General features: G+C 60.5%; 97 protein-coding genes, 1 tRNA gene and 1 pseudogene (1 of these 99 cut by a window edge). 59 read left to right on the top strand and 40 right to left on the bottom strand.

Going from position 1 to position 115,343, the window contains the following annotated elements:
* The 4 genes from RV1423_RS05305 to RV1423_RS05320 form a co-directional block, all read right to left on the bottom strand.
* On the bottom strand, positions 1-661 hold the 5' portion of the coding sequence (locus RV1423_RS05305) for an ABC transporter permease (RefSeq protein ID WP_034294006.1). It extends 194 nt beyond the left edge of the window; 661 of the gene's 855 nt are visible here — the first part of the coding sequence; the start codon lies at positions 659-661; its stop codon lies off the left edge, out of view.
* Positions 662-736: 75 nt separating this feature from the next.
* Entirely contained in the window at positions 737-1,558 is an 822-nt protein-coding gene (locus RV1423_RS05310) for an ABC transporter ATP-binding protein (protein WP_034294009.1), read from the bottom strand.
* A gap of 126 nt (positions 1,559-1,684) precedes the next feature.
* Positions 1,685-2,698 carry an ABC transporter substrate-binding protein gene (locus RV1423_RS05315; RefSeq protein ID WP_034294011.1) on the bottom strand — a complete coding sequence of 338 codons (1,014 nt, stop codon included), beginning with the start codon at positions 2,696-2,698 and terminating at the stop codon, positions 1,685-1,687.
* A 47-nt stretch (positions 2,699-2,745) separates the two neighbouring features.
* Positions 2,746-3,768, bottom strand: a complete 1,023-nt coding sequence (locus tag RV1423_RS05320; RefSeq protein WP_034294013.1) for an ABC transporter substrate-binding protein — start codon at positions 3,766-3,768, stop codon at positions 2,746-2,748.
* A 165-nt stretch (positions 3,769-3,933) separates the two neighbouring features.
* Here RV1423_RS05320 and RV1423_RS05325 point away from each other — a divergent pair, with 165 nt between their 5' ends.
* The 8 genes from RV1423_RS05325 to RV1423_RS05360 all read left to right on the top strand — a co-directional run bounded on the left by RV1423_RS05325 (position 3,934) and on the right by RV1423_RS05360 (position 13,078).
* Positions 3,934-4,611, top strand: coding sequence for a response regulator (locus RV1423_RS05325; protein WP_034294025.1), 678 nt, complete (start codon positions 3,934-3,936; stop codon positions 4,609-4,611).
* Positions 4,598-5,992, top strand: a complete 1,395-nt coding sequence (locus RV1423_RS05330; RefSeq protein ID WP_034294027.1) for a sensor histidine kinase — start codon at positions 4,598-4,600, stop codon at positions 5,990-5,992. Before RV1423_RS05325 ends, RV1423_RS05330 begins: the two co-directional genes overlap by 14 nt.
* Positions 5,993-6,460: 468 nt before the next feature.
* Positions 6,461-8,587 carry an NEL-type E3 ubiquitin ligase domain-containing protein gene (locus tag RV1423_RS05335; protein ID WP_197034880.1) on the top strand — a complete coding sequence of 709 codons (2,127 nt, stop codon included), beginning with the start codon at positions 6,461-6,463 and terminating at the stop codon, positions 8,585-8,587.
* Positions 8,588-8,716: 129 nt separating this feature from the next.
* Complete coding sequence (locus RV1423_RS05340; protein WP_034294030.1) at positions 8,717-9,397, top strand: response regulator transcription factor; 681 nt, start codon at positions 8,717-8,719, stop codon at positions 9,395-9,397.
* A gap of 258 nt (positions 9,398-9,655) precedes the next feature.
* Positions 9,656-11,017 carry a HAMP domain-containing sensor histidine kinase gene (locus tag RV1423_RS05345; RefSeq protein ID WP_034294033.1) on the top strand — a complete coding sequence of 454 codons (1,362 nt, stop codon included), beginning with the start codon at positions 9,656-9,658 and terminating at the stop codon, positions 11,015-11,017.
* Between the two features lie 251 nt (positions 11,018-11,268).
* A complete protein-coding gene (locus RV1423_RS28455) occupies positions 11,269-11,598 on the top strand; it encodes a DUF4148 domain-containing protein (RefSeq protein ID WP_051516496.1) in 330 nt (109 codons plus the stop codon).
* 58 nt (positions 11,599-11,656) lie between these two features.
* Entirely contained in the window at positions 11,657-12,472 is an 816-nt protein-coding gene (locus tag RV1423_RS05355; RefSeq protein WP_306409260.1) for a transporter, read from the top strand.
* Between the two features lie 51 nt (positions 12,473-12,523).
* On the top strand, positions 12,524-13,078 hold the full coding sequence (locus RV1423_RS05360) for a cytochrome b (RefSeq protein WP_034294039.1): 555 nt from the start codon (positions 12,524-12,526) through the stop codon (positions 13,076-13,078).
* Positions 13,079-13,246: 168 nt separating this feature from the next.
* Here RV1423_RS05360 and RV1423_RS05365 read toward each other — a convergent pair.
* From RV1423_RS05365 to RV1423_RS05380, 4 genes are all read right to left on the bottom strand, one after another.
* Positions 13,247-13,321, bottom strand: a tRNA-Val gene (locus RV1423_RS05365).
* A 112-nt stretch (positions 13,322-13,433) separates the two neighbouring features.
* The gene (dnaQ, locus tag RV1423_RS05370; protein WP_034294042.1) at positions 13,434-14,150 is read right to left on the bottom strand and encodes a DNA polymerase III subunit epsilon; all 717 of its coding nucleotides are present in this window, start codon (positions 14,148-14,150) and stop codon (positions 13,434-13,436) included.
* A gap of 17 nt (positions 14,151-14,167) precedes the next feature.
* Positions 14,168-14,602 (bottom strand): ribonuclease HI, encoded by a 435-nt coding sequence (rnhA, locus tag RV1423_RS05375; RefSeq protein WP_034294045.1) that lies wholly within the window; start codon positions 14,600-14,602, stop codon positions 14,168-14,170.
* 88 nt (positions 14,603-14,690) lie between these two features.
* Positions 14,691-15,470, bottom strand: coding sequence for a class I SAM-dependent methyltransferase (locus tag RV1423_RS05380; protein WP_034294048.1), 780 nt, complete (start codon positions 15,468-15,470; stop codon positions 14,691-14,693).
* Positions 15,471-15,534: 64 nt separating this feature from the next.
* Between RV1423_RS05380 and gloB the strand changes: the two genes are divergently transcribed.
* The 8 genes from gloB (at position 15,535) to rbsD (ending at position 24,466) form a co-directional block, all read left to right on the top strand.
* A complete protein-coding gene (gene gloB / locus RV1423_RS05385; protein WP_034294051.1) occupies positions 15,535-16,317 on the top strand; it encodes a hydroxyacylglutathione hydrolase in 783 nt (260 codons plus the stop codon).
* A 304-nt stretch (positions 16,318-16,621) separates the two neighbouring features.
* A complete protein-coding gene (locus RV1423_RS05390) occupies positions 16,622-18,154 on the top strand; it encodes a transglycosylase SLT domain-containing protein (protein WP_034294054.1) in 1,533 nt (510 codons plus the stop codon).
* 350 nt (positions 18,155-18,504) lie between these two features.
* Complete coding sequence (locus RV1423_RS05395; RefSeq protein ID WP_034294057.1) at positions 18,505-19,461, top strand: sugar ABC transporter substrate-binding protein; 957 nt, start codon at positions 18,505-18,507, stop codon at positions 19,459-19,461.
* 81 nt (positions 19,462-19,542) lie between these two features.
* Positions 19,543-21,087, top strand: coding sequence for a sugar ABC transporter ATP-binding protein (locus tag RV1423_RS05400; protein WP_034294059.1), 1,545 nt, complete (start codon positions 19,543-19,545; stop codon positions 21,085-21,087).
* 29 nt (positions 21,088-21,116) lie between these two features.
* On the top strand, positions 21,117-22,091 hold the full coding sequence (locus tag RV1423_RS05405) for an ABC transporter permease (protein ID WP_034294507.1): 975 nt from the start codon (positions 21,117-21,119) through the stop codon (positions 22,089-22,091).
* A gap of 27 nt (positions 22,092-22,118) precedes the next feature.
* Positions 22,119-23,117 (top strand): LacI family DNA-binding transcriptional regulator, encoded by a 999-nt coding sequence (locus RV1423_RS05410; protein ID WP_034294060.1) that lies wholly within the window; start codon positions 22,119-22,121, stop codon positions 23,115-23,117.
* 40 nt (positions 23,118-23,157) lie between these two features.
* Positions 23,158-24,072, top strand: a complete 915-nt coding sequence (gene rbsK, locus RV1423_RS05415) for a ribokinase (RefSeq protein ID WP_034294062.1) — start codon at positions 23,158-23,160, stop codon at positions 24,070-24,072.
* 1 nt (position 24,073) lies between these two features.
* The gene (gene rbsD, locus RV1423_RS05420; RefSeq protein ID WP_034294063.1) at positions 24,074-24,466 is read left to right on the top strand and encodes a D-ribose pyranase; all 393 of its coding nucleotides are present in this window, start codon (positions 24,074-24,076) and stop codon (positions 24,464-24,466) included.
* Between the two features lies 1 nt (position 24,467).
* Here rbsD and RV1423_RS30815 read toward each other — a convergent pair whose 3' ends face one another.
* The 5 genes from RV1423_RS30815 to RV1423_RS05445 form a co-directional block, all read right to left on the bottom strand.
* A complete protein-coding gene (locus RV1423_RS30815; RefSeq protein WP_081768705.1) occupies positions 24,468-26,123 on the bottom strand; it encodes a methyl-accepting chemotaxis protein in 1,656 nt (551 codons plus the stop codon).
* A 191-nt stretch (positions 26,124-26,314) separates the two neighbouring features.
* Positions 26,315-27,919, bottom strand: a complete 1,605-nt coding sequence (locus tag RV1423_RS05430) for an ABC transporter ATP-binding protein (protein ID WP_034294065.1) — start codon at positions 27,917-27,919, stop codon at positions 26,315-26,317.
* Positions 27,916-28,965, bottom strand: coding sequence for an ABC transporter permease (locus tag RV1423_RS05435; protein WP_034294067.1), 1,050 nt, complete (start codon positions 28,963-28,965; stop codon positions 27,916-27,918). The genes RV1423_RS05430 and RV1423_RS05435 overlap by 4 nt, the downstream gene beginning before the upstream one ends.
* The gene (locus tag RV1423_RS05440; RefSeq protein ID WP_034294069.1) at positions 28,962-30,017 is read right to left on the bottom strand and encodes a microcin C ABC transporter permease YejB; all 1,056 of its coding nucleotides are present in this window, start codon (positions 30,015-30,017) and stop codon (positions 28,962-28,964) included. Before RV1423_RS05440 ends, RV1423_RS05435 begins: the two co-directional genes overlap by 4 nt.
* Before the next feature lie 46 nt (positions 30,018-30,063).
* Complete coding sequence (locus RV1423_RS05445; RefSeq protein WP_034294071.1) at positions 30,064-31,872, bottom strand: extracellular solute-binding protein; 1,809 nt, start codon at positions 31,870-31,872, stop codon at positions 30,064-30,066.
* Between the two features lie 291 nt (positions 31,873-32,163).
* On the opposite strand from RV1423_RS05445, the gene fabI reads away from it, so the two are divergent.
* Positions 32,164-32,946 carry an enoyl-ACP reductase FabI gene (gene fabI, locus RV1423_RS05450; RefSeq protein ID WP_034294073.1) on the top strand — a complete coding sequence of 261 codons (783 nt, stop codon included), beginning with the start codon at positions 32,164-32,166 and terminating at the stop codon, positions 32,944-32,946.
* 392 nt (positions 32,947-33,338) lie between these two features.
* A complete protein-coding gene (locus tag RV1423_RS05455) occupies positions 33,339-34,772 on the top strand; it encodes a DEAD/DEAH box helicase (RefSeq protein ID WP_034294075.1) in 1,434 nt (477 codons plus the stop codon).
* Positions 34,773-34,876: 104 nt separating this feature from the next.
* Here the strand turns inward: RV1423_RS05455 and RV1423_RS05460 are convergent, their stop codons facing one another.
* From RV1423_RS05460 to RV1423_RS05475, 4 genes are read right to left on the bottom strand one after another with little or no spacing between them, the layout of a single operon-like run.
* Complete coding sequence (locus RV1423_RS05460) at positions 34,877-35,527, bottom strand: membrane integrity-associated transporter subunit PqiC (protein ID WP_081768706.1); 651 nt, start codon at positions 35,525-35,527, stop codon at positions 34,877-34,879.
* On the bottom strand, positions 35,527-37,149 hold the full coding sequence (locus tag RV1423_RS05465; protein WP_034294079.1) for an intermembrane transport protein PqiB: 1,623 nt from the start codon (positions 37,147-37,149) through the stop codon (positions 35,527-35,529). Before RV1423_RS05465 ends, RV1423_RS05460 begins: the two co-directional genes overlap by 1 nt.
* A 2-nt stretch (positions 37,150-37,151) precedes the next feature.
* Positions 37,152-37,826: a paraquat-inducible protein A gene (locus RV1423_RS05470; RefSeq protein WP_051516497.1), complete on the bottom strand. Its 675-nt coding sequence runs from the start codon at positions 37,824-37,826 to the stop codon at positions 37,152-37,154.
* Complete coding sequence (locus RV1423_RS05475) at positions 37,823-38,455, bottom strand: paraquat-inducible protein A (protein ID WP_034294081.1); 633 nt, start codon at positions 38,453-38,455, stop codon at positions 37,823-37,825. Before RV1423_RS05475 ends, RV1423_RS05470 begins: the two co-directional genes overlap by 4 nt.
* Before the next feature lie 557 nt (positions 38,456-39,012).
* Between RV1423_RS05475 and leuA the strand changes: the two genes are divergently transcribed.
* A complete protein-coding gene (gene leuA, locus RV1423_RS05485; protein ID WP_034294085.1) occupies positions 39,013-40,716 on the top strand; it encodes a 2-isopropylmalate synthase in 1,704 nt (567 codons plus the stop codon).
* 73 nt (positions 40,717-40,789) lie between these two features.
* Here the strand turns inward: leuA and egtB are convergent, their stop codons facing one another.
* Entirely contained in the window at positions 40,790-42,004 is a 1,215-nt protein-coding gene (gene egtB / locus RV1423_RS05490; RefSeq protein WP_081768707.1) for an ergothioneine biosynthesis protein EgtB, read from the bottom strand.
* Positions 42,005-42,041: 37 nt separating this feature from the next.
* A complete protein-coding gene (gene egtD, locus RV1423_RS05495) occupies positions 42,042-42,986 on the bottom strand; it encodes an L-histidine N(alpha)-methyltransferase (protein WP_034294516.1) in 945 nt (314 codons plus the stop codon).
* 294 nt (positions 42,987-43,280) lie between these two features.
* Between egtD and RV1423_RS05500 the strand changes: the two genes are divergently transcribed.
* The 3 genes from RV1423_RS05500 to RV1423_RS05510 all read left to right on the top strand — a co-directional run bounded on the left by RV1423_RS05500 (position 43,281) and on the right by RV1423_RS05510 (position 47,954).
* Entirely contained in the window at positions 43,281-45,101 is a 1,821-nt protein-coding gene (locus RV1423_RS05500) for an ABC transporter transmembrane domain-containing protein (protein WP_034294087.1), read from the top strand.
* 143 nt (positions 45,102-45,244) lie between these two features.
* The gene (gene namA, locus RV1423_RS05505; protein ID WP_034294089.1) at positions 45,245-46,360 is read left to right on the top strand and encodes an NADPH dehydrogenase NamA; all 1,116 of its coding nucleotides are present in this window, start codon (positions 45,245-45,247) and stop codon (positions 46,358-46,360) included.
* A 160-nt stretch (positions 46,361-46,520) separates the two neighbouring features.
* Entirely contained in the window at positions 46,521-47,954 is a 1,434-nt protein-coding gene (locus RV1423_RS05510; protein ID WP_034294091.1) for an NAD-dependent succinate-semialdehyde dehydrogenase, read from the top strand.
* Positions 47,955-48,137: 183 nt separating this feature from the next.
* Here the strand turns inward: RV1423_RS05510 and RV1423_RS05515 are convergent, their stop codons facing one another.
* Positions 48,138-48,710 carry a DNA-3-methyladenine glycosylase I gene (locus RV1423_RS05515; protein WP_034294094.1) on the bottom strand — a complete coding sequence of 191 codons (573 nt, stop codon included), beginning with the start codon at positions 48,708-48,710 and terminating at the stop codon, positions 48,138-48,140.
* A 14-nt stretch (positions 48,711-48,724) separates the two neighbouring features.
* Positions 48,725-49,720 (bottom strand): serine/threonine protein kinase, encoded by a 996-nt coding sequence (locus RV1423_RS05520; RefSeq protein WP_034294517.1) that lies wholly within the window; start codon positions 49,718-49,720, stop codon positions 48,725-48,727.
* Between the two features lie 108 nt (positions 49,721-49,828).
* Here RV1423_RS05520 and RV1423_RS05525 point away from each other — a divergent pair, with 108 nt between their 5' ends.
* Positions 49,829-50,521, top strand: a complete 693-nt coding sequence (locus RV1423_RS05525; protein ID WP_034294097.1) for a UPF0149 family protein — start codon at positions 49,829-49,831, stop codon at positions 50,519-50,521.
* An 18-nt stretch (positions 50,522-50,539) separates the two neighbouring features.
* Here RV1423_RS05525 and RV1423_RS05530 read toward each other — a convergent pair whose 3' ends face one another.
* A complete protein-coding gene (locus RV1423_RS05530) occupies positions 50,540-51,301 on the bottom strand; it encodes a sulfite exporter TauE/SafE family protein (RefSeq protein WP_034294100.1) in 762 nt (253 codons plus the stop codon).
* A gap of 42 nt (positions 51,302-51,343) precedes the next feature.
* Positions 51,344-51,940: an oligoribonuclease gene (gene orn / locus RV1423_RS05535; RefSeq protein ID WP_051516498.1), complete on the bottom strand. Its 597-nt coding sequence runs from the start codon at positions 51,938-51,940 to the stop codon at positions 51,344-51,346.
* Positions 51,941-52,066: 126 nt separating this feature from the next.
* Here orn and RV1423_RS05540 point away from each other — a divergent pair, with 126 nt between their 5' ends.
* The 7 genes from RV1423_RS05540 (at position 52,067) to RV1423_RS05570 (ending at position 60,515) form a co-directional block, all read left to right on the top strand.
* Complete coding sequence (locus RV1423_RS05540; RefSeq protein WP_034294103.1) at positions 52,067-53,329, top strand: M48 family metallopeptidase; 1,263 nt, start codon at positions 52,067-52,069, stop codon at positions 53,327-53,329.
* A gap of 30 nt (positions 53,330-53,359) precedes the next feature.
* Positions 53,360-53,719 (top strand): 4a-hydroxytetrahydrobiopterin dehydratase, encoded by a 360-nt coding sequence (locus RV1423_RS05545; RefSeq protein WP_034294107.1) that lies wholly within the window; start codon positions 53,360-53,362, stop codon positions 53,717-53,719.
* The gene (rsgA, locus tag RV1423_RS05550; protein ID WP_034294108.1) at positions 53,716-54,621 is read left to right on the top strand and encodes a ribosome small subunit-dependent GTPase A; all 906 of its coding nucleotides are present in this window, start codon (positions 53,716-53,718) and stop codon (positions 54,619-54,621) included. The genes RV1423_RS05545 and rsgA overlap by 4 nt, the downstream gene beginning before the upstream one ends.
* A gap of 1,422 nt (positions 54,622-56,043) precedes the next feature.
* Positions 56,044-57,747: a group II intron reverse transcriptase/maturase gene (ltrA, locus tag RV1423_RS05555; RefSeq protein WP_231502064.1), complete on the top strand. Its 1,704-nt coding sequence runs from the start codon at positions 56,044-56,046 to the stop codon at positions 57,745-57,747.
* A 134-nt stretch (positions 57,748-57,881) separates the two neighbouring features.
* Positions 57,882-58,796: an ornithine carbamoyltransferase gene (gene argF / locus RV1423_RS05560; protein ID WP_034294112.1), complete on the top strand. Its 915-nt coding sequence runs from the start codon at positions 57,882-57,884 to the stop codon at positions 58,794-58,796.
* Positions 58,797-58,834: 38 nt separating this feature from the next.
* A complete protein-coding gene (argG, locus tag RV1423_RS05565; protein ID WP_034294114.1) occupies positions 58,835-60,178 on the top strand; it encodes an argininosuccinate synthase in 1,344 nt (447 codons plus the stop codon).
* Between the two features lie 22 nt (positions 60,179-60,200).
* Complete coding sequence (locus tag RV1423_RS05570; protein ID WP_034294116.1) at positions 60,201-60,515, top strand: pyrimidine/purine nucleoside phosphorylase; 315 nt, start codon at positions 60,201-60,203, stop codon at positions 60,513-60,515.
* A gap of 87 nt (positions 60,516-60,602) precedes the next feature.
* Here the strand turns inward: RV1423_RS05570 and murB are convergent, their stop codons facing one another.
* Positions 60,603-61,628, bottom strand: coding sequence for a UDP-N-acetylmuramate dehydrogenase (gene murB, locus RV1423_RS05575; protein WP_034294119.1), 1,026 nt, complete (start codon positions 61,626-61,628; stop codon positions 60,603-60,605).
* Positions 61,629-61,791: 163 nt separating this feature from the next.
* Here murB and RV1423_RS05580 point away from each other — a divergent pair, with 163 nt between their 5' ends.
* Positions 61,792-62,277, top strand: a complete 486-nt coding sequence (locus tag RV1423_RS05580; RefSeq protein WP_007880288.1) for a YajQ family cyclic di-GMP-binding protein — start codon at positions 61,792-61,794, stop codon at positions 62,275-62,277.
* A 104-nt stretch (positions 62,278-62,381) separates the two neighbouring features.
* Here the strand turns inward: RV1423_RS05580 and aroG are convergent, their stop codons facing one another.
* From aroG to RV1423_RS05600, 4 genes are all read right to left on the bottom strand, one after another.
* A complete protein-coding gene (gene aroG / locus RV1423_RS05585) occupies positions 62,382-63,449 on the bottom strand; it encodes a 3-deoxy-7-phosphoheptulonate synthase AroG (RefSeq protein ID WP_034294122.1) in 1,068 nt (355 codons plus the stop codon).
* Positions 63,450-63,777: 328 nt separating this feature from the next.
* Entirely contained in the window at positions 63,778-65,238 is a 1,461-nt protein-coding gene (gene tldD, locus RV1423_RS05590; protein WP_034294124.1) for a metalloprotease TldD, read from the bottom strand.
* 26 nt (positions 65,239-65,264) lie between these two features.
* On the bottom strand, positions 65,265-66,071 hold the full coding sequence (locus RV1423_RS05595; RefSeq protein WP_034294125.1) for a carbon-nitrogen hydrolase family protein: 807 nt from the start codon (positions 66,069-66,071) through the stop codon (positions 65,265-65,267).
* Positions 66,072-66,185: 114 nt separating this feature from the next.
* A complete protein-coding gene (locus RV1423_RS05600) occupies positions 66,186-70,343 on the bottom strand; it encodes a YhdP family protein (RefSeq protein ID WP_034294126.1) in 4,158 nt (1,385 codons plus the stop codon).
* A gap of 189 nt (positions 70,344-70,532) precedes the next feature.
* Here RV1423_RS05600 and glnE point away from each other — a divergent pair, with 189 nt between their 5' ends.
* On the top strand, positions 70,533-73,250 hold the full coding sequence (gene glnE, locus RV1423_RS05605; RefSeq protein ID WP_034294128.1) for a bifunctional [glutamate--ammonia ligase]-adenylyl-L-tyrosine phosphorylase/[glutamate--ammonia-ligase] adenylyltransferase: 2,718 nt from the start codon (positions 70,533-70,535) through the stop codon (positions 73,248-73,250).
* 36 nt (positions 73,251-73,286) lie between these two features.
* Here the strand turns inward: glnE and RV1423_RS05610 are convergent.
* From RV1423_RS05610 to tkt, 6 genes and pseudogenes are all read right to left on the bottom strand, one after another.
* A pseudogene (locus tag RV1423_RS05610) lies at positions 73,287-74,015 on the bottom strand (class I SAM-dependent methyltransferase).
* A gap of 110 nt (positions 74,016-74,125) precedes the next feature.
* The gene (gene lepB, locus RV1423_RS05615; protein ID WP_034294130.1) at positions 74,126-74,815 is read right to left on the bottom strand and encodes a signal peptidase I; all 690 of its coding nucleotides are present in this window, start codon (positions 74,813-74,815) and stop codon (positions 74,126-74,128) included.
* 129 nt (positions 74,816-74,944) lie between these two features.
* The gene (locus RV1423_RS05620) at positions 74,945-75,460 is read right to left on the bottom strand and encodes a hypothetical protein (protein ID WP_051516499.1); all 516 of its coding nucleotides are present in this window, start codon (positions 75,458-75,460) and stop codon (positions 74,945-74,947) included.
* 193 nt (positions 75,461-75,653) lie between these two features.
* A complete protein-coding gene (gap, locus tag RV1423_RS05625) occupies positions 75,654-76,667 on the bottom strand; it encodes a type I glyceraldehyde-3-phosphate dehydrogenase (RefSeq protein WP_034294132.1) in 1,014 nt (337 codons plus the stop codon).
* A 9-nt stretch (positions 76,668-76,676) separates the two neighbouring features.
* A complete protein-coding gene (locus RV1423_RS05630) occupies positions 76,677-77,273 on the bottom strand; it encodes an N-acetyltransferase family protein (RefSeq protein ID WP_373419950.1) in 597 nt (198 codons plus the stop codon).
* Between the two features lie 2 nt (positions 77,274-77,275).
* A complete protein-coding gene (tkt, locus tag RV1423_RS05635) occupies positions 77,276-79,270 on the bottom strand; it encodes a transketolase (protein ID WP_034294522.1) in 1,995 nt (664 codons plus the stop codon).
* A 304-nt stretch (positions 79,271-79,574) separates the two neighbouring features.
* On the opposite strand from tkt, the gene RV1423_RS05640 reads away from it, so the two are divergent.
* From RV1423_RS05640 to RV1423_RS05735, 20 genes are all read left to right on the top strand, one after another.
* Complete coding sequence (locus tag RV1423_RS05640; RefSeq protein ID WP_034294524.1) at positions 79,575-80,300, top strand: 16S rRNA (uracil(1498)-N(3))-methyltransferase; 726 nt, start codon at positions 79,575-79,577, stop codon at positions 80,298-80,300.
* Positions 80,301-80,412: 112 nt separating this feature from the next.
* Positions 80,413-80,853 (top strand): YidB family protein, encoded by a 441-nt coding sequence (locus tag RV1423_RS05645; RefSeq protein WP_034294136.1) that lies wholly within the window; start codon positions 80,413-80,415, stop codon positions 80,851-80,853.
* A 272-nt stretch (positions 80,854-81,125) separates the two neighbouring features.
* Positions 81,126-82,955, top strand: a complete 1,830-nt coding sequence (gene atzF / locus RV1423_RS05650; RefSeq protein ID WP_051516500.1) for an allophanate hydrolase — start codon at positions 81,126-81,128, stop codon at positions 82,953-82,955.
* Between the two features lie 24 nt (positions 82,956-82,979).
* Entirely contained in the window at positions 82,980-83,993 is a 1,014-nt protein-coding gene (locus tag RV1423_RS05655) for an ABC transporter substrate-binding protein (RefSeq protein ID WP_034294139.1), read from the top strand.
* A 2-nt stretch (positions 83,994-83,995) separates the two neighbouring features.
* Positions 83,996-84,850, top strand: coding sequence for an ABC transporter permease (locus tag RV1423_RS05660; protein ID WP_034294141.1), 855 nt, complete (start codon positions 83,996-83,998; stop codon positions 84,848-84,850).
* Positions 84,847-85,692, top strand: a complete 846-nt coding sequence (locus RV1423_RS05665; RefSeq protein ID WP_034294144.1) for an ABC transporter ATP-binding protein — start codon at positions 84,847-84,849, stop codon at positions 85,690-85,692. The genes RV1423_RS05660 and RV1423_RS05665 overlap by 4 nt, the downstream gene beginning before the upstream one ends.
* Positions 85,693-85,764: 72 nt before the next feature.
* Entirely contained in the window at positions 85,765-86,862 is a 1,098-nt protein-coding gene (locus tag RV1423_RS05670; RefSeq protein WP_034294147.1) for a BMP family ABC transporter substrate-binding protein, read from the top strand.
* A 118-nt stretch (positions 86,863-86,980) separates the two neighbouring features.
* Complete coding sequence (locus RV1423_RS05675; protein WP_051516501.1) at positions 86,981-88,111, top strand: ABC transporter permease; 1,131 nt, start codon at positions 86,981-86,983, stop codon at positions 88,109-88,111.
* Complete coding sequence (locus tag RV1423_RS05680; protein WP_034294149.1) at positions 88,104-89,024, top strand: ABC transporter permease; 921 nt, start codon at positions 88,104-88,106, stop codon at positions 89,022-89,024. Before RV1423_RS05675 ends, RV1423_RS05680 begins: the two co-directional genes overlap by 8 nt.
* A 23-nt stretch (positions 89,025-89,047) precedes the next feature.
* Positions 89,048-89,743, top strand: coding sequence for a cysteine hydrolase family protein (locus RV1423_RS05685; RefSeq protein ID WP_034294151.1), 696 nt, complete (start codon positions 89,048-89,050; stop codon positions 89,741-89,743).
* A 2-nt stretch (positions 89,744-89,745) separates the two neighbouring features.
* Complete coding sequence (locus RV1423_RS05690; protein ID WP_051516502.1) at positions 89,746-91,329, top strand: ABC transporter ATP-binding protein; 1,584 nt, start codon at positions 89,746-89,748, stop codon at positions 91,327-91,329.
* Entirely contained in the window at positions 91,326-91,997 is a 672-nt protein-coding gene (locus RV1423_RS05695; protein ID WP_034294153.1) for a cysteine hydrolase family protein, read from the top strand. Before RV1423_RS05690 ends, RV1423_RS05695 begins: the two co-directional genes overlap by 4 nt.
* Positions 91,997-92,383, top strand: a complete 387-nt coding sequence (hpxZ, locus tag RV1423_RS05700; RefSeq protein ID WP_034294155.1) for an oxalurate catabolism protein HpxZ — start codon at positions 91,997-91,999, stop codon at positions 92,381-92,383. Before RV1423_RS05695 ends, hpxZ begins: the two co-directional genes overlap by 1 nt.
* Before the next feature lie 46 nt (positions 92,384-92,429).
* The gene (locus tag RV1423_RS05705; protein WP_034294157.1) at positions 92,430-93,119 is read left to right on the top strand and encodes a GntR family transcriptional regulator; all 690 of its coding nucleotides are present in this window, start codon (positions 92,430-92,432) and stop codon (positions 93,117-93,119) included.
* 168 nt (positions 93,120-93,287) lie between these two features.
* The gene (locus RV1423_RS05710) at positions 93,288-94,265 is read left to right on the top strand and encodes a bifunctional riboflavin kinase/FAD synthetase (RefSeq protein ID WP_034294160.1); all 978 of its coding nucleotides are present in this window, start codon (positions 93,288-93,290) and stop codon (positions 94,263-94,265) included.
* Between the two features lie 95 nt (positions 94,266-94,360).
* Entirely contained in the window at positions 94,361-97,255 is a 2,895-nt protein-coding gene (ileS, locus tag RV1423_RS05715) for an isoleucine--tRNA ligase (protein ID WP_034294163.1), read from the top strand.
* Positions 97,256-97,332: 77 nt separating this feature from the next.
* Positions 97,333-97,842, top strand: coding sequence for a signal peptidase II (gene lspA / locus RV1423_RS05720; RefSeq protein ID WP_034294166.1), 510 nt, complete (start codon positions 97,333-97,335; stop codon positions 97,840-97,842).
* Positions 97,843-97,921: 79 nt separating this feature from the next.
* A complete protein-coding gene (gene coaBC / locus RV1423_RS05725) occupies positions 97,922-99,121 on the top strand; it encodes a bifunctional phosphopantothenoylcysteine decarboxylase/phosphopantothenate--cysteine ligase CoaBC (protein ID WP_034294169.1) in 1,200 nt (399 codons plus the stop codon).
* Between the two features lie 30 nt (positions 99,122-99,151).
* A complete protein-coding gene (gene dut, locus RV1423_RS05730) occupies positions 99,152-99,601 on the top strand; it encodes a dUTP diphosphatase (protein ID WP_034294171.1) in 450 nt (149 codons plus the stop codon).
* A gap of 12 nt (positions 99,602-99,613) precedes the next feature.
* Entirely contained in the window at positions 99,614-100,711 is a 1,098-nt protein-coding gene (locus RV1423_RS05735; protein ID WP_034294172.1) for a M48 family metallopeptidase, read from the top strand.
* 141 nt (positions 100,712-100,852) lie between these two features.
* Here RV1423_RS05735 and clpA read toward each other — a convergent pair whose 3' ends face one another.
* Complete coding sequence (gene clpA / locus RV1423_RS05740; RefSeq protein ID WP_034294174.1) at positions 100,853-103,159, bottom strand: ATP-dependent Clp protease ATP-binding subunit ClpA; 2,307 nt, start codon at positions 103,157-103,159, stop codon at positions 100,853-100,855.
* Positions 103,156-103,470, bottom strand: coding sequence for an ATP-dependent Clp protease adapter ClpS (clpS, locus tag RV1423_RS05745; protein ID WP_034294176.1), 315 nt, complete (start codon positions 103,468-103,470; stop codon positions 103,156-103,158). The genes clpA and clpS overlap by 4 nt, the downstream gene beginning before the upstream one ends.
* A 340-nt stretch (positions 103,471-103,810) precedes the next feature.
* Here clpS and RV1423_RS05750 point away from each other — a divergent pair, with 340 nt between their 5' ends.
* Complete coding sequence (locus tag RV1423_RS05750; RefSeq protein WP_007880225.1) at positions 103,811-104,020, top strand: cold-shock protein; 210 nt, start codon at positions 103,811-103,813, stop codon at positions 104,018-104,020.
* A gap of 156 nt (positions 104,021-104,176) precedes the next feature.
* On the opposite strand, the gene icd is transcribed toward RV1423_RS05750, so the two are convergent.
* Positions 104,177-105,430, bottom strand: coding sequence for an NADP-dependent isocitrate dehydrogenase (icd, locus tag RV1423_RS05755; protein ID WP_034294179.1), 1,254 nt, complete (start codon positions 105,428-105,430; stop codon positions 104,177-104,179).
* Between the two features lie 197 nt (positions 105,431-105,627).
* Here icd and RV1423_RS05760 point away from each other — a divergent pair, with 197 nt between their 5' ends.
* The 3 genes from RV1423_RS05760 to RV1423_RS05770 all read left to right on the top strand — a co-directional run bounded on the left by RV1423_RS05760 (position 105,628) and on the right by RV1423_RS05770 (position 107,115).
* Complete coding sequence (locus RV1423_RS05760; protein ID WP_034294181.1) at positions 105,628-106,206, top strand: pseudouridine synthase; 579 nt, start codon at positions 105,628-105,630, stop codon at positions 106,204-106,206.
* 142 nt (positions 106,207-106,348) lie between these two features.
* The gene (locus tag RV1423_RS05765; protein ID WP_034294183.1) at positions 106,349-106,543 is read left to right on the top strand and encodes a hypothetical protein; all 195 of its coding nucleotides are present in this window, start codon (positions 106,349-106,351) and stop codon (positions 106,541-106,543) included.
* A gap of 131 nt (positions 106,544-106,674) precedes the next feature.
* Entirely contained in the window at positions 106,675-107,115 is a 441-nt protein-coding gene (locus tag RV1423_RS05770; protein WP_034294185.1) for a DUF192 domain-containing protein, read from the top strand.
* A 207-nt stretch (positions 107,116-107,322) separates the two neighbouring features.
* Here RV1423_RS05770 and rpsT read toward each other — a convergent pair whose 3' ends face one another.
* Positions 107,323-107,589, bottom strand: coding sequence for a 30S ribosomal protein S20 (gene rpsT, locus RV1423_RS05775; protein ID WP_034294187.1), 267 nt, complete (start codon positions 107,587-107,589; stop codon positions 107,323-107,325).
* 6 nt (positions 107,590-107,595) lie between these two features.
* Positions 107,596-107,769 (bottom strand): hypothetical protein, encoded by a 174-nt coding sequence (locus tag RV1423_RS29700; RefSeq protein ID WP_155835032.1) that lies wholly within the window; start codon positions 107,767-107,769, stop codon positions 107,596-107,598.
* Positions 107,770-107,881: 112 nt separating this feature from the next.
* On the opposite strand from RV1423_RS29700, the gene murJ reads away from it, so the two are divergent.
* A complete protein-coding gene (murJ, locus tag RV1423_RS05780; RefSeq protein ID WP_034294189.1) occupies positions 107,882-109,432 on the top strand; it encodes a murein biosynthesis integral membrane protein MurJ in 1,551 nt (516 codons plus the stop codon).
* A gap of 93 nt (positions 109,433-109,525) precedes the next feature.
* Positions 109,526-110,365 carry a SirB1 family protein gene (locus RV1423_RS05785; RefSeq protein WP_034294191.1) on the top strand — a complete coding sequence of 280 codons (840 nt, stop codon included), beginning with the start codon at positions 109,526-109,528 and terminating at the stop codon, positions 110,363-110,365.
* A gap of 22 nt (positions 110,366-110,387) precedes the next feature.
* Here the strand turns inward: RV1423_RS05785 and RV1423_RS05790 are convergent, their stop codons facing one another.
* Entirely contained in the window at positions 110,388-112,298 is a 1,911-nt protein-coding gene (locus tag RV1423_RS05790; RefSeq protein WP_034294192.1) for an ATP-binding cassette domain-containing protein, read from the bottom strand.
* Positions 112,299-112,625: 327 nt separating this feature from the next.
* Here RV1423_RS05790 and RV1423_RS05795 point away from each other — a divergent pair, with 327 nt between their 5' ends.
* Positions 112,626-115,046: a penicillin-binding protein 1A gene (locus tag RV1423_RS05795; protein WP_034294539.1), complete on the top strand. Its 2,421-nt coding sequence runs from the start codon at positions 112,626-112,628 to the stop codon at positions 115,044-115,046.
* Positions 115,047-115,343 lie beyond the last annotated feature (297 nt).

The raw sequence follows: 115,343 nt of genomic DNA on the forward strand, positions 1-115,343 counted from the left end.
CCAGCGCGAAACCGAAGCTCACGTGCAAGCTCGCCAGAATCCAGCTCAGCGCCGACGGGATCACCACGGCAGTGGTCACCTGACGGCGCGACGCGCCGAGGATCTGTGCATTGGCGATCATGTAGCGGTCGGCTTCGCGCACGCCCTGGAAGGCATTGCCGAACACGACGAAGAACACCATCACCACCGCCAGCGCCACCTTGGACGCCATGCCCAGGCCCAGCGCAATGACGAAGATGGAGCCCAGCACCACGCGCGGAATCGAATTGGCGATCTGGATGTACAGGCTGAACACGTCCGACAATAGCTTGTTGCGGCCGAGGGCGATGCCGGCAATGATGCCCGCCACGGAACCGATCAGGAATCCCAGCACGGTTTCTTCCAGCGTGACCATCACCTGCACCCACAGCGGACCTTGCGAGGTGCCTTCCATGATCCAGTCATAGATCTGGATCACGATCAGCGACGGTTGCGAGAAAAAGAAGGGATCGATCCATTGCATCGTCGCGGACAGTTCCCAGCCGCCGAGGATGATCACCAGGATGGCGATGCGCAGCGAGATCACCAGCCAGTGGCGTTGCCTGATCTTGCGATGCGCTTCGCGTTCGACTTCGGCGATCGCTTCCGGGCTCATCGCCCGGCTTGTGTTTACTTGGGTCATATTGCTCACCTGTTTTGTCGTTGGTGTGGTGTAAAGAGCAGAAAAAATTCCTATCCGGGATGTCGATCCTTGCGCTTACCTGATCTGCACTTCTTCGCGCAGGTCAGCCCATATCTTGCGCGAGATGTCGATGAAGCGCTGCTCGTAGCGCACTTCTTCCATCACGCGCGGGCGCGGCAGGTCGATCTGGTAGGTGCTCTTCAAGGTGGCAGGACGCGCGGTCAGCACATAGACCTTGTCGGCCAGCGCAATCGCTTCTTCCAGGTCATGGGTCACGAACACCACCGAGCCGGAATGCGCCGACCACAGTTGCAGCAACTCATCTTGCATCAGCGTGCGAGTCTGCATGTCGAGCGCACTGAAAGGCTCGTCCATGAGCAGGATTTCGGGGCTATTGATGAAAGTCTGCGCCAGCGCCACGCGCTTGCGCATGCCGCCCGACAGTTGATGTGGATAATGATCGCCGAACTTGTCGAGGCCGACGCGGCGGATCCATTCGTTGGCTAGTTCGTAGGCGGCTTCCTTCGGCTTGCCGCGGAACAAAGGACCGGCGGCGACGTTGTCGCGCACGCTGCGCCACGGGAACACGGCATCGTTCTGGAACACGAAACCGATACGCGGATCGATGCCGTTGACCGGCTCGCCCATCACGCGCACTTCGCCGATGGTCGGTTTCAGCAGGCCGGTGATCAGGCTCAGCGTGGTCGACTTGCCGCAGCCGGTCGGACCGACCACAGCGACGAATTCGCCGCGCGCCACGCTCATGGAAAAGTCGCGCAAGGCGACGGTGACGTTGCCGTCGGCGGTGATGAAGCGGCACGACACATTGTCCAGCTCGATGGCCGGCGTGTCGAGTCTGGTTGCTGCAACTGGCTTGGCGGTGGCAGTTTGGTTCATGGAAGAGTCTTTCCTCGTCATAAGGTCAATTGCTGCATGCGTACGAATCCGGCGTATTCGTCCTGCCGGACGGATACGTGCGATTCGCGTCATTGTTGAAACCGGCCGAAACCGGCTTCCCGGGCCTTACTTGACCTGGTTCACAAACTCATTGGTATACGTCTTGGACAGGTCGATGTGCTTGCCCTTGACATTAGGATTGAAACCGGACAGCACGGACAGCACGGTTTCCGGTCCACCCACAGGCATCTTGCCGTCGGCCGAGTACATCGGCAGCGAGTTTTCCAGGGCCTGTACATACAGCGCCTTGTTGTTGCCGTAGTAGTCCTTCGGCATCTTGTCGGCGATCTCGGCGGCGCTGTGGGTCTTGATGAACTTCAGCGTCTTGACGAAAGCGCGCGCCAGCTTGGCGGCGTCATCCTTGTGGCCGTTGAGCCAGTTACGCTGCACGTACAGGCTGGAAGCCGGATACAGGCCGCCCAGCGCCTTGACGGTGCCTTCCACCGACCGCATGTCCACCAGCACCGATGCTTCGCCGGTCTTCAACATCTGCGACACGGTCGGCTCGGTGGTCATGCCGGCGTCGATGCGGCCCTGCTTCATCGCGGCGATGAAGGTGTTGTCGGCGCCGACCGGCAGCACCGAATACTGGTTGGAGGTGATGCCGTGGCGCGACGCCAGGTATTGCGTCAGGAAGTTGGTCGACGAACCCAGGCCGGTCACGCCCAGCGTCTTGCCCTTGACGTCGGCCATGCTCTTGATGGAGGCAGCGGCCTTGGTCGAGACCAGTTCGACTTCGCCCGGCACCTGGCCGAAGATCACGATGGCGCTGATTTCCTTGCCCTTGCTTTGCAGGTCAATGGAGTGGTCGTAGAAGCCGACCACGGCCTGCACCGCGCCGGCCAGCAGTTCATTCTCGGCATCGACGCCGGCTGGCTGCGATTGCAGCTCGACGTCCAGGCCCTCTTCCTTGAAATAGCCAAGCTGCTCGGCCAGCTTGGCCGGCAGGTAGACCATCTTGGTGATGCCGCCGACCATGATGGTGATCTTGCCCGCGGCGGCGGCCTGGCCTGGCAGCGCCATCAGGGTGGCGCCGGCGACGGCCAGCGAAATCAGTGTGCGGCGAATGTTCTTGTTCATGAGGTCTCCTTGTTGGATTGTGCGACGAAAAGTGCGCGATAAAAAACTTATTTCACTTGATCGACGAATTCATTGGTATAGGTTTTCGACAGATCGATCTTCTTGCCCTTGATGTTGGGATTGAAAGCCGCCATCACTTTCAACACCACTTCCGCGCCGTCGGCAGGCATCTTGCCGTCGGGCGAATACATCGGCAGCGAAGCCTTCAGCGCCTGCACGTACAACGCCTTGTTGCCGCCGTAATAGTCGGCCGGCATTTTCGCGGCAATCTCTTCGGCGCCATGGGTCTGGATAAACTTCAGTGTACGCACAAACGCGCGCGCCAGCTTGGCGGCTTCGGCCTTGTGCGTCTGCAGCCAGGAGCGCTGCACATACACGGCCGAGGCAGGATACAGGCCGCCCAGCGCGGCGCGCGTACCCTCGGCGCTGTTCATGTCGACCAGCACCTTGGCTTCGCCGCTGGCCAGCAGCATCGAGGTGGTCGGCTCGGTGGTCCACACTACGTCGACGCGCTTTTGCTTGAGCGCGGCAATCAGCGTATTGCCGGCCCCGACCGGCAGGATGGAATAGTCGCTGGTCTTGAGGCCGCTGCGGCTGGCCAGGTACTGAGCGATGAAACTCGACGACGAACCGAGGCCGGTCACACCGACGGTGCGGCCCTTGAGATCGGCCATGCTGCGCACTTGCGTGGCAAGATCGCTGCGCACCATTTCCATGCCGCCCGGCACCACCAGCAACTGGGTGATGGACTGGACTTCCTTGCCTTTGCTTTGCAGGTCGATGGAATGGTCGTAATAGCCGACCACCGCCTGCACCGCGCCGGCCAGCAGTTCATTCTCGGCGTCGACGCCGGCTTGCTGCGACTGCAGCTCGACGTCCAGGCCTTCATCCTTGAAATAGCCGAGGTTCTCGGCGAGTTTGGGGGGCAGGTAGATCAGCTTGTTGATGCCGCCGACCATGATGGTGATCTTGCTGTCGGCAGCCTGGGCCGAAGGTGCGGCGGCGCCGATCAGCGCGGTGGAAAACAGTACTCCGAATACATAAGCACACACATTGAAGCGTTGACGCATTATGATGCCTCCTGGATGAGTTGGCGGCCGCCGATGTCGCGCAAGCGGCCTGCTCAACTTATTATTAATATAGTGGTCGCCATTCTAAGAACCGCAAACCTTCATCCAGCTTTCCAAATCTGGTGTTTTTTCTGTGCAGTGCAACAAAAAATATAGGCTTTTTGCATGAAATTGCTGCTGATCGAAGACAACCCGCCGCTGGCGCATTGGCTCACGCAGATCCTGAGGGAAAACAAATTCAGCGTCGATGTCGCCAGCGACGGCGAGGTCGCCGACCATGTCCTGCTGACCGAAAACTACGATGTCGTGCTGCTCGACCTGATGCTGCCGAAGATGAGCGGAAAGAACGTCCTGCGCCGCCTGCGCGAGCGGCACAATGGCGTGCCGGTGATGATCCTGACCGCCAGCGGCTCCATCGACGAAAAGGTCGAATGTCTCGGCGCCGGCGCCGACGACTACCTCGTCAAGCCTTTTGAAGTGCGCGAGCTGGTGGCGCGCATCAAAGTGCTGATCCGCCGCCAGACGCCCGACAAGGCCGCCGAAATCCATTGCGGCGACCTCAGCTACGACAGCAACACGCGTCAGTTTGCAATTGCCGGCAAGACGCTGGCGCTGCCCGCGCGCGAACATGATGTGCTGGAAATCCTCATGCTCAAGCAAGGCAAGACGGTATCCAAGACGGCGCTGGTGAACGGGATATTCAATTTATCCGAAGAACCCAGCGCCGACGCCATCGAAATCTACATCTCGCGCCTGCGCAAGAAACTGGAACCATCGCAGGCCGCGATCATGACGTTGCGCGGCCTCGGCTACCTGCTCAAGCAAAAAGATGACAAGCCCTAGCCTGCGCCTGCGGCTGTTGTTGTGGCTGCTGATTCCCCTCACCGTCTACGTCGGCATCAGCACCAGCTACACGCACGACAGCGCGGTCGCGAGCGCCGACCTGATCCAGGATCGCGCGCTGGTGGCTTCGGCCCGCATGATCGCCGGCCAGGTCACCTGGGAAGACGGCGCGCCCGTCGTCAACATCCCGCCGGCGGCGCTGGAGATGTTCGCCTCGCCCAGCCGCGACGAGGTGTATTACCAGGTGCTGATGGACGACAATACCCTGCTGGCCGGGCGCCCCGACTTCCCGGTCGACGTCGATTTCTCGCTGATCGCGCCGGCCTACGCCACCACCAGTTTCAACAACCAGCCCCTGCGCGTGGTCAGCTACGTGCGTGCGCTCTACGACAACGGCACGCTGCGCATGGTCGCGGTCTCGGTCGGCCAGACCATGCGCGGACATGAGCAACTGCTCGATGAGTTGTGGCGACCGGCGTTGCATCGCCAGATCATCATGCTGCTGCTGGCGATCGCGCTGGTGGTGGTCGGCCTGACGATGGAGCTGCGCCCCCTCCTGCGCGTCAAGGACGAGCTGGCCACGCGCGAACCGACTTCGCTCACGCCTTTGCGCGCCGGTGAATTGCAACGCGAATTGCGGCCCATCGTGGAAGCCATCAACCAATACATTCAACGCCTAAATACCCAGGTCGCGGTGCAAAAGCGCTTCGTCGCCGATGCCGCGCATCAGTTGCGCACGCCGCTCACGCTGATCGATTCGCAGATTCAGTTTGCGCGTCAGCTCAACGATCCCGAGCGCCTGCCGCAAGTCTTGCAAGCCTTGCAGGACAGCAGCCGCAGCATGACCGACCTGACCAACAAGCTGCTGCAACTATCGCAGGCCGAAGCGTCCAACAGTACAGCCTTCCCGCGCCATCCGGTGGAACTGGTGGCGCTGGCCGCGACGGTGCTGGAAGAACTGGTCAGCCTGGCGCAACGCAAGCAGATTGACCTCGGCATGGAAGCCGCCGCCGACGAGGCCTGGGCCATGGGCAGCCAGTCGCTGTACTCCGGCATGCTGATGAACCTGATCGACAACGCCCTGCGCTACACGCCGGAACACGGCAAGGTCACCGCTACCGTCGCGGCGGAGCAGGATAGGGTCATCATCGCCGTGGCCGACAACGGCCCCGGCATCCCCGCCGAAGTGCGCGAACGGGTCTTCGAGCGCTTTTATCGCAACGCTGCCCCGCATCAGCACGGCGCCGGGCTGGGCCTGGCGATTGTCAAGGAGATCGTGCAAGCGGCACACGGCAGCATCAGCCTGGGTACCGACGCGCAGGGCAAGGGCCTGACGGTGACGGTGGTGTTGCCTGCCTGCACCGCACCCAGCGCCAACTGAAGCACTGGCCGCACCGCATCGCTGACGCCTGCCGCCTCTCCCGGCGGCGCACCGGGTGGAAAATCCTCGAACCAGTGCAAAGAAAATCGTCGAGCTGACCATCCGCGCTGCGTTTCTGAGACATTGCCCGGGACCAAACGGAGATGTCCGGTACGGCATTGCTTCCCAATCCATTGAATCGCAGGGAACCGGCAGGAACCATTCGCCCCCGTATGCCACCCATCGGCATCTTTCTGAAGTCGCATCGTCGATGATTGGCTGTCACTTGCGTTAACTGCCTGTCGTTCATGATAGCGACCGGGCTCCTCCGAGATCACTCCCATGTACAACGTCAGCAATCATAGTGGATATTATTCTCTCCCCTTAGAAGAGCAGCCCGCCTACCGGCGCCCGGGTCGTCCACTACCGCCTGCCGCGCCAGCTCCCCGGCCGAGCACGATTGACAGCTATCCGTCTGCCCGAGGAGTCATGCACGAACGCGAACGGGCAGCGCTTCTGTCCCGCTTCGAACGAGGCGCCCCTTCGCAGTCCACAGGTTTCGTACAAGGTTCTTTCGCACCATTCAATACCCATCAGTCGCCACCTGCCCCGCTGCCGACATTCACCGGGCACTACCGCCCGCCTGCCAGCTATTTCACGCGTCCGCCTCAGCGTATCCCCGGCATCTTTGAGTTCACCCCGCAGGAAATGGATACGATGCGGCCGGCAGGTATACGCACGCCGCAACGTACCGTATTGTCCAGATACCCTCCCGAGCAATGTCAATTTGTGATCCGGAACGCCTGTTGGCTGGCGCAGCACGGCTTCCAATTTGACGATATGCTGGCAGCGGCAATGTTGTCGCAATGGAACCGCTCCTTCCTGATGTATTCGTCGCCTATTCTCCGGTCGCAACACTTCTCCCCTGCCGACGTGCTCAGCCTCGCGCGTATGCAGGGCAATCTCCGACAGTTCGTGCTGACGCATAGTCCGCTGCTCGGCCGGATCGGTTTTACCCCCACCGACATGATGATGCTGGCGTTGCGTCCGGTTGGCGAGCAAACTTACGTGTTGCAGCATGGCCAATTTCTGCACTCCCGCGGCAACAACAGCATGGCCATCAGGAGGCTGGCACGCGACGCAAACCGCCCCCCGGTACCGGTGCCACGCACGCCAAGGCGATCAACCACCACGGACATTCCGCGCCGGCGCGCTGATCATACCGGCAGCCGCCGAACAGCGACCACACACGCACCACTATCGGCGGTGGAAACAGCCGGATTCCGGGCAATGGGCCTGAGTGCCGAGATCCAGCGCGAACTGGAGAACTGCTCCGAAATCGTACGCACCTTCGTGCTCACGCACGGCCTGGCCTTGCTTGAGGGTACAATCGACATCGAAACAATCCTGCAACTGGTACGCGAGAGCGATCAGCCCGGCGCAACGCCAACTCGCCGCGACACCCAGCCCGGCATCCGTCCCGACAATGACAGCCTGCGACCTGCGCAAGACAACAGCCTCGAAGGAATGTTTTCCTATCTCACCACGGACGATATCGCCGCCGACAGTCTGGCGCGCGAGATACATAGCATCGAGCGCAGAAGGCAGTCACCCGCACCAGTTGGCCATCCTCGCAACAACGGGAATTTGAGTCTGGCGGAGAGAATATCCTTGCGCGAAGCATATGACCGATGGGGCGCTTCTGCCGTCGGAATATCGCGCGACGATGGCGAAACGTTTTATCGCGAGATCGTTCCTGCGAGCTTGTCCGAAAAGCTGGGGCACGCCGATCAATACTCCGATCTTCGCCTGCTACTGGCGGGAACGGCCTACGTCAAAGACAACAGATCGATTTCCGGCCAAGGCCGGCACCAGAGCAGGGTCAAGGCCGCCACCGACTACCTCGTCAACGCGGACGATCCCCTGCTGTTCAACTCCTGCGATAACGCCGCCAAGGAAGCCGTCGGAGCATGCGGCGACCGCGTCAGTTATGGCCTGACGCGCGTCAAACAGGCAATCGAACTGCGCAAGATCGACCACAACGAAATACCGCCACGCGAGCTGTTCAGAACGATAGAACGTTTATTCCTGCAAGTGCGCGTGGAAGGCCTGGCCGCACAGTTTGCCAACGAGCGCATCAGCCGCGGCGATACCGCCGCGGCCAATCGCAATCCGGCCAGCGAGAGCGTCGAACTGTATCTGAGCCTGTCGCAGCGGCTGGCAAGCGAGCATGGAATGAATCTGACCGAAACGTCCGAGGACAGTCTGTACGGCGGGCTCTCGGTTTTCCGCGCGACCGACGATGAGGTCGATCGCGCCGTCGCCCATTTGAATAAGCACGTGCGGGACTTGAGCGACGACTTTCTGCGAGATTTCGAAGGCAATAATGCCGTCGAGCAGGTGTTGCAGCGGATCTTTCCCGAAGACTACGCAGCCATGCTTGCCGCACGGGACGATTTCACGGACCAGGCAAACGATGTGTTTTTCGACACGGAAGCAGTCGAAGGTTCACGCACCACGGCCATGGACGTTTTAACGGCACTATCCACCGAGGATAAGGAATGGTATCGCAGCAAAGTGAAACTGGTGCTGCGCGATCCAAGTCTGCTGGACTGACCGCCTGCGCCAGCGAACTGCTGCCAGATCAAGGTGCATCCGGTGCATGCAAATGACCTTCATGACTCGTGGCAGATTTGTGGGTTATCCTTCCATTTATCATCCAAAGACACTCACATGTAACCAGCCATGAAACTTCTTATCGTCGAAGACAATGAGCGCGTCGCGCAATTCCTGAAGAAAGGATTGCGCGAATCAGGGCACACCGCCGACCATGCCGCCAATGGCAGGGACGGCATGTTCTTCGGCGCAAGCGAGCCGTATGACGCGATCATCATGGATCGCATGCTCCCCGGCGGAATCGACGGCCTGAGCATCATTGAGGCATTGCGCAAGACGGGCAACAAGGTGCCGATCTTGATTCTCAGCGCGCTGTCGGGGGTGGATGATCGTATTCGAGGATTGAAAAGCGGCGGCGACGACTATCTTGTCAAACCGTTCGCGTTCGGCGAATTGCTGGCTCGCCTGGATGCATTGGTGCGACGCTCGCAGGATACGCGTGCAGAGACGACTCTCGCGGTGGCCGACCTGAGCATGGATCTGCTGTCCCACAAAGTATCGCGCGGCGGCAAGGCCGTGACGTTGCAGCCGCGCGAATTCAAATTGCTCGAATACCTGATGAGGCATGCCGATCAGGTGGTCACCCGCACCATGTTGCTGGAGAACATCTGGGAGTACGACTTCGATCCTCAGACCAACGTTGTCGATGTTCATATCAGCAAGCTGCGCCAGAAGATCGATGCCAATGCCGATTGCCAATTGTTGCGCACTATCCGAAACTCTGGCTACATGTTGACCGCCCATGACTAGAACTCATTTCATACACAGGCGTGAGATGCGTTCTTCCCGGAAAGGGTACTGGCAAGGCGTGCGACGCGTCGCGTGCCGAGGCACGCGCAAGGAGCGCGACGCGGCCAGCGTCCTTTCCGGGAAAAATCCGGAGGGAGCGGCCTGTTTGGGCGAATTGCCGCGTTACGAATCGGGGTCAAGACGTGCAGTCTTGACTCCGATTCGCGCCTTGCTCTTCATCCCAAACAGGACAAGCTCGCACTCACACCTGTTTATGAAATGAGTTCTAAGTTCCTGCGGTTCTCTGCAATGACGGTGGCGCTCAGTTACGTCGCCGTGAGCCTGGTTGTGCTGGCGGCTTTTGCGACGCCGCTCTGGTATGCCTGGCGCGAAACAATAGAAGAGGAACGTGCTCACATCCTGGACGCCAATACACGTCGCCTGGCTGAAATCTTCAACGAACAGGGGGCCGCTGCGCTGAAGTCCGCCATCGATGTTCAAGTCGGCGCCAAGGCAGCCGGAGACGAGGATCTGATCCTCCTGATCGATGGGCAGCGAAACAGGATCGCCGGTAATTTCTCCACATGGCCTGCGTCGCTTGCCGAAGCTCAAGGCATGCGCACGTTTTCGATCGACATCAACGGCAGGGAGACGCGGGTCGCCGCCATGCACGTTGCCTTGCCCGGCGGTTATCGGTTATTGGTCGCCAACAACATCGACAAATACCAGCAACTGGAACATCTCTTCCTGTTCAGCCTGGGTGTCGCGACCGGCATCGTCGTTCTGCTCGGGATCGCCAGCGGAGTGGTCGTGCGCCGCACTTTACTCGGCAAGGTGAAGGATATCAACCGGGCGGCATCGGCAATCATGGCGGGAGATTTTTCGCACAGGTTGCCGCATGACAGCGGCGAAAGCGAGCTCAATACCTTGGTGGCCACTGAAAACCGTATGCTGGACCAGATCGAGCAGCTCATCGGCAGCGTGCGCAACGTCTCAAATGCGATCGCGCACGATCTGCGCACACCTTTGGCGGAGCTGCGTTCACGTCTGGAAGAATTGTCTCTGACGCAGCCGGGGCCGACAGAGATGCTGGATGAAATCCACGGCGCCATTGCCGACGTCGATCGCGTCATCAGTATATTCAACGCCTTGCTGCGTCTGGCCGAGATCGACACCGGCGCTCGCCGCTCGGGATTTGTCGAGCTTGATGCAGCCGGCGTCGCTTGCGACGTTGTCGACTTCTATCTCCCGCTGGCGGAGTCGCGGGAATGTAACTTAAGGTTCACGTCGTCGGGGCCGTTGCCGATGTCCGGCGATCCATTGCTCCTGGCGCAGGCAATCGGCAACCTGATCGACAATGCGCTCAAGTTCGTCGGCGAAAATGGCACGGTTACCGTCGACACCTCGCTCGCTGATGACGGCACGAAGCTGATCGCAGTGACAGACAACGGCCCTGGCATCCCTGACGTGGAAAAGGAAAAGGTATTCGATCGCTTTTATCGCGGCGATGCCAGCCGCGGCACTCCAGGCGTCGGCCTGGGCTTGAGCCTGGTGGCGGCCGTCGCCAGGCTGCATTGCGGTACGCTGACGCTGAGCGATGCTCATCCGGGACTGAAAGTGACGTTGCGCATCAGCGGCTGACCTCCCCTTTCTTTCGTACGCGACGCCGAGCACGGCTGTTTGCGCATGCAGCCGCTCATTCAGCGGCATCGGCTATCCCCGGACTTCCCCACTTATCCTGCCATCCCGAAGATTAACAATTGTTAATCAAGCTGTCATCGAGGGTTAATCACCCAGGGAGCATAGTGCATCCATCGCCTGAGAAACGGCGATAACCGGAAGGAACGCATCGGCAGCGTTCCCTGCATTCTGAACCTTAGTGGAGAAATATCATGAACAACATCACCCGTATCACCGCCGCAGCATTATTGACCATGGCTTCCGTGGCTGCATTTGCCCAATCCGCCAGCGAGACGGCGGCAAGAGACAACGCCAACATGAGCGCCGGCGACAACTATCCTGTGGTCGCTTATCACAACACCCAAAGTCGTGCGGATGTTCAGGCCGATCTGGTCAAGGCGCAGCGTGAAGGCTTGATCGCCAATGGCGATGACTATCCCGTCACGCCTCGCCAGGCAACCACGCAACCGCATGGTGCCGGCAAGGTGGATATCGCGGCATCTGGCCAAGGTCTTGACTCCTCGCTGTACTCGGGGGCCTGAAGAAATTGCGAATCTCGTTGTGTGATTGTCCCAGGCATTGGGTACATCGGCCGGCGCCATGCCGGTCGAGGCCCGCGCCGAAGCCTGTTGCCGGTTGAAGAGCAGTGCTCCAGACGTGTATCGATCTCTCGAAATCAGTCCTATGAAAAAATATCTCGGCTCCCTGCTTGTTCTTTGCAGTGCCAGCTACAGCGCCTTTGCGGCGCACCCTTTGGTTACCGATGACACGGGAACGCAAGGAAAAGGAAACAATCAGGTTGAGGTCAATACAGACTGGCTGCGCCAGTCGGGCGTCGGCTCGCATGTCGGTGCATTTACCTATACCTACGGCGCCACCGACAACCTGGATGTGTTTACAAATGCCCCTGCAAGCTTCTATCCGTCCGCCGGGGTGGGCGATGTATCGGTCGGCGCCAAATGGCGATTTGCCGATCGCAACGGTGGAAGCCTCGCGATCAAGCCGGAATTTTTTCTTCCGAGCGGCAATGAAAGCAAGGGACTGGGCAACGGACGCAGCAGCCTGGCGCTAACGCAAATAGCATCCTATGCAGACGGACCCTGGACGTTTCACGCCAATATCGGCGTAACCATCAATCGCTACGGCACCGCCGACGACGAAGCGGCCAATCGCCCTGTCGTCTGGCGCGCGTCCACCGCGGTCTGGTATGCGATCAACGCGCAATGGAAAATCGTTGCCGATACCGGCGTCGCGCAAAATATCGCCCGCTCGAGCGACGTCAATCCTTCGTTTGTCCTGCTCGGCGCCATCTATTCGCCAAATGAATCCGTAGATCTGGACGTCGGCGCGAAGGTCGGATTGAACAAAGCGGAAGTCGGCCAGCAGTTCGGAGTGGGCGCGACGTTCCACTTCTGATCTAGCGCCAAGGAGGAGATTGGCGAGAACACAACCTGTACTTGAGATTCTATGCACAAGAAAACCTATCACCCGTTGTCGATTGCTTTGCACTGGCTGATCTTCTTCCTTTTTGCGATTGCCCTTGCAGTCATCGAATATCGGGATGGCATTCCCAAAGGCGCGGCCCTGCGCGATATTCTGAGGACGCTCCATATGCATGCGGGCCAACTGGTCTTCCTGTTTGCACTGCTGCGTTTGCTGGCCCGCCTGCGCTATGGCGCTCCCGCTGAATTGAGCGCCTCCGACGCGCAACGCCTGGCGGCGCACACTGTGCATGTCTTGCTCTATGCGTTGATGTTCGCTCTGCCGATAACAGGCATCTTGTTCACTCAGGCAGGAGGGCGGGAAGTGGTCTTCTTCGGCCTTCATCTTCCGACATTGATCGACACGAACCCTGGACTGCGCAGCACCATCAAGAACTTCCATGAACTGATGGGGAATGGGATCTATTTTCTGGTCGCACTCCACATTGCCGGCGCGTTATGGCACCAGTTCGTGGACAAAGCGCCGGTCTTGCGCCGGATGAGCTTCAAACGTGCCGACAATGAAAAAGATGATGAATGAAACCTCCTGAGGCTTCGGCAGAAATGTTGTCGCGTAAATGCTTTGCTGCCGTTGAGTGCGCCAATGTGCGGCAACGCTCTTTTCGACAACAGGACACAAAATTCACTTTCAGGAATTCTGTAGGCCAGAAATGACGAAAGCCAGCGCGAAGGCTGGCTTTTCTGATTCTGGTGGAAAGTGCAAGTTTCGAACTTGCGACCCCTGCAGTGTGAATGCAGTGCTCTACCCCTGAGCTAACCTTCCATTTTGCCGTCACCGCCTGCAAAAAACGGCGTTGTGTGAAGCGGCCCATATTATGGCACGAAATAGATCGCCGGGGCAAGCCGCTTCTTTCCCGGATCGATCGGCAAATGATTTACGCAGGTTCCGCAGGGACGGCGCGCCACACGCAAGTGCCTTTGACTTCCTTGTCGAGCGCATTCAACACGGTTTCGTGCAGGCCCTGTTCCTCTTCGTCGGCAGCAACCACGATGATGTCGGCCAGCGGCGTCAGTTCGAGTTCGGCCTCCCCCTCTTCGCCGCCGTCGCTATCCGACAGATCCATGGTCAGGCTGTTCTGCCCGCGCGTCATCGCCAGGTAGACTTCGGCCAGCAGGGCCGCATCGAGCAAGCCGCCGTGCAATGTGCGGTGGGCGTTGGAAATGCCGTAGCGGTCGCACAGCGCATCGAGCGAGTTGCGGCGGCCGGGGTGCTGCTCCTTGGCCATCTGCAGCGAGTCGACGATGTTGTCAACGTGCTCCTTGAAGGAGGCAAGACCGAGCAGCCTGAATTCGGCGTCGAGGAAGCCGACGTCGAAGGGTGCGTTGTGGATGATGATTTCGGCGCCGCGCACATAGTCGCGGAATTCGTCGGCGATTTCGGCGAACTTGGGCTTGTCGCTGAGGAATTCGGTGGTCAGTCCGTGCACCGCCAGCGCGCCTTCTTCGGAATCGCGCTCGGGGTTGATGTAAAAGTGCAGGTTGTTGCCGGTGAGCTGGCGATTGAGCAGTTCGACGCAGCCGATTTCAATGACGCGGTCGCCGGTGCGGGCGTTCAGGCCGGTGGTTTCGGTATCAAGGACGATTTGTCGCATGTGGATTCCCGTTTGCTTCAGATGACGGTTTCAACGCCGCGGTTGGCGAGCTGGTCGGCGCGCTCGTTGCCGGGATGGCCGGCATGGCCCTTGACCCAGCGCCATTCTATTTTGTGCTGCGCCTGGGCGGCGTCGAGCGCCTGCCACAGGTCGACGTTCTTGACCGGTTCGCGCGCGGCGGTTTTCCAGCCGCGCGCTTTCCAGCCGTGAATCCATTCGCTGATGCCCTTTTGGACGTATTGGCTGTCGGTGAAGACGACCACTTCGCAGGGCCTGTTCAGGGCGCCCAGCGCTTCGATCACGGCTTTCAGTTCCATGCGGTTGTTGGTCGTGTTGCGCTCGCCGCCGCACAATTCCCTTTCGCGTCCGCCTGCAATCAACAACGCGCCCCAGCCGCCGGTGCCCGGATTGCCCTTGCATGCGCCGTCGGCGTAAATCTCTACTTTGTCCATATTCGTTTCTAAGGTTGATTCTCTGATTGATCTCTGTCTGCGCCGGTCGTGGATCGTGGATGGTCAGTCGGCCGACGCAGGCAGCATTCTATTCTTTATGGATGCGATTGGTCGCGGGCAGGCCCTTGGGCACCTTGACCCGTTGCTTGCTCCAGGCCGGGCCGATCAGCCGCATACCCTTGACGCGCTTGATCGCCTGCACGATATAGACGGCGCCGAAATACGGCCACCAGCGGTCGCCGGCCTTTTCCATGAAGGCGAAACGCTGCAGCCATTTATCGGTGGCGCAGGGCGGCGCATAGCAGCCGAAGCGGCCGCGATTGACTTCCATGTTGAGCAGCTTGAGCCAGTCCTTGAGACGCGGCAGGCGGATGAACTCGCCGTCCTGCGGCAGGAAGTGCGCGCCGCTCAGGCGCCCGGCCGCCTGCCGCATGCCCCACAGGCTGGTGGGATTGAAACCGCAGATGATGACCTGGCCTTCCGGGATCAGCACGCGCTCAACTTCGCGCAGCACCTGGTGCGGCTCGGCGCTGAATTCCAGCACATGCGGCAAGACCACCAGGTCGAGGCTTTGCGTGGCGAACGGCAGTTCGGAAAAATCGTGCGCGACCACCATGGGAATCTCGCGTCCCTCCTGCGACTCGGTCGGTAGGCAATTGTCGGTCAGCCAGCGATAAGGCATGCGGTTGGCCTGCAGTGCGCTGATCTGCGGCATGCCGATCTGCACCGCGTTGAAGCCGAAAATATCCGCCGTCAGCGCATCCAGGTGCTTTTGCTCCCAAGCGCGGACGTAATTGCCCATCGGCGTATGCAGCCAGGCGTCGAGGGCTATAATGGCACTTTCCGCATCGGTATCGATTTCTGCCATCACGCGTGCCTATCCAACCATGTCAGCCATTCCGCCAGCCGCATTGTCCACGTTGAGCACCTCATTGAGTGTATTGACTGTTCCTGCATTCGACGATAATTACCTTTGGTTGATTCATGACGGGATCAATGCGGCGGTGGTCGATCCCGGCGATGCGGCGCCGGTCATCGCGGCGCTCCGGACGCACGGCCTGACGCTGGCCGCTATTCTACTGACTCATCATCATGCTGACCATGTCGGCGGTGTGCCGACGCTGTTGCAACATGCGCAAGTTCCGGTCTACGGCCCCGCCGGCGAGGCGATTCCGACGATTACCGAGCCTTTGTGGGGAGACGACCTGCTGCACGTCGCAGCCTTGTCGCTGGACCTCAAGGTGATCGACGTGCCCGGACACACCAAGGGACACATCGCTTATTACGCCGCACGACAAGGCTGGCTGTTCTGCGGCGATACCCTGTTCGCCGGCGGCTGCGGGCGCCTGTTCGAAGGCACGGCGCAGCAGATGGTGGCCTCGCTGGCCAAACTGACCGCGCTGCCCGGCGACACCAAAGTCTATTGCGCCCACGAATATACCTTGTCCAACCTGCGCTTCGCACATGAAATCGAACCGGGCAACACCGCGCTGACCTCGCGCATCGCCGCGGAACAGGCCAAGCGCAGCCACAACGAACCGACCGTGCCCTCTACCATCGCGCTCGAAATCGCAACCAATCCTTTCCTGCGCTACAAGGAAAAAGCCGTGGTCGCGCGCCTGCAGGAAGCGGGCCGGCTGCCTACCGCGCCGTCACAAATTGACCCGGTGGAAACATTCGCGGCACTGCGCGAATGGAAGAATAACTACAAATAACATCGAATTCCCGCTTTTTTCGGACAAATGCCAAGCGAATCAAGAGCTTAAGCTTTGTAACAATCGTGAATTTTTACTTGACGAGTGAAAAGGGGCTTACGTACACTCCGTCTATTCTCCAATTCCATCGGCTTGCAAGCCGTTTTTAGATAAAACAGACGATTTGTTGTTTTTTAATAACAAAATCGATGTACGCAAGATTGCTTCTGTTTCGACACATACTTCTTCGTAGCAGGAGGTGCGCGTGAATCTAAGACGACCGATGAATCTACAACGCTTTCTTCAAGCACAGGATCTCGTACCCATGCAGCGAACATTCAGGAAATTAGCGATAGTTGCACTTCTCTCGCTTTCCTCTTTAGGTACTCCCCTCCTCGTTCACGCCAACGACATCTCGATCTACCCCGCCCCCTTCAACGCCATCAATCCGAACGATCCCTCCTCCGCTTTGCCGGGCATGGAAGACATCGACATCTGGGCGCGCATCCGCAAGGGCTTCGGCATTCCGAATCTGGAAAACCCGCTGGTCGACAGCCAGACCCAGTGGTACAGCTCGCGTCCCGACTATATCCAGCGCACCACCGTGCGCGCCTCGCGCTATCTGTTCCACGTTGTGCAGGAACTGGAAAAACGCGGCATGCCGACCGAACTGGCCTTGTTGCCGTTCATCGAATCGGCCTTCAACCCGCAGGCGCTGTCGACCGCCAAGGCGGCCGGCATGTGGCAGTTCATCCCGTCCACCGGCCGCGACTACAACCTGAAGCAGAACATGTTCACCGACGAGCGCCGCGACGTGCTGGCCTCGACCGATGCGGCGCTGACCTACCTGCAAAAACTGTACGGCATGTTCGGCGACTGGCAACTGGCGCTGGCTGCCTATAACTGGGGCGAAGGCTCGGTGCAGCGCGCCATCAACCGTAACCTCGCGGCAGGCCTGCCGATCGATTTCAACACGCTGTCGGCGCAGATGCCCAATGAAACGCGCAACTATGTGCCCAAGCTGCAAGCCGTCAAGAACATCATCGCCATGCCGGGCGACTTCGGCATCGATCTGCCCAAGGTCGACAACCAGCCTTATTTCGTTACCATCGGCAAGACAAACAACATCGACGTGAAAGTCGCAGCGCAACTGGCTGAGCTGTCGCTCGACGAGTTCAAGGCCCTGAATCCGCAATTCAACCGGCCGGTCATCATCGGCGGCGATGACACCAAGATCCTGCTGCCGGAAAGTAATGCGGAGAAGTTCAAGGCCAATATCTCGAAGTTCACGCAAACCTTGTCGTCGTGGACCGCGCATACTGTCTCCAGCGCACGTGAACGCATCGAAACCATCGCCAGCAGGTTCGGCACCACGCCGGATGTCATCCGCAGCGTCAACCAGATCCCGCCAAGGATGCTCCTGAAGGCCGGCTCGACGATCCTGGTGCCGAAGACCGAGACTTCAATGGAGACAGAGATCACGCCGGAAATGGCCAACAGCGCCCGTCTGGCTGTGGCGCCTGACGTACCCGATTTCAAGCGCATCTACGTGAAGGCCGGCAAGCGCGACACGCTCAATTCGATCGCCAGCCGCTACCGCGTCAGCGTTGCCCAGATCAGGCAATGGAACGGCCTGCACCGCGATACGCTGGCCAATGGCCAAAGCCTGCAATTGCAGGTGCCTTACCAGGCGCCGACAGCCGGCCCTGTACGCGTGCATCAGGTGGTCCATGCGCCGGCGCGTCCGATGCGCAAGGCTCCTGTGGTCGCCAGGAACACCCGCGCAGCGCCGGTACGCAAGGCGTCTGCTTCCGCCCCGCTCACCCTGGCTGCGGAAAACGGCAACCGTCGCCGCTGAGGACGAGTCAGCGCAGGTTTTTGCAAAACAGGCCGGGAGCGTTTTCCCGGCCTGTTTTTTTGCCCCCTCCCGTTTGCTATTTCCAGTTTCCTTTGCCGCGTTGCAAAACGGCTGACTACACCCGGCGTCGTCCCGCCCGCTCGAATCGATCCGCGATTTTCCTTGCGCCCGCGCGGCAAGAATTCGTGAAAAGCTGCCGCATTGCCGCATAAGTCGTTACATCGGTGGACTTCATTTTGACCGGTTGCGGTGCTATTATTCAATCGCGCAAACGTTTGCGCACGCAAATAACGGCAGCCGATCCATACGGACTGCCGCTCACAACGACTATCTGGAATCTGGAGACTTCGATGAATACACGTATCCGCCTCAAGCTGATTGCCGCCGCCATTCTCGCCTGCGCGCTGCCGGCCTTGCCCGCCACGGCCCAGACTGCAGCAAAACCCAAGGTCGCGCTGGTGATGAAGTCGCTGGCCAACGAATTCTTCCTGACCATGGAAAACGGCGCCAAGGAACACCAGAAGGCGCACGCAGCGCAATATGACCTGATCGCCAACGGCATCAAGGATGAACAGGACACCGCCAACCAGATCAAGATCGTCGAACAGATGATCGTCTCCAAGGTCAATGGCCTGGTGATCGCACCGGCCGACTCCAAGGCGCTGGTCCCGGTCATCAAGAAAGCCATCGACGCCGGCATCATCGTGGTCAACATCGACAACAAGTTCGACGATGCGGCATTGAAGGAAAAAGGCATCACCGTCCCCTTCGTCGGCCCGGACAACCGCAAGGGCGCCAAGCTGGTCGGCGACTTCCTGGCCAGGCAGATCAAGAGCGGCGACAAGGTCGCCATCATTGAAGGCGTCTCCACCACCATCAACGCGCAGCAGCGCACGTTGGGCTTCCAGGATGCGATGAACGCCGCCGGCGCCAAGGTGGTGTCGGTGCAATCCGGCCAATGGGAAATCGATCCCGGCAACAAGGTCGCCGCCTCGATGCTGAACGCGCATCCCGACATCAAGGCGATCCTGGCCGGCAACGACAACATGGCGCTGGGCGCGGTTGCCGCCGTCAAGGCCGCAGGCAAGACCGGCAAGGTGCTGGTGGTCGGCTACGACAACATCAACGCCATCAAGCCGATGCTCAAGGACGGCCGCGTGCTGGCGACCGCCGACCAGTTCGCTTCGCAGCAAGCGGTGTTCGGCATCGAAACGGTGCTCAAGGCGCTGACCGACAAGAAGCCGCAAAGCAGCCTGGGCGGCGCGGTCGAAACCAAGGTCGCGCTGGTGACCAAGGACAGCAAGTAATTCCAGAAGCAAAGGGGCGGAATGTTCAGGCATGCCGCCCCCTCTCGTTATACTGAACCGCACCTTCACGGTGGAGACCGAATGCCCAACCCATCTCCGGCCCTGCTGACGCTCAGCGGCATCGGCAAGACCTATGTCGAACCCGTGCTCAGCGACGTTTCCCTGGAAATACATCCGGGCCAGATCCTGGCGCTGACTGGTGAGAACGGCGCCGGCAAGAGTACGCTGTCGAAGATCGTCTGCGGCCTGGTGCAACCCACCACCGGCGCCATGCTGCTCGACGGCCAGCCCTACCAGCCGCGCTCGCGCAGCGAAGCCGAACAGCTCGGCATCCGCATGGTGATGCAGGAGCTGAACCTGATCCCGACGCTGAGCATCGCCGAAAATCTGTTCCTGAACCAGTTGCCGCAACGCTTCGGCTGGATCGACAAGCCCAGACTGGCGGCATTGGCGCAGACGCAAATGACGGCAGTCGGCCTGAGCGGCATCGATCCGTGGACGCCGGTCGGCGAACTTGGCGTCGGCCATCAGCAAATGGTGGAGATCGCGCGCAACCTGATCGGCAGTTGCCGCCTGCTGGTGCTGGACGAACCGACTGCGATGCTGACCAGCCGCGAAGTGGAATTGCTGTTCGCACAGATCGCGCGGCTGCAATCGGAAGGCGTGGCGATCGTCTACATCTCGCATCGCCTCGAAGAACTGAAACAGGTCGCTGACCGCATCGCCGTGCTGCGCGACGGCAAGCTGGTGTGCGACGACGCCATCGCCGGCTATAACAGCGAAGCGCTGGTGCAACTGATGGTCGGCCGCGCCGCCGAAGCCGAACTCGATCTCGGCCATCGCGAGATCGGCGCACCCCTGCTGCGCGTGCGCAAGCTGGGACGCGGCGACGTGGTCGCACCCGCCTCGTTCGACTTGCACACCGGAGAAATCCTCGGCGTTGCAGGATTGATCGGCTCCGGTCGCACCGAACTGCTGCGCCTGATCTTCGGCGCCGACCGCGCCGACCAGGGTGAAGTATTCATCGGCGACCAGACGCAGGCCGCCGACATCAGATCGCCGAAACACGCCGTTGCCGCCGGCATCGCCATGATCACCGAAGACCGCAAAAGCCAGGGCCTGCTGCTGCCGCAGTCGATTGCCGTCAACGCCACACTGGCCAGGCTCGGCGATGTCAGCAGGATGGGTGTGCTCGACAGCGACGCCGAAACGGATGTCGCGCAGGACTACATCAGGCGCCTGCGCATCCGCTCGCGCGACGGTGCGCAGGCAGCCGGCGAACTGTCCGGCGGCAACCAGCAAAAGGTCGTGATCGCGCGCTGGCTCTACCGCGATTGCCCGATCATGCTGTTCGACGAACCGACGCGCGGCATCGACATCGGCGCCAAGTTCGACATCTACAAACTGCTGGCCGACCTGTCGCGCCAGGGCAAGGGCTTGCTGATCGTGTCCAGCGACCTGCGTGAGCTGATGCTGATCTGCGACCGCATCGCGGTGATGAGCGCAGGCAAGCTGGTCGACACCTTCACGCGCGGCCAGTGGAGCCAGGAAACCATCCTCGCGGCGGCTTTCCGCGGCTACCTGAATGCGCCCTCCTCTGCGCCGGTCGCGCAACAGGCAGCCTGACCATGACGACACCACACACCACCAAGATCATGACCACACCCAACCGCGCTGTTTCCCTTTACAGTATGTCCGGCCTGAAAAACTACCTCGGCCTGATCGCCGCCCTGCTCGCGATGTGCGTGCTGTTCGCATTCCTGAGCGAGAATTTCCTCACGCTGGCGACCTTCAGCACCTTGTCCAACGACATCCCGACGTTGGTCGTGATGGCGGTCGGCATGACCTTCGTACTGATCGTCGGCGGCATCGACCTGTCGGTCGGCTCGGTGATGGCGCTGGCGGCGTCGGTCCTGTCGATGGCGATGGTGCGCTGGGGCTGGCCGCTGTTCGCCGCCGCCATGCTCGGCATCCTGGTGGCTGGCCTGTGCGGCACCTTGACCGGCCTGATCTCGGTAGGCTGGCGCATCCCGTCGTTCATCGTCTCGCTGGGGGTGCTGGAAATGGCGCGCGGCATGGCCTATCAGGTCACCAACTCGCGCACCGAATACATCGGCAGCGCGGTCGACGGCATCAGCTCGCCGATTCTCCTCGGCATGTCGCCGGCTTTCCTGGCGGCGATCGCCGTCGTCATCGTCGGCCATCTGGTGCTCACGCGCACGGTGCTCGGACGCCACTGGATCGGCATCGGCACCAACGAAGAAGCGGTGCGGCTGGCCGGCATCAATCCGCGTCCGAGCAAGATCCTGGTGTTCGCGCTGATGGGCTTGCTGGCAGGCGTCGGCGCACTGTTCCAGGTGTCGCGCCTGGAGGCGGCCGATCCCAACGGTGGCGTCGGCATGGAGCTGCAAGTGATCGCTGCGGTGGTCATCGGCGGCACCAGCCTGATGGGCGGACGCGGCTCGGTCATCAGCACCTTCATCGGCGTGCTGATCATCTCGGTGCTGGAAGCCGGGCTGGCGCAGATCGGCGTCTCCGAACCGATGAAACGCATCATCACCGGACTGGTGATCGTCGCCGCCGTCGTGCTCGACACCTACCGCCGCCGCGGCGAACGCGACAGTCACTGACAAGAACCTATCGAGCGATAACAGAACATGGCAACCATCAAGGACGTAGCGCGGCAGGCCGGGGTTTCCTACACCACCGTGTCGCATGTATTGAACAAGACCCGCCCGGTCAGCGTCGATGCGCGCGACCGCGTACTGGCTGCGGTCGAGGCGCTGGCCTATGTGCCCAGCGCGCTGGCGCGTTCGCTGCGCAGCAACGCCACCGGCAGTATCGGCCTGATCATCCCCAACAACACCAACCCGTACTTTTCTGAAGTGGCACGCGGTATCGAGGACAGTTGCTATGCAGCCGGCTACAGCGTGATCCTGTGCAACTCCGACGACGATCCGGCCAAGCAGCGCGATTATCTCAACGTGCTGCTGACCAAGCGCTGCGATGGCCTGATCGTCGCCACGCTGGCGCAAACCGACGGCGAACTGCTGCGCAAGATGAAAGTGCCGACCGTGCTGCTGGACCGCGCGCCAAAAGATATGGCGATCGATCTGGTGGCGGTCGACAATGCCGCCGGCGGCGCGCTGGCGGCGCAGCACCTGCTGTCGCTGGGCCGGCGCCGCATCGCCTGCATCGCCGGGCCGCAGAGCCTGGACATTTCCGCCGAACGCATCGCCGGCCTGCGCAAGAGCCTGTCGGAGGCCGGCGTGCTGTTGCAAGACGACATGCTGGCCTACGCCGATTTCACCAGCGCGGGCGGCTATGCGGCGGCGCGCGCGCTGCTGACGGCGCCGATGAGGCCGGACGCGATTTTCTGCTGCAACGATCTGATGGCCATCGGCGCGTTGCGCGCCGCGGCCGAACGCGGCATCGAGGTGCCGGAGGCCTTGTCGGTAGTCGGGTTCGACGATATCGACCTGGCCCGGTTCGTCCATCCGCCGCTGACCAGCGTGGCGCAGAACACGCGCAGGCTGGGCCAGTTGACCGCGCAATGCCTGCTTGACCGCATCGCCGATCCGGGCCGTCCGGTACAGCGGCAAACCATCATGCCGGAGTTGCACGTGCGCGGCTCAACGGTGCGCGCGCCGGCATGACCGGCTTCAACTCCTCTTACTTCTTTCTTTCAAGACGCACATGATAGTCATCATCGGCAGCATCAACATGGACCTGGTCTTGCGCGTACCGCGCATGCCGCTCCCGGGCGAAACCATTACCGGCGACCAGTTCCGCACCATTCCCGGCGGCAAGGGCGCCAACCAGGCCGTGGCCTGCGCGCGCCTGAGCGCGGACGCCATCAAGGTCGCGATGATCGCCTGTCTCGGCGACGATGCCTTTGGCGAACAACTGCGCGCCGCCCTGCGCCAGGACGGCGTCGACGACAGCCGCATCGCCACTATCGCCGGCACAGCGTCGGGCATCGCGTCCATCCTGGTCGACGACAACGGCCAGAACAGCATCGTACTGGCGTCGGGCGCCAACGCCGAGCTGAGTCCCGCACACATCGACGCCGCACGCGAACTGATCGAGCAAGCCCGCATCGTGGTGCTGCAACTGGAGTCGCCGCTGGCGACCGTGATCCACGCCATCAGGCTGGCGCACGCGCTGGGCAAGACGGTGGTGTTGAATCCCGCGCCGGCGCAAGCTCTGCCGATGGAATTGCTGGCGCAGATCGATTATCTGGTGCCGAACGAAATCGAAGCCGCCATGCTGGCCGGCATGCCCGCCGTCGGCACCGACAGCGACGAGCGCATTGAAGCCGTCGTCGCCACGCTCCGTGCCAGGGGTTCCGGCAATGTGCTGGTGACGCTCGGCGAGAAAGGCGTCTATGCCGCTCTGGCCGGCGGCGCAATGCATTTCGACGCGCAACCGGTCAAGGCGGTCGACACCACCGCCGCCGGCGACACCTTCATCGGCGGCTTCGTCGCCGCGCTGGCCGAAGGCCGCAGCGAAGCGGAAGCCATCGCCTTCGGCCAGCGCGCGGCGGCATTGAGCGTGACGCGCGTGGGCGCGCAGACCTCCATCCCCTATCGCAAGGAACTGGACAACTGAGATGAAGAAAACACCGCTGCTCAACATCGCGCTGTCGCAACTGATCGCCTCGCTCGGCCACGGCGACAGCATCGTCATCGGCGACGCCGGCCTGCCGGTGCCTCCCGGCGTGCCGCTGATCGACCTCGCGCTGACGCGCGGCGTGCCCGGCCTGATGGATACCTTGCAAACCATCCTTGCGGAAATGCACGTCGAGCATCACGTACTGGCCGAGGAACTGGCCGAACACAGCACCCACCTCGCCCTGCAAATCGGCCAGCTCGGCCTGGCCGGCAAGCAGACTCTGCCGCATGAGGAATTCAAGCTTCGCACGCGGCAGGCACGGGCTGTCATCCGCACCGGCGAATTCACACCTTACGCCAACATCATCCTGATCTCGGGCGTGACATTCTGAGCTAGGCCCTGCCTCCGCCTCCAATTGCCAGCACCGTCGGCAAGCGTGCCGGTATCCGGTTGTTGTTGCCGTCGCCGCCTGCCGCCATCGGCGCGGCGACAATTTCATGACGGTCGCCCAGACGGAACACGCCAACCACCTGCGCCAGCAAGGCCGTCTGCTGTTGCATCGACAAGGCGGCGCCGGCCGCTTCTTCCACCAGCGCGGCGTTTTGCTGCGTGGCCTTGTCCATCTGGCCGATGGCCTGGTTGACTTCTTCCAGACCGTTGCTCTGCTCGCGGCTGGCGGCCGAAATTTCGCCGACGATATCGGTCACGCGCCTGACGCTGGCGACCATGTCGGTCATGGTGGCGCCGGCCTGCTCGACCAGCAAGGTGCCCGAACCGACCTTATCCACGGAGTCGCCGATCAGCGTCTTGATTTCCTTGGCGGCCGACGCCGAGCGTTGCGCCAGCATGCGCACTTCCTGCGCCACCACCGCAAAACCGCGCCCCTGCTCGCCGGCGCGCGCGGCTTCCACCGCCGCGTTCAAGGCCAGGATATTGGTCTGGAAGGCGATGCCGTCGATCACGCTGATGATGTCGACGATCTTCTTCGACGAGTCGCTGATGGAGTTCATGGTCGCCACCACTTCGCGCACCACGTTGCCGCCGGCCACCGCAATGTCGGACGCCGACGTCGCCAGTTGATTGGCCTGCTTCGCGTTGTCGGCGTTTTGCCTGACGGTGGAAGTCAGCGCATCCATCGCCGACACCGTCTCTTCCAGCGAACCGGCCTGTTGCTCGGTGCGCGACGACAGGTCGGCATTGCCGGCCGCAATCTGCGACGATGCGCTGGCGATCGCCGCCGTTCCCGAACGCACTTGCGAGACGATTTTCAGCAAGCCTTCGTTCATGTCGCGCAGGGCCGCCAGCAACTGCCCGGTTTCGTTGCGCGCATCGGTTTCAATCCTGCTGCTCAGGTCGCCGTCGGCCACCGTGCGCGCAATGACGACCGCCTTGGCCAGCGGCGTGGTGATGGACAACGTGGTGTATCGGGCGATCAGCGCTCCCAGCAGCAAGGCCGTCAGGGAAATGCCGAGCAGCAGGTATTGCGTCTGCTGGGCGTCGGCGCCGGACAGCCTGACGTTGTCGGTCATGCGCTGTTCCTGGAAGGCGATCATGCCGTCCAGCGCATTGAAATAGCTCTGCTGCGCCGGCAGGACTTCGCTGAACAGCAAGGCCGACGCGTCGCTCTTCTTGTCCTGCAACAGCGTCTCGGCGAAATGCGTGCGCGCCGCGACAAATTGCTGGCGCGCCGCGATCAGGCCGGCGACATACTGCCGTCCTTGCTCCGCCTCGGTGTTCTTGTCGATCTCGTTGATGTCCGCGACGATCGCGCGCGCACCGGTCTCGATGCTGTCGAGCTCGGCCCTGGCCTTGTCGGCATCGCCGACCAGCAAGGCGTTGCGCATGCTGATGACCGCTTCGTTGACCTTGTCCTTGATGCGATGGGCCAGGATGGTCTGCGGATAAAGCTGGTTGTTGGTCAGGCCGATGTTCGCATTGAGCGACGCGATACGGCCGTAGGTAAGAAAAATCACTGCCAGCAGCAGCAAGGCGATGAAACCGAAACTGAATGCCAGTTGGTGCCCGATACGGAGTTTCCTGAATGTCATTTGATTTCCTCAATGGTGGCGCAGCGTTCCCGCCGGCTGACGGCAAAAAAACGCCGTTCCGGTTACAGGTAAACGAAAACCGCGACCGGTTTATTCCATCATTGCGAAAATAAAACCGAAGATACGTCGCCGGACATGCGGGCGGCTCATGTCCGGGACGGAACCGAGAGAGAAAGTTGCCGAATTGACTACTATGCCGGCGGCACGGCTTCCGACGATGGATCCGCGGCATACGTGGCGGCCGCCAGCAAGCGTTGGGTATAAGCATGCGACGGGTGCTGCAGCACCGCCCCGACGGGGCCGCTCTCGACCACCTTGCCATCTTTCATGACCAGCACCTGATGCGCCATGGCGCGGATGACGGCGAGGTCGTGGCTGATGAACAGATAGGCGAGCCTGTATTTGCGCTGCAGTTGCGCCAGCAGTTGCAACACCTGCTGCTGCACGGTGACGTCGAGCGCCGAGGTCGGCTCATCCAGCAGCAACAGTTCCGGCTTCAGCACCACGGCGCGTGCGATCGCAATACGCTGGCGCTGGCCGCCCGAAAATTCGTGCGGATAACGTTGCAGCATGTCTTCCGACAAACCGACGTCCTGCAAGGCGGCAACGACTTCTGCACGGCGCTGGGAGACGCTCAGGTGCGGCTGATGCAGCGCCAGTCCTTCGCCGACGATCTGCTCGACCGTGCGGCGCGGCGACAACGATGCGTAAGGATCCTGGAACACCACCTGCATCAGCGAGCGCAGCGGACGCACCGCGCCCGAGGACATGGCGCTGATTTCCTTGCCGTCGAAACGAATGCGGCCTTCGACGGTGGCGGTCGACAGACGCAGCAAGGCCATGCCCAGCGTCGATTTTCCCGAACCCGATTCGCCCACGATGCCGAGCGTCTCGCCCTTGCGCAGGCTCAGGTCGACGTCGTCGACGGCGGCGAATTTTTTCTTGCGCAACCAGCCCAGTCTGATCGAAAACGTGCAGCGCAGCCGTTCGCCGGTCAGCAGCACCGGCGCGGCCGTCGCCACGTCCTCAACGTGGCGGTGCGGCTGGCTCGCAAGCAGTTTGCGCGTGTAGGCTTGTTGCGGCGCTGCGAACAGCGTTTCGGTGGTCGCGGACTCGACCAGCTTGCCCTTTTCCATCACGCCGACGCGGTCGGCGAAATGGCGGACCAGGTTGAGGTCATGCGAGATCAACAGCACCGCCATGTTTTCATCGCGCTGCAATTGGTTCAGCAACTCGAGAATCTGCACCTGGATCGTCACGTCCAGCGCTGTGGTGGGTTCGTCGGCAATCAGCAGTTTGGGATGGCAAGCCAGCGCCATCGCGATCATCGCACGCTGGCGCTGGCCGCCCGAAAGCTGGTGCGGATACGCCAGCGCGCGCCGCGCCGGTTCGGGGATGCCGGTCTTTTCCAGCAAGGCCACGGTGCGCCGCGCAGCCGCCTTGGCGCTCAGGCCTTCGTGCAGCATCAGCACTTCGGCGATCTGGTTGCCGATGGTGAACAGCGGATTCAGGGCCGTCATCGGCTCCTGGAAAATCATCGCCGCATCCATCCCGCGCACGCCACGCATGGCGGCCTCGCTCTTGGTCAGGATGTCTTCGCCGTTGAACAGGATCCGGCCGCCGTAATGCGCATCCTGGTTCAGGCGCAGCACCGACAAGGCGCTCACGGTCTTGCCGGAACCGGACTCGCCGACCAGCCCGAACTTCTCGCCGGGTTCGATGCTGAAGCTGACGTCGTCGACGACGGTCGCATTGCCGAAGCGCACCGACAGGTTGCGGAGTTCGAGCAGACTCATGCTTTCCTCCGCACGTCGAGGGCATTGCGCAGGGCGTCGCCGATATTGGTCAGCAGCAGCAAGGTCACGGTCAGCACCAGGAAAGTCGACAAGGCGATCCACCAGGCATCGAGGTTGTTTTTGCCCTGCGCCAGCAATTCGCCGAGGCTGGGTGTCGATGGCGGCACGCCGAGGCCGAGGAAGTCGAGGCTGGTCAGCGCGAGAATCGAGGCGCTCATGCGGAACGGCAAGAACGTCACCACCGGCGTCATGCTGTTGGGCAGCACATGGCGCCAGATGATCTGCAGGTTCGACAAGCCGAGCGCGCGCGCCGCCTGCACGTATTCAAGATTGCGGTTGCGCAGGAAATCGGCGCGCACGTAATCCGACAACCCCATCCAGCCGAACAGCGACAGCAACAGCAGCAGCAGGCCGATGCTCGGTTCGAAGATCGAAGAAAAAATGATCAGCAGGTATAGCTCCGGCATCGAACCCCAGATTTCCAGGATGCGCTGCATGAACAAATCGGTGCGTCCGGCAAAGTAACCCTGCACCGCGCCGGCCAGCAAACCCAGCACCACGCCGGTGGCCGTCAGCGCCAGGCCGAACAGGATGGAAATGCGGAAGCCGTACAGCAGGCGCGCAAACACGTCGCGCCCGCGGTCGTCGGTACCGAGCCAGTTCTCGGAAGACGGCGGTGCCGGATTCGGTTGTTTGGCGAAGTAGTTGAGCGTGTCGAAACGATAGTGATTGAACGGATAAATAGCCCAGTTGCCGTCCTTCCTGAACTGGTCCTGGATAAAGGGATCAAGATAATCCGCCGGCGACTCGAAATCGCCGCCGAAGGCTTTCTCTGAGTAGTCATGGACGATCGGGAACAGGATCTTGCCGCGATAGCTCGCCACCAGCGGCTTGTCGTTGGACACCAGTTCGGCGGCCAGACTGGCAACGAACAGCACCAGGAAAATGACCAGGCTCCAGTAGCCGCTGCGGTTCTGGCGAAAACGCAGCCAGATGCGGCGGCCCGGAGAAATCGAAGGAGAGGAAGTCGGAATCGTCGCGCTCATTTGGCCAGGCTTTCAAACTGGACGCGCGGATCGGCCCATACATAGCAAAGATCGCCGAGCAGTTTCACCACCAGGCCGATCAGCGTGAACAGGTACAAGGTCCCCATCACGACCGGATAGTCGCGCCGGATCACCGATTCGTACGACAGCAAGCCGAGGCCGTCGAGCGAGAATAGCGTCTCGATCAGCAGGCTGCCGGCGAAGAAGGCGCCGATGAACGCCGCCGGAAATCCGGTCACCAGCGGAATCAGCGCGTTGCGGAACACATGCTTGTACAAGACCTTGTTTTCGCTCAGGCCTTTGGCGCGCGCGGTCAGCACATATTGCTTGCGGATTTCCTCGAGGAAGGTGTTCTTGGTCAGCATGGTCATCACGGCAAACGAACCCGCCACCGAGGCGATCACCGGCAAGGTGATGTGCCACAGGTAATCCTTGATCTTGCCGAACAGCGACAAGGCCGCCCAGTCGTCGGATGTCAGCCCGCGCAGCGGAAACCATTGCAGGAAGCTGCCGCCGCCGAACACCACCAGCAAGAATACGCCCAACACGAAGCCCGGAATCGAATAGCCGACCAGCACCACCGCGCTAGTCGCGGAATCGAAGGCGCTGCCCTCGCGCATCGCCTTGGCGATGCCCAGCGGCACCGAGATCAGGTAAGTCAGGAAGAAAGTCCACAAGCCGATCGTGATCGACACCGGCATCTTGGACTTGACCAGTTCCCAGACGTCGCCGTGATGATAAAAACTCTTGCCGAGGTCGAAGGTGGCGAAGCCTTTGAGCATCTGCCAGAAGCGTTCGGCAGGCGGTTTGTCGAAGCCGTAGAGCGCCTTGATTTCGTTGACGCGGTCGATGTCGATGCCTTGGCGGCCGCGGTATTGCGAGCCGCCGCCCGCCGATTCGTGCACGCCGGCGCGGCCCTTGAGTTCTTCCAGCGCCTGCTCCACCGGCCCGCCGGGTACGAACTGGATCACGGCGAATGTGATGGCGACGACGCCGATCAGTGTCGGCAGCATCAGCAAGACGCGCTTTAAGATATAGCTCCAGATATTCATGAGCGTCCGCTTCCCGATAAGATCAATTCAGTTGTCATGGTGCGTTTCATCGCGGTTTCTGTTCCCACCAGATCGACACGACATAGGGATTGGCCTCGTAATACAAAGGCAGCTTGTCCGGCATGCCGAAACGGCTGCGATAGGCGATGCGATGCGAGGCCGAATACCAGTGCGGAATGGTGATGTAGTCATGAAGCAAGACGCGGTCCAGGGCCCGCGTCGCCGTCACCAGATCCTTGCGCGTCGTAGCGGCGACCAGATCCTTGATCAGTTGATCGACAGCAGGATTGCGCAGCCCCCAAACATTGTTGGAGCCCTTTTCATTCGCCGCCCTGGAGCTGAACAGGTCGAACATCTCGCTGCCGGGACTGCTGATCGCCGGGAAGGCCAGGCTGGTCATGTCGAACTCGAAATTCTCCAGCCGCTTCTGCGCCAGCGCATAGTCCGTCACCCGCTGATGGACCTGGATTCCCAACTTCTCGAGATTGCGGACATACACATTGATGACCCGCGACATGGCGGATTGATCGTCCAGAATCTCAAAAGAAAAAATCTCTCCTTTGACATTGCGCAAGGCGCCGTCGCGATATTCCCAACCGGCTTGCTTCAGCAGATCGCGCGCTTTCAGCAGATTCGCGCGCAGGGAATGCGGCGGATTGGTGTCGGGCGGTAGCGGCGCCGTACCGAATACCGCGGGATCGAGTTTGTCGCGCAGCGGATTGAGCAGCTTCAACTCGTCGTCGGACGGCATGCCATGCGCGGCCAGCTCCGTATTGGCGAAGAAGGAATCGATGCGCGTGTACTGGTTGTAGAACAATTGCCGGTTCAGCCATTCGTAGTCGAGCGCCAGCCCCAGTGCCTGCCTCACGCGGACATCCTGGAATTGCGGGCGTCGCAGGTTCATCACGAACCCCTGCATGTTGGCGCCGTTGTGATGCTTCAGCTCGCGCTTGACGATTTCGCCGCTGGCGAACTTGGGGCCGTTGTAGCTGCGCACCCAGTTCTTGGCGCTGTACTCGACCACAACGTCGAATTCGCCGGCCTTGAAAGCTTCCAGGCGCGCCAGATCGTCCTTGTAAAAACGATAGACGATGCTGCCGAAATTGAACATGCCTTTGCGTGCCGGAACCTCGTCGCCCCAGTAGTCGCTGCGACGCTTGTAGGTGATGTTGCGGCCGACGTCGTAGTTGTCGATGGCATAGGGGCCGCTGGTGATCGGCGGCACCAATTGAATGTTGTCGAACGGCGTGCCTGCCGCCCACTTCCGGGAGAAGACCGGAACGCTGCCGACGATCAGCGGCAATTCATGATTCCTGGTTTTGAAATCGAAACGTACCGTCTGTGCATCGATGACGACGCATTGCCTGACTTCGGCAAAATACGACTTGTATTGCGGCGCACCTTTGGAAATCAGGGTTTCAAAAGAATACTTCACATCCGCCGCAGTAACCGGATCGCCATTGTTGAAGCGCGCCTTGGCGTTGAGACGGAACGTCATCGACATCCGGTCGGAAGCCAGCTTCATGTCGTCGGCCAGCAAGCCGTACATCGTGGCGATCTCATCCTGGGAACTGACCGCCAGCGTTTCAAACATCAGGCTGTCCACGCCGGCTGCCGCGACCCCTTTCAATGAAAACGGATTGAACTTGTCGAAGCTGGTGCGCCGGTCCGGATTGGCCAGGTACAGCGTACCGCCCTTGGGCGCGTCAGGATTGACGTAATCGAAATGGGTGAAACCGGCAGGATATTTGGGCGTGTCGTACAGCGAGAAAGCGTGCTCCGCCAAGGCGGGACTGCTGGCGGTCAGGCCTCCCATGAAGCCGAGCAGCAGTGAAGAGAGAATGAATTTACGCATGCGTGCCGGTCAGGTCCAATTCCCGTGAAATAGTTGGTCTGCAACGCCGGGTAAAGTTGTCGGCGTGCAAAATATTCTGCATATTCTACCGAATCGCCCCTGTGCCGACGACGAGACAATAACAAAACAACAAGCCTGCGACCTCCCCAAAAGTTGCCCCCGCCGTCGCAAGCCCCTACAATCTTGCCCAGTTCAAGAGCAAATATACTGCATAGAACCGGAATCCCCCTTATTTCACCTTGCACGACGCGGCGTACAACCGCGATCGCAGGCGAATCACTCGGAGTCAACATGGCATTTTTGCAAGGCAAGAAAATCCTGATCACAGGTCTGTTATCGAATCGTTCCATCGCTTACGGCATCGCCCAGGCGTGCAAGCGCGAAGGCGCGGAACTGGCGTTCACCTATGTCGGAGAGCGCTTCAAGGAGCGCATCACCAAGTTCGCCGAAGAATTCGACAGCAAGCTGATCTTCGATTGCGACGTCGGCAGCGACGAGCAGATCAATGCCTTGTTCGCCGACCTCGGCAAATCCTGGGATCATCTGGACGGCCTGGTGCATGCGATCGGCTTTGCGCCGAACGAAGCGATTGCCGGCGATTTCCTTGAAGGCCTGTCGCGCGAAGGCTTCAAGATCGCCCATGACATTTCGGCCTACAGTTTCCCGGCCCTGGCCAAAGCCGCGCTGCCGCTGCTGCGTCCGAACTCGGCGCTGCTGACGCTGACCTACCTCGGTTCCGAGCGCGTGGTGCCGAACTACAACACCATGGGCCTGGCCAAGGCATCGTTGGAAGCCAGCGTGCGCTATCTGGCCGAATCGCTCGGCCCCAAGGGCGTACGCGTCAACGGCGTTTCGGCCGGTCCGATCAAGACGCTGGCAGCCAGCGGCATCAAGGGCTTCGGCAAGATTCTCGGTTTTGTCTCCGACCACGCCCCGCTGCGCCGCAACGTAACGATTGAAGATGTCGGCAATGCGTCGGCCTTCCTGCTGTCGGACCTGGCCAGCGGCATTACCGGCGAAATCACGTATGTGGATGGCGGTTTCTCGCGTGTTGTGGGCGGGATCTCCGAGTAAAATTATCGAATGGCTTTAGTGCTAAGTTCGACATTTTCCTGTATGATTCGGTTTGTGCATCGCAATACGATGTACAAACCGTGATCCGGTCGCCACCACTATTGCAATCAGATCACTTAGCAGCTTCGCAAGCCCTAACTGTCGCGCTAGACAGACGACAGTACGTAGTAAAAGCCCTCCCGCCTTGAGTGTCCCAAGCGACACCGTCCCGGCGCAAAGCTTTTGTGCCGAAATTTCTTTGTTTTTCATAGTCATTTCGTTGGTTGGCGTTGCTTTTTTGCGTTCACCGCATTTGCCGTGCGCTCGTTGCCATACGTTACGTTCGTTATTGACGTGGCAATCGCGGCGCTGCATTGCATTTGTCTGGCGCTCATACATAAACGAAAGAAAACATGACTTTTGAAACACTAGGCCTGCACCCATCCATCATCAAAGCCCTGACCGACGCCGGCTATACCAAGCCGACCCCGGTGCAGGAGCAAGCGATCCCCGCGGCTATCGCCGGCAAGGATTTGCTGGTGTCGTCGCAGACAGGCTCTGGCAAGACGGCAGCGTTCATGCTGCCGTCGCTGCACAAATTGGCCTCCCTGCCGCCGGCAGCGCCCGGCGCAAAGACCCCGAACCAGGAATCGCAAGCAGCCCGCGCACGCGGCGACCGTCCACGCTTCCGTCCGGCCCAGCCGAAGATGCTGGTGCTGACGCCGACCCGCGAGCTGGCGCTGCAAGTCACCACCGCAACCGACAAGTACTGCGCCCACATGCGCCGCATCAAGGCGGTGTCGATCCTGGGCGGCATGCCTTATCCGAAGCAAATGCAATTGCTGTCGCGCAATCCGGAAATCCTGGTGGCGACACCGGGCCGCCTGATCGACCATATGGATTCCGGCAAGATCGATTTCTCCGAATTGCAAATCCTGGTGCTGGACGAAGCCGACCGCATGCTGGACATGGGCTTCATCGACGACATCGAAAAAATCGTCGCCGCCACGCCGGCAACGCGTCAGACCATGCTGTTCTCGGCTACGCTGGACGGCGTCGTCGGCAACATGGCCAAGCGCATCACCAATGCGCCGCAGATTATCCAGATCGCCGGTTCCGCCACCAAGCATGAAAACATTTCCCAACGCGTGCACTTTGTGGACGACCTGTCGCACAAGAATCGCCTGCTGGACTTCCTGCTGCGCGACGTGACCATGGACCAGGCGGTCGTCTTCACCGCCACCAAGCGCGACGCCGACACCATTGCCGACCGCCTGAACATCGCCGGTTTTGCCGCCGCCGCGTTGCATGGCGACATGCATCAGGGCGCCCGCAACCGCACGCTGGACGGCATGCGCCGCGGCCAGGTGCGCGTGCTGGTGGCGACCGATGTCGCTGCGCGCGGCATCGACGTGCCGGGCATCACTCACGTGTTCAACTATGACCTGCCGAAATTCCCGGAAGACTACGTTCACCGTATCGGCCGTACCGGCCGTGCCGGCCGCAACGGCGTTGCCGTGTCGCTGGTCAATCACGCCGAAGGCATGCACGTCAAACGTATCGAACGCTTCACCAAGCAGCCAATCCCGGTCGATGTCGTTGAAGGCTACGAACCGAAGAAATCGGCGGTGCCGGCACGCAGCGCGCGCAAACCGGGCGGCTGGCGTCCTGGCGACAACCGCAGCGGCCCGGCGCGTTCGGGTAATGGCGGCGGCAATGCCGGCGGTCGCAGCTTCGCCGGTAAGCCAAGCGGTGGCAGCGGCCCGCGCAAGGAAGGCGGCGGCGGTTACAAAGGCGGCGGCGCGCGTTCCGATGGCGGTGCACGACGTTCTTACGGCGATCGCTGATCTGCGCCAAACCGGCAATCGTTGATTGCCGGCGCTGCATCAACACAAAAGGCCGCTTCGATGAAGCGGCCTTTGTTATATGGACCTCGCCTGCGTAACGGCAATCAACTGCTGCAGACGCCGGTCTTCCCTTCCCGCAACGCCGCCACATCGGCGGCAATCGCATTGGCGACATTGGCGACGGCGCGCTGCATGCCCTGCACCACGCCATCGACGCCAACTCCCGGCGCCGGCTCCAACACCGTCAGGCGGCACACTGCGCTGCTGTTGTCGTCGCTGCGTGTAATGGTCCAGCCGAACGCGGCATCGACCTTGCCGCCTTTCATTGCATCCAACTGGCGCAATTCGACAACGATACGGTACACCGGCCGACCGGCCGGGCGACCGCCGCGCGTCACGTCGACGGCGCCGAGCCGGTTGGCCACGCCGCTTGCCAGCGCATCGCGCAATTCGTTGTTGAACGGCGCCGACCAGCGGTCCTGCTCAAGGATGTCGACACGCGTGTCGTCGGTACGCACCACGATTTGCGGGCGCGCCAGGCGTTCCGGCACGCTGACCGGCAATACTTCGATATAGGTCTGGCGCGGCGCATTGGATATTACGCTCAGCGTTGCGCTGGCGGCGGGCCTGGCCGGCGGCGTCTGCGTGTCCGGGGTCGGACCGGCCAGCGTATAAAAGCGCGTTGGCGCCGAAGCGCATGCGACCAGCGTCAACGTCAATACCGCCGCCGAAAGAAGAGTGAGTCTGCGCTGCATTATTTATCCTCCTGCTTGCCGCGAATCAGCGATTCCGGATGTTGCTGCAAATAGTCCGTCAGGACGCGGATCGACGCTGCCGCCCGCGACAGTTCCTGCATGGTCTGACGCACATCCTGCTGCAACGGCGCGTCGTCGGACAAGGTGCGCTCGGCAGCGTTCAGCGTCTTGCGCGCATCGCGCATGGCGGCGGTGATTTCCGGCGCGACGTCGTTGTTGAGCTTGTTCATGGTCTGCTCGGCGCCGGTCAGCGTGCTGTTGAGCGTGGCCAGCGTCTTGCGCAAGTCCTCGCCGATCTTGTCGAACGGGACCTTGCTGAGCTTGCGCGTCACATCGGCGATCTGGTTCTGAATCTCATCGAGACTGTTCGGTATCGTCGGGAACACCAGCGGCGTGCGATCGATGTCGACTTGCACCGGCTCGGCGTTCGGGAAGAAATCCATGGCGATGTACACCTGCCCGGTCAACAGGTTGCCGTTGCGCAATTGCGCGCGCAGGCCGCGCGAGACCAGATAGCGCAAGCGTTGACGCGGCGTGTAGCGGGATTGTTGCTGCTCGTTGAACTTGCGTCCGAGACGGTCCGGGTACAACTCCACCACGACCGGCATCAGGAACTGGCGCGTCTTGTCATCGTATTCAATACCGATCGATTTGACTTCCCCCAGCACCACGCCGCGGAAATCTACCGTCGCGCCCGGCTCCAGGCCGCGCAACGACTGGTTGAAATACAGCAGCGCCGTCTGCGCCCTGCCGTCCGGCTCCTTCATGGCGGCAGCTTCATCCTCGGCCAGGCGGAAGCTGGTATTTTCTCGCGCTGGCGCGTTGGAGTCGAGATCGTCGATCGCTCTGAAGGCGATCCCGCCCAGCACCACTGTCGCCAGCGATTGCGTATGCAATTTGAAACCGCTGGCGTTGATTTGCATGTCGAAGCCGCTGGCGTGCCAGAATCGCGAATTGATGCCGACGAACTTGTCGTAAGGCGCATTCACGAAAATGCGCAAAGTGACGCCCTTGCCGTCCTGGTCGAGGTCATAGGCCGCGACCTGGCCGACCTTGATGCGGCGATAGAACACCGGCGAACCGATGTCCAGCGAGCCGAGATCGGACGTATGCAGGACGAACTGCTTGCCGGAGGTATCGCGCGTGATGATCGGCGGCTGCTCGAGTCCGGCGAACTCTTTCTTGGTCTCTTCCGACTTGCCGGCGTCGGCGCCGATGTAGGCGCCCGAGAACAAGGTGTTCAGCCCCGAAATGCCGGATGCCGCCACACGCGGACGCACTACCCAGAAACGCGTGTCGTCGGCGGTGAAGCTCTCTGCTTCCTTGGTCAGTTGCACCGTGGTCAGCACATGCGAACGGTCCTTGCTGAGCGTAATCGACTGCACCAGGCCGATATCCACGTCCTTGTATTTGACCTTGGTCTTGCCCGCTTCCAGACCCTCGGCGGAAACAAAGCTGATGGTGATCACCGGGCCGCGTTCGATCAATATCTTGGCCACCAGCGTCAGGCCGACAACCGCCGCGATGATCGGAATCAGCCAGACCAGCGAAGGCAGCCAGTTGCGCTGGCGTACCCGTCTGGGTTCCGAAAGCTTGTGTTGCGGCGTCGTCGATTCACTCATTGCTATCCTTCATTGCGGTCCTTTTCTTGTTGCTCTTGGCGCCTGTTCCCGGCGCTTGCGCCAGGCTCGGCATCATCCCAGATCAGCCGGGGATCGAAGCTCAGCGACGCCAGCATGGTCAGCACCACCACCGAGCCGAAAGCCGCCACGCCGATACCGGCGGTAATCCTGGCAAATCCTTCTATCTGCACCAGTCCCGCGAGCAGCGACACCACGAACACGTCGAGCATCGACCAGCGTCCGATGGTCTCCACCACGCGATACAGCTTGGCGCGCTGCAATCGCTGCCAAGTGCTGCGCCGACGCGCGCTTACCGTCAGGATGATCAGCGCTACCAGCTTGAACAGCGGCACCATGAAGCTGGCGACGAAGACAACGACAGCCAGCTCCCACGAACCCGACACCCAGAAATAGATGATGCCGCTCATGATCGTGTCCTTCTGCTCGTCGAGCAGGGTCGTAGTCGTCATCACCGGCATCAAGTTGGCTGGAATGTACATGATGCAGGCGGCGATCAGGAAGGCCCAGGTGCGGTTCAGGCTGTCGATCTTGCGCCGATGCAGCGGCGCATGGCAGACCTCGCAGTGATCGTCAGGCCCGGCGTCCTGCCAGACGGTGCCGCAATGGTGGCAAGGAATGATGTTGGCGGCCGCGGCGACCTGGATATCGTTCGTCATGGCGCCCCCTTTTCATTGCCGGCGGGCGCAGTGACCAGAATCCGCCACAGGTAGCGCGGATTGAACGACACCACCACCGTCAGCAGGATCGTCAACGCGCCGAAGGCCCACAGGGCCACTCCTGGCAGCACTTCCGCCATGTTCGACAGTTTCACCAGCGCCACCAGCACGCCCAGCAGGAACACTTCAACCATGCCCCAGGGCCGCACGATCTGCATCAGGCGCAGCAATGTCTTCACGCCCGGACGACGCACATCGCGCGCCGCCGGCAACAGCAGATACAGCAGGATCAGCATCTGTACGAGCGGAAACAGGATCGTCGTCGCCAGCACCAGCGTCGCCACCAGCGACATGCCTTCGGTATTGAGGACCATGACGGCGCCGACCAGCGTAGTCTGGCTGCTCAGGCCCTGCAGTTCGATCTGCACGATGGGAAAGCTGTTGGCGATCACGAACATGATCAGGCTGGCCACCGTCAGCGGCAACAGGTGCTGCAGGCGGCTGCCGGTATCGCGCTCCAGTTCGGCGTCGCAGCGCAGGCAGCGAGCGATCTCGGCATGCCTGAGCGTCGGCCGGCGATGCACCGCGTCACACTCTTCGCAAACGATCAGGTCGGGGCGTTCTTGCATGAATGAATAGGAATGGTCGGCATGATTGACGGGAAGGTTAATGACGGAATCTTGGATTCTAACAACAAAAAATGCCTGTTTCGGCTCGCTTTCCTCGCGATTCGGCAGATAAAGCTTGACAATCCAAACGGCAATCTTCTAAAGTCACCGAATGAACTCTGCAACACAATTCTCCCTCACACTACCGCACTTCGCTGGCGCCCTGCTAGCGTTGCTACTAGTGACGCTACTACCAGCTTCGCGCTAATCCCGGTTTCCCCCTGTAGTTTTGCAGTTTCCTCGCTGATCATGGTCTGAAAGAGCATCCGGAACGGATCCTCAGACACACATGGCGGCACAATTAAAAAATTGTAAATTTTGCATATGCATTTCAAGCCCATCACTGCAACCCTGATTTCCGGCGAATTGATCGCCGCAATGATCTTTGCTCGTGCATTGGCGCTGCTACCGCTACCGATCGGTTGCCTGGCCTCGCGTTAGTGGCAGTCAGGCGGCCTCTTAGCCGCACAGGATGATTTCCCGATTTCACAGCAGTGACAAACTAAAGAGGTTTTACCATGATGTTAAGCAACCCGGCAGCAAAGTACCGCGCATTCCCGACGATTCCGCTGTCTGATCGTACCTGGCCGAATCAGTTCATTTCCAAGCCGCCGATCTGGATGAGCACCGACCTGCGCGATGGCAACCAGGCGCTGATCGAACCGATGAGCCCAGAACGCAAATTGCGTTTCTTCGAAATGCTGCTGCAAATCGGCCTGAAGGAAATCGAAGTCGGCTTCCCTTCCGCATCGCAAACCGACTTCGACTTCGTTCGCAAACTGATCGAAGAAAACCGCATTCCCGACGACGTCACCATCATCGTGCTGACACAATCGCGCGAAGAACTGATCCGCCGCACCATCGACTCGCTGCAAGGCGCCAAGCAGGCCATCGTACACTTGTACAACTCGGTGGCCCCTGCCTTCCGCAAGATCGTCTTCAACATGAGCCGCGACCAGATCAAGGAAATCGCCGTCTCCGGCACACGCCTGGTCAAGGAACTGACCGACGCCCGTCCGGAAACGCAATGGCGTTACGAATATTCGCCGGAATCCTTCAGCACCACCGAACTCGACTTCTCGCGCGAAATCTGCGACGCCGTCTGCGCAACCTGGGGCGCCACGCCGGAACGCAAGGTCATCCTGAACCTGCCCTCGACCGTCGAATGCAGCACGCCCAACGTCTACGCCGACCAGATCGAATGGATGCACCGCAACCTGCAATACCGCGCGTCGTCCATCATCTCGGTCCACCCGCATAACGATCGCGGCACTGCCGTCGCTTCCGCCGAACTGGCCGTCATGGCTGGCGCCGAGCGCGTCGAAGGCTGCCTGTTCGGCAACGGCGAACGCACCGGCAACGTCGACCTGGTGACGCTGGCGCTGAACCTGTATACCCAGGGCGTCAATCCCGGCCTTGACTTCTCCGACATCGACACCGTGCGTCAATGCGTCGAAGAGTGCAACCAGATTCCGGTCCACCCACGCCATCCTTACGTCGGCGACCTGGTCTTCACCGCCTTCTCCGGTTCGCATCAGGATGCGATCAAAAAGGGCTTCGCCAAGCAGCAAGCGGACGCGATCTGGGAAGTACCTTACCTGCCGATCGACCCGGCCGACCTGGGCCGCAGCTACGACGCCGTGATCCGCGTCAACAGCCAGTCCGGCAAGGGCGGCATGGCCTATTTGCTGGAGCAGGAATACGGCCTGGCCATGCCGCGCCGCCTGCAGATCGAATTCAGCCGCGCCATCCAGCGCGAGGCGGACGCCACCGGCAAGGAAATCGTCGCCAACGACATCTACGCCATCTTCAAGAGCGAATACCTGGACCGCACCACGCCGTACGTCTATCGCGCCCACCGCATGTCGGAAGATTCCTCGCACAAGGAATCGATCAAGATCGAAATCGACATCGAGCGCAACGGCGAAGCAGTGACCCTGCGCGGCGCCGGCAACGGTCCGATCGACGCCTTCGTCAACGCGCTGGGCCTGGACATCAAGCTGATGGATTTCCATGAACACGCCATCGGCGCCGGCGCCAACGCGCAAGCCGCCAGCTACATCGAACTGCGCCTGAACGAAGCGCCGACCGGTTTCGGCGTGGGCATCGACGCCAACATCGTCACCGCGTCCTTCAAGGCCGTCCTCAGCGCCATCAATCGCCAGATCGCAATCGACCAGAGCGCCAATCAGTCTTCTTCGCCAAAAGCGAAAGCAGCCTGAGCTAGCATCATAAAAAGAGCTGCCGGTTCATCCAACCGGCAGCTCTTTTTTGTTTACGCGGACGACGCTGCGACTACAGCGACCGCGCCAGCCGGATGCCGCTGTATTGCCAGCACGTCGCAGCCGGGAAAAAATTGCGGTAGCTCAGCCGCGAATGTCCCTGCGGCGTTGCGCCCGACGAGCCGCGCAAAACGTATTGATTGACCATGAACTTGCCGTTGTACTCGCCCACCGCTCCCGCCGGTATCTCATAACCGGGATACGGCGCATAGCTGCTCGAAGTCCATTGCCAGGCGGTGCCGAACAATTGCCGGCCCTCGTTGCCGAGGAGGCTTGCCGCGTGCTCCCATTCGGCCTCGGTCGGCAGGCGCGCGCCGGCCCAGCGCGCATAAGCGTCCGCTTCGTAGTACGACAAATGCAATACCGCCGCATGCGGATCCAGCGGCAGCATGCCGTGCAGCGTGAACTCCTGCCATCCGCCATCGGCCTGTCGATGCCAGTAAAGTGGATGCCCGACCTTGTTGGCGCAGCGCCATTCCCATCCCGCCGACAGCCAGTGCGCCGGATTCTCGTAACCGCCCTGCTCCACGAACATCAGGTATTCGATATTGCTGATCAGGCGCGAACCCAAAGCGTAAGCTTCGACGAACTGGCGGTGGCGCGGCAACTCGTTGTCGAAACAGAACCCGGTGCCGCCGCCGTGGCCGATTTCGACCACGTCGGCCTCGAAGGCATGCCACTCCAGTTCGCTCTGCACCGGCATCGCCTGCAAGGCGCGCGGCAAATAAAAAGGCTTGAGCGGATTGAGCGAAAGCAGGTGCTTGAGGTCGGTCAGGATCAGTTCCTGATGCTGCTGTTCGTGCTGCATGCCGAGTTCGAGCAAGCGCAGGCAGGCAGCGTCGCAATCGCCCGATTGCAGCAGCGCCTGCATGCGCCGGTCGACATCGGCGCGATAGTCGCGCACCTCGGCCAGCGACGGCCTCGTCAGCATGCCGCGCTGGGGGCGCGGATGCTTGTCGCCGACGCCGTCATAGTAGGAATTGAACAGCACACGGAATGCCGGATGAAACGGTCTGAAGCCGCGTTCGTATTGTTCCAGGATGAAGGTTTCAAAAAACCAACTGGTGTGCGCCAGATGCCATTTGACCGGGCTGGCGTCCGGCATCGACTGCGCGCAACAATCCTCTTCCGACAAAGGTGCGGCCAGTATCATCGAATATTCGCGCACGCGCAGGTAGTCGTCGACCACCACGGCGTTCGATATCGCCAGCGCTATTTCATTCCGCATCTTCCCTGTTCCCTTCTGCTTCGGTTCCGATGGCTTTTCACACCGGCTTGGCGTGGCACACCATGAACCACTGGTTCGGATCGAACCACATTGTGCACTGGCCGAAGCCGGCTTGCTTCAAGAGTTCGCCGAATCCTTCCGGCGTGAACTTATAACTGTTTTCGGTGTGAATGCGCTCGCCCCGGCGAAAGCGCCGCGCGCCGCCGTCGCACCATGTCACGCCGACTTCGCGCCGGGCTTGCAAATGCATTTCCACACGCTGCCGCTCGGGATTGAAAAAGCCGTAATGCTCCCAGTCGTCGAGGTTGAAGTCGGCTTCCAGCAGACGATTCACGTGCAGCAGTATGTTGCGGTTGAACGCCGCGGTGACGCCCAGCGCATCGTCGTAGGCGGCATCGAGCACCGCCTTGTCCTTGACCAGATCGACGCCCAGCAACACGCCGCCGCTCTCGCCCAGTTGCAAGCCGTGCCGCATGCGGCGCAGGAATTGCAAGGCCTCCTCCGGCGCGAAATTGCCGAGCGACGATCCGGGATAGAAAAACAGCCGGTTGTCGCGGCCGACGGTGGCCGGCAATTGCAGCGACGAGGAAAAATCCATCGCGATCTCCTGCATCGGCAGCGCGGGGAATTTCTGCCGCAAGCCACTCACCGCCTCGCGCAGGAATTCCGCCGAAATATCGATGGGCACATACTGGCGCGGGGTCAGGGCCGGGAACAGCGCGGCCGCCTTGGCGCAATTGCCGGCGCCGAGGTCGATCAGCGTCACACCGCTGCCGACTGTCGCTGCAATGTCGCCCGCATGCTGCGCGAAGATCGCCGCCTCGGTGCGCGTCGGATAATACTCCGGCAAGGCGCAAATGGCTTCGAACAGCTTGGAGCCGAGCGGGTCGTAGAAATATTTGGGAGAAATGGCGGCCACCTCCGCACTCAGGCCGGCATGCAGTTCCGCACGCATCGGGCAGACTGCCCGACCGGTACGCATGCTCTTCTTCGTTTCCTGCAACAGTCCTTGAGCCAATTTTTTCTCCTTGTCGGAACGGCGCGAATCAAACGGTGATCGGCACGGCATAGCTGCATGCAATACACTAGACCGCTTTGACGGGCCGGATAACAGATGTCAGTCGAACAAGTCTATATCCGGTGAATGCATATACTTATGCATTCTAATGACTTGTTGATGTCAATGTGGTTCACTGATCGACGAAAAATCGGATGGTCGTTACCTGCTCGCTCGCCTCCCCCCATAAAGTTGCCTCTTTCACACTAAATTATCAACATGTCATCAAGCGTCAAACCCGAACCCGCCAAAGGCAGCATCAAGACCCTGATCGGCCTGCTACCCTTCCTGCAACCCTACAAGCGGCAATTCATGCTGGCCGGCCTGGCGCTGATCGTCGCAGCCGCGGCGACGCTGGCGATCCCCTACGCGTTCCGCCAGATGATCGATCTCGGCTTCGGCAGCAGCGCCAATGCCGGCGGCATCGGCGGCGCAAGCACTGCGGTAAGCACGCTGCACATCGACCTGTATTTCCTCGCGCTGTTCGGCGTGGCCTGCATACTCGGCGTCGCCACCGCCGCGCGCTTCTACATGGTGTCCTGGCTCGGCGAACGCGTCACTGCCGATTTGCGCAGCGCGGTCTACGCGCACGTCGTCACGCAAAGCCCGCAGTTCTTCGAGACCACCAAGACCGGCGAAGTGCTGTCGCGCCTGACCACCGACACCACGCTGATCCAGACCCTGGTCGGCACCAGCATTTCGATGGCGCTGCGCAACGGCCTGCTGTTTGCGGGCGGTATGGTCATGCTGTTCATCACCAGCGTCAAATTGTCGTCGATCATCATCGTCATGCTGGCGGCGGTGGTGCTGCCTATCGTGTTTTACGGCCGGCGCGTGCGCAAGCTGTCGCGCGAATCGCAGGACCGCGTCGCCGACGCTTCGGCGCTGGCGGGCGAAATCCTCAATGCCATGCCGACCGTGCAGGCTTTCACGCATGAAGAAATCGAAGCAGGACGTTTCGGCAACTCGGTCGAACGCGCCTTCCATACCGCGATGCAACGCATCCGCGCACGCTCGGTGCTGACCATGATGGCGATCCTGCTGGTGTTCGGCGCAATCGTGTTCGTATTGTGGCTGGGCGCGCATGCCGTGGTACAGGGCAGCATGAGCGGCGGCCAGCTCGGTCAGTTCATCCTTTACGCATCGCTGGTGGCCGGTTCCATCGGCGCCTTGTCGGAAGTGTTGGGCGACACCCAGCGCGCCGCCGGCGCAACGGAGCGCCTGCTCGACCTGCTGGCGGCGCAATCGCCGGTGCAATCGGTACTTCTGCCGGAAGCGCTACCGCCGCGGACCGCCAACGGCGCCGCGCTGCAATTGGAAGACATTGTCTTCCACTACCCGTCGCGTCCCGACAGCAATGCACTGATACATCTGTCGCTCGACATCCGCCCCGGAGAAACCATCGCCATCGTCGGTCCTTCCGGGGCCGGCAAGACGACGCTGTTCCAGTTGCTGCTGCGTTTCTACGATCCACAACAGGGCAAGATCAGGCTGGACGGCGTCGACATCAAATCCCTGTCCCTGCAAACCCTGCGCGGCGCCGTCGGCATCGTGCCGCAAGACACCGTGGTCTTTTCCGAGAATGCGCTGGAAAACATTCGTTTCGGCCGCGCCGATGCCAGCGACGAGGAAGTGATTGCCGCCGCGAAGATGGCCGCCGCGCACGAGTTCATCGAGCGCCTGCCGCAAGGCTACCAATCCTTCCTCGGTGAACGCGGCGTACGCCTGTCCGGGGGCCAGCGCCAGCGCATCGCAATTGCGCGCGCATTGCTGAAGAACCCGCCGCTGCTGCTGCTCGACGAAGCCACCAGCGCGCTCGACGCCGAATCGGAACGCCTCGTGCAAATCGCCCTGGAAGCCGCCATGGTCGGCCGCACCACGCTGGTCATCGCACACCGCCTGGCTACCGTGCAGCGCGCCGACCGCATCATCGTGCTGGAACACGGCCGCATCGTCGAAACCGGCACCCACGCCTCGCTGATCGCGCAAAACGGCCTGTACGCCAGCCTGGCGGCGCTGCAGTTCAACACCGACAACTGACGGCGCTGCCCGTCGCGAAAAACGGCGGCGCCATACGCGATTCCGGAAAATAAAATAGACTTCTGGTTTTACCGAACATCCACCCGCAACCACTCGTCCCCGTCGCCATCTTCACGTATGACGCAGACAATGAGGAGTTTCCGATGAGCAGCAAATTATTTTCCCCGCTGAAGTTGCGCGAACTGACCCTGCCGAACCGCATCGTCGTTTCGCCAATGTGCCAATACTCGGCGCAGGACGGTTTCGTCAACGACTGGCATCTGGTCCACCTGGGCAGCCGCGCCGTCGGCGGTGCCGGGCTGGTGATCGTCGAAGCCGCCGGCGTACTGGCCGAAGGCCGCATCACGCCGGAAGACGTCGGCATCTGGAAAGACGATCACATCGAACCGCTGCGCCGCCTTACCCGCTTCATCGAGGCGCAAGGATCGTTCGCCGGTATCCAGTTGGCGCATGCGGGACGCAAGGCCAGCGCCTGGCGTCCATGGGCTGGCAAAGCCGGCACCGTGCCTGCCGCGGAAGGCGGCTGGGAAACCGTCGGACCGTCGGCGATCCCTTTCGACGCCACTTTCAAGGCGCCGGCAGAACTCAGCACGGAAGGCATCGCCCAACGCGTGCAAGCCTTCGCCGATGCGGCGCAACGCGCGCTCAAGGCCGGTTTCAAGGTGGTCGAAATTCATGGCGCACACGGTTACCTGCTGCATGAATTCCTGTCTCCGTTGAGCAACCGGCGCACCGATCAGTACGGCGGCTCGCTCGAAAATCGCGCGCGCTTCCTGCTCGAAGTGGTCGCCGCCGTGCGCAAGGTATGGCCGGCGGAATTACCATTGTTTGTGCGCGTGTCGGCCACCGACTGGACCGACGGCGGCCTGACGCCGGATGAAATCGTCGCCGTCTCAAGCCTGCTGCGCGACGCCGGCGTCGACCTCATGGACGTCTCCAGCGGCGGCAACGTCGCCACCGCCGTGATCCCGACCGGTCCCGGCTACCAGACCGCCTTCGCCGCGCGCGTCAAGAGCGAAGCCAAGATCGCCACCGGCACGGTCGGCATGATCACCGACGCCGCCCAGGCGGAACACGTCTTGCGCACCGGACAGGCCGACCTCGTGCTGCTGGCGCGCGAACTGCTGCGCGATCCGTACTGGCCGCTGCATGCCGCCGACGAACTGAAGGAAAACATCGCCTGGCCGCCGCAATATGTACGCGCCGCGTCGAGCAAGACGCCGCTGCGCGAGAGCGTCGATTACGGCGATCTGGACTGAGTTTGCAGCACTTTGCGCCGGCCGTCACGGTCGGCGCAATTCTTCACGGCGTGGTATAAATGACGCCTGCCATTTCATCTCCGCATCAAGCTACCGCCGGATGTGGATTCAACACCCTGCTTCGCATTCGTTCATTCACCATATCTGCAAAGAGATATCCATGTACAAAGACGTCCAACTCTTCATCAATGGCCGCTGGACCGCCAGCGTTTCCGATCGCACCATCCCGGTGATCAATCCCGCCACCGAAGAAATCATCGGCCACATCGCCCACGCCAACAAGCAAGACCTCGACGCCGCGCTGGCGTCGGCGCAAAAGGGTTTTGAAACCTGGCGCAATACCTCCGCTTTCGAGCGTTCCAAGATCATGCGCAAGGCCGCCAACATCCTGCGCGAACGCGCTGACGAAGTGGCCATGCTGATGACGCTGGAACAGGGCAAGCCGCTGGCCGAAGCCAAGATGGAAACCCTCGGCGCCGCCGACACCATCGACTGGTTCGCCGAAGAAGCACGCCGCACATACGGCCGCCTAGTCCCCGCGCGCGTACCGAACGCCTATCAAATGGTCATCAAGGAGCCGGTCGGCCCGGTCGCCGCGTTCACGCCGTGGAATTTCCCGCTCAATCAGGTGGTGCGCAAGCTGTCGGCAGCGCTGGCCGCGGGCTGCTCCATCATCGTCAAGGCGCCGGAGGAAACCCCGGCCTCGCCGGCCGAGCTGATCCGCGCCTTTGCCGACGCAGGCATTCCTGAAGGCGTGGTCAACCTTGTCTATGGCGTACCGTCGGAAATTTCCGAGTACCTGATCCCGCATCCGGTCATCAAGAAGATTTCCTTCACCGGCTCGACTCCCGTGGGCAAGCAACTGGCTGCGCTTGCCGGCCAGTACATGAAGCGGGCCACGATGGAACTGGGCGGCCACGCGCCGGCAATCGTGTTCGACGACGCCGACATCGATACCGCAGCCAAGCAACTGGCCGCCGCGAAATTCCGCAACGCCGGCCAGGTCTGCGTGGCGCCGACGCGTTTCATGGTGCAAAAGAAGGTGTTCGATGCCTTCGTCGACAAGTTCATCACCGCCGCCAGCCAGCTCAAGGTCGGCGACGGCACGGCCGCCGGCACCACCATGGGGCCGGTCGCCAACAAGCGCCGCATCCCGGCGCTGGAAGCGCTGATCAGCGACGCCGTCGACCAGGGCGCGCAACTGCGCCTGGGCGGCAAGCGCGTCGGCGACAAGGGTTATTTCTTTGAACCGACCGTGCTGACCAACGTGCCGCTGTCGGCGCGCGCCATGAACGAAGAACCGTTCGGCCCGCTGGCGCTGATCAACTCCTTCGACACACTCGACGAAGTGATCGCCGAAGCCAACCGCCTGCCGTTCGGCCTGGCAGCGTATGCCTACGCCAAGTCGGCGCAGACCAAGCATGCCTTGTCGAGCCGCGTCGAAAGCGGCATGATCACCATCAACCACTTGGGCCTCGCGCTGCCGGAAGTGCCGTTCGGCGGCATCAAGGACAGCGGCTACGGTTCCGAAGGCGGCACCGAGGCGATCGAAGCCTACGTCAACACCAAGTTCGTGTCGCAATTGGACGTGTAAGCGCCCGCGTCGCAAAAAAGCCCGCGCTCTTTGTTGAACGCGGGCTTTTTCTTGTCAGTCAATACCGCCGCCCCTACCCCATGTCTCCGTCATCCCGGCGCACGCCGTGATCCAGCGTCGTGCTGCTCCACGCGCTGCAAACGACACCAGGTTCCACGACGGGGAATATGTGAGGGCGTCGGACTATTTATGTTTCTTGCCGTGGCAATGGCAACCGACCATATGGTCATCGATCATGCCGATGCCCTGCATATAGGCGTAGATGATAGTCGAGCCGACGAACTTGAAGCCGCGCTTGGCGAGGTCTTTCGATAGCTGGTCCGACAACGGCGTCTTGGCCGGCGCTTCGCCGACGCTTTTCCATTTGTTGCGGATCGGCTTGCCGTCGACATACGCCCACAGGAAAGGATCGAGGCCGCCGACTTCGTCGCGCAGGCGCAGATAGCTTTTGGCGTTGGTAATGGTCGCAGCGACTTTCAAACGATTGCGGATGATGCCGGGGTCAAGCAGCAGCTTGGCGACCTTGGCGTCCGTATAGCGCGCGATCTTTTCCGGATTCCATTGATCGAAGGCGACGCGATAGGTCTCGCGCTTGTTGAGTACGGTTTCCCAGCTCAGGCCGGCTTGCGCGCCTTCCAGGTTGAGCATCTCGAACAGGCGCGTCTCGTCGTGGCAAGGCACGCCCCACTCTTCATCGTGGTAAGTCACGTAGCGCGGATTGTCGAGATTGACCCAGGCGCAGCGTTGCACGCTCATTGCTGTCTCACTTTTCATAAAGGCCACAAGGGCGGTTCATCCATCAGCGCGATCTGCTCGCGCAATTCCAATATTCTGTCCTGCCAATAGCGCTGCGTGTTGAACCACGGGAAGGCTTGCGGAAACGCCGGATCTTCCCAGCGCCGCGCCAGCCATGCCGAGTAATGGATCAGGCGCAGGGTGCGCAAGGCTTCGATCAGGTACAGCTCGCGCTGTTCGAATTCGCAGAAGCTTTCATACCCGGCCAGCAGATCGGACAATTGGCGCACCATGTCGCCGCGTTCGCCCGACAGCAGCATCCACAAATCCTGAATCGCGGGGCCGCTGCGGCTGTCGTCGAAGTCGACGAAATGCGGTCCGGCATCGGTCCACAAGACGTTGCCGACATGGCAATCGCCATGCAGGCGCAACTGCCTGATGTCGCCGGCGCGGTCGAAGCAGCGACGCACGCCGTCCAGCGCAAGGTTGACCGTACTCTTGTAGGAAGCCAGCACGTCCATCGGGATGAAATCGTTGGCGAGCAGATAATCGCGCGGCTCCTCGCCGAAGGTGACGATGTTCAGCGCCGGGCGGTATTCGAAAGGACGCCGCATGCCGACCGCGTGGATGCGGCCGATGAAGCGACCCAGCCATTCCAGCGTGTCGGGGTTGTCGAGCTCGGGCGCGCGGCCGCCATGACGCGCAAAGACGGCAAAGCGAAAACCCTGGAATTCCTGCAAGCTGCGGCCGTTGGCCAATTGCATGGCAGGCACCACGGGGATTTCCTGCTCGACCAGTTCGCTGACGAAGGCATGCTCTTCGAGAATCGCATCGTCTCTCCAGCGCCGCGGCCGATAAAACTTCGCCACCAGCGGCGGCCCCTCTTCCATGCCGACCTGGTAGACGCGATTCTCATAGCTGTTGAGCGCCAGCAGGCGGCCGTCGCCATACAGGCCAACGCTATCGAGTGCATCGAGCACGGTGTCCGGCGACAGCCCGGCGAAGTTGAATACGGTGGTGGAATCGGTCATGGCGGTATTGTACGTGGCCGGCGCAGGCAATGGTAATCGGCGGTAATCCTCGCCTGCGCGGCGGATTGGAATTACACTGCGGTTTTATTCGCAATACGGACGACCATCATGCAATTGGACCAACCTCTCTCCGACGAAGAGTTCGACGAACTCGACGATTTCCTGTTGTCAGACCGCTGCGCGGAAGACGCCATGACCATGGATACGCTGCACGGCTTCCTCACGGCGCTGGTGATCGGTCCGCAGGAAGTCCTGATGGCCGAGTGGCTGCCGCGGGTCTGGGGCAGCAAGCCGGAAGACACGCCCAAGTTCAAGTCGGGCAAGGAAGCCGAACGCATCAGCGGCCTGATCGCACGCACCATGAACGAAATCGCCATCACGCTGGAAGTCGCGCCCAAGGAATACGAACCGCTGTTCTGCGAACGCGAACACGAAGGCAAGAGCCTGCTCGACGGCGAAGCCTGGGCCTGGGGATTCTGGGAAGGCATCCAGTTGCGCGCCAAGGAATGGGATCCGATTTTCCATTCCAACCTGGCCGAGCTGATGCGTCCGATTTACCTGCTCGGTTCGGACGAACTGGAAGAGGAAGAAACCGCGCTGGTCGACGATCCGGTCAAGACGCACAAGCTGGCGATCGAGGTGGAATCGGCGATTCCGCATATCTACCGCTACTGGCTGCCGCATCGCAAGTCGGCGGTGAAAACGGTGCGCCGCGAAGGCCCGAAGGCCGGTCGCAATGACGACTGCCCCTGCAGCAGCGGCAAGAAGTACAAGAAATGCTGCGGCGCCGACAAATCCTGATGACGACCTGAGCGGCGTTTACATCCAGTAGGCGCCGCCCGCATCCCACAGCAGTTTGCAACCGGCGGCAAACAGGGCGGCGACGGTGATCTGGTAGAACCGCGCCTGATTCACCTTCATCAGCAATTGCAAACCCAGCCAATAGCCGACCGGCGCCAGCGGCAGCAATACCAGCGAGGTGGTCAGGTTGCGTGTGTCAAACAAACCTAGCAGCACGAACGGCACCACCTTCACCGCATTGATCACCGAGAAGAAAATCACCGAGGTGCCGACGAACACCAGCTTGTCGAGTTGCTGAGGCGCAAGGTAGATCACGAACGGCGGTCCGCCGGCGTTGGCGATGAAACTGGTGAAACCCGACAACGCGCCCCACACAGAACCTTTAGCGATGCTCGGCAGCGTCGGGACCGGCACGCGGCCGCTCCCCACCAGACGCTGCACGACAAAGCCGACCGACAGCAAACCGATCAGGCCCCGCAGCATAGCGTCGGAAGTGAAACGGAAGGTCAGCGCGCCGATGGCGATGCCGACCAGCGCCGCCGGGATCAGGATACGCAGATTGCGCATATCGCCCTTGGCACGGAAGGTCACCAGGCCCATGATGTCCATGGCGATCAGCAACGGCAACATGATTGCCGCACCCACGGCGGGCGAGGCAACCAGGGACAGGATGGGAATCGAAAGAATGCCGAGCGAGCCGCCGCCCAGCCCGGATTTGGACATACCGACGATGAGCACCGCCGGGATCGCCGCTGCATAGAACAGCGGGTCCTGGATCAATTGCGTGTTCCCGCGCTGTACGCCGGCTTCGTCACGGGACGATCATTCCTTGATGAAATGCTCGCGGTAGTACTTCAATTCTTCGATGGATTCGATGATGTCGGCCAGCGCGGTATGCTTCTGGTGCTTCTTGAAACCGCTTGCCAGCTCCGGCTTCCAGCGGCGACACAGTTCCTTGAGCGTGGACACGTCGAGGTTGCGGTAGTGGAAGAAGGTTTCCAGCTTGGGCATGCCGCGCGCCATGAAGCGGCGGTCCTGGCAGATCGAGTTGCCGCACATCGGCGACTTGCCGGCAGGCACGAAGTGCTTGAGGAAGTCGATCAGCGCCACCTCGGCATCGGCTTCGGTCACGGTCGACGACTTGACGCGTTCGATCAGGCCGGAACGACCATGCGTGCCTTTGTTCCAGGCATCCATGCCGTCCAGGGTTTCGTCGGACTGATGAATCGCAAACACCGGGCCTTCGGCCAGCACGTTGAGCTCTGGATCCGTTACCACCACGGCAACTTCGATGATGCGGTCATTGTCCGGGTCGAGACCGGTCATTTCCATGTCCAGCCAGATCAGGTTGAATTCGTTCGGCCGCGCCGGGATGGTATAAGTTGGTGTACCGGCGTTGGTCTCGGTGGCTTGTGACATAATTGTTCCTTCTACAGGTTCTGCTTAATTCGCTGCTTGAATCGGCCGCTCACCTTATTCGATTCGCCATCTTCATCGAATTATTTTGAACGGTTTTGCTGTCCGCCATTTTCGCACAGGGAAAGAATGTATTCACTCACGTTTTCGGTTTTGTTTGTTGGTTTTCTGCTGTTGACCCTGCTCGTGCGGTTCTGGCTCAGCTCGCGCCATATCCGGCATGTGCTGGCGCATCGCAGCGCGGTGCCGGCTGAATTCGCCGAAAAAATCCCGCTGGCGGCACATCAGAAAGCCGCCGATTACACCGTGGCGCGCACCAAATTCGGCATCCTGACGCTGCTGGTCAATTCCGCCGTGCTGGTCGGCTTCACCCTGCTGGGCGGCTTGCAACTGCTGTCCAGCCTGTTGCTGCAATGGCTGGACGGGCCCGGCATGGTGTACCAGTTGTGCCTGATCGGCGCCTTCGCGGTGATTTCCGGCCTGATCGACCTGCCGTTCGACTATTACCGTCAGTTCGTGCTGGAAGCCCGTTTCGGTTTCAACAAAATGACGCGCGGGCTGTTCTTCGCCGATGCGCTCAAGACCGGCCTGATCGGCGCCGCCATCGGCCTGCCGTTGCTGTGGGTGACGCTGACGCTGATGGACAAGGCAGGCAAGCTGTGGTGGTTCTACGCCTGGCTGGTGTGGAGCGGCTTCCAGTTGCTGATGCTGGTGCTGTACCCGACCGTGATCGCGCCGCTGTTCAACAAGTTCACGCCGCTTGACGACGACAGCCTGCGCGCACGCATCGAAGGTCTGATGAGCCGCGTCGGTTTCGCCTCGAAAGGCTTGTTCGTGATGGACGGCTCCAAGCGCAGCGCCCACGGGAACGCCTATTTCTCCGGCTTCGGCGCGGCCAAGCGCATCGTCTTTTTCGACACGCTGCTGGCGCGCCTGGCGCCGCACGAAATCGAAGCGGTGCTAGCGCATGAGCTGGGCCACTTCAAGCTGAAGCACATCGCCAAGCGCATCGCCGTGATGTTTGCGATTTCTCTGGCTTTCCTGGCGCTGCTCGGTTATCTCAAGGACCAGGCCTGGTTCTATACCGGCCTCGGCGTGAATCCGCTGCTGTTCGGCAGCAACGATGCGATGGCGCTGATCCTGTTCATGCTGGCGCTGCCGATTTTCACTTTCCTGCTGTCGCCGCTGTCGTCGCTGTCTTCGCGCAAGCATGAGTTCGAAGCCGACGCCTTCGCCGCCCAATACACCAACGCACAAGACCTGGTGTCGGCGCTGGTCAAGCTGTATGAAGACAACGCCTCGACGCTGACGCCGGATCCGCTGCATTCCGCGTTTTACGATTCTCATCCTCCCGCTTCGCTGCGGATAGGAAAACTGCACGCGACACACTAGGGCCTGTTAACAGGCCCTGAGGAGCACATCATGATACTGACAACCGAAACCCTGCTGGCGCAAAAAAGCCAGCACCAGGTCGCCGCGCTGACCGACAGCGAGATCGGGCAATACCTGCCGCTGGTGCCGGGCTGGACGCTGGAGCAGGCCAAACTGGTCAAATCTTTTTCGTTCCAGGATTATCACGAGACGCTGGCGTTCGTAAATGCCATCGCCTACGTCATCCACGACGAGGATCATCATCCTGAGCTGGTCGTGACCTATAACCGCTGCGTGGTGAAGTTCGACACGCACAGCGTCAATGAAGGACGCGGCGGCTTGTCGGTCAACGATTTCATCTGTGCCGCCAAGGTCGACGCCGTATTCCATCAGACGTTTTCCCGAGCATGACGGCAAAGAAAAACGATGTGGAAACAGGCACGGTCATCGCGGCGCACGGCCGCCATTATCTGTCACAAGTCGGCGCGGAAAAGCTGCAGTGCGTCACACGCGGCAAAAAGAGCGATGTGGCCGTCGGCGACCGGGTGAACCTGACGCGCACCTCGCCCAACCAGGCCGTGATCGAATCGATCGCCGAACGCAAGACGCTGTTGTATCGCTCGGACCAATACAAATCCAAACTGCTGGCGGCCAACGTCACGCAAATGTTCATTGTGGTGGCGACGGAGCCGGGATTTTCGGATGACCTGATTTCGCGTGCGCTGGTGGCGGCCGAATCAGCCGGCGTGGCGGCGCACATCGTACTCAACAAGACCGACATCGTCGCCTCGCTGCCCAGGACGCGCGAACGGTTGACTGTCTACAGCAAGCTCGGTTACCCGGTGCATGAGGTGTCGGCGCTGGCGCAGCCCGACGCCACGCGCAACGCGTTCCTGCCCTTGCTGCAAGGCCAGTCGACCATCCTGATCGGCCAGTCCGGCATGGGCAAGTCCTCGCTGATCAACCTGATCGTGCCCGACGCCGACATCGCCGTGCGCGAAATTTCGGCAGCGCTCGACACCGGCAAGCACACCACGACCTTCACGCGCCTGTACGCGATGGGCGACGACACCGCCGTCATCGACTCCCCCGGCTTCCAGGAATTCGGCTTGTACCAGCTCAGCGAAGGCATGCTGGAGCGCGCTTTCCGCGAATTCGCACCGTATCTGGGCCACTGCAAGTTCTATAACTGCCACCATCTGACCGAACCGGGTTGCGCTGTCCTGGCGGCCGTTGAAAGCGGTGAGATCGCGCCGATGCGGCATCAGTTGTATGCGCAGTTGCTGCATGAGTCGTCACAGAAACTGTATTGATGATGCCGATTGCTGCAGACGAGGAAGCCGCTCATTGATCGAGCGGCTTTTTTCATTTGAGATGAGGATCGCTGAATGATCCCTGAAAAGGAGCGCGCGCCAATAACTTATTGACAATAGCGGTCATTTAACTCACTCGAAAACATGTCCGTGCGGCAACTTCGGCGGAAGTATGTCCACTGGCGACGCGCCGCAATCGCGCATGCCGCCTCGTGCTTGGATGCGGACCGCCGAATCGCTGCTTTTGGGTATCTTTTTAAGCCGAATCCCTTATAATTGAAGCAGTTGTGCGACACGTCACTCACGTGTAGAGGGGATGGCCCTCTTAAATAACCATCTGTACCGAATCTCTTCCATGGGTCTCGGGCACCTCTTCTTAGGTGCAACCAGCTGGGGATACCAGCATCACACAAAGAGTGGGTTACCACTTACAGAGGGAGTACCAGGCTTATTTGGTACCCCAAGTAGAGAAACCATTTCTGGTCTATCTATTAACAGAACGGCACCCGAAAGGGTTTGCGCGGGTGTCGTTTTAAATCTTAGGGTTACCCCTAGGCTTTACTACGCTCCTGCTCATTCCTCCCACAAGGCGAGTTGCTGTTATGCGCATGAGCTGTGGAATTCTCGTCCATACCTCTGACAATCCCGCACGGGATCGTTAAACATGACCTAGGTCCTGTCTCTACACCGTGGTAATCAAGCTCCATATCACCTTGTCCCACCGACCACTCCCTCATCGGGGATACCGGAACGGGACCGAACGTACGACCGTTCGTTGCCTACCTGAACATGCGTGACTGGTAACAGTCAGGTGTGAAGCTTTAGGAACAATGTACTCCCGCGTAAAAACGGCGGCACCCTGACGTGAGTTGGATGCTGGACACTGCTAGCAGCATAGCGGTCGAGAGGCTAGGCAAATATTAGATGGGTAACATATGTGAACTGTCGCCTGAATCCTCGTAACGATTGATGAGCCTAAGCTGCTTTGGCTCTAACCAAAAGGTACGTAGCCGGATACTTTTGTGACTGATAAAAGTACGTCGTCTTCAGAGCTACCGGGGAATAGACAGACCCTTCCTAATTAGATACGACGCTGTCTGTCGCATCGGTGTTATGGGGAACGTGGTAAGCCCAATCTTCCGCCCCCCGCAGTTTATCGCGACGGGGCAAGCAACCCGCAAGGGACGCCCTTGGAGGAGTGGGTATGGGAGGATGGAAAAAGCGAATGCTCGGCTGTAATGGCCGGGATAGGGGTTCTAGATTTGCCCCAGTGTGAAAGCACGCTAACTTCCATCTGGTGTAATAGTCGTCAAGCACGTTGGATGACCTAGGTTTAACTTTATTTCTATCGCCCGAAGGGACGCAGTCCATCCCTTCGGGGAGAAATTGCGTCCTCAGTGGGTACAACCAATGAGGATCAGCATGAGAGTAATCAACCCTAATCAGGTCGATTCTGCGGCCTCACACGCTCCATCAGACTGGACGAACATCAACTGGCGTCTGGTCCAAAAGAACGTGAGAGTCATGCAGCATCGCCTAGCGAAGGCAACACAGGCGGGTCAATGGCGTAAAGCGAAAGCTTTGCAAAGATGGCTCACCCACTCGTTTTGTGCGAAGGCATTAGCGGTTAAACGAGTGACAGAAAACCAAGGCAAACGAACAGCGGGTGTCGACCAGAAGTTATGGGAAACACCGCAACAGAAATTTGCCGCGATTGCGACGTTAGTGAAACATCGTTACCGCCCCCTGCCATTAAGGAGGGTCTACATTCCTAAACCAAATGGCAAGCTACGCCCATTGGGCATACCGACCATGCGGGACAGGGCCATGCAAGCGCTGCATTTACTTGCTTTGGACCCCGTACTGGAAACCAACAGCGATCCGAACTCCTATGGGTTTCGGAAGAATCGCTCGACGGCGGATGCGATGAGCCAGATATTCATCTCCATGTCCAAGAAGGCTTCGGCCCAATGGGTCTTGGACGCTGATATTGAAGGCTTCTTCGACAACATTAACCACAAATGGATGCTCGACAACGTCACTATGGACAAGTCGATCCTCCACAAGTGGTTGAAGTCCGGGGTTATCGACCGGTCGCAGTTGCTTGCAACAACGTCAGGAACGCCGCAAGGGGGCATCATCAGCCCTGCTCTGGCCAACTGGACGCTGAACGGTCTGGAAGCCGATCTTTACCGCCACCTTGAGGGTAAATTCGGCGTAACCGGAACACGAAAACTGAAAGTTGGTGTCGTACGATATGCGGACGATTTCGTTATCACCGGCGTCTCGAAAGATACTCTGGAACAAGAGATCGTGCCGTGGGTAGAAACATTTCTAGCTGTTAGAGGATTGCGACTAGCCGCGGCAAAGACGAAGATCGTGCACATCAATGAAGGTTTTGACTTTCTGGGGTGGAATTTCCGGAAATACGAGGAAAAACTGCTTATCAAGCCAAGTAAGAAAAATGCGCAAGCGTTCTATGAAAAGCTCAGAAAGATCATCGGCGAAAGTTTGGGGATGAAACAAGAAGACCTTATCCGCTTGTTGAATCCTATATTACGAGGCTGGGCGCAGTATCACAGCCCCGTAGTAGCCAAACAGGCCTTCTCTCGGATGCAGTCGCTCCTGTTCTGGCGACTGATGAGATGGGCCAAACGCAGACACCCGAACAAAAACGCAGAATGGATTAGCCGGCGATATTGGCGAGCCATCGAGGGTCAAAGTTGGGTATTTGCTACTGACGTTGTCAATGCGGAGGGTAACAAGGAAACGGTACAGCTTTACTCGCTTGCGAGCACCGTTATTGAGCGACACACGAAGATCAAAGGGGCGTATCACCCCTACGATCAGGAATGGGAGTTGTACGGGGAGACCCTCCGCCAGAACCGCATGCTGAAACGCATGCGTTATCGGTCGGAATGGACTCGCTTGTACGCCGACCAAGGCGGTTTGTGTGCTTATTGCAACTTTCCGATGGATTTGGACACCGGATGGCATGACCACCATATTGTTTACCGTATGGCTGGCGGTTCCGATGCCCTTGGAAATCGCGTATTATTGCATCCTAGTTGTCATTCGCAAGTGCATAGTCTTGGTCTGACTGTTGTTAAACCGGTTCCTGCTTAGGGACTTTTATTATGCTTGAGCCGTATGCGGTGAAAATCGCACGTACGGTTCTTAGGGGGGAGGGGTCTGGCAACAGACTCTTCCTACCCTACACAACAATCGGCGGCAGGCGCCACTGGCCGCCGTTTTTATTTATGGCAATCAAACATTACCTGCAGTTTTCCGACTTTACGCTTGACGAGTACGAGTACGTGATCGAACGGTCGCGCGTCATCAAACGCAAGTTCAAGAACTACGAGCCGCACCATCCGCTGGCCGATCGCACGCTGGTCATGGTGTTCGAAAAGAACTCCACGCGCACCCGCCTGTCCTTCGAAGCCGGCATGCACCAGCTCGGCGGCGCGGCGATCTACCTCAACACCCGCGACAGCCAGCTCGGCCGCGGCGAGCCGATCGAAGACGCGGCGCAGGTGATGTCGCGCATGTGCGACGTCATCATGATCCGCACCTTCGGTCAGGAAATCATCGACCGCTTCGCCGCCTATTCCCGCGTGCCGGTCATCAACGGCCTGACCAACGAACACCATCCCTGCCAGGTGCTGGCCGACGTCTTCACCTACATCGAGCAGCGCGGCTCGATCAGGGACAAGATCGTGGCCTGGGTCGGCGACGCCAACAACATGCTGTATTCGTGGCTGCAAGCCGCCGAAGTGTTCGGCTTCCACGTCAACGTGTCGACGCCCAGGGGCTACGACATCGATCCCAAGCTGGTCTCGCATGGCAATACCCGCTATACCTTCTTCGCCAATCCGGCCGATGCCTGCCAGGACGCCGATCTGGTCACGACCGACGTCTGGACCAGCATGGGTTACGAAGACGAAAACACCGCCCGCCTGAAAGCCTTCGACGGCTGGATCGTCGACCAGGCCAAGATGGCGCGCGCCAAGAAGGACGCGCTGTTCATGCATTGCCTGCCGGCGCACCGCGGCGAGGAAGTTTCCGCCGAAGTCATCGACGGCCCGCAATCGGTCGTCTGGGAAGAAGCCGAAAACCGTCTGCACGTGCAAAAAGCCTTGCTCGAATATCTGGTGCTCGGCAAACTCAATTAACGTACATCCCCAGTTACAACAACCCAGTCAGAACCATCATGTCCAACATCCTGCAATCCGTTCCGGTCAACGAAAAAGTCGGCATCGCCTTCTCTGGCGGCCTCGATACCAGCGCTGCGCTGCACTGGATGCGCCAGAAGGGCGCCATCCCTTACGCTTACACGGCCAACCTGGGCCAGCCCGACGAGCCGGATTACAACGAAATCCCGAAGAAGGCCAAGACCTACGGCGCCGAACTGGCGCGCCTGATCGATTGCCGCGAACAACTGGTCAATGAGGGCATCGCCGCGCTGCAAAGCGGCGCCTTCCACATCTCGACCGCCGGCGTCACCTATTTCAACACCACCCCGCTCGGCCGTGCCGTCACCGGCACCATGCTGGTCGCGGCAATGCGCGAAGACAACGTCGACATCTGGGGCGACGGCAGTACCTTCAAGGGCAACGACATCGAGCGTTTCTACCGCTACGGCCTGCTGGTCAATCCCAACCTGCGTATCTACAAGCCCTGGCTCGACGATCAGTTCATCCACGAACTGGGCGGCCGCAAGGAAATGTCCGAGTTCATGATCAAGTCCGGCTTCGACTACAAGATGTCGGTGGAAAAGGCGTATTCGACCGACTCCAACATGCTGGGCGCGACACACGAAGCGAAGGACCTCGAATACCTGAACAGCGGCATCAAGATCGTCCAGCCGATCATGGGCGTGGCGTTCTGGCGCGACGACGTCGAAGTCAAGCGCGAAGAAGTCAGCGTGCGCTTCGAAGAAGGCCGTCCGGTGGCGTTGAATGGCGTGGTGTACGAGAACCTGGTCGACCTGATGATGGAAGCCAATCGCATCGGCGGCCGTCACGGCCTGGGCATGAGCGACCAGATCGAAAACCGCATCATCGAAGCCAAGAGCCGCGGCATCTATGAAGCGCCGGGCCTGGCCCTGCTGTTCATCGCCTACGAGCGCCTGATCACCGGCATCCACAACGAAGACACCATCGAGCAATACCGCGACAACGGCCGCAAACTGGGCCGCCTGCTGTATCAGGGCCGCTGGTTCGACTCGCAGGCGATCATGCTGCGCGAAACCGCGCAACGCTGGGTCGCGCGCGCCATCACCGGCGAAGTCACTATCGAGCTGCGTCGCGGCAACGACTATTCGATCCTCAACACAGAGTCGGCCAACCTGACCTATCAGCCGGAACGGCTGACCATGGAAAAAGGCGAAGGCGCGTTCTCGCCGCAAGACCGTATCGGCCAACTGACCATGCGCAACCTCGATATCAGCGATACGCGCCAGAAGCTGGCGATCTACCAAAGCACCGGCCTGCTGGCGACCAGCACCGCCGTGTCGCTGCCGCTGCTCGAAAAAGATGCGAAAGATACGAAATAAATTTCAACGACAATCACACAACATGACCACTCAATTCGACAACGTCACCGTCCTCAAGAAGGGCAATGTCTACTTCGACGGCAAGTGCGTTTCGCACACCGTGATTTTTGCCGACGGCACCAAAAAGACACTCGGCGTAATCCTGCCGTCGTCGCTGACTTTCAACACCGGCGCGCCGGAAATCATGGAAATCAACGGCGGTAGCTGCAACGTGCGCCTGAAGGGCGAAGAAACCTGGAAGACTTATGCCGCCGGCACCAGCTTCAATGTGCCGGGCAACTCGAGCTTCGATATCGAAGTCACCGCAACGCTGGACTACGTCTGCCATTTCGGCTGATCAGCCAAGCGCAATCAATAAGAAACGCGGCCGGGGAAACCTGGCCGCGTTTTTTTTGGGTATCTGCAGAATGGGTAAAATGAGGGATCAGATGAACACCGGTTCCGGCTCCAGCCTCACGCCGAATCTGGCTTGCACGTCGGCCTGGATCGCCTGCGCCAACGCCGCGATTTCCTTGCCGCTGGCACCGCCCCGGTTGACCAGCACCAGCGCCTGTTTTTCATATACGCCGGCCGCGCCCAGCGACCTGCCCTTCCAGCCGCATTGATCGATCAGCCAGCCTGCTGCGAGTTTGCAGCTCCCATCAGGCTGAGCGTAGCTCACCAGTTGCGGATGCAGCGCCAGCAGGCTGTCGCGTTGTTGCGCCGACACAATGGGATTCTTGAAGAAGCTGCCGGCGTTGCCGATCTGCGCCGGGTCGGGCAGCTTGCGCGTGCGGATCGAGATCACCGCATCGGCGACGTCGCGCGGCGACGGCGATGTGATTTGCCGCGCCGACAATTCCTGCATCACGTCGGCATAATTGATGTTGGCCTGCCACTGTTTGGGCAAGGCGAACGTCACGTCCAGCACCACGGCGCGATCGCGCAGCTCGTGCTTGAAGATGCTGTCGCGGTAGGCAAAGCGGCAAGCGGCATTGTCCAGCGTCAGCGTCTTGCCGTCGACGAAATCGAACGCGGTCAGGCTATGGAAGCGGTCCTTGACCTCGACGCCATAGGCGCCGATATTCTGGATCGGCGCGGCGCCGACGCTGCCCGGGATCAGCGACAGGTTTTCCAGGCCGCCGAGCCCGAGCTCCAGCGTCCACTGTACGAAGCGATGCCAGGTCTCGCCGGCGCCCGCCGTGACGTACACGGAAGTTTCATCTTCGCCGACAACGCGTATGCCGGCCCCGCGCATGTGCAAGACCAAGCCGGGAAAATCCTGGGTCAGCAGCAGATTGCTGCCTCCGCCGAGGATCAGGCGCGGCAACATCGACAACTCCTTGTCGTTTCTTACCGCCAGCAAGGTGTCGATGCCGTCGACCTGCAGGTAAACCGCCGCCTTGGCGTCGATGCCGAACGTATTGAGATGGCGCAGGGAGAAGTCCCGCTGTACTGGAATGGGAAACATAAGCGCAGGATTATAGCGCAGCGACTGCCGTGCAGCCGTCGGGCGTAGCCTCAATCCCTGTTGTCCGTTAAAATCACGGCTTTCAGGTGCAAGCCCGTCCATCACGCACTATTACGCTATTGCGCTATTGACAGGATGCTACAGGACAATAAAGGAAATCGCCATGCCATCGTTTGATACCGTCTCCGAAGCCAATCTGGTCGAAGTCAAGAATGCCGTCGACCAGGCCAACAAGGAAATCACCACCCGCTTCGACTTCAAGGGCAGCGACGCCCGCGTCGAGCAAAAGGAACGCGACCTGACCGCCTATGCCGATTCCGAATTCCAGCTCGGCCAGGTACGCGACGTGCTCACCAACAAGATGACCAAGCGCAACGTCGACGTGCGTTTCCTCGACCACGGCAAGATCGAGAAAATCGGCGGCGACAAGGTCAAGCAGGTCATCAAGGTCAAGAACGGCATCGAAACCGAAGACGCCAAGAAGATCGTACGCGTCATCAAGGACAGCAAGATGAAGGTGCAGGCCAGCATCCAGGGCGACGCCGTGCGCGTGACCGGCGCCAAGCGCGACGACCTGCAAGCCGCGATGGCAATGTTGCGCAAGGAGATCAAGGACCTGCCGCTGGAATTCAACAACTTCCGCGACTGATTCATTGGCGCGCAACATGAAAAACGCCGGCAGATGCCGGCGCTTTTTATTGGAGATGGCGATACGATGAATTCATCATCCTTGCCGTATTGCCTTCCCAAATATCACTCCTTGTCGCCGGTCACCAGACGGCGTTGCTTGACCGCATCAGCCAGGCCTTGCAGCACGCCCAGGCTTTCTTCCCAATTGATGCAACCATCGGTAATGGACTGGCCGTAAGTCAGTTCCTTGCCAGGCACCAGATCCTGGCGCCCGGCAACCAGATGCGACTCGACCATCACGCCGACGATACGGCTGTCGCCGCCGGCGATCTGGCGCGCGATGTCGGCACAGACCGGAATCTGGTTTTCCGGCTTCTTCGAGCTATTGGCGTGCGAAGCATCGATCATCAGGCGCGACGCCAGGCCGCTGTTGGCGATGTCCTTGCAGGCGGCGTCCACGCTGGCGGCGTCGTAGTTCGGCGTCTTGCCGCCGCGCAGGATGATATGGCAGTCCTCGTTGCCGGCGGTCGAGACGATGGCCGAGTGGCCGCCCTTGGTGACCGACAGGAAGTGGTGAGGCTGCGACGCCGCCTTGATCGCATCGACGGCGATCTTGATATTGCCGTCGGTGCCGTTCTTGAAACCGACCGGGCATGACAGCCCGGAAGCCAGCTCACGGTGCACCTGCGATTCGGTGGTGCGCGCACCGATGGCGCCCCAACTGATCAGGTCGGCGATGTATTGCGGGCTGATCACGTCGAGGAACTCGGTGCCGGCCGGCAGGCCCAGTTCATTGATGTTCAGCAGCAGTTCGCGCGCGGTGCGCAGGCCGTCGTTGATGCGGAAGCTGTTGTCCATGTAGGGATCGTTGATCAGGCCCTTCCAGCCGACAGTGGTGCGCGGCTTCTCGAAGTAGACGCGCATGACGATTTCCAGCTCGCCCTTCAGGCGTTCGCGTTCGACCACCAGGCGGCGCGCATATTCCATCGCGGCCTTGGTGTCGTGGATCGAGCATGGGCCGATCACGACCATGACGCGGTCGTCCTGGCCGTGCAAGATGCGATGCAAGGCGGTGCGGCACTCGGCCGTCGTGTTTTCCACTTTTTCGCTGCCGCCGAATTCGCGGATCAAATGCGAGGGGGGTGTCAGTTCTTTCATTTCTCGGATACGTAGATCGTCGGTGCGCGGCATTTTTTCTCCTGATTGCAATCTGAATTTTGAAAATTCGAATGGGTAAAAAAAAACCGCCATCACTGGCGGTTTTTTAGAAATTCGGTTTGGTCTCTGCTTACGAACGCTTACCGCTTTTCACCGCCGTGGGGCTGGAATAGCTAAAGTAAAAATAAAAGAAGTAAGCGCGGACGAAAGACATTGTTCAATCTGTGGTTAATTCCAACGAAAAAAGATAATGCAACAAATTCCCGGCTTTGGCAACACCGTTCATTAATTACTCACAAAAACCGCATTGAATGACGTTTTTTTGCATTTAAACCATCAATCAATGCCTCGCATACATAGTTTATGCGGCTCCACCCACGGTCACGCCATCCAGGCGCAAGGTCGGCTGACCGACGCCCACCGGCACGCTTTGACCTTCCTTGCCGCACACGCCGACGCCGGAATCTAGCTTCATATCGTCGCCAATCATTGAAACGCGATTGAGCACGTCAGGACCATTGCCGATCAGCGTGGCGCCTTTGACGGGATACGAAATCTTGCCGTTTTCGATCATATAGGCTTCGCTGGCGGAGAACACGAACTTGCCGTTGGTGATATCGACCTGGCCGCCGCCGAAGTTGACGGCGTACAAACCGTTCTTCACCGACGCCAGGATTTCCGCCGGGTCCTTGTCGCCGGCCAGCATGTAGGTGTTGGTCATGCGTGGCATCGGCAGGTGCGCAAACGATTCGCGGCGCGCGTTGCCGGTTACCGGCATCTTCATCAGGCGCGCGTTCATGGTGTCCTGGATGTAGCCTTTGAGGATGCCGTCTTCGATCAGCGTGGTGCACTGGGTAGGATTGCCTTCGTCGTCGATATTGAGCGAACCGCGGCGATCGGCAATGGTGCCGTCGTCGACCACGGTCACGCCCTTGGCAGCGACGCGGTCGCCGATGCGACCGGCGAAGGTGCTCGAGCCCTTGCGGTTGAAGTCGCCTTCGAGGCCGTGGCCGATCGCTTCGTGCAACAGGATGCCGGGCCAGCCTGGTCCGAGGACGACGGTCATCGGACCGGCCGGGGCCGGACGCGCGTCCAGGTTCACCAATGCGGTGGCGACCGCTTCGGAGGCATATTTTTCCAGTAATTCATCGTTGAAGTAAGCATAGCTGTAACGGCCGCCGCCGCCGCTGCTGCCCATTTCGCGCCGGCCGTTCTGTTCAGCGATGACGGTGATCGACACGCGCACCAGCGGGCGGATGTCGGCGGCGATGACGCCATCGCTGCGGGCGACCAGCACCACGTCGTATTCGCCGGCCAGGCTGGCCATGACTTGCACGACGCGCGGATCCTTGGCGCGGGCGATGCGTTCGATACGCTCCAGCAGCTTGACCTTGGCGGTCGCATCCAGCGAAGTCAGCGGATCGTGCGGCAGGTACAGCGAACGGCCGCCGTTGGGCTGCATGCTGCCCGCAATCTTGACGCGGCCCGCGCCTTGGCGGCCGATGGTGCGCGTTGCCGCCGCGGCGTCGAGTAGGATGGCTTCCGAGATTTCATCGGAATACGAAAATGCGGTCTTGTCGCCCGACACGGCGCGCACGCCGACGCCCTGATCGATGGAGAAACTGCCGGTCTTGACGATACCTTCTTCCAGGCTCCAGCCCTCGCTCTTGGTGAGCTGGAAATACAGGTCGGCGTAGTCGACCTTGTGGGTAAACATGGTGCCCAGTGTTTTCAGCAACTTGGCTTCGTCCAGGCCGAATGGCGTGAGCAGGACATCGCGAGCAATACCGAGCGCGCTGAGATTGGGTTCGAATGTTTTCATAGGGAGTAGTTAGTTTGCAACAACTTTTATAGCTTGCGATGTTTCAATGCAGGCAGGCTTTCACGTACGTATTGTAGACGATGGGGGTCGATGTCGCCGATAACAAGGCCCTCGCCCTCCGGCAACACGCTGACGATCTCGCCCCAGGGATCGATCAGCATGCTGTGGCCCCAGGTGCGGCGGCCGTTGATGTGCTTGCCTCCTTGCGCCGACGCCAGCACGTAGCACTGGTTCTCGATGGCGCGGGCGCGCAGCAGGATTTCCCAGTGCGCCTGGCCGGTGGTGTAGGTGAATGCGGCCGGCACCACGATCAGGGCGCAGTCGCCCATGGCGCGGTACAGCTCGGGAAAACGCAGGTCGTAGCAGATTGACAGGCCGACCTTGCCGAACGGCGCAGTGAAACCGCCGACTTCGTTGCCGTACACGATGGTGCGCGCTTCGTCGTAAGCTTCTTCGCCGCGCGCGAAGCTGAACAGGTGAATCTTGTCGTAGCGCGCCACGCGGCGGCCTGCCGGATCGTAGACCATCGTGGTGTTGAGCACCTTGTCGGCTTCATCCGACGCCATCGGCAGCGTGCCGCCGACCAGCCAGACCTTGCACTCGCGCGCCAGCTCCACCATGAAGGTCTGGATCTTGCCATCGTCCGTATGCTCGGCATGCTCGAGCTTGACCTTTTCATGCATGCCCATGATGGGCCAGTATTCCGGCAGCAGCACCAGTTGCGCGCCCTGCCGGGCAGCCTGCGCCACCAGCCTGCGCGCAGCGGCGAAGTTCTGTTCGACCTCGGGCGTCGACACCATCTGTATCGCCGCGACCTTGTATGTTTCGTTCATCTCAGCCTCCCCTGGAAATCGGTTGCACCGCATCTCGGTATGAGATGCTGGGACGTCGTCGGACGCCTGCTGGCAGGTTGTCCGTCCCACATCCGCTAGGATGCCGGATCGATGTTATTTGGCGGCAGGTTTGCCATTAGCGTCGGCGGTGGCGTGCTCTTGCTTGACCACCAACGGATCGCTCCAGGACCCGGTGACATTATATTCAAAGGTGAGAGTCTTCATCAGCGGGTTGCGCAGGAACAATTGCGCCAGGAAGGTTCCTACGCCGACCAACGGGTTGATCGCCAGCGCCACCAGCGAGGCGGTGCCGAGATTGACCTCGGGGATGACCACCAGATGCAGGTTCTGGGTTTCCTTGGCGATGTCGGCCGAACCGTTCATCAGCACCGATGCCGCCACACCGGTCATCTTGAGATTGTCCGTCGTTGCAATCCCCTGTGCGATGGAGGCTGTGCCGACGATATTGTCGAATGCGAATCCCTGCGAAAACACATCCCGGAAATCCAGCGCCAGCCGGCGCGGCAAAGCTTGCAGGTTGAGCACACCGAGCAGCTTGGCCGCGCCCGGATCGACCTTGAGGAACTGCCCCGAATGCATATCCATGTGCACCTGCCCCGTCAGGCTGGGAATGTCCAGCGAGAACGGCAAGCCCTTCCAACTGACGTCGCCGTCGAGTTGTCCCTTGCCGCCGCGCACCACGCCGACGAAGCCGAAGCGCTCCAATAGTTTGCCGGCGTCGCTGATGTCCAGCGCATACGTCAGGTTGGAAGTGTTGTCTCGGCCGAACGCCATCCAGTTGCCCGCCGCACGCAGCTCGGCGTCGGGATTGATCAACGTCAGCTTGTTGATGCGCCACTCGCTGCCGATGCTCACGCGCACATTGTTGGCCTTGAGTTCAAGACGGCCGAGTTTCTTGCCGAATAACTGGAAATCGTCGGCAACGATGTCCAACGCAGGAATCCTGGTGGCGCTGTCGCCGTTGCTTTCGAGCACGTCGCTGACGTCACCCGCCGCGCCCTTCGGAATATTGAGCGTTGCCAGCCGCGCGGTAACCAGCCCCAGGCCGCGGCCGCTGTCGGACTCGCTCCAGGTGGCGTAACCGGTCGCCTGATCGGAGGCGATGTTCACTTGCCAGGTCTTGTTCTGATGCGAAGCCCCGAGCAATACGTTGTCGAGCTTTTTACCCATCACCAGCAGTTCGGTCGCGCGGCCGGCAATCACGTCCGGTTCGAGATAGGCGCTCATGCCCGGGTCAGGCGGCGTCTCGCGGCCGTCCGGCTCTTTGGAGATTGCGGAGCGGAAACTGACCCATTGATCGATGTTCATGCTCCTGGCGCTGGCGTACACCGACAGGCCGCTGTCGGGCTGCGGCGCGGGCTGGCCGAAGCCGATGCCGCCGCTCAGCACTTGCCAGTCGTCCTGTTTGCCAAGCACCTTCTGGCGCCGATAGCGCGCCGCCATCGCCGAACCCAGCGACAACCTGATTTCATCTCGCTGAACGAGCGGATCGTCGGACGGCAAACCGACGATTTCGAACTTCAGCGGCCAGCTTTCGTTGGCCGCCTTCTGCAAGGGCACAGGCAAATCCAGCGCCATGCCTTGCAGGCTGGACTCGATGGTAATTTCAGGCAGATGCTGGCGCACCGCAATGGTGGCCGTATAGCGCGAGGCGCCGCCCAGGCGGCCAAGCAGCCGCTGCAGCACCGGCTGGCTGTATGCCTTGCGCAGGCCGTCGGCAGTTACCGAGCCATCCACCCTGACCAGCGTATTGCCGTCGCGCTGGGTGCCGCCGGCCACCGTGACCGGCTCGTTCAGGAATGTGCCTTTGATGCCGTTCAGATTGAAACCCTTTTCGTTGAACTCCAGCTTGCCGCTGGTGCGGTACACGGTCGGCAACCCGGCCAGCAAGGCGATGTCGTTGTTCATGAATTGCAGGTTGCCATCCACTTTGGCTTCGACGATATGATGCAGCGGCAACTCGAGTTTCAGTTGCAGCTTCGCATTGCCGGCGGCCTTGCTGTCGTCGGTGAAATTGCCGATCCAGTGCGCCACCGGGCTGTCCTTGACGTAGTGCAGGAAATCCTGCATCGCGCCGGCGGCAACGCCGTCGATTTCCAGCGCAGAATCGGCTTTGAGTACATCGGGAATACTTGCTTTCACATCCGACACCGCCACGCCGTGGGTCTTACCCGACTCGGCCAGTATCTCCAGGCGGCTGCGGTCGACCGACACGGTACCCCTGACGTCCTCCAGCAACGGCCACTCCGGCGACCTGCCGTCCGCTGCGAAGTGCGTCGGCGAATAGTTGATCTTGAGACGATCGAACTTGCCCGACAGCCTGAACTCGCTCTTGCTGCCCGGCTTGGGATTGCGGAACGGAAAATCCGCCAGTTCGCCCTTGGCGACGATGTCGACATCGCTGGCCTGGCCGTCCAAGAGCGCGCCGGAAATCCAGTCCGACGCCGGCTTGGCGGTGTTCGACGGCAGATAGCGCGCCAGTTTGCTCAGATCGAATCGCGACAATCTGGCCTTCATGTCGATTGCACCGGACGTCTTGCCCGTCAACGGCAGCAAATGGGTGCCACTGAGCGTACCGGCCATGTCCTGCAAGGCGAAGTCCATGCTGTCGACATGGAGCAGCAAGGTGTCATTTTTCTGGATTTCCCAGTGGCTTTGCAAATCCAGCTTGTCGACCGGCAGGGACCCGTCGGCGAAATACGCCGGCAACTGGAACACCATATTCTGCGAAGCCAGGCTCAGCTTGCCCGCACGCTCGGTGGCATCGATCTGTCCGCTCAGGTTGGCATAACCGGGAATCGCCGGCGTGCCGGTGTGGGCAGGCTGGGTCGCGGTCTTGGGCTGCGCCGGACGCGCCGCCTGCGCCTGCATGCTCAGCCCGCTGAAACCGCCGCGAATGCGATAAGCCTGAATCTCCGGGTAGCTGCCCTCCCATTGCACCGTAAAATCCTTGAGCTGGCCGCGCGGCGCCAGGTCCGACAACAACTTGTGCTGCGACGGCGTCAGCGGCAGGCGCTCGGCCAGGTTGGACAACAACGCCAGATCCAGCAGCCCGGCTTCCACTTTCATCTTCTCCGGATGGAAACGCGTCGCCGGCTCGAACACTTCGGAAATCGTAGTCGACGGCAGCACGAAACCGTCTTCAGTCTGCAACGAGAAATTGGTCAGCGCCAGCTTGTGGCCGTTAGCGCCGAAGGTCGGGATGCCGTCCTGAAGGTCGGGGGCATATATTTCACTGCCGGATACGCGGCCGTCGACGCGCGCCAGTTGCAGCGGCTCCAGTCGCTTGTCCAGCCGAGCCGACAGGTTCGACAGGCTGAGATCGGCGGTGAAGTTGGCGACCTTGGTGTGATCCAGGTCCAGCCAGGCGCGCACCGATCCCTTGCCCTGGCTCAGTTCCAGCGGATAATCAAAATAAGGCTTCCAGACCGCCAGGTCGGTGTTGCGCAGGTCGGCGTACAAGGTGCCCTTCCAGCGTGTCACGTCTGAAATCCTGCCGGCGAAGCTGGGATGGTAAAAACTGGCGCGCACGTCGAGCGGCGCGGCATAGTCGGCCGGCGGCGTCGCCTTCAGCGCCATCTGATGCAGGCGCCACCGGTTGTGCAGCACCAGATTGACATCGTTGAGCGCCAGTTCGGGCGCGCCGCGCTTGTCGTCGCGCCAGCGTATCTTGCCGTCGCGGATCACGATCTCGCGCTGCGACAACACCCAGTCGGCGCCGGCGCTATTGTCTTGTCCGCCGGAAGTCGGCAGCCCGGCGACGAAGAACTTGCCGTCGGCGTCGCGCAGGATCGAAAGGTCCGGCTTGACGATGGTGAGATTCTCAAAACGCAACTCGCCCACCAGCACGGTCGACCACGACAAGGTGGCGGAAACCTTGGGCAAGGCCAGCGCCGGCTTCCCGGCCTGATCGTGGATGACGACCTCGGTCAACTCCAGTTGGGGCCGCAACCCGCTCCAGGAGGCGTCGATGTCGGCGATGCTGACCGGACGGCCGATGGCGCGCGAAGCGATCTTTTCAATGTCGACCTTGTAGCTGTCGATTTCGGGCAGGATGACATAGCGCAGCGTGAGGAACAGCGCACAGAAGATGAAATAGCCCAGCACCAGCAGCTTGGCTGCGACGCCGAGGATGCAGCGGGTCGCCGTACTCAGATGACAATACGCCCCCTTCACCGTGTACCACACCGTGCGCCAGCCCGCATCCAGGCGGCCGGTCGTCGCAGAGGCGTCTTTTGGGTCTTCGGACATCAAGGGCAGGAGTAAAAACTCACGGTAGAATGAAACAAACGTTGTAGCGCAACATCATCGCATGGAAGCGCGTTTTGACCTAGAGGCCGCGAATGCGTTCTCATAGGGAAAAACCCCGGATTTACCATTGTTAACCTCGTATTCAATCCGACATCCTGACAATTTGTGACCAACTCCCTTCTCGACAGCATGACTGCCTCCCGGTTCCTGGCCCGCTGGGCCAATGCCGACGCCGCCCGTCCCGCCCAGTTGGCGGAATTCTCGCAATTATCCCTGAACCGCGCCATTTTCGAGCGCGTTTTACAAAATGACATGCATGCCGCCGGCTCCGCAGATGCCGCCGCGGCGGCGCTGAACGGCCCCATGCGCCGCCTGCGCAACCTGGTGGTCTGCACGCTGATCGAACGCGACCTGACCGGCAAGGCCGACCTCGCCGAGGTCGTGCGCACCATGACCGAATTCGCCGATTTCGCCGTGCAGACCCATTTGCGTGCGCTGATGCAGGAACTGACCGCGCTGTACGGCATGCCGATCGGCGAAGAATCGGGCGACGAGCAGGAACTGATCGTGCTCGGCATGGGCAAGCTCGGCGGCGGCGAACTCAACGTTTCTTCCGACATCGACCTGATCTTCGTCTACCCCGAAGACGGCGACACCCGCGCCGACCTGCCGGAGCAGCGCTCGCTGTCCAACCACGAATTCTTCATCCGGCTCGGCAAAAAGCTGATCGCCGCGCTGTCCGAAATCACCGCAGACGGCTTCACCTTCCGCGTCGACATGGCGCTGCGTCCCAATGGCGGTTCCGGCCCGCTGGCGGCCAGCCACAATATGGTCGAGGAATACCTGATCCGCCAGGGGCGTGAATGGGAGCGCTATGCCTGGACCAAGGCGCGCGCGCTGACCGGCAAGGACAACGACATCGCGGCGCTGGAAGCCGTCAGCCGCCCTTTCATCTATCGCCGCTACCTGGATTTCGGCTCCATCGACGCGCTGCGCTCGATGCATGCGCAGATTCGCGCCGAAGTCAAACGCCAGGAATCGCTGCATCCGGAACGCAGCAACAACGTCAAGCTCGGCCGCGGCGGCATCCGCGAAGTGGAATTCATCAGCCAGGTGTTCCAGTTGATCCGCGGCGGCCGCGACCCTGAGCTGCGCGACCGTTCCACACGCGCCACGCTGCGCACGCTGGCCGACAAGAACCTGCTGGCTCCTCGGGTGGTCGCGCAATTGCTGGAAGCCTACACGTTCCTGCGCAATCTCGAACATCGCCTGCAATATCTCGAAGACGCCCAAACCCACACGCTGCCGGTCAATGAGAACGACCAGCTCATCGTTGCAAAAATGATGGGCTGCGCCGATGTCGCAACATTGCTTGCCGAGCTGGAAAAACACCGCCGCATCGTCGCCCGGGAATTCGACACCATCTTCAGCGACAAACAAGGTAATGCCGACGACGGCAGCGATGGCGACGGCAACGCCTGCGACCTCAACGACGGCGAGAGCGCCGAATCGATCGCCGCCACGCTGGCCTCGCTCGGTTTTGACGACGTCGACACCGCCGCCCAGCGCATGCTGGCGACGCTGCAGTCGCCGCGCCTGCAATCGCTGCCGGAAGCCAGCCGCGCGCGCCTGATCGCGTTGATCAATGCCGCGCTGCCTATCATCGGCGCCATGCAAGACTCCCGCCTGCCGACCTTGCGCCGCCTGCTGGACTTCTTCGAAGCCATCGCCCGCCGCGCCGCCTACCTGGCCCTGCTGACCGAATATCCGCATGCGCTGACGCGCCTGATCCGCATGATCGCCGCCAGCGACTGGGCCGCCAAATACCTGACCCAGCACCCTATCCTGCTCGATGAATTGCTGGACGACCGCAACCTCAAGGCGCCGCCCGACTGGCCGGCGTTCGCCCAGGATTGCCAGCACCGGCTCGACACCGCGCCGGGCGACACCGAGCGGCAGATGGACATCCTGCGCGAGGTCCACCATGCGCAACTGTTCCGCCTGCTGGCCCAGGATCTGGAAGGCGAACTGAGCGTCGAGCGCCTCGCCGATCATCTGTCGGCGCTGGCCGACATCCTCGTCGCCGCCACCGTCCAGGCGGTCTGGCAAACCATTGCCAATCGCCACCGCGAAGTGCCGCAATTCGCTGTCATCGCCTACGGCAAGCTGGGCGGCAAGGAGCTGGGTTATGTGTCCGACCTCGACGTGGTCTTCCTCTATGACGACGACGACCAGGAAGCGCCCGGCCTCTACGCCAAGCTGGCGCAGCGCTTCATCACCTGGATGACGGCGCACACGCCGGCCGGCACATTGTTCGACATCGACATCGCCTTGCGCCCGGACGGCGCCAGCGGCTTGCTGGTGTCGTCGTTCGCGACCTTTGAAAAATACCAGCGCAACTCGGCCTGGGTGTGGGAGCACCAGGCTCTCACGCGCGCCCGCTTCTGCGCCGGCGACGCCGCCATCGGCAACCGCTTCGAAGCCCTGCGCGAAGACTTGCTGCGGCAGCAGCGCGACCCGCAAAAACTGACGCAGGAAGTGCTCGGCATGCGCATGAAGATGCACCAGGCGCATCCGAACCGCAGCACGCAATTCGACCTCAAGCATGACGACGGCGGGATGATCGACATCGAGTTCATCGTGCAATTCCTGGTGCTGCGCTACGCCTCGCAATATCAGCAACTGACCGGCGACATCGGCAATATCGCCCTGTTGAAACTGTGCGGATCGCTCGGCCTGATCGACGCCGCGCTGGCCGACGAGGTCGCCGACGCCTATCGCTTGTTCCGCAAACTGCAACACCAGATCCGCCTGCAAGGCGAAGAGCGCGCACGCACGGCGATCGAGCGCGTGCAAAAGGAAAGCGACAGCGTCAAGCGCCTGTGGATGGAAGTGTTTGGAGGATAAGGCGATGCAGCCGGTCGGGAAGCCGGCCGTCGATTTTCAGAGGGCGGGTTTGACCGCCACGAGGTTGATCAGCGTTTCTTCGCGCTCGGCCGCGGGCTTGATTCTCAGCACGCGTTCCATCAGACCGAGGCCTTCCCTGCTCCACCACAGGTAAGGATAGGAAATCGATTGCGGCGCGACCCGGAAGCCGGCGCTGGGCACCAGTGCAAGATATTCTTCGGCGGTCTTTTGCACTTCCATCGGATGGCGGAACAGCAGACGGATCATCCACGAATGGATGTAGCGCCTGGTCGATTCGGCAAACAACAGCACGCCGCCCGGCTTGAGTACGCGGAAGAATTACTGGGTCGCTTCTTCCTGCTCGATCAGGTGATGGAAAGTCTGATGGCAGAACAACAGATCGACGCTGTTGTCGTCGAGCGTCATGTGCGCGCTCGAACACTGGATGAATTCGGCCCTGACGCCTTCCGCCGCAACCTCCTTCGCCGACGCTTCCAGCATGGTCGGATCGATGTCCATGCCGATCAGCCGCTGCGGTGCAAAACGGTCATGCAGCTTTTTCAGCGAACGTCCCCAGCCGCAACCGACATCGGCCACCACCGGATAGGATGCGCGACGATCGGGGATCAGCGATTCCAGATCCTTGAAAGCGCGCTCAAGCACATGCAAGGTCCAGGTATGCGTTTGCAGGAACCAGATGCCGAAGGCGGTTTCCGGAACGTGGGGATGGCTTTGCGGCGATTTGACGATGAGAGGAGCATTCATGTTCTTGTTGTCATGCATAACGACCGTGCATGATGCCCTGCCTTGCGCAGAAATGCAAAATCTCCGACGCCGTTCCGATAAGTATCGAAGACGCCGGAACAAGACCTCAATTAGCTGACGCCTTCCAGCGCCGCGCCGAAACGATGTATGCGCGGAAGGTAGTAACGTTGCGGGTCGAGTGAAAACATCACGCGGCTGACGCGGCCGGTCAGCAGTGCGCGCGGGACGAAACCGATGTAGCGCGAATCCTTACTGTCGTCGCGATTGTCGCCCAGCACCAGATACTCGCCCGCCGGCACCGTCATCGGGCCGAAGCTGCGCAGGGCCATGCGCTCGGGCAGCAACATCACACCATGCGCCATTGCCGGCAAGTGTTCCCTGACAATGACCTGCTTGCCGTCGTAATCCGGCATGAGATGCCCGCTGAGCGCGGCGCCGGCGGCGCCATAAGCCATCGGCTCGCCGTTGATAACCAGTTGCTCGTTACGCATTTCTATCACGTCGCCGGGCAGCCCGATCAGGCGCTTGACCAGACGGGTGCCATCTTCCGGCGAACTGAAGGTGACAATGTCGCCGCGCCGGGGATCGGCGATATGGCCGACGACAATGTCGGTGAACGGCAATTTGACGTCATAAGCCAGACGATTGGAGATGATACGATCGCCGATCAACAGCGTCGGATACATTGACGCCGAGGGCACGCCGTACCAGTCCGCCACGGCGCTGCGGATCAGCAGCATGCCGAGCAGGAAGCACAGGAAGCCTTTGTTGGCGGAAATCAGTTTCTTGATTGCTTGCATTGCTTCATTCCATAAAAAACGCCCCGGCTGGCGGGGCGAATTTGTTAACGTTGCATCGTCGACCTCACATCGATTGCGAGTCGACTGCAGCGCATCGACGGTCCGGGCTCGCACCCGGCCATAGTGTACTCAGTTTTTGCCGGAGCTGCCGTCGCGATCGCGACTCCTGCGGCTGCTGCTTCTATCGCTATCGCCGCCGCCATCCTTGCTGCTCTTGCTATCCTTGTCCTTTTCCTTCTCGGCGCGTTCGCGCTCACGACGCTCCCGACGTGCGGCACGATCGTCCTTGGGAGCATCATCCTTGGCGGCATCCTTGGCCGCATCATCGGTCTTTTCGGGAGGCGGCGGAACAACCGTCGGGATATTCTTGGCGGCCATGTATTCGTGCATGTCCTTCCAGCCGGCGAAGATACCCGCCTTCAGCTTGTCGGGATTGCGTTGGTAGCAATCCTCCAGGCTCTGGCCGGCCTGACGGCAGCCTGCGCCCAGCGCAATGCCTTCCGCCTTGGCTTCTTCCGGCGTCTGCTTGGGTTTGGTGAAGCTGGCGACATAATCGCAGGCGCTGAGCGTCAGGCTCAAGGCCAGCATGGCGATCAGCTTCACGCCGTGGCTACGCAAAATCGGTGTTGAACAAGGTGACGACATTCCAGCCCTCGATTAATTATTATCAAATCATCAACAAACAAAAGGCTATCGCAAAACGGATTTTGCAATAGCCTTTCCAGAACTCGGTAAAAAAGCCTGATTATTGATCCGCCCAAGATATTTTCTTAGACATCGCATGGCAAGCATGCGATGAAAAGAAGCCCAATTAGGCCGGATCAATGAGAAATGCCGATTATTTTGCCGAAACCAGCGCCACGGTGGTGTCCAGCATACGGTTGGAGAAGCCCCATTCGTTGTCGTACCACGACGAAACCTTGACCAGACGACCGGAAACCTTGGTCAGTGTGGAGTCGAAGTTCGACGAAGCCGGATTGTGGTTGAAGTCGACCGATACCAGCAGTTCGGTGTTGTAGGTCAGGATGCCCTTGAGCGGGCCGGCTTCGGAAGCAGCCTTCATGATGGCGTTGACTTCATCGACGGTGGTGTCGCGTGCCGCGATGAACGACAGGTCGACGATCGAGACATTGATGGTCGGAACACGGATGGCGTAGCCATCCAGCTTACCGTTCAGTTCCGGCAGCACCAGGCCGACTGCGGAAGCAGCGCCGGTCTTGGCCGGGATCATCGATTGGGTGGCCGAACGCGCGCGACGCAGGTCTTCATGATATACGTCGGTCAGGACCTGGTCGTTGGTGTAAGCATGGACGGTGGTCATCAGGCCGTTGACCAGGCCGATCTTCTCGTGCAGCGGCTGAACCAGCGGCGCCAGGCAGTTGGTGGTGCACGATGCGTTGGAGATGACGGTGTCGCTTGCCTTCAGCACGCCGTGGTTGACGCCGAACACGACTGTCGCGTCGACGTCCTTGCCGCCCGGTGCGGAGATGATGACTTTCTTGGCGCCGCCTTTCAGGTGGGCGCTGGCCTTTTCCTTCGTCGTGAAGAAGCCGGTACATTCCAGCACGACGTCCACGCCCAGTTCGCCCCAAGGCAGTTCGGCCGGGTTGCGTTGCGCCAGCACCTTGATGCGGTCGCCGTTGACGACGATGGAGTCGCCGTCAACTGTCACGGTGCCGGGGAACTTGCCGTGGGTGGTATCGTATTGGGTCAGATGGGCGTTGGTCTTCGGATCGCCGAGGTCATTGATCGCCACGATCTGGATGTCGTGCTTCTTACCGCCTTCGTAGTGAGCGCGGAGGATGTTGCGGCCGATACGGCCATAGCCATTGATTGCGACGCGGATAGTCATGTTTTCTCCTTAAGAAACAGTAGTAATTTTGCCAATGGAACCGCCAATGGTGCCGATATTGCGCCAGCCATACGCGGTTTCGATCAAGTCCAGTTCGTCCCATCTGAAAGTTTGCTCTGCCAGCAACTGAGCGCCCTGCCGCTCGCAAAAATCGCGCGCCTTGCGGTTTTGCGCCAGCACCCAGACCAGCATGTTGGGCGCGCCTGCCGCCGCCAACGTCGCCGCCACTTGCGTGAGCAGGCGACGGCCGATGCCGGCGCGCTGGGCCGACGGCAGAATGTACAAGGCAGTCAGTTCGGCATCGAAATCCAGCTTTCGTTCTGCCAGCGTGATGCCGGCGGCAAAGCCGACCAGTTCGCCGTCGATTTCGGCGACGAAGGTGCAGGCCGCATCCGATGCCGCGCCCAGCACGCGCGTCCACAGGCGTGTGCTGTCCTCCACTTTCATGCCGTCCAGATAGGCATCCGGAATCATGCCGCGGTAGGTCGCGCGCCAACTGTCGATGCGGACCTTGGCGATCGTCTCGGCATCGTCCACCGTCGCGTGCCGGATCGTTACGGCGCCGACGATGTTGGTGACGTCGCTGTCGCGATCGTTGCCGGCCATGTTCATGCCAGGGTCAGCTTGGCCTTGGCGACGACATTCTCGACGGTGAAGCCGAAATGCTTGAACAGCACGCCGGCCGGGGCCGATTCGCCAAAGGTGTCGATGCCGACAACAGCGCCTTCGAGGCCGACATATTTATGCCACAGCGCCGTCACGCCGGCTTCGATCGCCACGCGCGGCACGCCACGCTGCAATACGCTGGCCTTATAGGCGGCGTCCTGGCGGTCGAACACATCGGTGCAAGGCATCGATACGACGCGGGCGGCAATGCCCTGCGCGGCCAGTTCGTCCGCAGCCTTGACCGCCAGTTCGATTTCCGAACCGGTGGCGATCAGGATAACCTTGGCGTCTTTGGCCTCCCTCAGGATGTAGCCGCCACGCTTGATGCTGGCGACTTGTTCGGCGGTACGTTCCTGATACGGCAGGTTCTGGCGCGAAAAGATCAGCGTGCTCGGGCCGTCGCTGCGCTTGACGGCCTGCTCCCACGCCACGGCCGATTCGACCGTATCGCATGGACGCCAGTTGTCGAGGTTGGGGACCAGGCGCAGGCTGGAAACATGCTCCACCGATTGGTGCGTCGGACCGTCTTCGCCCAGGCCGATCGAGTCATGTGTAAACACGAACAGCGTGCGGATCTTCATCAGCGCGGCCATGCGCAGCGCGTTGCGGCTGTAATCGGAGAAGGTCAGGAAGGTCGCGCCGAACGGGATATAGCCGCCATGCAGGGCGATGCCGTTCATAATCGCGCTCATGCCGAATTCGCGCACGCCGTAGTTGATGTGGTTGCCGGCGACATCGGCACGGACAGCCACCGATTCTTTCCAGTTGGTCAGATTGGAACCGGTCAGGTCGGCCGAACCGCCGAGGAATTCAGGCAGTACTTGCGCATAAGCCTGGATCGCGTTCTGGCTGGCCTTGCGGGTGGCGATGGTTTCTTTCTTCTCCATGGTGCTGGCGATGTAGGCCTGCACAGCCGCATCGAAACCGGCCGGCAATTCGCCCTTCAGGCGGCGCACCAGTTCCGACGCTTCTTTTGGATATTTGGCCTGATAAGCCTCGAACAGCTTGTTCCAGGCGGACTCCAATTGCTGGCCTTGTGCCTTGCCGTCCCATGCGGAATAGACGTCGGCAGGAATTTCAAATGGCGCCGCGGTCCAGCCCAGCGCTTCACGCACGGCGGCGATTTCCTTGTCGCCCAGCGCCGCGCCATGGACCTTGTCGGTGCCGGCCAGGTTCGGCGAACCCTTGCCGATCACGGTCTTGCAGCAGATCAGGGTCGGCTTGTCGGCCAGCTTGGCCTGGTGAATTGCCGCATTCACGGCTTCGACGTTGTGGCCGTCAACTCCCGGAATCACGTTCCAGCCATAGGATTCGAAGCGCTTCGGGGTGTCGTCCTTGAACCAGCCTTCGACATGGCCGTCGATGGAGATGCCGTTGTCGTCGTACAGCACGATCAGCTTGGACAGGCGCAGCGTGCCGGCCAGCGAGCAGGCTTCGTGCGAAATGCCTTCCATCAGGCAGCCGTCGCCGACGAACGCGTAAGTATAGTGATCGACCACCGCCAGATCGGGCTTGTTGAATTCGGCGGCGAGCAACTTTTCTGCCAGCGCCATGCCGACGGCATTGGTGACGCCCTGGCCCAACGGGCCGGTAGTGGTTTCCACGCCCGGCGTGACATGGACTTCCGGGTGGCCGGCGGTCTTGGAATGCAGTTGGCGGAAATTCTTGATCTCTTCCATCGGCAGGTCGTAACCGGTCAGATGCAGCAAAGCGTATTGCAGCATGGAACCATGTCCGTTCGACAACACGAAACGGTCGCGATTGGCCCATTGCGGATTGGCCGGATTGTGACGATAGTGCTTGGCCCACAAGGCGACTGCGATTTCCGCCATCCCCATCGGCATGCCAGGGTGTCCTGAATTTGCTTTTTGTACTGCGTCCATTGCCAGCACGCGGATCGCGTTGGCCATCTTGTCGGTAGGGAGAGTGGAAGTCATGTCGATGTCAAAGAGTTGCGGATTGCGGTCGATCCATGGCGTCATCACGGTTTCGCGGTTCGCCATCCAGCGACCCGTGCGTCTGCAATAACGCGCATTTCGAATGTCTTGCCGGTTGCCCCGGAGAACTCCCGAAACAAGCCAGACTGAGCCAAGTATTTTACCAGACAGAAGCCCGAAGAATTAAAATCAAGCTTCGCCGCCGGGGCAGGAAAGCATGTCCGAAAACAATTCTCACCGCTTTTTCCCAGCATCCGGCGCTAAAAAGTATCTATTTATCGTTTTCCACCTGCTTCCATCGATCATGCCCCGTTTTTATTGTTCCGACTCCCTGGCCATCGGCATGACGCTCGCCTTGCCCGACCAGGTGGCGCACCACGTCCAGGTCATCCGGATGCAGGTCGGTCACGCCGTCACACTGTTTAATGGACAGGGGGGCGAATACACCGCCGTCATCACGCAGATGGAAAAGAAACGCGTGTACGCCGAGATCAAGACCTTCTCCCCGCGCGAGGCCGAGCTGTCCTATGCCGTCACGCTGGCGCAAGCCTTGCCGGAAGCATCCAAAATGGACTGGATCATCGAAAAGGCCATGGAACTCGGCGTCACAGCAATCCAGCCGCTGGCCGCGCAGCGTTGCGTGGTGCGCCTCAACGGAGAACGCGCCGAAAAGAAGCATGGCCACTGGCAAGGCATCATCCAGGCCGCCGCAGAACAAAGCGGCCGCAACCGCCTGGCGCAACTGGCGCCGTTGACCGATTTCAACAGTTGGATCGCCCAAAGCGATCTGCACAAGCGCATCCTCCTGTCGCCGCGCGGCGAGCAGTCGCTGTCCGACTGGGCGCGCCACCAACCGGTGCAGGCGCTGAGCCTGATGATCGGCCCGGAAGGCGGCTTTACCGAAGCCGAAGAAACCCTCGCCTGCGACCATGGCGCACTCATGCTGTCGATGGGCCCGCGCGTGCTGCGCACCGAAACGGCCGGCCTCGGTGCGCTGGCTGCGATCAACGCCATCTGGGGCGAGATGTAGCAAAAATCCCGGCCACAGCCGTTGAACCATCCGCGTCTTTACAGAGTCTTGCAAATACCGGCATCCGCCGGTGCCGGCAGCGGTTCCACCATTTTTTATCCAGGAGAACAAGATGGGATTACTCGACAGCGTACTTGGCGCACTAAACAACAACGCGGGCACAAACGATGGAGCGGGCGGCGATCCCAAAGCCGCCCTCATCCAGGCCGTCCTGGCAATGCTTGCCAACAATCAGTCCGGCGGCCTCGGCGGCTTGCTCGGCAACCTGCAAAACGCCGGCCTGGGACAAATCGTCGACTCATGGATAGGCACAGGCCAGAATCAACCGATCTCGGGCGAACAAGTCGAACAGGCATTAGGCAACGATCAGTTGAGCGGGCTGGCGCAAGCTGCCGGCATCTCCGAGGTCGATGTCGCCGGCCACCTGTCCCAGATCCTGCCCGGCCTGGTTGATCACCTGACGCCGAATGGCCAGTTGCCCGAATCCGACGACAATCTTGGCTCCCAACTTGGCTCTCTGCTCGGCGGCTTGCTGGGCGGCAAACCTGCTTGATCCAATTGAAGCGCCTGCACCACAATCTGGTGCAGGCACCAATTTGGCCTTCCCGATCGCGCCAATCGAACGCATTTTTTCACATCGGCATCCACTTGACCTGCTCGATTGCGCGGTCCGACCCATCGTTGCAATCCTGCCCACCACCCTGAAAACATTGTAAGAATCGGCGCTTCCGCCGCATTATTGTTCTTTCCGCTTACTGACCCGACCTCCGCTGGCACGTTACCTGCTTAATATTTTTTATCTTGTATTCAAGAATGAATATAAATATGTCAGCAACTACTTTACGCCACAATTTAGCTTCCGCGCCGCAGCGGACCATCGCCGATTTACTGACCTCTTACCGCGCCGGCAGCCTCACGCCCAGCAAGCTGATCGGCGATGTGCTCACGCAAATCGAACAGTCCGACCGCAGCGAAGTCTGGATCAGCCGCGTGCCGGCCAAGACGCTCAGACAACAGGCCGCGGCGCTGGACCTGATGCTGCAGATCAAGGGCGAAGCGGTGTTCGAGTCGCTGCCGCTGTTCGGCATCCCGTTCGCGGTGAAGGACAACATCGACGTCGCCGAACTGCCCACCACTGCCGCCTGCCCCGAATTCAGTTACATGCCGCAAGCCAGTGCCGCCGTGGTGTCGCGCCTGCAGCAAGCCGGCGCGCTACTGGTGGGCAAGACCAACCTGGACCAGTTCGCCACCGGCCTGGTCGGCGTGCGCTCGCCCTACGGCGCGGTGCGCAACGCGCTGCGGCCGGAATATGTCTCGGGAGGTTCCAGCTCCGGTTCGGCAGTCGCGGTCGCGCTCGGACAGGTGATGTTTTCGCTTGGCACCGATACCGCCGGCTCCGGCCGCGTGCCGGCCGGCTTCAACAATCTGGTTGGCCTGAAGCCGACGCGCGGGCTGCTCAGCGCGCAAGGCGTCGTCCCTGCCTGCCGCACGCTGGATTGCATTTCCATCTTTGCCCATGACGTGGCCGACGCCTGGCGCGTACTGCAAAACGCCGCCGGCTTCGATCCCGCGGACGCTTATTCACGCAGCCCGGCGATGCTCGGCGTCAAACAGCGCGGCTATCGCATCGCGGTGCCGCAGCGCGCGGAATTCTTCGGCGATCAGGTCGCGCGTCTGGCATATGAGCAAGCACTCGACAAGATTGCCGCCCTGCCCAATGTCAGCGTCGTCCACATCCCGTTCGAACCGTTCGCCGACGCCGCCCAGTTGCTTTACCAGGGCCCCTGGATCGCGGAGCGCCGCGCCGCGATGGGCGACTTTTTCGACAGCCACAACGAGGCGGTGCATCCGGTCGTGCGCGACATCACGGCGCAGGCCGACAATTACAACGCGGTCGATGCCTTCAATGCGCAATATCGTCTGGCCGAACTGCGCCGCGAAGCGGAACTGCTGCTGCAAGACACCGACCTGCTGCTGGTGCCGACGGCACCGACCATGCCGACCATTGCCGCAGTCGAAGCCGATCCGGTCACGCGCAATGCGCAACTCGGCTACTACACCAATTTCGTCAACCTGATGGATATGGCGGCGCTGGCGATCCCCGCAGTCTGGCGCAACGACGGCCTGCCTGCCGGACTGACGCTGATCGGACCGGCCGGTTCCGACCATCTGCTGGCCGAAGCCGGCGCACAATTCCAGCAGGCGCTGGGCGGCGCGGCGCAAGCCGACGCCGTGGCAGCGGCGCCATTGCCGTTCAACGAACCCACCGTCAAGGTCGGCGTCGTCGGCGCCCACCTGAGCGGCCAGCCGCTGAACTGGCAACTGCTGGAAGCCGGTGCACGCCTGCATGCCAGCACCACCACCAGCAAGAACTACCGCCTGTACGCCTTGGCCAATACCACGCCTGCCAAACCGGGACTGGTGCGCACGCCCGACGAAGACGGCGCGGCGATTGCCATGGAAGTATGGGAAATACCCTTGCGACATTTCGGCGGCTTCGTCGCCGCGATTCCCGCGCCGCTGGGCATCGGCACGGTCGAACTTGCCGACGGCGCCAGCGTCAAGGGATTCATCTGCGAGCCGGCGGCGCTCGCCAATGCCCGCGACATCACCGGCTACGGCGGGTGGGTCGCCTATCTCGCCACCAAGATCTGACACGACACACGAAAGGAAACCGGCATGGAAAAGACGAACACAGCGGTACAGACACCGTCAGCGCAACCGCAGCGGCGACGCTTCCTCGGCCAGACCGTCGCCGCCGCGTTCGCGCTGGGCGCTCCGGCGATCCTGCGCGCACAAAGCGTTCCCATCCGCATCGGCTACTGGCCGGTCGCCGCCGGCCTGCCCTTCTACGCGGCGGTGGAAGCCGGTTATTTCAAGGAAGCCGGCCTCGATGTGCAGCCGATCAAGTTCGCCGGCGCGCAGCAGGTCATGGAAGCGATGCTGTCGGGCCGCGCCGATGGCTCCGCCAACGGCACAGGCGCCGGCAACCTGGCGATCGGTGAAATCGCCCAACCCGGCCTGTTCAAGATCTTCGCCACCAATCCGAGCAATGCGCAATACGTGCTTGATGAATTCCTGGTGCCGAAGGACAGCGCCATCAAATCCATTGCCGAACTGAAGGGCAAAAAAATCGCCTCCGGTCCCGGCATCCAGAACGTCACGCTGGCCAGGACCGTGCTCGAACGTGCGGGCGCGACCGGCGCCACCGTCACGGAGCTGCCGATCGGCCAGCACGTCGCCGCGCTTGCCGCCGGCCAGGTCGACGCCGTCTACACGCTGGAGCCAACCGGCACCGTCGGCCGCATGAACAACACTACCAGAGTGCTTGAAGCAGGCGTCATCGCCAAATACGTGCTCGGCAATCCGACTGCGCCGTGGCATGGCGGCGCGGCGGCACTGACCACCGACTTCATCAGGAAGCATCCGGCCGAAACCAGGAAATACATCGCCGCCTACACGCGCGGCATCCAACTGACCCGCACCAATCCGGAGAAAGCGCGTGCCTACCTGAAAGGCTACACCGCCATCGAAGGATCGCTGACCAACGAAGTGCCGCTGGCATCCTACATGCTTTACAACGAATTCAAGGCCAGCGACATCGCCTACTTCCAGAAGTTTTATGACCTGTTCGTCGAGAAAGGCATTTTCTCGTCGCGCGTGATGGTCGATTCGCTTCTTTACAAGGGGTAATCATGTCCGAATCCATTGCCGCCGACGGCACGGCGCAAAAAACTGCGATGCCGGCAAGCGTAGACGCCGGACCTGTGCGCGCGGTGAAAAAATGGCGTGCGCCGCGCTCGCTCGGCAAGTTCCTGCCGATCATCGGCCCGGTTGCACTGTTCATCCTCTGGGACGTGGTGGTACGCGCCGGCTGGATCAAAGCGATCCTGTTGCCGACACCGCAGGCCACGCTGATCACATTGGTCAACGGTCTTGCCGGCGGTGCGCTGCTGACGGATTTCCTGGTGACGGTGATGCGCACGCTGGAAGCCTTCGTCATCGCCGCCGTGATCGGCGTGCCGCTCGGCGTTCTGCTCGGCAGTAATGAGCGCGCATACCGCAGCGTCGAGTTCCTGATCGACTTCTTCCGCTCGACGCCATCGTCGGCGCTGATCCCGCTGTTCCTGCTGATTTTCGGCGTGTCGGACATCAACAAGGTTGCCATCGCCGCTTTCGGCGCGCTGCTGATCGTGCTGTTCAACAGCGCCTACGGCGTGCTCAATGCGCGCAAGCAGCGCGTCATGGCGGCCAAGGTCATGGGTGCGACGCGCTGGCAGATCTTCAAGGATGTGCTGCTGTGGGAAAGCCTGCAGCCGACCTTCGTCGGCCTGCGCAGCGCGGTGTCGATGGCGCTAGTGATCGTGATCGTGGCGGAGATGTTCATCGGTTCCGAAAACGGCCTCGGCCACAAGATCATCGACGCCCAGCAGGTGCTGAATGTACGCGAAATGTACGCCGCCATCCTGGCCGCCGGCGCGCTCGGCTACGCCTTGAACGTGGTGTTCATCGTGATCGAAAAACGTATCGTCCATTGGAGCGGAAGATGAGTGTCGTCATTTCCCCGAAACTGAAAGATGAAGAGCCGGTCGTCCCCTTCGTTCCCGGTCCGCCCGGCACGCACATCACGATTCGCGGCCTGACCAAATATTTCGCCGGCTGGCCGCTGTATGAAGACTTCAACCTCGACATCCCCAAGAACAAGATCGTCTCGGTGTTCGGTCCCAACGGCTGCGGCAAGTCGACGCTGATCAACATGATCGCGGGGCTGATGCCGATCGACTCGGGCGAGATCCTGTTCGACGGCAAATCGCTGGCCGACACCAAGATCGGCTATGTGTTCCAGAACTACCGCGAAGCGATGTTTCCATGGCTGCGCACCATCGACAACATCGCCTATCCGCTCAAGCTGGAAGGGAAATCGAAGCTTGAAATCAAGCGCCGCGTGGAAGAGCTGGTGGCCTCGTTCGACGTCAGGTTCGACCTCAACCGCTATCCCTACGAATTGTCGGGCGGCCAGCAGCAGACCGCGTCCATCATGCGCGCACTGGCGCCGGGACCGGAAGTGCTGTTCCTCGACGAGCCTTTTTCGGCGCTGGACTTCGAGATGACCCTGTTCATCCGCGAAAAGCTGCAGGAGGTCTTCATGCAGACCGGCACCACCATGGTGCTGGTCTCGCACGATCTTGAAGAGGCGGTCTACCTGGCCGATGAAATCCTCCTGCTGACCAAGCGTCCGACCCGGGTTGCCGACATCCTGCACTACGGCGATGCGCGTCCGCGCACGGTCGCCACCTTGTCTCAATCCAGTTTTATCGAAGCAAAAAAGCTGAGCCTGGAAATCTTCCAGCGCGAAGTCAGGCGTGAGGCCACGGCCCGGCCGCCGCAATAAACGCGTTCGCATTCTTTCGTCAACACGCCTTGCCAACAACATCACCAACGTTTCCCTTTCCTGGAGCCAAAGATGAACAACCGTCGCGACTTTCTCAAACTGACCGGCGCTGCCGCACTCGGCGCAGCCCTGCCCTTCGACCTGCTGGCGGCGGCGCCGCTGACGGTCGGCTTCATCTATGTCGGCGCGCGCGACGACTTCGGCTATAACCAGTCGCACGCGCAAGCTGCCGCCATCATCAAGAAGATGCCCGGCATCAAGGTGATCGAGGAAGAAAAAGTGCCGGAAACGGTGGCCGTGCAAAAGACCATGGAAGCGATGATCCAGCAGGACGGCGCATCGCTGATCTTTCCGACCTCGTTCGGCTATTTCGATCCACACGTCCTCAAGGTCGCGGAAAAATATCCCAAGGTGCGCATCGCCCACTGCGGCGGCCTGTGGACGCAGGGCAAGCATCCGCTGAATGTCGGCAGCTTCTTCGGCTATATCGAGGAATGCGAATACCTGTCCGGCGTGGTCGCCGGCCACATGAGCAAGAGCAAGAAGCTGGCCTTCATCGCCGCCAAGCCAATCCCGCAGGTGCTGCGCAACATCAACGCCTTCACGCTCGGCGCGCAGTCGGTCGATCCATCCATCACCACGCACGTCATCTTCACCGGCGACTGGTCGCTGCCTGTCAAGGAGGCCGAAGCCGCCAACAGCCTGATCGACCAGGGCTGCGACGTCATCACCTGTCACGTCGACGGTCCCAAGGTCATCGTCGAAACCGCCGAGAAGCGCGGCATCATGACCTGCGGCTATCACGCCAGTCAGGCCGCGCTGGCGCCCAAGGGCTACCTCACCGGCGCCGAGTGGAACTGGGCCACGCCGTACACGGAAATCGTCAAGGCCACCGTCGACGGCAAGCCGATGATCAATTTCCTGCGCGGCGGTCTCAAGGACAACTTCGTCAAGATGTCGCCATACGGCGCCAACGTCAGCGCCGCCGCCAAGAAGAAAGCCGACGACGTCAAGGCGCAAATGCTGGCCGGCAAGTTCCAGATATTCAAGGGGCCGATCAAGGACAACAAGGGCAACGTCGTGATCCCGGCCGGCACCACGCAGGTGCAGACCGACGTCGCGCTGGAAAAGATGAATTACCTGGTGGCCGGCGTCGTCGGCCAGGTATGAAAACTGCTTGAAGCAAGATGAAGCGGCGCAGCGGGACGGAGGGGCAGGCAGAGCATTCGCAAAACCCGTCGCGTCGCCCGGTTTTCTTTCGCGAACCAGGCTTGCCAGGACACTCGACATGAACGGAAACAACGGCATTTTCCCCACGCGGCTCGCGGCCCGCATCGGCATCCGGCTGACGCCGCTGCTGCCGACGCTGTGCGCGCTGATCGGCACGCTGCTGCTGTTCGTGCTGTTCCTGATGGTGCAGGGACGCCCTGCCGGCGAAGCCTGCCTGCTGATTTTCCAGGGCGCTTTCGGCTCGCTGTTCGCCTGGCAAAATACTTTGCAGCGCGCCGCGCCCTTGCTGCTGACCGCGCTGTGCGTGGCTTTGCCCGCGCGCGTCGGCCTGATCGTCATCGGCGGCGAAGGCGCGCTGGCGATGGGCGGCCTATTCGCCGCCGTCCTGCCCTCTTTTTTACCGGCGCTGTCGCCGTGGGTAATGCTGCCGCTGATGGCAATCGTCGCCATGCTGGCCGGCGGCCTGTGGATTGCGCTGTGCGGCGCCCTGCGCCAGTGGCGCGGCGTCAACGAGACGATTTCCAGCCTGCTGCTGTCGTACCTGGCGGTGGCCTTGTTCAAGCATCTGGTCGAAGGCCCGCTGCGTGATCCCGCCAGCCTCAACAAGCCATCCACCCTGCCCTTGCCCGATGCTTACCTGATCAATCCCCTGCCCGGCCTCGATGTGCACTGGGGATTGGTGTGGGGCTCGTTGGCGTGCGGTGCCGCCTGGGTGTTCCTGCGCCATAGCGTGGCCGGTTTCGCCATGTCCGTCGTCGGCGGCAACGGCCGCACCGCCAGGCTGGTCGGCCTGCCGGTCAACCGGCTGGTGCTGACGGCTTGCGCCATGGGTGGCGCGGCGGCGGGACTGGCGGGGATGTTTGAAGTCGCGGCGGTGCACGGCAGCGCCAACAGCGCCTTGCTGGCGGGTTACGGCTTCAGCGGCATCCTGGTGGCATTCGCGGCGCGCCAGAATCCGCTCGCCATCATCGTCTGTGCGATCGTCATCGGCGGCGTCGAAGCCAGCGGCAGCCTGCTGCAACGCCGGCTCGACCTGCCCGACGCCACCACGCTGGTATTGCAAGGCCTGCTGTTCTGCAACCTGCTCGCATGGGAGGCCGTCACCGGCCGTCTCGGCGCGCTGAAAACGCGCTGGCAGTTGCAGGCGCAACCGCTGGCGGCAAGCAAAGCGGAGGCCAGCCATGTCTGATATCGATGTCACCACGCTGCTGCTGGCCCTGTTCGCCGGCGCGATCCGGGTCGGCACGCCGTTCCTGTTCGTCAGCCTGGGCGAATGCCTCACCGAAAAAGGCGGACGCGTCAATCTGGGGCTGGAAGGCATCCTCGTGTGCGGCGCCATGACCGGCTATGCGGTGTCGTTCTTTTCCGGTTCGGCCTGGCTGGGCGTGCTGGCGGCAGGCGCATCGGGGCTGCTGCTCGGCACCCTGCACGGCCTGGTGTGCTCGCTGCCGCGCGTCAACGACATCGCCTTCGGCATCGCGCTGATGCTGCTCGGCACCGGGCTGGCCTTTTTCCTCGGCAAGCCGTTCATCCAGCCGCAGGCGGCGATGCTGCCGTCGATCGACCTCGGCGCCTGGAGCGGCAATCCGCACCTGCACCATGCGCTGCAGATCAATGCACTGTTCCTGATCGGCGTGCTGCTGGCGGCGGCGCTGCAATGGGGCTTGTCGGGCACGCGCTGGGGCCTGGCGCTGCGGCTTGTCGGCGACCATGCCGAGACCGCCCGCGCGCTCGGCTACCGCATCAACCTCACGCGCATCGTCGCCACCGCCTGCGGCGGTTTCCTGGCAGCGGTCGGCGGCGCTTATCTCTCGCTGTATTACCCGGGAAGCTGGAACGAAGGCCTGTCGAGCGGACAAGGATTGATGGCGGTGGCGCTGGTGATCTTCGCGCGCTGGCAGCCGATACGCTGCCTGCTGGCGGCCCTGCTGTTCGGCGCGGCCGGCGCGCTCGGCCCGGCCTTGCAGGCGGTCGGCGTGACCTCGGGCTATTACCTGTTCAACGCCGCGCCGTATGCGCTGACCTTGCTGATCATGATCGTCACCTGCCGTCCCGACCGCACGCTGTCGAGCGCGCCGGGCGAACTGAGCCTTACCCGATAACACTTTCTGGCGGAGAAACCGATATGTCCGAATTATTCATCCAGGCCGAACCTTACCCATGGCCTTACGACGGCGCGCTGACGCCGGCCAATACTGCGCTGATCGTGATCGACATGCAGACCGACTTCTGCGGCATCGGCGGCTACGTCGACAAGATGGGCTACGACCTGTCGCTCACGCGCGCGCCGATAGCGCCGATCCGGAACGTGCTGGCCGCCATGCGCGCCGGCGGCTACACCATCATCCACACGCGCGAAGGCCATCGTCCCGACCTGTCCGACCTGCCCGCCAACAAACGCTGGCGCTCGCGCCGGATCGGCACGAATGGCGTCGGCATCGGCGACGAGGGGCCGTGCGGCAAGATTCTGGTGCGCGGCGAACCGGGCTGGGAAATCATTCCCGAACTGGCGCCGATCGCCGGCGAGATCGTCATCGACAAACCCGGCAAGGGTTCGTTCTGCGCCACCGATCTGGAACTGATCCTGCACACGCGCGGCATCCGCAACCTGATCCTGACCGGCATCACCACCGACGTCTGCGTCCACACCACCATGCGCGAAGCCAACGATCGCGGCTTCGAATGCGTGATGCTCGACGACTGTTGCGGCGCCACCGATCACAACAACCACCTGGCGGCGCTGTCCATGATCAAGATGCAGGGCGGAGTGTTCGGCGCCGTGTCCGACTCGGCTGCGCTGCTGCGCGCCATAGGAAAATAATCATGCACGCGCTTGAGCTGGAGATCATCGGCGCCGGCAAATCCTTCGGCGAATTCCGCGCGCTGGACGATGTATCGATGAAGATCAAGGCCGGCACCGTCCACGCCCTGCTCGGCGAAAACGGCGCCGGCAAGAGTACGCTGGTCAAAGGTCTGGTCGGCTACAGCCCGCTTGATCAGGGCATCATCCAGGCCGACCGCCGCGAAGTGGAAATCCGCGGCCCGCGCGTGCCCAATACGCTGGGCATCGGCATGGTGTACCAGCACTTCACGCTGGCGCCGAGCCTCTCCGTGGCGGAGAATCTGCTGCTGGCGCGCGGCGGTATGCGCTGGCGCATCCATTGGAACCTGGAGCGCCAAGTCCTGCAGGAATTCATGGAAGCGATGCCGTTCCGGCTCGATCTGGATCGCGCCATCAGCGGCCTGTCCGCCGGCGAAAAACAGAAACTGGAAATCCTCAAGCAGCTCTACCTGCGCCGCCGCCTGCTGATCCTCGACGAACCGACCTCGGTGCTGACGCCGCAGGAAGCCGACGAAGTGCTCGGCCTGATGCACGACCTGACGCGCCGCGAGGAATTGACGGTGCTGATGATCACGCACAAGTTCCATGAAGTCACCGCCTATGCCGACGACGTGACCGTGCTGCGCAAAGGCAAACTGGTCGGCAGCACCGCGGTCGCCGACACCAGTCCGGCGGAACTGGCGCACTGGATGATGGGACAGGCGCGCGTCGAAAAGGAAACCGTCGCGCGGCCGTCGGTGCCCGCCGACGCGCAGGTCGGCCTGAAAGTGGGCGATTTGCTGGTGCTCAACGACCGCGGCGTCGCCGCCGTCAATGGCTTGTCGCTGCAAGTCAGGCGCGGCGAGATCGTCGGCCTGGCGGGCATTTCCGGCAACGGTCAGAAAGAACTCGTGGAAACCTTGCTCGGCCAGCGCCGCCGCTTGTCCGGCGCGGTGCAAATCGGCGGCGCGGACTATCAGGCCAGCCGTGCCGAAATGCGCGAACGCAAAGTCTTTGCCTTGCCCGAAGAACCCTTGCGCAATGCCTGCATCGCCGGCATGAGCGTGGCTGAAAACATGGCGCTACGCAATTTCGACGTGGCGCCGTTCAAGCGCAACGGCTGGCGCGTCGATCGCGGCGCCATGCGCAGGCAGGCACAGGCCCTGATCGCTGCATTCAACGTCAAACCGCCGGTACCGGAACGCGCCATCGGCACGCTCTCCGGCGGCAACGTACAGCGCGCGGTGCTGGCGCGCGAGCTGGGCGACTCGACCCGGCAGGAGGATGCCGTCAATGTGCTGATCGTCGCCAACCCGGTGTTCGGCCTGGACTTTGCCTCGGTCGCCGACATCCATGCGCGGCTGCTGCAAGCGCGTGCGCTCGGCGCCGCGGTATTGCTGGTCAGCGAAGACCTCGACGAATTGCTGGAGCTGTCGGACCGCATCCTGGTGATGACCGACGGCGCCATCGTACACGAGACGAACGCCGCCGGCGCCGAGCGCGCCGAACTTGGCCGTTGGATGGCGGGTCATCACGCCGATCGGGCCCCTCCTGCGCAACAAGACATTCCACTGGAGACTGCATGATCACCGTCGACGCCGTACCCTATCCCTATCGTTTCGACAGCGACCGCGCCGCGCTGGTGGTGATCGACATGCAGCGCGATTTCATCGAGGAAGGCGGCTTCGGCAGCGTGCTCGGCAACGACGTGCGGCCGCTGGCGACCATCGTGCCGACCGTCGCGAAGCTGCTGGCCTTGGCGCGCGCGCAAGGCATGCTGGTGGTGCATACGCGCGAATCCCACCTGCCGGACTTGTCGGACTGCCCGCCGGCCAAACTCAGGCGCGGCAATCCCGCGCTGGCCATCGGCGCCGAAGGTCCGATGGGCCGCATCCTGGTGCGCGGCGAACCGGGCAACCAGATCCTGCCGATGCTGGCGCCGCGAGACGGTGAACTGGTGATCGACAAGCCCGGCAAGGGTGCGTTTTACGCCACCGACCTGCACGCGCAATTGCAGCAACACGGCATTACGCATCTGCTGTTCGCCGGCGTCACCACCGAAGTCTGTGTGCAGACCTCGATGCGCGAAGCCAACGACCGCGGCTATGAATGCCTGATCGTCGAAGACGCCTGCGCCAGCTATTTCCCGGTGTTTCACCAGGCCACGCTGGCGATGCTGATCGCGCAAGGCGGCATCGTCGGCTGGAAAGCGCCGCTGGCGACATTGCAAAAATCTTTTGGAGGTCCCGCATGATGGGCGTTACACCGCAAGTCAACCTGCCGCATGTGGTGGCGGAAGTCGAGCAAGCTTTCGCCGACTATGAGCATGCCTTGCGCATCCATGATGTTGCGGCGCTGGACCGCTGGTTTTGGTACGACCCGCAGACGGTGCGTTACGGCGTGGCGGAGATTCTGCTGGGCGGCGAAGCGATACGCCAATACCGCAAGACCTGCGCGCCGGTGCATCCTTCGCGGCGTCTGCAACGTACTCTAGTGACGACCTTCGGCGACGACTATGCTACTGTCAGCACCGAGTTCACCGCCGACGACTCGGATAAAATCGGCCGCCAGATGCAGACTTGGGTGCGCATGGACGCCGGCTGGCGCATCGTCGCGGCCCATGTCAGCCTGATGCCCTGATCGCGATGCTATTGATTTCCCTTTTTTGTATTGATGACGTTCCACCATGACCGTAACTGCTGCAAACCCTCTCGCTGAACAGGTTTACACCCGGCTCAAGGAAGACATCTTCAATTTCCGCCTGCTGCCGGGCGACAATTTCACCGAAACCGAAATGGCCCGGTCCTACGGCGTTTCGCGTACGCCCTTGCGCGACGCCTTGTTCCGGCTGCAACGCGAAGGCTACCTGGACGTCGGTTTCCGGCGCGGCTGGAAGGTGCGCCCGATCGACTTCGACCGACTCGACAATCTTTACGACCTGCGTATCGTGCTGGAAATGGCGGCACTCGAGCGTCTATGCCAGAATCCCGATCTCTCGCCCGGTTTACTGGAACTCAATGCCGTCTGGCTGGTGCCGGAAGAGCAACGCGAAAGCGAAGCTGTCAAGGTGGCCGAACTGGACGAGCGTTTTCACACCAACCTGGTCGCCGCCGCCGGCAATGAGGAAATGACGCGCATCCATACCGAAGTCACGGAAAAAATCCGTATCGTGCGCCGGCTCGACTTCCTCAAAAAGAACCGCGTGCTGGCAACCTATGAAGAACACGGCAAGATCCTCAAGCTGATCGCCAAGCGCAAAGCCACCGAGGCGCAGATTCTGCTACGCGCCCACATCACGCAAAGCAAACTCGAAGTCCGCAAAATCACCATCTGGATGCTGGCCGAGGCGCGTCAGGATCAGCTCGTGCAAAAGTAAGAGAACATCTTTCAAACAAAGCAATAATTTCAAAAAGACAACATTTCTCTTCCCGCGCCTCCGCACGGCGCCGCCTGATTGTCCCGTTTCGCCGCCAAATCGGGGGGAAGCCTCCGAAAACATTTATAATGGAAGGCTTTTGCAACGGCATCACTTTTAACCTCTTCCATGAAGGTATTTCGCGGACTTCCCAATGCTGAATCGCGCGCGCCCTGCGCCCTGACGATCGGCAACTTCGACGGCGTACACCGTGGCCACCAGGCGCTGCTGGCACAGGTGCGCGAAGCCGCAACCCGTCTGAACCTGGATGCCGCGGTGATGACGTTCGAACCGCATCCGCGTGAATTTTTCGCCCAGTTGGCCGGTACGCCTGAAAAGGCGCCGCAACGCATCGCCAACCTGCGCGACAAGCTGCAATCCTTGTCCAACACCGGCGTCGACCGCGTCATCGTCGAGCATTTCAACAGCAATTTCGCCGCACTGTCGCCGCAAGACTTCATCGAAAAAATCCTGATCCAGGGCCTGCACGTACGCTGGCTGATGGTCGGCGAAGACTTCTGCTTCGGCGCGCGCCGTGCCGGCAACATTGAGACCCTGATCGCAGCCGGCAAGCAATACGGCTTTGAAGTCCACACCATGCCGAACGTGAACAACGACGGCGTGCGCATTTCATCGTCGGCGATCCGCGCGGCGCTCGCCGAGGCGGACTTCCCGCATGCACGCCAGTTGCTGGGCCATTCATATGCAATCTCCGGCCATGTGGTGCATGGCAAGAAGCTCGGCCGCGCCATCGGTTTTCCGACGCTGAACATGCGTGTGGGCCACAAGCGGCCGGCGCTGTCGGGAATTTTCGTCGTGCAGGTGCACGGCATTGAAGACCGCCCGCTGCCGGCGGTGGCCAGCCTGGGCGTACGCCCGACCGTGGACGACAGCGGCCGCGTGCTGCTGGAAACGCATATCTTCGATTACAGCGGCGACTGCTACGGCAAGCTGGTGCGTGTGGAATTCCTCAAGAAGCTGCGCGACGAAGAGAAATACGTCGACCTACCGACGCTGACGGCGGCCATCGAACGCGACGCCGAACACGCGCGCGCCTGGTTCAGCGAACAGGCGAGTTTCGCCGTTTCCGCCACCGACCGAATTTGACGCTGGCCCGCCCCAGCGCGCCGCGCGCGATTTGCGCCGGTGCATCGCCCGGCATCCGCCGTCACCGTTTTACAGAATTTCATTGAAAAAAACTTATGTCGAACAACGAATCCTCCAAGCCAAACAAACCCGGCAAAGCTGAAGGCAAAGCGCCAGGCAAGTATCCGGTCAACATGACCGAAACCGCCTTCCCGATGCGCGGCGATCTCGCCAAGCGCGAGCCGCAATGGGTCAAGGAATGGCAAAGCAAGAAGGTCTACGAGCGCATCCGCGCAGCGTCGAAGGGCCGGCCGAAATTCATCCTGCATGACGGCCCGCCGTATGCCAACGGCGAAATCCATCTGGGTCACGCCGTCAACAAGATCCTCAAGGACATGATCGTCAAGGCTCGCAACATGGCCGGTTTCGACGCGCAATATGTGCCGGGCTGGGATTGCCACGGCATGCCGATCGAAATCCAGATCGAAAAGAAATACGGCAAGAACCTGCCGGTGGCCGAAGTGCAGGCCAAGGCGCGCGCTTACGCCAACGAACAGATCGAGCTGCAAAAGAAAGATTTCATCCGCCTGGGCGTGTTGGGCGAATGGGACAATCCATACAAGACCATGAACTTCTCCAACGAAGCCGATGAGTTGCGCGCGCTCGGCACGATTCTGGAGAAGGGTTATGTCTATCGCGGCCTGAAACCGGTCAACTGGTGTTTCGACTGCGGTTCGGCGCTGGCGGAAGCGGAAGTGGAGTATCAGGACAAGCGCGATCCGGCCATCGACGTCGGCTTCCCGTTTGCGGAGCACGACAAGATCGCCAAGGCCTTCGGCCTGGCGAAGTTGCCAACGGACAAGGGCTATATCGTCATCTGGACCACCACGCCTTGGACCATCCCGTCCAACCAGGCACTCAATGTGCATCCTGAATTCGACTATGCGCTGGTGCAGACCGAGCGCAACGGCGAGCCGTTGCTGCTGATCCTGGCCAACGATCTGGTCGAGGCCTGCCTGCAACGCTACGGCCTGACAGGCAAAGTGATCGCCACCACCAAGGGCGAAGCGCTGTCCCTGCTCAATTTTCATCATCCGCTGGCAAGCGCCGACAAGGGTTACGACCGGCTGTCGCCGATCTACCTCGGCGAATATGTGACCGCCGACAGCGGCACCGGCATCGTCCACTCAGCCCCTGCCTACGGTATCGAAGACTTTGTCTCATGCAAGGCACACGGCATGAAGGACGACGACATCATCAGTCCGGTCATGGGCGACGGCCGCTATGCATCGTCGCTGCCGCTGTTCGCGGGCCTGACGATCTGGGAAGCGTCGAAGCCGATCTGCGCCAAGCTGGAAGAAACCGGCTCGCTGTTCAAGCTGGTGATGTTCGACCACAGCTACATGCATTGCTGGCGCCACAAGACCCCGATCATCTATCGCGCCACATCGCAATGGTTTGCGAGCATGGACAACACGCCAAAGGACGGCGGCAAGAGCCTGCGCGAAACCGCGCTGCAGGGCATCGAAGACACGTCCTTCTTCCCGGCCTGGGGCAAGGCCCGTCTGCACGGCATGATCGCCAACCGTCCCGACTGGACGCTGTCGCGCCAACGCCAATGGGGCGTGCCGATGGCTTTCTTCGTGCACAAGGAAACCGGCCTGCTGCATCCGCGCACGCCGGAGCTGCTGGAACAGGTCGCCCAACGCATCGAGCAAGGCGGCATCGAGGCATGGCAGACGCTGGATCCCAGGGACTTGCTGGGCGATGAAGCCGATCAGTACCTGAAGAACAAGGATACGCTGGACGTCTGGTTCGACTCCGGCTCGACCCATCAGACCGTGTTGCGCGGTTCGCATAAACAAGAGCTCCAGTTCCCCGCGGACCTGTACCTGGAAGGCTCGGACCAGCATCGCGGCTGGTTCCACTCCTCGCTGCTGACCTCCTCGATGCTGAACGGCTGCGCACCCTACAAGGCGCTGTTGACGCACGGTTTCGTGGTCGACGGCGAAGGGCGCAAGATGTCGAAGTCGCTCAAGAACGGCGTCGAACCGCAAAAGGTCGCCGACACGCTGGGCGCGGAAATCCTGCGCCTCTGGGTGGCGTCGAGCGATTACTCCGGCGAGATCTCGATTTCCGACGAAATCCTCAAGCGCGTGACGGAAGCATATCGCCGCATCCGCAATACACTGCGCTTCCTGCTGGCCAATACGGCCGACTTCGATCCGGCCGCACATGCCGTGCCGGTGGCGGAGATGCTGGAAATCGACCGCTACGCAATCGCCAACATGGCCAATCTGCAAAAGGATATCCTTGCGCATTACGAGACCTATGAATTCCATCCGGTGGTGTCCAGGCTGCAGATGTATTGCTCGGAAGACCTGGGCGGCTTCTACCTCGACATCCTCAAGGATCGCCTGTACACCAGCGGCATCGATTCGCCTGCGCGCCGCTCTGCGCAGACCGCGATCTGGCATATCACTCAGGCCTTGCTACGCCTGATGGCGCCGACGCTGTCGTTCACGGCGGAAGAAGCCTGGAGCTTCTTCGCGAGCAAGGAAGCATTTACCGACAGCGGCGAAACCATTTTCACGCAGACCTATTACCGGTTGCCCGAAGTAGCGCAGGCCGAGGCGCTGGTCGCCAAGTTCAACGTGTTGCATGAAGTGCGTGCAGCCGTGACCAAGCAACTGGAAGAAGTCCGCATCGCCGGCGGCATCGGTTCGTCGCTGCAGGCGGAGGTCGAGCTGAAGGTCAGCGGCGACAAGGTGGCGCTGTTGCAGAGTCTGGGCGACGACCTCAAGTTCGTGATGATCACTTCCGCAGCCACAGTCACGGCGGTGGCGTCGGAGGCGGATGAAGCCATCGTTGTCACGCCATCGACATATCAGAAGTGCGAACGCTGCTGGCACTATCGCGCCGATGTAGGTGCGCATGCGGAACACGCCGGATTATGCGGCCGTTGCGTTGCCAATCTGTTCGGCAGCGGCGAAACCCGCCACTTCGCCTGAGCACTCTCCGATCCGGCACGCGATCATGACATCCCTCTCGTGCCGGCTTTCTTCTCAGACCTCATCCACATCCGCCCATGGCTTCCAATAAAAAACGCCTCATGCCCAGCTCCAGCGACAGCAATAGCCTGCTGCCATGGCTGGGCATTTCCCTGATCGTGCTGCTGCTGGACCAGTTGTCAAAAATTACGATCATCAAGCTGTTCCACTACGGCGAGTCGCGCCCGGTTACCGGCTTCTTCAACCTGGTGCTGGTCTACAACAAGGGCGCGGCATTCAGTTTCCTGGCGACTGAATCAGGCTGGCAGCGCCACCTGTTCACCGCGATCGGCATCGCGGCGGCAATCTACATCATTTACCTGCTGCGCAAGCATGCCGGCCAGCGCATGTTCTGCTGGGCGCTGGCGCTGATCCTGGGCGGCGCGATCGGCAACGTGATCGACCGTATCGTGTACGGTCATGTGATCGACTTCCTCGACGTCTTTGTCGGGAACTGGCATTGGCCTGCATTCAACATTGCCGATAGTGCGATCTGCCTGGGTGCGGTATTGTTCGTGCTGGACGAGTTGCGTCGCGTCGGCAAATAGCGCCGGTAACCGATAAGGGCGGCAAGGCTGCGGTTGATTGCTACGGCCGTCATGAATGAGTTCTATAAGGAGTAAGACAATGGATCTCGCTGGCAAAAAAATCCTCCTCGGCCTGACCGGCGGCGTGGCCTGCTATAAGGCCGCCGAACTGGCGCGCGGCCTCGGCAAGGCGGGCGCTTCGGTGCAGGTCGTCATGACCCAGGCGGCGACGCAATTCATCACCACCGTCACGATGCAGGCGCTGACCGGCAACACGGTCTATACCGACCAGTGGGATGCGCGCATCGACAACAACATGCCTCACATCGACCTGACGCGCGGCATCGACGCCATCGTTATCGCCCCCTGCTCCACCGATTTTATTTTCAAGCTGGCCCACGGCGCTTGCGACGACTTGCTGTCGACGCTATGCGTAGCGCGCCCGCGTGACATGCCATTGATGATCGCGCCGGCGATGAACGTCGAGATGTGGCAAAACCCGGCGACGCAACGCAATATTGCGCAAGTGAAGCAGGACGGCATCGTGCTGCTCGGCCCCGATTCCGGCGATCAGGCCTGCGGCGAAGTCGGTCTTGGCCGCATGCTTGAACCGGCGCAACTGCTCGAAGAAATCATCGCGTCATTTCAGCCGAAGCTGCTAGCAGGCCGCCGCGTATTGCTCACTGCCGGCCCGACCTTCGAGCCGATCGATCCGGTGCGCGGCATCACCAATCTGTCGTCTGGGAAAATGGGCTACGCCGTCGCCCGTGCCGCGCGTGAAGCCGGCGCCGAAGTCGTTTTGGTGTCGGGACCGACGGCTCTGGAGGCACCTTATGGCGTGCGACGCGTCGATGTACAGACGGCGCAGCAAATGCACGATGCCGTGTTCGCCAATCTGACCGGCCTGGATATCTTCGTCGCCGTCGCGGCGGTGGCCGACTGGCGCGTGGCCAAGGTCAGCGATCAGAAGCTGAAGAAAGATGCCGCCGACGACGGCCTGCAACTGGCGTTCGAACAAAATCCGGATATCCTCGCAGAGGTCGCCGCCTTGCCGAAGCGACCGTATTGCGTCGGTTTCGCCGCCGAATCCGAGAATCTTGCACAATACGGCGCGGCCAAGCGTATCAAAAAGAACATTCCGTTATTGGTCGGCAATATCGGCCAACAGACCTTCGGCAAGGATGAAAACACCTTGACGCTGTTCGACGATAAAGGCCACACCGACCTGCCGCGTGCGAACAAACTGACGCTGGCGCGCCAACTGGTGCGTGAAATCGCACATCGCCTTGCGCAAGCCTGACACTTTTTCCATTACCCCACTCTCTCGCCGATGAAAACCATAGACGTCAAAATCCTCGATCCGCGCATGAAAGACCAGTTGCCGGCCTACGCCACCAGCGGCAGTGCCGGCCTCGACCTGCGCGCCTGCCTGGACGCGCCGCTGACGATCGCGCCGGGCACCACGCACCTGATCCCGACCGGCCTGGCGATCCATGTCGCCGATCCCGGATACGCCGCCCTCATCTTGCCGCGCAGCGGCCTCGGCCATAAGCACGGCATCGTGCTCGGCAACCTGGTCGGCCTGATCGACTCCGACTATCAGGGCCAACTGATGGTCTCGACGTGGAACCGCGGCCAGACAGAATTTGTCCTAAATCCCATGGAGCGCCTGGCGCAACTGGTCATCGTGCCGGTCATGCAGGTCGGCTTCAATGTGGTCGAGGAATTCGACAGTAGCGAACGCGGCGCAGGCGGCTTCGGCAGTACCGGCAAACACTAAGGAGACCATTGGATGTGCGCAAGACAGCTGGGATATTGGGGGAAAATAAGAATAGCGCTGGCCGTCGTTCCGGCGGCATTGTTGGCGGCATGTGTGACGCCGCAGGACAGCACCCTCAATCAGCCCGCGCAGACGGCGCCGGCTCCCGTCGCCAAAGCGGCACCTGCGCCGACGCCCGACCAGGTTGCGCTGCGCGCGCTGACGGCGCAACAGGATCGCCTGTATAAAATCGCGGCGCCGCTGCTGACCAGCAATGCGCCATTGTGCCGCGGCAATGCACGCAACCTGCTCGGCTTCACCGCCAAGAACAAGTATTCCTATCCGACCGAGTTCGCCAATGCAGCGCAATCGCTGGGCTTCGGTGAGCGTTTGCAGGTGACGGGGGTCTTGCCGGGCAGCGGTGCCGCCAAAAGCGGCGTGCAGCGCGGCGACATCCTGCTGGCGATAGCCGACAAGCCACTGCAGCAAGGCCCCGACGCCGAACGCCAGGCCGCCAATCTACTGGGACCATTGATGACCGGTCGTGCACCGATCAAGCTCACGATTTTGCGCAACAAGTCGTCGCAAAACGCGCAGCAGAATGTCGTTGTGCCGCTAACGCTGGCTTGCGCGTTCAGCATCGAACTGGGCAACGCCGACAACGTCAACACCTACGCCGATGGCCGCCGCGTGCTGATCACGCGCGGCATGATGAATTTTGCCAAGACCGATGAAGAACTGGCCTACCTGATCGCCAAGGACATGGCGCACAATTCGCTGGGCCACGCCATCCGCCAGCGCATGGTCGCCACCACGGGCAGCGTCATCGACAATCTGATGCGCGCCCAGCCGGACCCGACCGCGACCGCAGGCACCGGCGGCATTCGGCCGTATCCGCAAGACCTGGATGCCGCGGCCGACAACCTGGCCCTGTACATGCTGGTGCGCGCCGGCTACGGCATCGACGACTATCCGGCCTTCTGGCAGCGTCTGGCGACGCAATATCCGGCCAGTGTGCCAAACGGCTATACCGCCTTGCATCCAGCCACTGCCTATCGCATGACCATGATCGACAAGTCGACCCAGACGCTCAAGGCCAAGCAGGCTGCGGGCAAGCCTTTAATGCCGTGATGAGGCTCTGAGCGACTGATGCGTCGGGGCAATACTACCGGCGCAAAAGCAAAAAGGCCGGAACGTGTGATCGTTCCGGCCTTTTCACTTCTGCCTTGCGAACCGGCGCATGTCGCCATGCGCCGGGAAAGCCGATACCGCTTACTCGACTTCCAGCTTCTCTTGCGGCTCTTCCGGCGGAGGCGTCGAATCGTCGCCCTCGGGGAATTCCAGCTTGACCTGATCCTTGTCGTCCAGCTCGACGGTGACGCGGCCGCCGTTGACCAGGCGGCCAAACAGCAGTTCGTCGGCCAGCGCCTTGCGGATCATGTCCTGGATCAGGCGCGACATCGGACGCGCGCCCATCAGCGGATCAAAGCCCTTCTTCGCGAGGAACTTGCGCAAGCTGTCTGAGAAGACGGCTTCCACCTTCTTCTCATGCAATTGCTCTTCCAGTTGCATCAGGAACTTGTCGACCACGCGCATGATGACCTCTTCATCCAGTGCCCCGAAGCTGATGATCGCATCCAGACGGTTGCGGAATTCCGGCGTAAACATACGCTTGATATCCGCCATCTCGTCGCCGGCTTCCTTCTTGTCGGTGAAACCGATCGAACGCTTCTGCAGGCTTTCCGCACCGGCATTCGTGGTCATCACGATGATGACGTTGCGGAAGTCGGTCTTGCGACCGTTATTATCGGTCAGCGTACCGTGGTCCATCACCTGCAACAGGATGTTGAAGATATCCGGATGCGCCTTTTCGATTTCATCGAGCAGCAGCACCGCATGCGGCTTCTTGGTGATCGCTTCGGTCAGCAAACCGCCCTGATCAAAACCGACGTAGCCTGGAGGCGCTCCGATCAGACGGCTCACCGCATGGCGTTCCATGTATTCGGACATGTCGAAACGGATCAACTCGATGCCGAGGATGAAGGCCAGTTGCTTCGCCACTTCAGTCTTGCCCACGCCGGTCGGACCGGAGAACAGGAAGGAGCCGATCGGCTTGTCGGTCTTGCCCAGGCCGGCACGCGCCATCTTGATGGCCGACGCCAGCGCTTCGATCGCAGGATCCTGGCCGAACACGACGTTCTTGAGGTCGCGATCGATCGTTTGCAGCTTGGTGCGGTCGTCCTGATTCACCGATTGCGGCGGAATACGCGCGATCTTGGAAATGATTTCCTCGATCTCGGACTTGCCGATGGTCTTCTTCTGCTTCGACTTCGGCAGGATGCGCTGCGCTGCGCCTGCTTCATCGATCACGTCGATCGCCTTGTCGGGCAAATGACGATCGTTGATGAAGCGAGCGGCCAACTCGGCTGCGGAAGTCAATGCGGAAGCGGAATACTTGACGCCATGGTGCTCTTCGAACTTGGACTTGAGGCCACGCAGGATCTGCACGGTTTGCTCAACGGTCGGCTCGTTGACGTCGATCTTCTGGAAGCGACGCGACAAGGCGTGGTCTTTTTCGAAGACGCCGCGGAACTCGGTATAAGTGGTCGCGCCGATGCACTTCAACTGGCCGCTCGACAACGCCGGCTTGAGCAGGTTGGATGCATCCAGCGTGCCGCCCGACGCCGAACCGGCACCGATGATCGTATGGATCTCGTCGATGAACAGAATGCCGTGCGGGCTGTCCTTGAGCTGCTTGAGCACCGCCTTCAGGCGTTGCTCGAAATCGCCGCGGTACTTGGTGCCGGCCAGCAGCGCGCCCATGTCGAGCGAATACACGACGGCGTTCCTGAGGATTTCCGGCACGTCGTTCTGCGTGATGCGCCATGCCAAGCCTTCGGCGATGGCAGTCTTGCCGACGCCGGCTTCGCCGACCAGCAGCGGATTGTTCTTGCGACGGCGGCACAGAGTCTGGATCACGCGTTCGACTTCGGCGTCGCGTCCGATCAGCGGATCGATCTTGCCCTCGGCCGCGGCCTTGTTCAGATTCTGCGTGAACTGATCGAGAGGACTTTCCTTTTGCTGGCCTTCGGTCTGCACGTCTTCCGCTCCTTCAGGCGCTTTTTGCGAATCGACCTGCTGATCCTTGCGCACACCGTGAGAAATGAAATTGACCACGTCCAGGCGCGTGACGCCTTGTTGGTGCAGGTAATAGACAGCGTGCGAATCCTTCTCGCCGAAGATCGCCACCAGCACGTTGGCGCCGGTAACCTCCTTCTTGCCGTTGGAAGCCGACTGCACGTGCATGATCGCACGCTGAATCACGCGCTGGAAACCCAGCGTCGGTTGCGTGTCGACCTCGTTCGTGCCGGGAACTGTGGGCGTATTGTCGGTAATGAAATTCGTCAGCGTCTTGCGCAGATCGTCAATATTGACCGAGCAGGCGCGCAACACTTCCGCCGCTGAAGGATTGTCCAACAGCGCAAGGAGGAGATGTTCCACCGTGATAAATTCATGACGGGATTGCCGGGCTTCGACAAAGGCCATGTGCAAACTGACTTCCAATTCCTGCGCAATCATGCTTCCTCCATCACGCATTGCAGGGGATGCCCTGCTTTTCGAGCGTGGGTTAAAACGAGTTCAACTTTTGTGGATGCGATATCTTTAGGATACACACCACACATACCTTTCCCATCGCGGTGAACTTTGAGCATAATCTGCGTCGCTGTTTCACGGTCTTTGTTGAAGTACTCCTGAATGACTGCGACGACGAATTCCATCGGCGTATAGTCATCGTTCAACAACAATACTTGGTACATAGGGGGCGGCTTGAGCTTTTGCTCCTTCCGCGCCAGGACTGTACCGTTATCATTATCGTGCTTGGTTGCCATGCATCTATTCTAAAACCATCAATCAACTGTGCAACGCACAACGATGAAGAAAATACCTAATTAATTTAGATATTACGCGTTTTCCTGATAGTCCGCAGATAACACTCGTTTATCCTAAATCAAGACCTTTCGTTTTGATTCGCTGAACAAAAGCTTAATAATTCCATTGAAAACAACTTGACTTTTATATTTTTAACGAGAACAATGGAATTCATTGATAAGTGGTTACTGCTTGTTAATACGAAGGGGGCAGGTTTAAGGGGGGCTGCGGACGTTTCAATCTCGCGAGGCTTCTTGCTTTTACGGCTCGTGTGATTTTTTTTCATTGAAAGATGCTTTTATGGCAACAGGTACAGTCAAGTGGTTCAACGATTCCAAGGGCTTTGGCTTTATCACTCCGGACGACGGTGGTGAAGATTTGTTCGCACACTTCTCGGCAATTCAGATGAACGGCTTCAAGACCCTGAAAGAAGGTCAAAAAGTTCAGTTCGAAGTCACGCAAGGCCCCAAAGGCAAGCAAGCTTCCAACATCCAAGCTCCTGCGGCTTAAGTCCAAGCCGCTTTGCTGAAAAGCTCCTGCTCTGCAGGAGCTTTTTTTATGTCCCAACCCCAACCAACCAGCCCGCCCCTTGGAACAATCCGCGCACGCAATAAAAAAGGCCGGTTGCCCGACCTTTTCCGATACCTCACAACGAAGAACGATGCATCACATATTTTCGATCATGACATCACCGAAGCCCGAGCACGACACCTGGGTCGCGCTTTCCATGAGACGCGCAAAATCGTAAGTGACCCGTTTCGACGAAATCGATTTCTGCATCGAATCGATAATCAGATCGGCCGCCTCGATCCAGCCCATGTGGCGCAACATCATTTCAGCGGACAGGATAAGCGACCCCGGATTGACGTAATCCTTGCCGGCATACTTCGGCGCGGTGCCATGAGTAGCTTCGAACATTGCAACGGAATCCGACATGTTGGCGCCCGGCGCGATGCCGATGCCGCCGACCTGCGCCGCCAGCGCGTCGGAGATATAGTCGCCGTTCAGATTCAGCGTCGCGATGACGCTGTATTCATTCGGACGCAACAGGATTTGCTGCAGGAAAGCATCGGCGATCGAATCCTTGATGACGATGTCGCGGCCGGTTTTCGGATTCTTGAATTTCACCCAAGGGCCGCCGTCGATCAGTTGCGCGCCGAATTCCTTCTGCGCCAGGGCATAGCCCCAGTCGCGGAAGCCGCCTTCGGTGAACTTCATGATGTTGCCCTTGTGGACCAGCGTGACCGACGGCTTGTCATTGTCGATCGCATACTGGATGGCCTTGCGCACCAGGCGCTCGGTGCCTTCGCGCGAGACCGGCTTGATGCCGATCCCCGAACTGTCGGGAAAACGGATTTTCTTGACGCCCATCTCATTGATCAGGAAATCGATCAGCTTCCTGGCGCCTTCCGAACCTTCCTCCCATTCGATCCCGGCGTAGATGTCTTCGGAGTTTTCGCGAAAGATCACCATGCTGGTCTTTTCCGGCGCGCGCAACGGCGACGGCACACCCTTGAAGTACCGCACCGGACGCAGGCAGACGTACAAGTCCAGTTGCTGACGCAACGCCACGTTGAGCGAACGGATGCCGCCGCCGACCGGCGTGGTTAATGGCCCCTTGATGGAAATTACGTATTGCTTGACTGCATCCAGCGTTTCGTCCGGCAGCCAGACGTCGGGGCCGTACAATCGGGTCGACTTCTCGCCGGCATAGATTTCCATCCAGTGGATCTTGCGCTTGCCGCCGTAGGCTTTGGCGACGGCGGCATCGACTACCTTGATCATGACCGGGCTGACATCAATGCCGGTGCCGTCGCCTTCGATGAAAGGAATAATCGGCTGATCCGGAACATTGATGGAAAAGTCTGCGTTGACGGTGATTTTCTGGCCTTCAGCCGGCACCTTGATATGTTGATACATTACTGTCTCCGAATGTTGAACGGAAAAAAGAGAAATCTGGCGTTTTGCCCTGGCCGGACTCACAAGCTGCAGCGCACCTTGCATCTATTCTTGAATTGCGTCTTCGGCGAAGGAAAAGTCTTATATAAGACATAAGACACGTTTTCGCATTATGCACCAGTATTTTACGAGGCGCCATGTTTTTGCGACACTAGCGCATGCCTCTCATTCTATTCAACAAACCCTATCAGGTTATGTGCCAGTTTTCGGCGCACCCCGACCGCGAAACGCTCGCCGATTATCTCAACATTCCCGGCGTCTATCCTGCCGGCCGCCTCGACGCCGACAGCGAGGGATTGATGCTGCTGACCGAAGACGGCGAACTCCAGCATGAAATCAGTCACCCCAAGCGCAAGCAACCCAAGATCTATCTCGTTCAGGTGGAAGGCACACCCGACGCCGCCAGCCTAGAACGCCTGCGCAATCCGCTCGATCTGGGCGACTTCGTCACACAGAAAAGCGAAGTGAAACATGTGCAGGAACCGGCCTGGTTATGGCCGCGCAATCCGCCGATACGCGAGCGCAAAAACCAGGCGACAAGCTGGCTCACCATCAAGATCGCAGAGGGAAAGAATCGCCAGGTACGCCGAATGACGGCTGCGGTCGGCCTGCCTACCTTGCGACTGGTACGTATCGCAATCGGACCATTTGCCCTAGATACCTATCCATTGCTGCCGGGGGAGTGGAAAATAGTTGGCCCAGAGGAACTTCAGCGCAAAAAACTGACAAAAAACTGACAAAATATTTCATTTCTGTGCAGCCCAGAAAGAAATCCTCTTTTTTGAAGTTTTCTGTCAACCAAGCTATCGGCACGTCGTTATTGGCAATGATTCACGAGAATCGCCGTTTTCTTAACATGTTAATTTGAAGGACTGCAAAATGAAAAAATTGATCGCCGCTCTGATCGCTGGTCTGTTCGCTACTTCCGTTTTCGCACAAGCTGCAGCTCCTGCTGCTGCACCTGCTGATGCTCCTAAGGCTGAAGCTGCTGCACCGAAGGCTAAGAAAGCGAAAAAAGGCCACAAGGCAAAGAAGGCAAAGAAGGCTCCTGCTGCTGACGCTACTGCTAAGTAATCTTGCTTTCGCGATACTAAAAGGCAGGCTCGTCCTGCCTTTTTTCATTTCCGCTCCGTTTTCCCACTTCCTCTATAATCGTCCGAATCCGAATCAGCCCTTCAGCTTCACTCATTCAGCCTCTTCCTATCATGCGTCGATTCCTTGTCCTGCTCAGCACCTTTGCAGCCGCCACGACCGCCCTGCCCGGCCAGGCCCAGCAACTCCAGCAATTCCCGACCATCACGCTTAATGCCGGCCTGTACCTGATCAAAGCCGAGGTCGCTTCCACGGAAGCTCAGCGCGAGCAAGGCCTGATGTTCCGCAACAGGATGGGGGCCAACGAAGGCATGGTGTTCGCCTTTGGTGCACCAGCAGGTGTGTGCATGTGGATGAAAAATACACTGATCCCCCTTTCCGTCGCCTTCATGGACGAAACCGGCAAGATCATCAATATCGAGGAAATGAAGGAACAGACCCTTGATTCGCATTGCGCGATCAAACCTGCCGCCTACGCTCTGGAAATGAACAAGGGCTGGTTCAAACAGAAAAATGTCAAACCCGGCATGACCATCGAAGGCTTGCCGCGCTGATCTGCGCTGTGACGCAACAGGGATGTCTTGGATGCCATCCCGCTCATTCTGAAGCGCCCGACGGCAAAGCAGCAGAAATACCTCTGAAATGCAAAAAACCCGCCAAATCACTTGGGCGGGTTCATGTTTTCAAATCGACAATCCTGAGATCGTCGATCCAGTATGCTCAGAAAACATGCCATGCATGCTTCCCGGACAGATCAACTATTAAGCAGCCAGTGCCTTCAGGGCAGCAGCCAGACGGCTCTTATGGCGAGCTGCCTTGTTCTTGTGAATGATCTTCTTGTCGGCAATGCTGTCGATAGTCGACACAGAAGCTTGGAACACGGAAGTCGCAGCAGCCTTGTCGCCTGCTTCGATCGCCTTGCGGACAGCCTTGATTGCTGTACGCAGCGTCGAACGCTGGCTGGAATTGTGCGCGTTTTGCTTAACAGCTTGACGAGCACGCTTGCGTGCTTGTGCGGTATTTGCCATGAATAATTATCCTAAATCGAGATCAAGTGCATCGCAATCTTGATAACTTGCGAGGCGGAATTCTGTAAAGCCACGGATTATAACCATTTTTCCTGAAACTGGCAAATACGGACTGACTAGCGCCCGATCCTGTTGCAAAGCATCCAAATTGCCTTCAGTCAACATCGCTTTTCCATCCATTGCCGTTTCCGCAATTTTTCCCGAACGTTCCTCCCGCCAGCCCGTCGAACGCCGTCAAGCTCCTTTGCAAAACTGCCGGCCGTGCCAAAAACGAAAGCTATAATGCCGTCCCATGAACTTGCATAAAACGCTTGCCACCGTCTCTGGCATGACGATGCTCTCCCGCATTACCGGCCTCGCAAGAGAAATCCTGTTCGCGCGCGCATTTGGCGCTTCGGCCTATACCGATGCATTCAATGTCGCGTTCCGCATTCCCAACCTGTTGCGCCGCCTGTTCGCCGAAGGCGCATTTTCGCAAGCTTTCGTCCCCATCCTGGCCGAATACAAGAACCAGAAAGGCGACGCCGCCACCAAAAACCTGGTGGATCACGTGGCAACGGTGCTGATCTGGGTCATGGTGGCCACCAGCCTCGCCGGCATCCTCGCCACGCCGGTGATCGTATATTTCATCGCGACCGGGCTGAAGTATAACCAGGGCGCTTTCGACGCCTCGGTCATGATGACCCGGATCATGTTCCCCTACATCGGCTTCATGGCCTTTGTGGCGCTGGCCGGCGGCATCCTCAACACTTGGCGTGAGTTCAGGATCCCGGCGTTCACCTCGGTGCTGCTGAACGTGTCCTTCATTGTTGCGTCGCTATTTGTCGCTCCCTACATGGACCAGCCGATATACGCCATGGCATTTGCCGTTTTTGTCGGCGGCGTGTTGCAAGTCGCCATCCAGATTCCCGCGTTGATCAAGATCGGCATGCTGCCGCGGCTGTACCTGAATCCCATGATTGGCCTGAGCGATGAAGGCGTCAAACGCGTGCTCAAGAAAATGGGCCCTGCCGTGTTCGCCGTTTCGGCCGCGCAGATCAGCCTGATGATCAATACCAACATCGCCTCGCGCCTGGCCCACGGCAGCGTGTCCTGGCTGTCTTATGCCGACCGGCTGATGGAATTTCCGACCGCTTTGCTCGGTGTGGCGCTCGGCACGATCCTGCTGCCCAGCCTGTCGAATGCGCATGCCGAAAACGATATGGTGGAATATTCCTCGTTGCTCGACTGGGGCTTGCGCCTGACTTTCCTGCTGGCGATGCCTTGCGCGGTCGGCCTGGCGACGCTGTCCGAACCGCTGACGGCGACGCTATTTCATTACGGCAAATTCGACACGGTGTCGGTGGCGATGACCGGCCATGCGCTGATCGCCTACGGCGTCGGCCTGATCGGCCTGATCCTGGTGAAAATTCTCGCGCCTGGCTTTTACGCCAAACAGGATATCCGCACGCCGGTCAAGATCGCTATCGGCGTACTGATCGCAACTCAGTTGATGAATTACATTTTCGTGCCGTGGATCGCGCATGCCGGTCTGGCGCTGTCGATCGGACTGGGCGCCTGCCTGAACGCAGTGTTCCTGTTCTGGGGACTGCGCCGCCGTAATATCTATACACCGCAGCCGGGCTGGCGCATGTTCCTGATCAAGCTGACCGGTGCGCTGTTCCTGTTGGCCGGCGTGGCGCTGGCAGTGGCGCGCCATTTCGACTGGATCGCCATGCGCGCGCATCCGGTCGAACGTGTCGGCGCTTTGCTGCTGGTGCTCGCGGCGTGCGGGTTGGCCTATTTCGGCGCCTTGATGGCAATGGGTTTTCGCTTCCGCGATTTCAAACGCATCAGCCGTTGACGGGTCGCATTTACCTGCTGCAATGTTGCATTGGCACGCCATTGCGAGGCAAACATTTCACAAGCGCGTATATTTTGATAGCATGATCAACATATGACGCTCACACCTCTCGAATATTTTTCGTCGCTGGTTCGTCAAGACGAGTCGATTCCTTTGTTTGAATCGGCTCTGGCGCTAGGGCAAGATGCGTATCCCGATCTGGATTTTTCCGCCTGCCAGATCGAGATGGACACCTTGGCCTTTAAGCTGAAACAGCGTCTGTCGTCTGATGCATCGCATATTCAAAAATTGCGCATGCTCAACCATTTCTTTTTCCAGGAACTTGCCTTCGCCGGCAACATCAATAATTATTACGATCCCGACAACAGTTACATCCACCGCGTGATCACGTCACGTCGCGGCATTCCGATTTCGCTGGCGGTGGTATACATGGAATTGGGCCAGCAGATCGGCCTGAACATGAAGGGCATCTCCTTCCCGGGCCACTTCCTGATGAAGCTGTCGGTGCAGTCCGGCGACATCGTGCTGGACCCGATGAACGGCGCCAGCCTGTCGCGCGAAGAGCTGGAAGAGCGTCTGGAACCCTATCTGGATCAGCAGGAATACGGCGATGAGCTGCCGCTGGCCGCTTATCTGCGCGCGGCGCACCCGCGTGAAATCCTCACGCGCATGCTACGCAACCTGAAAGCGATTTTCACCGATGCACAGCGCTGGCAACGTGTACTCGACGTACAGGAACGCCTGGTGATCTTGCTGCCCGACGAAATCACCGAACGCCGCGACCGAGGCCTGGCTTACGCCAACCTGGCGGAACCGCAGGCGGCGCTGGACGACTTGGAAGCGTATCTGGCCTTACGTCCGGATGCCGACGACGCCGATAGCATGCGGCAAAGATTGCCGGAACTGCGCCACGCCAGCCGGCGCCCCAACTGACGCTCCGTCGCTGATTGAACGATCAGGCCTTTGAACGCGCTTCGATGGTTTCCCAGCGTTCGAGATTTTCCAGCAGCAAACCATCGATCTCGGCAAAGCGCGCATTCAGGCGTACCGCTTCATCCGGTCCCGACTTGTACAAATCAGGATCGGCCAGCTTGGCTGAAATCGCCTTCTGTTCTTCTTCCAATTGCGCGATCAGTTTCGGCAATTCCTCCAGTTCGCGCTGCTCCTTGTAACTGAGCTTTTTCGGCTTTGCCGTAGCAACCGCAGACGCGGCCGCTTCCGCCGGTTTGGCTTCCGGCTTGCTTTCCGCTTTCTTCGCAGTCGCCTGCATATTGGCGCGCACGCGCTCCCAGTCACTGTAGCCGCCGACATATTCGCGCCAGACGCCATCACCTTCGGCGGCAATCACCTGCGTCACGACGTTGTCGAGGAAGGTGCGGTCATGGCTGACCAGAAACACGGTGCCGGTGTATTCCTCCAGCAGTTCTTCCAGCAATTCAAGCGTGTCGATATCGAGATCGTTGGTCGGTTCATCCAGCACCAGCACGTTAGCCGGCTTGGCGAACAACCGTGCCAACAGCAGGCGATTACGCTCACCACCCGACAAGGTGCGTACCGGCGAACGCGCACGTTCCGGCGCGAACAGGAAGTCCCCAAGATATGTCATGACGTGCTTGCGTTGGCCGTTGACCTCCACCCAGTCGCTGCCCGGCGCAATGGTGTCGGCCAGGCTGGCGTCTTCGTCGAGCTGGGTGCGCATCTGGTCGAAGTACGCGACCTGCAGCTTGGTGCCTTGACGCACAGTGCCGGAGTCGGCGGTTTCTTCGCCGAGGATCAGTTTCAGCAAAGTGGTTTTGCCGGCGCCGTTCTGGCCGATCAGGCCGACCTTGTCGCCGCGCATGATGATGCCGCTGAAATCGCGCACGATGGTTTTGGCGCCGTAGGACTTGCTGACGTTTTCCAGCTCCGCCACGATCTTGCCCGAACGTTCGCCGGAAGAGACTTCCAGCTTGACCTGTCCCTGGCGGTCGCGGCGCACACTGCGCTCCTGGCGCAATGCCTCGAGGCGGCGCACGCGGCCTTCGTCGCGGGTGCGGCGCGCCTGCACACCCTTGCGGATCCAGACTTCTTCCTGCGCCAGGAATTTGTCGAACTTGGCGTTTTCGACTTCTTCGTTGGCCAGCAGCTCGGCCTTGCGCGCCTGATAGGTGCTGAAGTTGCCGGGGAAGGATAATAACTTGCCGCGATCCAGTTCGATGATGCGCGTGGCGACGTTGTCGAGGAAGCTGCGATCGTGGGTGATGAACAGCACGCTGCCCTTATAGTCGCGCAGCAGGCCTTCGAGCCACATGATGGAGCCGAAATCCAGATGGTTGGTCGGTTCGTCCAGCAGCAGCACGTCAGGCGCGCCAACCAGGCCGCACGCCAGCGCCACGCGCTTTTGCATACCGCCCGACAATTCGCCGACCAAGGCATCGCCGTTCAGGTTGAGCTTGTCCAGCGTGGTTTCGACCTTGTTGTTCAGGCTCCAGGCATCAGCGGCATCGAGCTTCAACTGGATCTCGTGCATGCGCTCCATCAGCGCATCGTCGTTGTCGCCGCCGAACTGGCCGGTCAGCGCTTCGTATTCGTTGAGCAAGGCCGGCAATTCGCCGAGGCCGGAAGCCACCGCGTCGAAAATCGACATCTCCGCCGGGAAATGCGGCTCTTGGTCGACGTAGGCAATCTTCAGCCCTTGCTGCATGACCAGCAGACCATCGTCGAGCTTGAAAACGCTTGCGATGATTTTCAGCAAGGATGACTTGCCGGTGCCGTTGCGGCCGATCAGGCCGACGCGCTCACCGGTTTCCAGGGAAAATTCCGCGTGATCGAGAAGCGCAACGTGTCCGAATGCGAGTTGCGCATTGGAGAGAGAGATGACTGCCATAAGTATGCCGAGGGGAGTAACTATCGAAGGTCGGGCGGAGATGCCTATGCCGCGACGCAATTAAAGAGGAAAGACCGCATTGTACCGATTGCGGGCAATGATGGTGTATCTAAGCGCGCTCCATGAGCGATCCGCACATCAAGCGGCAACGAATTCTTACCGATGATTACTTTTCAGCAACAAGTCATGCCGTTTTCACAATATCCTGCACCGAAACGGCTCGCCACACACATTTGGAAACATAATCGGCCGCCCGATTGGTCGCGGATCGGCAATACCGGCCAACCCATGTTGTAAGATACGGCACGCCCTTCACTCACCATGACCATGCGCTTTATTTTTCGCTTGCACAATCCTCCCCGTCAACGCGGCTTTCTGAATCCCAATATCGCCAAATTCATTGCCTTCTCCGTCCTCGGGCTGGGCATCGTCGGCGCTCTAGTCATTGTTTATGCGCTGATCTTCATCAATCCGCGCTTGCCGTCGCTGGACGTGATCACCGATTACCGCCCCAAGATTCCGCTGCGGATTTACTCTGCGGACAACGTCCTGCTCGGTGAATTCGGCGAAGAGAAACGCAGCCTCGTCAAACTCGACGACATCCCCGCCAACATGAAAAACGCGGTGCTGGCCATTGAAGACTATCGCTTCTACCAGCATGGCGGCATCGACTACATCGGCATCGTGCGCGCGCTTGCGGCGGACCTGATCCGCGGACATGCCAGCCAGGGCGCCAGCACCATTACCATGCAGGTGGCGCGCAACGTGTTCCTGACCAAGGAAAAGACCGTTTCGCGCAAACTGTATGAAGTCCTGCTGGCCAACAAGATCGAAGCGACCTTAAGCAAGGATCAGATCCTGGAGGTCTACATGAACCAGATCTATCTGGGTCAGCGCGCCTTCGGTTTCGCGGCGGCGGCGCGCACGTATTTCGGCAAGGACCTCAAGGATGTCACGCTGGCCCAGGCTGCGATGCTGGCCGGCCTGCCCAAGGCGCCGTCGGCGTACAACCCGATCGTCAATCCTCAGCGCGCACATATCCGCCAGCAATACATCCTGCAACGCATGCTGGATCTGGAATACATCACGCAGGCGCAATACGAGGCCGCCGTGAAGGAAGACATCCAGGTGCGCGCCCCGGGCAACCAGTACAACATCCATGCCGAATACGTCAATGAGATGGTGCGCCAGATGGTCTACGCGCAGTACAAGGAAGACACTTACACCCACGGCATCACCGTCACCACCACCATCAATGCCGCCGACCAGAAGGCCGCCTACGACGCCGTACGCAAGGGTGTGATGGATTACGACCGCCGCCACGGCTATCGCGGCCCGGAAGAAACCATCGAATTGCCGTCCAAGGAGGATGACCGCGCGCAAGCCATCGACGACGCCATGGACGACCATCCCGACAATGACGACATCCTCGCCGCGGTGGTGGTGTCGGCCGATCCGAAGCAGATCCAGGCCGTGATCCGCAGCGGCGACAAGATCACGCTATCCGGCGACACGCTGAAGTTCGTCGCCGCCGCGCTCGGCCCCAATGCGAAAAAGGATGTGCGCATTGCGCCGGGAGCCGTGATCCGCGTCATGCAGGATGCCAAAAAGAATTGGCAAATCGTCCAGTTGCCGGAAGTGGAAGCCACGCTGGTGTCAGTGACGCCGCAGAACGGCGCCATCCGCGCGCTGGTCGGCGGCTTCGACTTCACGCAGAACAATTTCAACCACGTGACCCAGGCATGGCGCCAGCCCGGCTCCACCTTCAAGCCGTTCATCTATTCCGCAGCGCTGGAAAAAGGCTTCGCCCCTGCCACTGTGATCAACGATGCTCCTGTCTCGTACCCGGCCGGCAACGGCCAGCCGAACTGGGAGCCGAAAGACGATGATCCGCCGGCCGGCCCGATGTCGATGCGCACCGCCTTGCAAAAATCGGTCAACCTGGTCGCCATCCGCACGCTCGATGCCATCGGCGTGAAATATGCGCAAGACTTCATCACCGGGCATTTCGGTTTCGACGTCGACAAGGTGCCGCCATACCTGCCTATGGCGCTGGGCGCTGGACAAACCACGCCGCTGCAACTGGCTTCGGCCTATTCGATTTTCGCCAACGGCGGCTACAGGATCAATCCTTACCTGATCACAAAAATCGCCGACGCGCGCGGCAAGGTGCTGTCCAAGGCCGATCCGCTGATCGTCGGCAACAACGCTCCGCGCGCCATTGATGAACGCAACAGCTACATCATGACCAACCTGCTGCAATCGGTGGCGCAGCGCGGCACCGGCGCGCGCAGCAACACGCTGCGCCGCACCGACCTGGCCGGCAAGACAGGCACCACCAATGATGCGGTCGACGGCTGGTTCGCGGGTTACCAGCGCACGCTGACGACAGTGGTGTGGATGGGTTACGACCAGCCCAAGAGCCTGGGCAGCAAAGAATTCGGTGCGCAACTCGCCTTGCCGATCTGGATCGATTACATGGGCGCGGCGCTCAGGGGTGTGCCGCAATTCGACCTGCCCGCACCGGCCGGCATCCGCTTCGTCGACGGCGAACCGTACTACGACAATTTCTCGCCAGGCGACGGCTTTGTCGCTTCTCTGGGCGTGGATGGCGGCGGCGTGGTGGACGCGCTGTCCAACTTCTTCGGCTGGTCGAAGAACCCGAATTCGGAAACGCCGGCAGCGCCTCCGCCGACGCCGGGTGCGCCGGCTTCTCCGCGGGACGACAAGCTTTACCAAGGCCACTGAAGCTGCAAGCAAAGCTTCAGACAAAGAAAAAGCGCAGAGGATATCTTCTGCGCTTTTTTGTCTGGCGCCCCCGACACGGATCGAACGTGTGACCTATCCCTTCGTACCACCATGGCTTTCGCCACCAAGAAACTTGTTTGTGGTCTGGACTATACCTTGGCCATGGACTTACAGTCCGCAGGCCGGAGCCGTCTAGTCTCTACACCTTCCGCACGATAGCAGCCTCGTGCGGCTTGGCTCGGTATTGCCATCAGCCGCTTGTCGCAGATTGCAGCAGGCGCTGTCAGGGTTCACCGA

Origin of the sequence: Herbaspirillum sp. RV1423 (assembly GCF_000577615.1) — a bacterium.
In the GTDB taxonomy this organism is placed as follows: domain Bacteria; phylum Pseudomonadota; class Gammaproteobacteria; order Burkholderiales; family Burkholderiaceae_D; genus Herbaspirillum.

Bases quoted from the DNA above. Each gene is read 5' to 3' on its own strand.
- ltrA (WP_231502064.1), top strand. From the start codon at position 56,044: ATGAGAGTAATCAACCCTAATCAGGTCGATTCTGCGGCCTCACACGCT.
- RV1423_RS05690 (WP_051516502.1), top strand. From the start codon at position 89,746: ATGCACGCGCTTGAGCTGGAGATCATCGGCGCCGGCAAATCCTTCGGC.
- tkt (WP_034294522.1), bottom strand. From the start codon at position 79,270: ATGACTTCCACTCTCCCTACCGACAAGATGGCCAACGCGATCCGCGTG.
- RV1423_RS05380 (WP_034294048.1), bottom strand. From the start codon at position 15,470: ATGGCAGAAATCGATACCGATGCGGAAAGTGCCATTATAGCCCTCGAC.
- RV1423_RS05335 (WP_197034880.1), top strand. From the start codon at position 6,461: ATGCACGAACGCGAACGGGCAGCGCTTCTGTCCCGCTTCGAACGAGGC.
- RV1423_RS05520 (WP_034294517.1), bottom strand. From the start codon at position 49,720: ATGACCGATTCCACCACCGTATTCAACTTCGCCGGGCTGTCGCCGGAC.
- RV1423_RS05705 (WP_034294157.1), top strand. From the start codon at position 92,430: ATGACCGTAACTGCTGCAAACCCTCTCGCTGAACAGGTTTACACCCGG.
- rsgA (WP_034294108.1), top strand. From the start codon at position 53,716: ATGACGGCAAAGAAAAACGATGTGGAAACAGGCACGGTCATCGCGGCG.
- RV1423_RS05760 (WP_034294181.1), top strand. From the start codon at position 105,628: ATGCCTCTCATTCTATTCAACAAACCCTATCAGGTTATGTGCCAGTTT.
- RV1423_RS05470 (WP_051516497.1), bottom strand. From the start codon at position 37,826: ATGACGAACGATATCCAGGTCGCCGCGGCCGCCAACATCATTCCTTGC.
- RV1423_RS05580 (WP_007880288.1), top strand. From the start codon at position 61,792: ATGCCATCGTTTGATACCGTCTCCGAAGCCAATCTGGTCGAAGTCAAG.
- clpS (WP_034294176.1), bottom strand. From the start codon at position 103,470: ATGGCAACCAAGCACGATAATGATAACGGTACAGTCCTGGCGCGGAAG.
- RV1423_RS05510 (WP_034294091.1), top strand. From the start codon at position 46,521: ATGTACAAAGACGTCCAACTCTTCATCAATGGCCGCTGGACCGCCAGC.
- RV1423_RS05710 (WP_034294160.1), top strand. From the start codon at position 93,288: ATGAAGGTATTTCGCGGACTTCCCAATGCTGAATCGCGCGCGCCCTGC.
- RV1423_RS05630 (WP_373419950.1), bottom strand. From the start codon at position 77,273: ATGGCCGGCAACGATCGCGACAGCGACGTCACCAACATCGTCGGCGCC.
- RV1423_RS05765 (WP_034294183.1), top strand. From the start codon at position 106,349: ATGAAAAAATTGATCGCCGCTCTGATCGCTGGTCTGTTCGCTACTTCC.
- RV1423_RS05400 (WP_034294059.1), top strand. From the start codon at position 19,543: ATGCCCAACCCATCTCCGGCCCTGCTGACGCTCAGCGGCATCGGCAAG.
- hpxZ (WP_034294155.1), top strand. From the start codon at position 91,997: ATGGGCGTTACACCGCAAGTCAACCTGCCGCATGTGGTGGCGGAAGTC.
- egtB (WP_081768707.1), bottom strand. From the start codon at position 42,004: ATGCGGAATGAAATAGCGCTGGCGATATCGAACGCCGTGGTGGTCGAC.
- clpA (WP_034294174.1), bottom strand. From the start codon at position 103,159: ATGATTGCGCAGGAATTGGAAGTCAGTTTGCACATGGCCTTTGTCGAA.
- RV1423_RS05390 (WP_034294054.1), top strand. From the start codon at position 16,622: ATGCAGCGAACATTCAGGAAATTAGCGATAGTTGCACTTCTCTCGCTT.
- RV1423_RS05340 (WP_034294030.1), top strand. From the start codon at position 8,717: ATGAAACTTCTTATCGTCGAAGACAATGAGCGCGTCGCGCAATTCCTG.
- RV1423_RS05540 (WP_034294103.1), top strand. From the start codon at position 52,067: ATGTATTCACTCACGTTTTCGGTTTTGTTTGTTGGTTTTCTGCTGTTG.
- RV1423_RS05440 (WP_034294069.1), bottom strand. From the start codon at position 30,017: ATGAATATCTGGAGCTATATCTTAAAGCGCGTCTTGCTGATGCTGCCG.
- argG (WP_034294114.1), top strand. From the start codon at position 58,835: ATGTCCAACATCCTGCAATCCGTTCCGGTCAACGAAAAAGTCGGCATC.
- RV1423_RS05345 (WP_034294033.1), top strand. From the start codon at position 9,656: ATGAGTTCTAAGTTCCTGCGGTTCTCTGCAATGACGGTGGCGCTCAGT.
- atzF (WP_051516500.1), top strand. From the start codon at position 81,126: ATGTCAGCAACTACTTTACGCCACAATTTAGCTTCCGCGCCGCAGCGG.
- RV1423_RS05670 (WP_034294147.1), top strand. From the start codon at position 85,765: ATGAACAACCGTCGCGACTTTCTCAAACTGACCGGCGCTGCCGCACTC.
- RV1423_RS05360 (WP_034294039.1), top strand. From the start codon at position 12,524: ATGCACAAGAAAACCTATCACCCGTTGTCGATTGCTTTGCACTGGCTG.
- RV1423_RS05430 (WP_034294065.1), bottom strand. From the start codon at position 27,919: ATGAGTCTGCTCGAACTCCGCAACCTGTCGGTGCGCTTCGGCAATGCG.
- argF (WP_034294112.1), top strand. From the start codon at position 57,882: ATGGCAATCAAACATTACCTGCAGTTTTCCGACTTTACGCTTGACGAG.
- RV1423_RS05395 (WP_034294057.1), top strand. From the start codon at position 18,505: ATGAATACACGTATCCGCCTCAAGCTGATTGCCGCCGCCATTCTCGCC.
- RV1423_RS05600 (WP_034294126.1), bottom strand. From the start codon at position 70,343: ATGTCCGAAGACCCAAAAGACGCCTCTGCGACGACCGGCCGCCTGGAT.
- namA (WP_034294089.1), top strand. From the start codon at position 45,245: ATGAGCAGCAAATTATTTTCCCCGCTGAAGTTGCGCGAACTGACCCTG.
- murJ (WP_034294189.1), top strand. From the start codon at position 107,882: ATGAACTTGCATAAAACGCTTGCCACCGTCTCTGGCATGACGATGCTC.
- RV1423_RS05405 (WP_034294507.1), top strand. From the start codon at position 21,117: ATGACCACACCCAACCGCGCTGTTTCCCTTTACAGTATGTCCGGCCTG.
- RV1423_RS05525 (WP_034294097.1), top strand. From the start codon at position 49,829: ATGCAATTGGACCAACCTCTCTCCGACGAAGAGTTCGACGAACTCGAC.
- RV1423_RS05655 (WP_034294139.1), top strand. From the start codon at position 82,980: ATGGAAAAGACGAACACAGCGGTACAGACACCGTCAGCGCAACCGCAG.
- RV1423_RS05695 (WP_034294153.1), top strand. From the start codon at position 91,326: ATGATCACCGTCGACGCCGTACCCTATCCCTATCGTTTCGACAGCGAC.
- RV1423_RS05330 (WP_034294027.1), top strand. From the start codon at position 4,598: ATGACAAGCCCTAGCCTGCGCCTGCGGCTGTTGTTGTGGCTGCTGATT.
- RV1423_RS05325 (WP_034294025.1), top strand. From the start codon at position 3,934: ATGAAATTGCTGCTGATCGAAGACAACCCGCCGCTGGCGCATTGGCTC.
- RV1423_RS05660 (WP_034294141.1), top strand. From the start codon at position 83,996: ATGTCCGAATCCATTGCCGCCGACGGCACGGCGCAAAAAACTGCGATG.
- RV1423_RS05595 (WP_034294125.1), bottom strand. From the start codon at position 66,071: ATGAACGAAACATACAAGGTCGCGGCGATACAGATGGTGTCGACGCCC.
- rnhA (WP_034294045.1), bottom strand. From the start codon at position 14,602: ATGGACAAAGTAGAGATTTACGCCGACGGCGCATGCAAGGGCAATCCG.
- murB (WP_034294119.1), bottom strand. From the start codon at position 61,628: ATGTTTCCCATTCCAGTACAGCGGGACTTCTCCCTGCGCCATCTCAAT.
- fabI (WP_034294073.1), top strand. From the start codon at position 32,164: ATGGCATTTTTGCAAGGCAAGAAAATCCTGATCACAGGTCTGTTATCG.
- RV1423_RS05735 (WP_034294172.1), top strand. From the start codon at position 99,614: ATGTGCGCAAGACAGCTGGGATATTGGGGGAAAATAAGAATAGCGCTG.
- RV1423_RS05675 (WP_051516501.1), top strand. From the start codon at position 86,981: ATGAACGGAAACAACGGCATTTTCCCCACGCGGCTCGCGGCCCGCATC.
- RV1423_RS05750 (WP_007880225.1), top strand. From the start codon at position 103,811: ATGGCAACAGGTACAGTCAAGTGGTTCAACGATTCCAAGGGCTTTGGC.
- RV1423_RS05795 (WP_034294539.1), top strand. From the start codon at position 112,626: ATGCGCTTTATTTTTCGCTTGCACAATCCTCCCCGTCAACGCGGCTTT.
- RV1423_RS05515 (WP_034294094.1), bottom strand. From the start codon at position 48,710: ATGAGCGTGCAACGCTGCGCCTGGGTCAATCTCGACAATCCGCGCTAC.
- RV1423_RS05410 (WP_034294060.1), top strand. From the start codon at position 22,119: ATGGCAACCATCAAGGACGTAGCGCGGCAGGCCGGGGTTTCCTACACC.
- RV1423_RS05355 (WP_306409260.1), top strand. From the start codon at position 11,657: ATGCCGGTCGAGGCCCGCGCCGAAGCCTGTTGCCGGTTGAAGAGCAGT.
- RV1423_RS30815 (WP_081768705.1), bottom strand. From the start codon at position 26,123: ATGACATTCAGGAAACTCCGTATCGGGCACCAACTGGCATTCAGTTTC.
- RV1423_RS05620 (WP_051516499.1), bottom strand. From the start codon at position 75,460: ATGTCGTCACCTTGTTCAACACCGATTTTGCGTAGCCACGGCGTGAAG.
- RV1423_RS05645 (WP_034294136.1), top strand. From the start codon at position 80,413: ATGGGATTACTCGACAGCGTACTTGGCGCACTAAACAACAACGCGGGC.
- RV1423_RS29700 (WP_155835032.1), bottom strand. From the start codon at position 107,769: ATGGATGGAAAAGCGATGTTGACTGAAGGCAATTTGGATGCTTTGCAA.
- ileS (WP_034294163.1), top strand. From the start codon at position 94,361: ATGTCGAACAACGAATCCTCCAAGCCAAACAAACCCGGCAAAGCTGAA.
- RV1423_RS05680 (WP_034294149.1), top strand. From the start codon at position 88,104: ATGTCTGATATCGATGTCACCACGCTGCTGCTGGCCCTGTTCGCCGGC.
- RV1423_RS05435 (WP_034294067.1), bottom strand. From the start codon at position 28,965: ATGAGCGCGACGATTCCGACTTCCTCTCCTTCGATTTCTCCGGGCCGC.
- egtD (WP_034294516.1), bottom strand. From the start codon at position 42,986: ATGCGTACCGGTCGGGCAGTCTGCCCGATGCGTGCGGAACTGCATGCC.
- rpsT (WP_034294187.1), bottom strand. From the start codon at position 107,589: ATGGCAAATACCGCACAAGCACGCAAGCGTGCTCGTCAAGCTGTTAAG.
- RV1423_RS05640 (WP_034294524.1), top strand. From the start codon at position 79,575: ATGCCCCGTTTTTATTGTTCCGACTCCCTGGCCATCGGCATGACGCTC.
- RV1423_RS05475 (WP_034294081.1), bottom strand. From the start codon at position 38,455: ATGCAAGAACGCCCCGACCTGATCGTTTGCGAAGAGTGTGACGCGGTG.
- tldD (WP_034294124.1), bottom strand. From the start codon at position 65,238: ATGAAAACATTCGAACCCAATCTCAGCGCGCTCGGTATTGCTCGCGAT.
- RV1423_RS05320 (WP_034294013.1), bottom strand. From the start codon at position 3,768: ATGCGTCAACGCTTCAATGTGTGTGCTTATGTATTCGGAGTACTGTTT.
- aroG (WP_034294122.1), bottom strand. From the start codon at position 63,449: ATGCCGCGCACCGACGATCTACGTATCCGAGAAATGAAAGAACTGACA.
- RV1423_RS05455 (WP_034294075.1), top strand. From the start codon at position 33,339: ATGACTTTTGAAACACTAGGCCTGCACCCATCCATCATCAAAGCCCTG.
- gap (WP_034294132.1), bottom strand. From the start codon at position 76,667: ATGACTATCCGCGTCGCAATCAATGGCTATGGCCGTATCGGCCGCAAC.
- RV1423_RS05545 (WP_034294107.1), top strand. From the start codon at position 53,360: ATGATACTGACAACCGAAACCCTGCTGGCGCAAAAAAGCCAGCACCAG.
- RV1423_RS05315 (WP_034294011.1), bottom strand. From the start codon at position 2,698: ATGAACAAGAACATTCGCCGCACACTGATTTCGCTGGCCGTCGCCGGC.
- RV1423_RS05570 (WP_034294116.1), top strand. From the start codon at position 60,201: ATGACCACTCAATTCGACAACGTCACCGTCCTCAAGAAGGGCAATGTC.
- RV1423_RS05770 (WP_034294185.1), top strand. From the start codon at position 106,675: ATGCGTCGATTCCTTGTCCTGCTCAGCACCTTTGCAGCCGCCACGACC.
- RV1423_RS05785 (WP_034294191.1), top strand. From the start codon at position 109,526: ATGACGCTCACACCTCTCGAATATTTTTCGTCGCTGGTTCGTCAAGAC.
- lspA (WP_034294166.1), top strand. From the start codon at position 97,333: ATGGCTTCCAATAAAAAACGCCTCATGCCCAGCTCCAGCGACAGCAAT.
- rbsD (WP_034294063.1), top strand. From the start codon at position 24,074: ATGAAGAAAACACCGCTGCTCAACATCGCGCTGTCGCAACTGATCGCC.
- RV1423_RS28455 (WP_051516496.1), top strand. From the start codon at position 11,269: ATGAACAACATCACCCGTATCACCGCCGCAGCATTATTGACCATGGCT.
- RV1423_RS05445 (WP_034294071.1), bottom strand. From the start codon at position 31,872: ATGCGTAAATTCATTCTCTCTTCACTGCTGCTCGGCTTCATGGGAGGC.
- leuA (WP_034294085.1), top strand. From the start codon at position 39,013: ATGATGTTAAGCAACCCGGCAGCAAAGTACCGCGCATTCCCGACGATT.
- rbsK (WP_034294062.1), top strand. From the start codon at position 23,158: ATGATAGTCATCATCGGCAGCATCAACATGGACCTGGTCTTGCGCGTA.
- RV1423_RS05500 (WP_034294087.1), top strand. From the start codon at position 43,281: ATGTCATCAAGCGTCAAACCCGAACCCGCCAAAGGCAGCATCAAGACC.
- lepB (WP_034294130.1), bottom strand. From the start codon at position 74,815: ATGCAAGCAATCAAGAAACTGATTTCCGCCAACAAAGGCTTCCTGTGC.
- RV1423_RS05460 (WP_081768706.1), bottom strand. From the start codon at position 35,527: ATGCAGCGCAGACTCACTCTTCTTTCGGCGGCGGTATTGACGTTGACG.
- RV1423_RS05665 (WP_034294144.1), top strand. From the start codon at position 84,847: ATGAGTGTCGTCATTTCCCCGAAACTGAAAGATGAAGAGCCGGTCGTC.
- RV1423_RS05465 (WP_034294079.1), bottom strand. From the start codon at position 37,149: ATGAGTGAATCGACGACGCCGCAACACAAGCTTTCGGAACCCAGACGG.
- glnE (WP_034294128.1), top strand. From the start codon at position 70,533: ATGACTGCCTCCCGGTTCCTGGCCCGCTGGGCCAATGCCGACGCCGCC.
- orn (WP_051516498.1), bottom strand. From the start codon at position 51,940: ATGTCACAAGCCACCGAGACCAACGCCGGTACACCAACTTATACCATC.
- dut (WP_034294171.1), top strand. From the start codon at position 99,152: ATGAAAACCATAGACGTCAAAATCCTCGATCCGCGCATGAAAGACCAG.
- dnaQ (WP_034294042.1), bottom strand. From the start codon at position 14,150: ATGCGACAAATCGTCCTTGATACCGAAACCACCGGCCTGAACGCCCGC.
- RV1423_RS05685 (WP_034294151.1), top strand. From the start codon at position 89,048: ATGTCCGAATTATTCATCCAGGCCGAACCTTACCCATGGCCTTACGAC.
- coaBC (WP_034294169.1), top strand. From the start codon at position 97,922: ATGGATCTCGCTGGCAAAAAAATCCTCCTCGGCCTGACCGGCGGCGTG.
- RV1423_RS05310 (WP_034294009.1), bottom strand. From the start codon at position 1,558: ATGAACCAAACTGCCACCGCCAAGCCAGTTGCAGCAACCAGACTCGAC.
- icd (WP_034294179.1), bottom strand. From the start codon at position 105,430: ATGTATCAACATATCAAGGTGCCGGCTGAAGGCCAGAAAATCACCGTC.
- RV1423_RS05790 (WP_034294192.1), bottom strand. From the start codon at position 112,298: ATGGCAGTCATCTCTCTCTCCAATGCGCAACTCGCATTCGGACACGTT.